This window comes from Chryseobacterium sp. FR054 (genome assembly GCF_056844565.1).
In genome coordinates, this window is sequence record NZ_JBXDSA010000002.1 from 351,385 (window position 1) to 466,727 (window position 115,343).

Below are 115,343 nucleotides of genomic sequence, written 5' to 3' on the forward strand. Positions count from 1 at the left end.
GCAATGATTTTATCTACGATAAAATTTAACACAGTATCATTTGCTGAAAATCTCTGATTTTCTTGCGCCTTAAAAGTCGCGTAATAATTTAAAATCTTAGAGCCTTTTGCGTTTTCCAACAAAAAAAATGATTTAATATTCTCTCGCAGATTTTGCAGATTGAGCAGATTTTTTTGCATTCTATGTTTTGTTGGAATTTGCGCAAGGACGCTTTTTTTTATCTGCATCATGCCTTATAAGGCGCAATGATTTTATCTACGATAAAATTTAACACAGTATCATTTGCTGAAAATCTCTGATTTTCTTGCGCCTTAAAAGTCGCGTAATAATTTAAAATCTTAGAGCCTTTTGCGTTTTCCAACAAAAAAATGATTTAATATTCTCTCGCGGATTTTGCAGATTGAGCAGATTTTTTATTTTGCGTTTGTGGGAATCTTAATTTTATAACAACCTACCCCATCGATTGCTTAATCTTCTCCCGGTGGATGATTCCCCAGTTCACTAAGGTTTCCGTTACCGGAAAAACAGATTTGCCATATTCGGTTACTGCATAGGTAACAGTTACGGGTTTGGTATTCTGAACCGTTCTGGTGATCAGAAGATTGGTTTCCAGTTCCCTTAATTCTTTGCTTAGCATTTTAGCCGAAATACCTTCAATCCCACGTTCCAGCTTTTTAAAATGAATCTGCTGATCCGTCCTGTTCGTTAAATAACGGAGGATCATCAGTTTCCATTTTCCGCCTAAAACATCGAGGCTGTCGCGCATTGCAAATAATTCTTCTGTACAGGTAGCCTCTCTTTCCATTCCGTTTTCTATGATTTTTGCCATAATAGTTTCATTGAGGTAACTGGTTACCTTTTGTTAACTGATAGCAAATATAAACTATTCAGCCGGTACATTTGTACATCAAATCAATCCAATGAAAGCAGTTATATTAAACGAAAATTTTCAGCTTGAGGACGGCTTTACAGAAAAGCCTGTGCCGAAAAGCCATGAAGTCCTGATCAGGATTAAAGCCAGCGGTTTTAATCCTATCGATTACCAGATGCTTGAAAATGAGCTGGAAAGAAAGCTTATCAGTTCACACATCATTGGCCGCGAACTGTCAGGCATTATTGTAGAGAAAGGGGCCGAAGCCCCGCAATTCAATATCGGGGACGAAGTTTATTGCGGAAGCGGCTCAATGGGAAGTAACGGTTCCTATGCAGAATATATTGCCGTACCCGAAGCCATCGTTTCTTTAAAGCCTGAAAATATCAGTTTTGAGCAGGCTGCTTCAATTCCTTCAGCCGGTCTGACTGCATTACAGATTTTTAAACGTTTGAAACCCAGTTATGACGACAGCATTCTTGTTACCGGAGCGGCAGGAGGTGTAGGATCTTTTTTAATTAAACTTTTAACAGCTCACCGCTATCAGCAGATCATTGTAACTGCCGGCAGTGAAGAAAACAGACAGATGCTTTTAAAAACAGGACTGAAAGACCATCAGATCATTAGCTATAAAGAGAAAAATCTTAAAGAAAATCTTTTGCAGGCGAATAATAACCGGCCTTTTGATATTGGAATTGATCTCGTAGGAAATTATATGTCTGAAATTACTGCTGACCTTTTAAAGATCAACGGAATCTATACGGATGTTACGGCTCTTGTGACTAAAGATGCCCATGAAACTTTATTCAATAAAGGAACCCTGATCATGAATATTTCCAATTACACTTACAGTATGACCAAAACCTATTCATACTATCAAAACGGACTGAACGAAATCGCAAAAATGATAGAAAACGGAAATATCACTCCACCGAATATTAGAATTGCAGGTCCGCTTTCCCTGAAGACCGTAATGACCGCTCATTCCATTTTAAAAAATAATCAGACCCAGGGACATAAACTCATCATGCAGCATTAAAAAAATGAATACCATACCAAGACGAATCGTAACAGGCTTTAGAAATGGAAAATCAGTGATTATAGAAGATTGCATATCCGAAAATACGGTGGAACATTTACCGGGGCTTATTATTTCAGATCTCTGGAATACTCAGTCCATGCCCGCTTCACTGGCATCTGAACAGATAATTCCCAATACCGGTTTTCCGGAAACCCCTAAAAACGGAACTTATTTCCGGTATGTGGTTATTCCGCCGGATAAGGATCTCGGCACAGAATGGAAACCGGGCGAACCTCATCCATTGATGCATCAGACCCGGACTCTGGATTATGTCATCATCCTTTCCGGGGAACTTTATCTTATTATGGAGGAGGGGGAAACCTTGCTTAAACCCGGAGATATTGTCATCCAAAGGGGTACCAACCACGCATGGAGCAATCGGTCCGGTCAGCCGTGTATTCAGTTAGCTGTTCTGATTGATGCGGAAGGCTGATGATTTTTAATCAATTTTTATTGGGAAAAGCAAAGGTGCAAAAGGTTTTCAGCTATTGTACTGGTCTTAAGGGGCAAGAAAATCAGAAATTTTCAGCAGATAGATTTCGTATTTACTAAAAAGATTTCTCCCAGATGGTACAGGTTTCCCGGAAAAAAGGGTGTTTATGCAGATTTTGAAATTCAATCCTGTAAAATCTGCTTATTCTGTCTGCTCTGTGAGTGATGGAAAATAAGTTCGCCTATCAGATCACTCTGAGTTCTGTACACCGGGGTTAGCTTCTAAATTCTTATTTTTGCAAAAATCAAAAAAAATGTCACATACGATCAGGCTTGCCCATGCTGAAGATTATCCCAGGATTATGGAGATCTGGGAATCTGCGGTAAAAGCTACTCATGATTTTCTTGCTGAAGAGGATTTCAACTATTTCAAAGAAGTGATTCCAAGAGATTATCTTCCGAATCTGGAGGTCTACCTCATCACCGGAAATGAAAAAGCAGAAGGCTTTGCGTCTGTTGCGGAAGGTAATCTGGAAATGCTTTTTATCCACAATGATACCCGCGGAAAAGGATATGGAAGGATGCTGTATGAATTTATGAAAGAGCAGACGGGCCTTACCAGAGTAGACGTTAATGAACAGAATCCTCAGGCGATTGGTTTTTATGAAAAAATGGGCTTCAGACAGACCGGAAGATCAGAGAAAGACGGCTCCGGAAAAGATTATCCTATCATTCACATGAGCTTGTAAAATGAAAAATTATACTTTCAGAAAAATAAAACCGGATTCAGAAATTCCGTACGATATGCTCCTGCTTGCCGATGAAACCGTAGAAGCCATCAACCGGTATATCTTTGATTCCGACATTTATCTATTGGGTAACGGAGAGCTTGATATTGCAGTTATCGTACTTTATGATAAAGACGATCTAGAGTTAGAGATCAAGAATATGGCCGTTATTGAGGATTTCAGAAGCAGTGGTATCGGCAGCATTCTGATTGATAAAGCCAAAGAAATTGCTTTGAGAAACGGGTGTGAAATTTTAACTGTGGGAACTTCAGATACGGGATTTCAGCAGATCAGATTTTATGAGAAGAACGGATTTGTTAAAAAAGGAATCCGCAAAGATTTTTTTATAGAAAATTACCCTTCTCCGATCTTCGAAAACGGTTTGCAGATGCGGGATATGGTTATTCTGGAATTTCCGATTTATCATCAACTATTTTCGTAAGTTTTCAATAGTGTAAATAACTCCTGTATTTCCGTCAAAATCAAACTCACGTGTAAAGGTCATTCCCATTTTTTGAAGTACCCTTATGGAAGCGGTATTTTCAGCCATTGCCCGTCCTATGATTTTCTGAAGATTCAGTTGTTCAAATCCATAATTCAGGCAGGCAGCCGCACTTTCCGAAGCATATCCTTTATTCCAGTATTCTTCAAAAAACCGGAATCCAAGATCCGTTTCACCGGTTTCTTCATGGTATTTTAAACCGCACCAGCCAAGAAATGTAAGGTCAGATTTATTTATAACAGCCCATCTTCCGCAGCCGTTCTTTTCATAATCTTTATAGTTCTCTAAAAAATCACGTGCTTCCTCTACATGAGTAAATGCTGAATCCCCGGTGTACCATGACATTGGGATTTTGATTGAGCCTGAAAAAACCGTCTGCATCATCAGAGCATAGTTCTCTCAGCAGAAGCCGTTCTGTTTCTGCTATTTTTTTCATACAAAAGAATTTATGCCATTACTTTTTTACCCATCATCTGACGGAAGAGTCCTTTGATATGATCGATCTCAGGCTGGTAATTTGTTTTTTTCCGGCATCCGAAATACAGTGTGTTTTCCAGCTTTTTCTCGCCTTCCCAGATCAGCTTGATCTCCCCATTGTCAATTTCATTCTTACACAGGAAATCCGGGACAACGGCCAGTCCGGTTCCTCCTTTCAGGCATCGTATGATTGAGTTTAAATTCGGAACGATATAATTCGGACGGAAGTTTGGCTTATGTCCGAAATTCATGATCCAGAACTGAAACAGATGTTCCATATCTCCGGTAGTTCCGTACCACTTTTCCTGTTTCAGCCATTCTTCAATATGTTCCGGGCCTTTTGTATGTGCGGTTTCCAGGAAACTTTCCGTATCTACATCTTTTCCGCCTACCAGAATGATCTGTTCTGAAGAAAAAGCTTCATGCTCTATATTGGGGGAAACTCCTTTTTTGGGGGTAATGATAAGATCCAGAATTCCTTTATCAAGCTGCTCCAGCATTTCAGGATATTCCCCGAAACTGATGATCAGGTTGAAAGGCAACGTAGAAACATATTGTTCCAAAGTCGTCTGAAATGTTTCAAAACACATTCCCACGCTGATTGTAGGAGTGAGTTTCTCCGTAGATTTCTGGAAGTTTTTTTCTACATCTTCAAGTTTGGCCAGAGGTTCTGCAACTGCATTAAACAAAACCTTTCCCCTTTCGGTAGGAATCATTTTCCGGCCTGTTCTGTCAAATAATTTATACCCTACATAGGCTTCCAGCGAACTTAAATGAAGGCTCACGCCCGGCTGTGAAATAAACAGGGATTCCGCGGCCCCTGTCAGTGTGCCGGTTTTATAGATAGCTTTAAAGGTGCGGTACCATTCTAAATTGACCATAACTTTAATTATAAATATTATGATACAAAATTACAAAATAATTATTTTACTGATAGATTTCATTTCTCAGGAACGCCGCATAATAATCCGGAATGCCGCTTTCTTCGATTAGACGGGCTGTTTCTTCAACCGGATAGGATAACTGTACGATTTCAGGGATGATTCTATCTTCATCCAACGTTAAAACCAGGTAAGAGGCAAGCCGGTTATCCTCTTTGGAACGTCCTACGGAACCGCAGTTTACAGCCCATTTTCCGTTATCCAGATGTTTTTTAAATGATAAATGTGTGTGTCCCATTACGATCATATCAGATTGAGACTCTTCCAGCATACGGATAAAAACCTCATCGCTTTCAGTTTCATAAAGATAAGTATCATTACTGGACAGACTGGAATGAACCAGCTGAATGTTCCAGTGCTTTTTCCCTGTTTTATAATTCAGTTTCAGATGAAAAGGCAGCTGTGAAAGGAATTTTTTGTTTTCTGCGGTGATATTCTTTTTAGAATGATCAATTGCCATATAACGTGCTTCTGTTTCCTCCGGTGAATGCTTTTCCAATGGAATTACCGGAAAATCAAATGCGATCCTTTCATCATGGTTTCCCATTAAGCAGGGAATATTCAGGTCTTTAATTTTTTGGGTTACCTCATTTCCCCACGGGGCAAAATCTACCAGATCTCCCAGACAGAATTTCTGGTGTATTCCTCTTTGCTTCATATCATTCAATACAGCATCCAAAGCCGGAAGATTTCCGTGTACATCACTAAAAACCGCAATCTTTAACATATTCATTCAATTGATCTGACAAATTTACATGACATGCCTGATCAAATGATTTTAAAGAATATGATTTTTATACATGTTATTCAGCATAGTAAGGGATCAGATGGCTTAATGTACCAAACTTTTCTTTCATCATTCAGCTGAAACAGTAAAATTCACTACTGACAACAGACACTATCAACCCAGTTCCCATATCTATCATCTATCCGTCTATCATCTATCCGTCTATCATCCATCATCTATCATCTATCATCTATCATCTTCATTCAATCTATAATTTTTCTAATACTTACCTATAATTCATATTATTTTTATTATACAACAACCCGTCCTAATTTTGCATCAGAAAATTTAACAATCATAAAAAATGAAAAAAGTATTCATCATCAACGGAGGACAGAATTTCGGGCATTCCGGAGGAAAATATAATCAGACTATTGCAGAAAACACTTTGGAAGTTTTAAAGAAATTCGAAAACACAGAAGTAAAGATCACCAATGTAGCAGAAGGTTATGACAGAGACGAAGAGGTGAAAAAATTTGTATGGGCAGATTATATTATTTATCATACACCGATCTGGTGGTTCCAGCTTCCGAACGGACTGAAAAAATATATTGACGATGTATTTACCGCAGGCCACGCCAAAGGAATTTATATGAGTGACGGAAGAAATGCAGAACATCCGGAAATCAATTACGGAACCGGAGGAATGCTGGGTGGAAGAAAATATATGGTAACCACCAGCTGGAATGCTCCGGCAACCGCATTTACACTTCCCGGAGAATTCTTTAATGAAACCGGTGTAGACGACGGACCTTTATTCGGTTTCCACAGGATGAACGCCTTTGTTTCTCTGGAAAAAATGGAGAGTTTCCATTTCCATGATGTAGAAAAAAATGCGAATATAGAACGCGATATGAAACTTTACAGAGAACATCTTGAACATGTTTTTGAACAGGAATTAAAACCACAGCTAGTCTAATGAAAATTTATCTTACCGCAGTAATCAAAGCGAAAGAAGAGCATCAGGAAGAAGTACTGGAAGTTCTTCAGAATATGGTAACAGAGACCAGAAAAGAAGACGCCAACGAATTATACAGCCTTCATCAGGATATTGAAGACAGAAACCGGTTTGTATTTTATGAAATCTGGAAAAATGAAGAAGGACTGGCTCTGCACAACCGGCAGCCCTATATCCAGGCTTTCGGAGCCATTGCGGATGAAAAATTACAGGAAAAACCTCAGATCTATCTCACTCATATTCTTTAATAATATCCGATGAAAAAACTGGTCCTTTTATTTTTAAGCCTGCTTACGATAGGAATTGTTCAGGCACAACACCAAAAATCCAAACCTATGAAAAAGAAAATCCTGTTCGTGGTAACCAGTCACGACAAAAAAGGAAACACCGGTGAAGATACCGGATATTATCTGGGAGAAGTTTCCCATCCGTGGGAAGTTCTTCACCAAGCCGGTTATGAAATAGATTTTGTAAGCCCGAAAGGCGGAACTCCTCCCGTAGACGGCTTTGATTTGAAAGATCCGGTCAACAAAGCGTTCTGGGAAAACAAAGAATACAAAAACAAGATCGATCATTCTTTAAGTCCGCCACAGGTTCATCCGGAAGATTATTCAGCCATCTTTTATGCCGGGGGGCATGGTGCCATGTGGGATCTGGCAGACAATACGGAACTGGCCGCCATCGCGTCAAAGATCTATGAAAATGATGGTATCGTGGCAGGAGTATGCCACGGCCCGGCAGGTCTTGTTAATATTAAACTCAGCAATGGCCGGTATTTAGTAGAAGGCAAAAAGATCAATGCTTTTACCAATGAAGAAGAGGCAGAAGTGAAACTAACGGATGTTGTTCCTTTTCTTCTGGAAAATAAATTAAAAGAAAGAGGTGCAAAATTTGAAAAATCGGGACTCTGGCAGAATCATGTAGTAACAGATAAAAGAGTGATTACAGGGCAGAACCCTCAGTCTGCAAAAAGTGTCGGGGAAGCCATTTTAAAAGAATTAAACAGATAACCTGTCACTTTTAACCATAAAAGCTTTTTGTTTAAACATTTTAGTTCACTTAAGGAAGCTAACAGTCATGCTGTCTAAAGTACAGATGAGGAGAATCTTCGGTTTAAAAAGCTCAGTGTTCTTGTTTGTGAAATAAGATTCACTTTATGAGACTGAAGTGTTTAAATCTTTTATGCTTTCTGTGGTTTAATACGTAATAACATATTTTAAAAACAAGAAAAATGGAATACAGAACATTAGGAAATACAGACCTTGAATTATCAGCAATCACTCACGGAGCATTTGCTATCGGAGGAAATATGTGGGGTGGAAATGAGAAACAGGATTCCATCAGTTCAATTCATGCTTCCCTGGATCACGGAGTCACTTCTATTGATACCGCACCTTTCTATGGTTTCGGACTGAGTGAAGAAATGATCGGAGAAGCTATTAAAGGCAAAGACCGTTCAAAGATCCAGCTGCTGACGAAGTTCGGACTGGTATGGGACGGCAGCAATAACGGAAAGGGAGAATTTTTCTTCGATGCGGAAGAAAACGGAAAAACAATTCCTGTTTATAAATATGCCTCAAAAGCCAATATCATCAAAGAAGTGGAAGAAAGCTTACAGAGACTGGGAACAGATTATATCGATCTTCTCCAGCTTCACTGGCCGGACAGTACAACTGCAATCAGTGAAACAATGGAAGCAATGGATCTTCTGATCCGGCAGGGAAAAATCCGTGCCGCTGGGGTGAGTAATTATTCCGTTGCCCAGATGCAGGAAGCGAACAGAACTCTTCATTTAGCCGGCAACCAGGTTTCTTACAGTATGCTGAACCGTAATATTGAAAACGATCTTGTTCCTTATTCTTTAGAGAACAATTCGGGAATTATCGTGTACAGTCCGATGGAAAGAGGGCTTCTCACAGGAAAATATTTCAGGGAAAATAAATTAAAAGAAAATGACCACAGAAACGGTTACTTCTCCCAGTTTGATCTGAATAAAGTAAAGACTTTCCTTGACAAAATTGAACCTATTGCTCAGGAAAAAGGAGCCACTCTTTCTCAATTGGTATTGCGCTGGACTGCATTACAGCCGGCCATCACGGTTGTTCTGGCCGGAGCAAGAAACGCGAAGCAGGCCATAGAAAATGCCAAAGCAATGGCTATTGAATTTTCTCAGGAAGAGTTGAACTTCATCAATTCTGCCCTGAACGAGATATAAAGAAAAAGCAAGATGGAAGCCGGAGGATGAAGGTACGACTGGACTATAAACATGTATAACCATTCTGATTTCAATTGTTAAAATTTAATTTCTGCAGACAGCATACAATAATTCCTTCACAGATTAACATAACTTCCTCTTCCATCTTCCTGCTTCCCTTCTATACGAAAAGAGCCCTTCAAAATTGAAAGGCTCTTTTGGTTTGGAATAGCTACTATTTCGGGATCTGCATATGCGTACTCACCGCAATTCTGTTCCATCCGTTGATCGTTACGATCGCCATAATGATCTGGGCAATCTGTGCATCATCAAAATACTGTTTTGCTTTCTGGAAAGTTTCTTCGGTAAGGCCTTTATGACTGATCAGGGTAATCTCTTCAGTCATAGCCAGAAGTACCTGCTCTTCCTCTGTGAAAAAATCCTTTGCTTCCCTCCATCCTTCAAGAATAAAAATCCTTTGAGGGTTTTCTCCGTATTTAATGGCATCTTTGGCATGCATATCAAGGCAGAAAGCACATCCGTTGATCTGTGAAGCTCTGATTTTGATTAATTCTTTTTGAATATGATTCAGCGAAATGGTCTGAAGATATCCTTCTAATCCTAACATCGCTTTGTACGCCGCAGCATCCACAGCTGCGATATTAATTCTTGTACTCATAATTTTATTTTTGGGTTAAATGATCTATGCTAAAAGAGTATCCGGACTGTACAGCCAGTAAAAAAGCTCCGGCACTGCCTACCCAGACTGAAAAGTCGAGCGGGGCTTTAAGTCCCAGTGCTATGCTCATTGACAGCGCAAAAACCAGGAGCAGTAAGCCTGATCCATAAGCCGCAATACGGGTTTTCCATCCCAGAATCAGCATCAGCGGAAAAAGGATCTCCAGAGAAGTGGCGGCATATGCAGAGGCAGTACTTAATGATCCGGGAAGAAAAAAGGTAAGCTTTTGGGTATATTTTTCAAAGTTGCTCCAGTTCCCCCACGCTGAATTTTCGCCCCAGAATCCGAACCTGTCGGCCACTGCAGAAAGCATGGTCACTGAAATGGCGAGTCTTAAAAACAATTGCGGAATTTTATTTTTCTGATCTGTCATTGTATTGGCTTTTAATCACATGACAAATTTCCGTTTTATAATCCGTAAAAATCTTAAACTGGTTTAAGAACGTAATTTTGCCCTGATTTCACTCAGGTATTCCGGGGTAAGATTTAAAAAAGAAGCGATCAGATACTGAGGAATCCTTTGTATAAACCACGGATAAAGTGTACTGAAATGAAGATAAAGTTCTTCTCTGGACATTTCATAAAGATAGCGGATCCTTCTCTCGGAAGCCGCATAAGCCCTCTGATAGATCATTCTGAAATACCGTTCCATCACCGGATGTTTCTGAAGCAGAAGTTCCTGCTGCTGGAGATCAATAACAAGAATGACAGACCGTTCCACAGCCTGAATAGAAAAATCCGACGGAATCTGTCTTTCATATGCAAAAGTATCGGTGATCCACCAGTTTTCTATGGCAAACTCCGTGGTCTGCTCTGCTCCTTTCTCATTGATGAAAAATTTCCGTAAACAGCCTTCCGCTACAAAATACATACATCTGCAAATCTCTCCATGAAGCATCAGATTCTGTTTTTTCTTTACTTCAAGTACCTGGAAAAAAGAAAATACAGAATCATATTCCTGATCTGTAACCGTGATAAATTTGTTTAAATGTGCCCTGAAAGTATCCATCTTTGCAATTGAGTAACCAAACTTAACTTTATTTTTTTAGTTTTACAATGACAAAATATAAAATCATGGAACTCGTCGCCAAAATACTTATTGCTGCAGTTGTTTTAGAGCATGTTTATATCCTGTGGATGGAGATGTTCGCCTGGGAAACCAAAGGAAAAGAAGTTTTTAAGGCCGCCCTGCCACCGGAAATGTTCAAACCCACCAAAGGATTGGCAGCCAATCAGGGGCTGTATAACGGATTTCTGGCTGCCGGACTGATCTGGTCTTTTTTTATAGAAGATCCGAAATGGCAGACGAATATCGCCTTATTCTTTTTAGGTTGTGTAGCCATAGCAGGAATTTACGGAGCTGTTTCCGCCACGAAGAAAATATTCTTTGTACAGGCGCTTCCTGCCATTTTAGCTATTATCGCTGTACTCCTTAAATAATAGATTATTTGCTGGGAATTTTTTGATTTTCCTGTGCTTTAAAGGAAGCATAATAATCTAAAACCTTTATGCCTTTTAGTTTTTTCAACTTACCCAATGCTGAATTTTTTAATAAATAACAGTAAAATTGGTAAGCCATATTTCCGATTTTTTATCGCAAATTTGTTATACCTTATCTTGATATTAAAAATTTAAAGTAAAAGTTATGCAAAAGAAAACCTATACAGGACAGCCTGTAGTAACCTTAAATAATGGTGTGGATATTCCGGCACTGGGATTTGGAGTATGGCAGATGGAGAATCTGGAAGAATGTGAAAAAGCGGTGATCAAAGCAATTGAGACGGGCTACCGGATGATTGATACGGCAGCGATCTATCAGAATGAAACCGCGGTAGGAAAGGCTGTGAAGAATAGCGGTGTGGAGAGGGATGAACTTTTTATCACCTCAAAAGTATGGGTACAGGATCATGGATATGAAAAGACAAAAAGTGCATTTCAAAGAACCCTGGACAGACTGCAGATGGATTATCTTGATATGTACCTGATCCACTGGCCTTACGGAGATTTCGCGGGAACCTGGAAAGCAATGGAAGAACTGTATCATGAAGGAAAGATCAAAGCAATAGGGGTATGCAATTTTACGGTAGAGAAGCTTGAAGAACTAAAAGAGAATTCAAAGGTCGTTCCGGTGATCAATCAGATTGAACTTCACCCGGTATTTCAGCAGAAAGAACTTCAGGTGTACGACAGGGAGAATAATATCATTACCCAGCCGTGGAGTCCGCTTGGAAACGGAAATGCAGATCTCCTGAATAATGCAGAATTAAAAACAGTCGCTGAAAAATATCATAAAACAACAGCTCAGGTGATCCTGAGATGGCATCTGCAGGAAGGATTTGTAGTCATTCCTAAATCGGTAACCCCTTCCAGAATTGAAGAAAACTTTAATGTTTTTGATTTTGAACTCACAGAAGATGAAATGAATACCGTTCGTTCTCTGGATACAGGAAAACGGCTGTTCTTTGATCCGAAAGATCCGGAATGGGAGCAGAAAATGCTGAAATCTGTTGCAGATATTTAATCATTATAAACTTTCCGCAGATCACAGGTCTGCGGAAATTATTTTTTAAGACAGGTGGATTAATTCAAAAAAAATTGATGAAGATAAAAATACAGTTACCCTGAACCCTGACTATATTTTTCCAATACTCAAAGAATTTGATTTAGATAAAACCTTGAAGGTTATAAAAAATCGAATTTAGAAATTTAAGCAGCCTCTTCATATTTTCTGTTGATTGAGACTCTAAATTATAAAGAAGCCGTGCCAATCCCCGAAAGGATCTTATGAATCATATCATAAAAACATGCAGCATGGTTTTCTGTATTTTCCGTAAATTTTAGATAAAATAAAACCTATGTTCTGGCCCGACACCATCAGCAGAAGACTGAATGTAAAATATCCCGTAATCCAGGCTCCGATGTTTGGAGCAAGTACTCCTCGAATGGCCGCTGCCGCCGCAAGAACAGGAAGTCTTGGATCTCTGGCAATAGCCGATCTCCCCGCAGAAAATGCTGCTGAACAGATCTGGGAAACAAAAAAACTTACCCGTTATTCTTTTGCCGTCAACCTGTTTGCTCACAATATTCCCGAAATTACTGAAGCTTTAAAAGAAAAATACACGAAAACAAAGTATTTTATTGAACAGCTGGCTAAAGAAAATCACCTTGAAGTACAGCTTCCGGACCTTCCTGACCTTAAAGTAAACGGTTATCAGGAACTGGTAGAAGCTGCCATTGAAGAAGGCTGTAAAATACTCAGCTTTACTTTTGGAAATCTGAATGATACAAGCATTCAGAAACTGAAAGAAAACGGGGTGACCCTCATAGGAACATGTACCTCAGCTGAGGAAGCTATAATCCTGGAAAAATCCGGAATTGATATGATCTGCGTCCAGGGAATAGAAGCAGGAGGCCACCGGGGTAGTTTTAATGCTGACAATATTCCGGAAATAGGAGGAATGTCTTTGTTTTCCGAGGTATATGATCATGTAAAAGTTCCTCTTATCTATGCGGGAGGAATTTATAATGGAAGGACTTTAAGAGCAGCCAGAGCATTAGGTGCACAGGGATTTCAGGTGGGAAGCATGCTGCTGGCTTCTCAGGAAAGTGCCCTTCAGCCATTTGAAAAAGAAAGACTCAAAAATGTAACTGAAAAAGATATTATGCTCACCCGGAGCTTTTCAGGACGCTATGCCAGAGGAATCAGAAATAAGTTTATCGAAACGCTTGAACATTCACAACATATTCTCCCATATCCATACCAGAACAAGCTGACCAATGAATTAAGGCGCGTTTCCAAAGCAATGAGCAATACGGATTTTGTAGGTATCTGGACCGGACAGTCCATTCATCATTACAGTGAAGCTTCCACGGAAGAGATATTGATCAATCTGATCAGAGATGCTGAAAAGACAAATTAAAAATTCAATAGAAATGGACTTTAGTCCGTTTCGTTTAAAATAAAAATTTATTCAATTCAATAGAGGAGGGTTTCAATCCACCGTTATAATTAAGAATACCTTTTGACTGCCAGTCAGAAGGTGACAGTTTCGGATCCCGTATTCTCCACACAAGAAACAAAAAACTCCTTCCAGCTTACCTGAAAGGAGTTGAAATATATAATGAATGTTATATTATCTGGTAAGATCCAGCCCTCCGAAGTTCCCTGAACTCATCATCAGGTAAACCCCTTTGGTCTTATCTAAAGTATTCCAGTAGGCATGAAGGTCTTCAGCGCTGGTGAATACTCTTAGGCGGTCATTTTTAAATTTTTCTTTAATGAATTCCGGCGAAATAGGTTCCATCCTTTTGATCTTTAAAGCATCTTCAGAATAGAAAACGATGGCTTCGTCCAGTCCGTCCATAGCATGGTCATACTGCTCAAGAAAAACAGGATTTAAACTTGAATACGTATGAAGTTCAAGGAAACCGTATCGGGTTTCATTTTTAAACTGTTCCCGGAATGCCTTCACTGTTGCTTTTACCTTGCTTGGCGCGTGGGCAAAATCTTTGTATAAGGTTCCTTTGTCTTCTCTTTCTACTTTTTCGAGACGTTTTGAAGCCCCTTTGAAACTCATGATCGCTTCATAGAAATCTTCATCCATAATTCCCAGCTGCTGACAGATATGTCTGGCCCCCTCCATATTCAGAAGGTTATGGGCGCCGAAAACAGACAGAGGAACATCTCCCATTTCTGTTTTCAGATATACTTTTCCGCCGTTGATCTCATATTCAGGAGTTTTATAAGGAATTTTTCTGAAATAATTTTCAGCAGCTTCCACTACTTTTACCACTTCAGGATCTTCCTCGTTATACACCAGAACACCACCCGGGGTAATGCTTGCTGTAAACCTTCTGAATTGCTCCACATAATCATCAAATGTTTTGAAAACATTGATATGATCCCATGCGATACCGCTCATCAAAGCTATATTCGGCTGGTAAAGGAGGAATTTTGAACGCAGGTCGATAGGAGAGGAGAGGTATTCATCACCTTCCAGTACCATAAAATCATTATCCTGAGTAAGTTTTACCATACAGTCGAAACCTTCCAGCTGTGCACCTACCATAAAATCTACATCCTTCTGATGGAAGTTCAAGACATGAAGGATCATAGAGGTGATGGTTGTTTTACCATGTGATCCGGCAATAACAACTCTTGTCTTATCTTTAGACTGTTCGTAAAGGAATTCAGGGTATGAATAAATTTTCAGTCCCAGTTCTTTTGCTTTGGCCAGCTCAGGATTGTCCTGGTGGGCATGCATTCCGAGGATAACAGCATCAATATCCGGAGTGATCTTTTCCGGGAACCAGCCCATTTCTTGGGGCAGGATTCCTTTCTTTTCCAGTCTGGATCTTGAAGGTTCAAAAATAGCATCATCCGAACCTGTTACCTGGTAGCCTTTGTCTTTTAACGCAATAGCAAGGTTATGCATGGCGCTTCCGCCGATAGCAATGAAGTGGGTTTTCAACTTTATTTACTGTTTTTTTACGTTGTTATTAATAATTTCCTGGAATGCATTCAGAATGTTGTTCCAGTTGGTGGCAAAGTTGGGCATAATCATGCTGGCATCGGTTTTACTGCCTTCATTAGGCCCCTTCTTGATATTAATGGAAGTCGATATATTATCGTAAAGCTTTTTGCGGTCTTCCTGTATTCTTCTGAAATTGTTCTGGGAAAGGGTTTGATCCAGTTTTTTAAGATCTTCGCCGGAAATTTTGAAATCCTGTTTGTACTTTTTTCCCTGGCCTTCAAAAGAATAATGCACATTATTCCCTTTTATAAGCAGATTTTCATAGACCGGTGCATAACCTCCGCTTCTGGAGTAGCTGATATCAAAATCCGAGTATACCTTCTGGCTGTTGCACGAAACCAATACTATGACCGCGAATAAGATTCCTAATATTCTGTTCATAATTTTACTTACTTTAATTATCTGAGTCCTTTTGTTCTAATTTTTTAGCTTTAAGTTCTTCATCATAATTGTGCAGTACATTGAAGTCTTCCGTCTGCTCAATGGCAGTCATGATCTTCAGTAAGATTTCAGGCGCTTTTTCATTATCGTAATCAATATCCAGAGGTGCTTTAAACTCCATGGTAGGTTTTACGCCTGTAACCTTTACCCGGAGGCCTTTTTTGTCAAATGCCCTTCTGAATCCGTTGATCTTGATCGGAATTACAATCGGGCGCTGGTTTTTCACCAGTTTGGCGGTTCCTCTTCGTCCCTGTGCAAATGCAGATGTAGTACCCTGAGGGAAAGTAGCTACCCAGCCGTTGTCCAGAGCTTTCATAATATTATCAACCTCGCTCATATCCACCATTCTGTTGATATTCTTTCCTTCTGCTCTCCAGGTTCTTTTTACCGTTACAGCTCCTGCGATCTTGAAGATCTTCGGAAGAATGCCTTTATTCATGGTTTCTTCAGCGGCTACATAATAAAAATCGATCTTGGGATTGAGCAGGTAGATCGGGTTTTTGATGGTATTTAAATATCCGTTATTGACAGCACAGAATGCATGGTACATTGCAGCCACATCTGCAAAATACGTCTGATGGTTGGATACGAAAAGCACGTTGGAATCCGGAAGATCCACAAGGTGCTCAGTACCGGTTATCTTTAATTTATTAAAGCCGTTGAATCTTCTGTAGGATACAACTCCTAAAATAAAAATAATTAACCTTTTTAAAAAATAAGGTGTTCCGAATGCATCGGTGAAAATATTTTTCTTCGCCATCTCTCAATTAAACACGGTAATGCAAAGTTACATTTTTTTCAGCAACTGGCTAAACTCACTCAATATCATGGCTGTGGCGCCCCAGATAATATATCCGTTGAAATTAATTACCGGAACTTCGTGGCCTCCGGCACTTGGAAGAGCCATCAGTTCAGGGCTGTCGGGCAGGTTCAGAAAAGATGTGATGGGAAATTCTATGGTTTCCACAGCTTCACTCTGCTGAAGAACAAAGAGCGGATTCTTTTTGGTGTAAGAAATATAGGGATATACGTAAAAGTTGCTTGGCGGAATATAGATGGGAGACATTTCCCTGATGATCCTTACATAATGTTTGTCTATACCGATCTCTTCTGAGGTCTCACGTACTGCTGTTTCGGCGAAATCCCTGTCCATTTCTTCACGTTTTCCACCCGGAAGAGAGATCTGCCCGCTATGCCGGTCATGCTCGTTGATCGTTCTCTGAATCAAAGGAAAATACCATTCATTATCTTTTAAATACAATACAATGTTAACGGCTGCAAACTTTGGATTTTTGGCCAGTACTTCATCATAAGTAAATACAGGACGGTAGGGTGGTGAAAACACACCATGCGCATTTTCGCCGGGCAGGCCTACACTTTTTATTTTTCTTAAAAGGTCTTTTCCGAAACTTTCCATACTTCAAATTTAATAATATAAACCGAAGAACGGAAGCCGTTAACATTAATTAACCATCCGGGGAAATTTTGCAGTTACTGTCCACCGGAATTATAGAATAGAAGGAAGGATAGAAAAACTTACCGTATTTTTCCCTAACGGCAATAAGTGACCTTGCGAAAACCGCAAACCGTGACTTTCGATACCATAAACCGTGATTTTGGAAATTTACGCAGATATGGTGGTTTCTTGCTTTGGTTTAGCGTCTACCTTTGTCCCACTATTAACCAATTAATTTTTACTAAGATGAAAAATTTCATTACAGGTGTATTTACACTAATGGCCATGAGTTTCGGCTTCGCACAAGCAAATATTGATGTGACTGCCCAGATCGGAAACTTAAACACAGCTACAGTAGACCAGACAGGTCTTTTGAACATCAACTCCTTAACACAGGATGGGAACCGTAATACCGCGGATATTGACCAGGTAGGTGCTTTCAACGTAAACATTGCCTCAAGCGTAGGAAACAGAAACTCAATTGATGTAGACCAGACCGGAGTTGCCAACTACAACAACGTAAGCCAGCAGGGTAACAGAAACTCTGCAACAACCTGGCAGTTCGGAATGCAGAACTCAACAGAACAGACTCAGATAGGAAGAAGAAATGAGGCATCATCTATGCAGTTAGGCAGCGGAAACGAAGTCGTACAATATCAGGATGGAAGAAGAAATTCTGCTTCAGCTATTCAGATCGGAGATGACAATACCGCTTATCAGGTACAGGATGGCAGACGAAATGAAGCCACCGGACTTCAGCTGGGTGACAGCAATATTCTGGTACAGTATCAGAGCGGTAACGACAACAGCGCTACCAACGGTCAGGTAGGAGACGGAAATATCGCACTCTCTGCTCAGGTAGGAGATGATAACACCTCTCTGGGGGCCCAGATCGGAAACGGTAACCAGCTGTATCAGCTTCAGGCCGGTGATTCCAATACTGCGATTGATCTTCAGATGGGTAACGGTAACTTTACCTGGGTAGCTCAGAGCGGAGTGGGACATATGCATGTAGGAGCTCAGGTTGGTAACGGAAACACAATGGTGGTAAACCAATCCAACTAGATCCGGATGTACTGTAATCTTATAAAAGGAGAAGCATGCAAGAGTTTCTCCTTTTTTAAGCTTAAAACAATTTCCAAAGGCTTTACATTATATATCTTAATAATATGAATGTTACAGGTAAGCTGGGATGGATTGTATTCATGCTTCTGGCGGTATCTTCCATAAAAGCCCAGCAGGTAGACTGGGATAAGATCAACAGCAGTACTGTTCTCGGTTTCATTGCCGGACAGCAGACAGAGCAGCCCCTTTACGGCTCACAGGTGATCCAGGCAGGAAACAGCAACAGTGCGGAACTTTCCCTTAATGCCAGAACCCATATTGCCGTTCAGCAGCTTGGAGATTACAATACGCTTTTATTCATCAACTCATTTACCGAAAAGGAAACAAAAACAGCGGTTACTGCCCGGGGAAATAACAATATTATTGATATTACCGGAAGCAACAGTATTTCAGACGGAATGCAGATTCATGTAAAAGGCGATAACAGGACTGTTTTCATGAGAAACTATTAAAACACAGTGATGAAACTTTTATACTCCTTAAGTCTGTGCACTTTATTTGTCTTCCTGTCTGTACAGGGTTACGGGCAGGAAGATAAAAAAGTGAACGCCAAAATTGAAAGCAGTACCCTTGAAAACCAGATCCGCCTGAAAGCGGTTGTTACCAACAACACGGCAGTATATAAAGAACTGAATTATTTTTTGGTTTCCATTAAAAAGGGCGGCGGAGGGAATCTCTCCAATAATCAGCAGAGCGGCAAGTTCTCTATCAGTCCCGGTGAAGTAAAAACACTGTCTGAAATCAATGTCAATCTTGAAAAAAAAGATGCTCTGAAAGCTTTTCTGTATGTAAGGGATGAAGAAACCCGGAAACTGATTGCTAAAGACAGTCTGGAACTGAATAATGATCTTTTTAAAAAGAAGGCGGCTAAAATAGAGGAAGATGCTGTTTTTGAGCTGAAAGGTCTTACGATTGATGAGACAAAAACCAGGGTAGGAAAAGATTTTTATGATTTTTTCTATCTCCAGTACAGTCAGCTTCCGGATAAAAGCAGCGGAGCGGTGACGATTACTGAAATGCCTCTCCGCGGAACCAGCGGACAGATCAGTATTCAGATTGATGATAAAGTGATTTACAGCTTTATGACCAATCCCAGTGAAGATTATTTAAAAGAACAGCTGGCCATCAGCTTAAAATATATCAAAGAGTTTAACGCAAAGAAAAACCTGATCAGAAATGAATTTATCTATTAAAAACGTCAGTCATGAAAACTTTTATCATTATTTTGACCTTTATTGCGGGTATTTTCTCCGGAAAGGCCCAACAGCTTGTCTATAAGCCCATCAATCCCGCTTTTGGAGGAGATACTTTTAATTACCAGTGGCTTTTGAGCTCGGCAAATGCGCAGAATCAGTTTGATGAAAAAGAGGATTACCGCAGTTTGCTTGATGACATGGATTCCCTCAACAGCTTCAGCCAGAGCCTGAACAGACAGGTACTGAGCGAGCTGTCAAGGAAACTGTTTGAAGATCAGTTTGGAGAAGGCAGTATAAAACCCGGAAATTATCTTTTCGGTTCCCTGTATTTACAGATTACATCTACTGCCCAGGGACTTCTGATCAATATTTTGGATACCAGTACAGGCGATCAGTCCGAGGTCGTAATTCCAAAATAACCATAACCAAATACCAGACGTATCATGAGAACTTACACTTACACCAGAATTTTTTTCTGTACGGTCCTGCTATGCTGCATACAGGCGTGCAGCTCGATCCTGGGACTTCCTTCCGATCCCGAAAGATCCACTATGGGCGAGGTAACTCCCTCTACTGCGGAACTGAAAAATCTGCCTCTGCCTAAAGAAAAAATTGTTATCGGCGTGTACAAATTCAGAGACCAGACCGGGCAGTATAAGCCGTCTGAGAATGGAAACAACTGGAGTACAGCCGTTCCACAGGGAACTACCACTATTCTGATTAAAGCGCTGGAAGACAGCCGTTGGTTTATTCCCATTGAAAGAGAAAATATTTCCAACCTTTTAAACGAAAGGCAGATCATCCGTTCCACCAGACAGGAATACCTGAAAGAGACCGATAAAAATAATCAGTCACTTCCCCCGCTTCTATACGCCGGAATTCTTCTTGAAGGCGGCGTAATTTCTTACGACAGCAATATTATGACCGGAGGTCTGGGAGCCAGGTACTTCGGCATAGGGGCTTCCACACAGTACCGCCAGGACAGGATTACCATTTACCTGCGGGCTGTTTCTACTCTTAACGGTGAGATTCTTAAAACTGTTTATACCTCCAAAACTATTCTTTCCACCAGTGTGAACGGAAGCTTTTTCAGATATATTGATACGGAAAGGCTCCTGGAAGCTGAGGTAGGGCTTACCCAGAATGAACCTGTGCAGCTTGCTGTAACAGAAGCTATCGAAAAGGCGGTGAGATCCCTGATTATTGAAGGAGTCCGTGATAAAATATGGGGTAAAGCCTCTGAAAACTTAAATGGCTATCAGGCAATGATCAGTGAATATAATAAGGAACAGGAGCAGAATGCCGGAAGAGCAGTCGGGAATAAATTTCCTGAAAATTACAGACAGAAAGTATCTGTTTTTGCCAATATTGAAGCCCAGAAAATCAAGGATGATTACATCAATCCTAAGATGAATGCAGGCGGGAAATCAGGGATTAAATATTTTGTAAGTCCCAATTTCAATATCGAAACCAGTGCCGGCTATTTCACTCTCGAAAACGAAGGGATCATTAAGAGAAGTTATTTTGTTCCTGAAGTTAACCTCGAATATATCCTGTTCCCGAAATACAGGCTCAGTCCCTACGTTTACGGAGGATTGGGAGCGATGTTTTCAAAATACAAACCTCAGTATAAGGGGCAGCTTGGAGGAGGACTGGAATATATGGTGGGAAATAATACTTCACTCCGCCTTTCTTCACAGTATGATATCGGTTTTAAAGACAACTGGGAAGGACTGGTTAACGGAAAAAGAAAAGACCAGGCTCTCCGTTTTGCACTCGGGATCAACTTTTATCTTGGAAACAAATAAAAACGTGAACTATGAAAACTTTAATAAAATTACTCAGCATATTCATCCTTGCTTTTTGTCTGTTTTCATGTAATGAAGACCTTGTAGATCAGGCTCAGACAGGGATACTGAAAGGAAAAGTCGTGAAAAGGGGAACCAATGTACCGATTCCCAATGTGAAAATTTTTACGGCACCTACCACGGAAACCGTTTTCAGCGGAACCGACGGAACATTTTCCATTGCCGCCATGCCGGTAGGAAATTACTCTGTAAAAGCCGAATTGTCCGGTTATCTTACCACTTTTCAGGCCGTAAACATACAAAAACAGGATCAGGTGGTTACCATTGTTTTTGAGATGGATGATGACACCTCTCTGAACTCTCCACCATCGGCACCGCAGCTGCTAAGTCCGGTAGACAATGCGGTGAACCAGCCTTTAAGCGTCGAACTGACCTGGAGTGCTGTGGATCCTGATTCAACAGATGTACTGAAATATAGTTTAACAGTGAAAAATAATCTGAATACCAATGTAGTTCAGATTAATGATCTGACGGCGAATCATTATACGCTTTCAGATCTGAAGTTTGGTGTAAGTTACTTCTGGCAGGTGTCTGTTTCGGACGGCATTCACCCGCCAGTTTTAAGTACCGTCAGCAAATTCACCACGAATACGGTTCCCGCCAATCGCTACCATTATGTAAAAAAACAGGACGGAAACTTTGTGATCATGTCGAGTGACGCGCTGGGAAACAGTTTTCAGTTTACAAGCCCTTCCTATAACAGTTGGAGGCCCCGTAAAAACAATAATGCAGGACTTATCGCCTTTCTGAGGACAGAAGGAGGAAGTACCCATATTTATACAGCCAATCCGGACGGCTCCAATCCTTTCAAAGTGACTACGGTACCGGCAGCAGGATTTAATAACTATGAAATGGATTTTGCCTGGAGTACCAACGGACAGGAAATCATTTACTCCAACTTCAATAAGCTGTACAGGATCAATAAAGACGGCAGCGGCCTGAATCTGGTATACACAACACCGGACGGAAGTATGATCTCCGAATGTGACTGGAGCTACGACGGAAGCAAAATCGCCCTGAAAACAAATGATTACAGCGGATATAATACGAAAATATTTATTATTGATATGACGGGAAATATTCTGAAGACCGTACTGTCCGGAGCTTTGGGAGCTTCAGGCGGTCTGAACTTTTCCGTAGACGGGCAGATGCTTGTCTTTACCCGCGACCTTTCCGGATATCAGGACGGCAGCGGTAATTACAGACAGTTGAATTCCGATATCTTTATCTATAACTTCGTTAATGATACCGTGTACGATATCTCCTCGGAAAGCGAAAAGCCTCTGGGAACGAATGATCTGGATCCGAGATTTTCGCCCAACAATGCACAGGTGATTTTTATGAACACTTCCAATGATAATATTTCGCAGAAAAATATAATGGTTATTGATCTCAGCTCTTCTATGACCGATCTTTCAAGAACGACACTCTTCAGTAACGGTGAAATGCCGGATTATGAGTAGGAAAGACAGGTACGGTATTCAGGATTGAAGGAAAGACAGAGGCTGGAAGATGGAAATCAGATAAACATATAAGACATATACGATTTTAAGTTTAAATTTTTCCCCTAATCTCATGTCTGCCATCTGTCAGTCTCTTATCTTTTCTTATCTGCCGTTCTGAAATTAACCATTCACTTGCGAAGCAAAATTCATATTTCACATCAATAAGTTCCACAGTTCTTTTAAAAGAAAAATTCCAAGCCGCAGGTTTGGAATTTTTCAGTTAATCGAAATAGGTTTTTTCTAATCAATAATGTGGTTTTCTAAAGCGTATTTTACGATTCCCACAGAATTTTTCACATTCAGTTTTAAAAGAATTCTTTTCCGGTGGGTTTCTACGGTATTAATGCTTATAAAGAGTTTTTCAGAAATATCTTTACTGCTCAGTCCGTCGCAGATCAGTTTAAGGATTTCTATTTCGCGGCGGGTAAGGGGGCCTTTGATGAGGCGGCTGGGCCTGCCTTCACTGCTGATAAAGCTGATCATTCTTTCTTTGGCGTAATCACAGATGTAGATTTCGTTGATAAGCAGTGCATTGATGGATTTTATGAATTCATCATACCTGCTGTTTTTGTCAAGATAGCTTTTGATGCCTTTGTTGAAAAGCTTCCGGATGTCTATCACTTCATAATCATTGCCGATGACAATAATTTTGATCCTGTCATTTTTGTGGGTAATTTCTTCTACAAGCTTGAAAATATCTGTAAGGACCAGCATGTTGGAACTTATAACCAGAATTTCCGGGGGTTCTTCTTTTAATTGTTCAAATAAAGGTTCATAAGAATTACAAATGTCAATGTTGTTAAAAATCTGGCTTTGTGCCAGCAGTTTTGATAAACTTTCAGTATACAGTACCGGTTCATCAAAAATGGTTAATCTTGGTTTCATCATGGTCAGTTTTGTTTATATAAAAATATAAAAAAAACTTTATATTTTAAATAAAATTAACAAATAATTGCAAATTTTTATATTAATAATGATTATAAATTGATTTATTTATTGATTTTTCATTAAATAATTCTCTTTTTGTTGATTTTTAAGTGTTGAAATTAGAGTTATTGTGTCATAGAGCTATTGTTTAAAGGTGTTTGAGTGGGTTGGTTTTAAATAATGTTTTATTTAATTAACAGAACCGGGAAATGCAGTACCTGAAAACCGACCGGATTGGTAATGAAACAAAACAGACAGACTTTATGATAAATTTTTTTGCAGTCCCAATCATTGATTTTTATCTATAATCACCGCCGGGCGGAGGGAGCAGAGGGGGAATTGGTCACTTCTTTCAGCCGTTTCAGTCATTGTACCGGTAGCTTCATCTGTGTAATCAGTTACAATGACACCGGCTCCGGAGCAGAAACGGAGGCCGGAGCATAGGACATGACAGAAATATATCTTCTGGATTATCTTTTATCCGGTCTGTCTCTGATGGCTGTTTAATAAAAAAGTATCCGCTGAAATCAAGCAGATACTTTGTATAGGAATAGATAAAAATTATTCAGCAGAAATTACTCCTTTATGAATTTTTTGGTGATGATTTTTTTGTTTTCGAATATGATTTTGGCCAGGTAAGTCCCCTTTACTAATTCTGAAACATCAGTATGACTGTCTTTTAGGGTTTTTACAGTTTTCCCGTCCATAGAATAGATCTCTATTTTATTTACCTTTTCTTTAGACTGATAAACCAGGGTTTGCTTAACAGGATTTTCAAAAGATATATCATCATTCATCTTTTTAGTATCCATTGCTGACAAGGTTGTATTGCTAAGTAAGTACTTTACAATATATCCGCTTCCGTTTACAATAATAGTATTGTCATTGATAACCATTTCTTCTATGGAATTCAGATCCGCAGTGTCTGAATAATAGCTGAAAGCGGAATCTATGGAGCCATTCTGATTAAGTTTTGAAATGAAATATGTAGGAGCAAAATCTCCTTCACCATTTCCACCAATGTAATAGGATCCGTTTTTTTCAACGATACTTTGAATCCATGCACCTCCACTCATACCGGAATATGCATTTAAATTATAATTGAATGTATTATCGGGGCTTCCATCCGGATTTATCCTGAAAATCTCATTGTTTTTGTTTGAATAAACAATCCTGTTATTAATGTCGATCATTGCCGTGCCCACATATCCCAGGGTATACGTTGTTTGTAAAACGCCATTATTTCCAAAGCTGGCCACAGGCTGTCCGTCCGGATTGAACTTTTGAATGACGGAGCCATTGGTGGCATTGGCATTGTTGCTGCTGGTCCTATGGATACAGATTATGTTGTTCTGTTTATCAGTGAGTACGAATGTTCCTACGGGAAAAGCTCCCTGTGTGGAGATGGAGCCATTGCTGCCGAAAGTACCGTCAATGCTCCCGTTTGTATTGAGTCTGTATATTTTATGCTCAGTATATGAAGCCATACCGTAAACCAGTATTTTTCCATTCTGTAAAATAAGTCCAAAGGAACGGGCATCTACATCACTGCCGGTAATGGCGGGAATTATTGAGGACCCGTTTGTACCAAAATCGGAATCTAACTGACCGCCGGGAAGCAGTCTGGTTATGATGCTTCCATTGTTATTATAACCAAGAATCACCAGTTTTCCATCCGGTTGTATTTTCAATTGATTTTGGAGGGTATAGGGGAGCTGAAGTACCCCATTGTTCCCAAAAGTTGAATCTAAAACTCCCTGAGAAGTTAGTCTGAATAAAAAAGATTCGGTGCCGTTGGCAACAGTATAGGAGGAATAGATTTTGCCGGCGGGATCCTGAGCCATTGTCCAGGAATAATAACTGCCATTGCCGACGTTGTATATTCCATTTGATGCAAAGGTGTTGTCTTTGGAAATAATCTGGGCAAAAGCCGCCTGCACTGCAAGAAGCAGTACAAGAAATACATTCTTTCTCATTTTTTGGTTTTTAATTGTAAATAAAAAGTTTTTGCCGGCTACCGGCAAAAACTTTTTAACCGGATATGATTATTAATTTTTTATTAGTTTTCTGGTTGTACTATTTCCGTTTTCAAAGGTGACTTTAGCCAGGTAAACCCCTTTCGGTAAATCAGAAACAGAGGTATGGGAAGTATTTATCGTTTTTAGGAATGTACCCGTCGTGGAAAATATCTCTATTTTAGCTACTTTATCTTTGGAAGTATAGATCAGGTCCGGGCCGACAGGGTTTTCAAAAGTGATAGCAGGAAGAGATCTGAACGGAGAACTAACTGCCATTGTTGAAGTGTTGAAAAGGTATTTTACGATATGATTGTTTCCGTTGGCGATAATATTATTGTCATTAACGATCATATCCCCAATTGATTCTAATTCCTGGCTGGTTTCTACAAAATAATGAAATGTGGAATCCATTTGCCCGTTAGGCTTCACTCTTGAAATAAAGAAACTTGGATAGGTTGGGCCATAGTACGTCCCTCCGATATAATAATATCCGTTCTTTTCAGTAATATTCTGAATCATCATAAAAAAAGGAGAAGGATAGGAAGAGTCAAAATTATTGGAAAAGCTGGTATCAAGGGTTCCGTTGGGAGTCATTTTATAAAGCCTGCTTGTTGTATTGGCATCCAGTTCTGCATAGATAATATTGTTGTAGCTGTCCATTACGGCAGGCTGTGTGGATGCCGGATTAATAGGGTTTGTTCCGTTATTTCCGGTCTCAGTAATGTATTGTCCGTCAGAAGTATATTTTGTTATTGTTCTTGTGTAGGTGTTATTCAGATTGCTGACTCCAAAGCAAATGATATTGGACTGACTGTCTGTTTTAATAAGTGTAATTGCTCCCGCGTAATGGATAGAGCCATTGTTTCCAAAACTAAGGTCAGGAGTTCCGTTTTCATTCAGTCTGCATATTCTGTTTGAAGTGGGTTCTGATGGAGTGGCCGTTTCTTGCCCGTATACCAGAATCTTACTGCCTTGAAGAACCAGATTGTAGCCTTTAAGGCTTAGATCATGATTCATGTTTGCTATTTTTGCAACGCCGTTTACTCCAAAAGTATTGTCCAGCTGTCCATTGGGCAGCATTCTGATAATGGCAGCAGAATTCGAACTGGAATCAAAAGAATAGAGCAGCAGCTTTCCATCCGGTAATAATTTTAGCTGACTTTCATATGCTCCATACGGGAGCTGAAGTTCACCATTATTCCCAAAAGCAGTGTCAGGATTTCCGTTAGCACTTAGCTTTGATACAAAAGTTGTTAAGGGAGTTGCGTTATCCTTATTAAAAGTGTAGTAAATATCTCCGTTTGAAGCCTGAATCATTTTAGACCATGCATAATTGCTGGTCATGGAATATATTCCGTTAGATGCGAAGCTGTTGTCTTTGGAAATAATCTGGGCAAAAGCCGTTTGCACTGCAAGAAGCAGTACAGGAAATAGGTTTTTTTTCATTGTATTTGAGTTTTCTTTAGTTGGAACAAATGTAAAAAAAAACCTCAAGTAAAAAAACTGGAGGTTTAAATTTTGTTTTAATTGGAGAATTCTATCAGTTCTTCTTTTTTAGAATTGTAGATTCTGTATTCTAAATATTTAAAAGAATCTCTTGGGATAATGGTTACCCATTTTTTGTATTTAATGAACCATTTCATCTGGATGCTTTTAATGCCTTTGGTAAGGTAGGCTTCCACGAACGGGTGTACATGCAGGTAGATTTTTCCTTTTTCTTTCTGCAGGATACTTCTCAGGGTTTCTCCCATTCTTTCCACGATTACGATCGGAGCTACGATTTCTCCATCTTTGTTCGGGTTTTCTTCTTTGGTTTCGATCTGTTTTTCCGGGCGGTTTCTTTGACGGGTGATCTGGATCAGTCCGAATTTGCTCGGTGGAAGAATTTTATGACGGGCTTTGTCGCGCTTCATTTCTTCTTTCAGGTGTTCATACAGATCTTTTCTGTGATCAGGATTGGGCATATCGATGAAGTCGATCACAATGATGCCTCCCATATCCCGGAGACGAAGCTGTCTGGCAATTTCCGTGGCTGCCATCTTGTTTACTTTCAGAGCATGCTCTTTGTTTACGGCTGTTCCGGTGGTGATGTTGTTTCCGGAGTTCACGTCTACCACATGAAGAGCCTCTGTGTGCTCAATAACGAGGTAAGCACCTTTTGAGCTTGGAATGTTTACGTGTTTTCCGAAACTCTGTTTGAGTTGTTTTTCAACATTGTAGTATTCCAGAAGAGGAATATGAGAATCATAAAACTGAACAATATTCTTTCTTTCCGGAGCGATAATCTCCAGATAATTTTTCATTTCGGCTACCATCTGCTCATCATCACAGATGATATTGACGAAATCCTGATTGAAATTGTCTCTTAAAATAGCTGAAGCCTTGTCTTCTTCGCTTAAAACTTTGGACGGAACCTTATTTCGCTGGATATTTTTAAAAGTGCTTTCCCACTTCTGAATCAGCTGATTCATATCATTGTGGAGGTCTGCTACTTTTTTTCCTTCTGCGACGGTTCTGATAATTACCCCGAAGCCTTCAGGTTTAATACTGTCGATAAGGGTTCTCAGTCTTTCTTTCTCTTCCGAGGTTCTTATTTTTTTAGAAATAGAAACTTTGTTGTCGAAAGGGATCAGAACCAGAAAACGCCCGGTAAGGGAAACCTGGGTAGAGATTCTCGGTCCTTTTGTAGATATAGGTTCTTTAGTGATCTGAAGCAGAACCAGGTCATCTTTGGCAATGACTTTATCTACGGTTCCGTTTTTGTCTATTTCAGGCTGTATCTCAAAGTTTTTTAAGCTTGAAGTGCTTTGTTTTTTAGAAATCGTATCTTTTAAAAACTTTCTGTATGTAAGATACTGTGGTCCCAGATCCTGATAATGCAGGAATGCATCCTTGTCATATCCTATATTAACGAATGCGGCATTCAGATTGGGTGCCAGTTTTTTTACTCTTCCTATAAACAGATCTCCAACTATAAAATCGCTTTTGTCCTCTTGCTCATGAAGTTCACATAGTCTTCCGTCTTCCAGCAGTGCAATCTTTGTAAGATCATCTTCATGCGAAACGATTAGTTCTTTCTTCATTTTTTCTAATAATAAGGTTAAGATGATAGGAAACGGATCTGTTTTGGGCGGGTTATTGTTATAAAATAAATATAAGCATTTAGAATGGAAATCTTTATATTTTTTTCGAAAATACCACAAACACTCTGTTTTCCTGAGGAATCTTATAGTTGCAAACAAAAATATAGTCGGTGAACTTTAAAAAAATAAAACCACCAACTATATTTATTATATTGTAAATCTCAAGAAAAAGAGATTATTTTTTCTTATGTCTGTTTGCTCTTCTTCTTTTCTTTCTCTTGTGAGTTGCAACCTTGTGTCTTTTTCTTTTCTTTCCGCTTGGCATAATTTTAATTTTTTAGTAACTAGTTAATATTCAGTTAATGTTCTTATTTTACTGCAACTTTTGTTTTTACTTTTTCTACAAAAGATTTTGAAGGCTTGAAAGCCGGGATGTTGTGAGCAGGAATCTCAATTGCAGTGTTCTTAGAAATATTTCTTCCTGTTTTAGCAGCTCTTGTTTTAATGATAAAAGATCCAAACCCTCTCAGATAAACGTTATCTCCATTATACATAGAAGTTCTGATCTCCTGCATAAAAGCTTCTACAACTTTCTGTGTTTCATTCTTTTCTGTTCCCAACTTATTTGAGATGGTGTTTACCAATTCTGCCTTTGTCATTTCCTTTTTTAATTTTAAATTTTAGGTGTGCAAATTTAGTTAAAAAAATTGAATACTAGCAAATTAGTGGCAAAATATTTTTATCAGAATGGTAGAGTTTTAATGTTTACGGTATATTAATATTATATTAAGTTATCCCTACATACTGGAATTGTAGTAGCCATTCTCTACACAAAAGCGGATAAGGTGCAGCTTGGTTTTCAGTCCCAGTTTTTCTGTCAGCCTGTTGATATAGGTGTCTATCGTTCTGGTGCTCAGGTTCAGCTTTTCTCCGATCTCTTTATTACTGAATCCTTCGTAGCAGAATTTCATCAGCTGGATCTCGGTAGGGGTAAGCTCTTCCTGTCCTTTTTTCTGCCTTTCCATATAATCCTGTACCGCCAGTGGCTGCTGTTCCCATTCTTTGGAATAGGCTTCATAATCAAATTCTTCAGAACCGGTACATCCTTTTATAATATCCTTTATTGTGTTGCTTTTTTTCTGGCAGTAATAAATATTGGGGATTTTGGAAAGGATTTCCGCCATATCTTCCTGGTAGGTGTTGGAATAGGTGATGATTGGCGTTTCAGTATTGTTTTTCCGGATGTATTTGATGGCTTCAATTCCGCTTAATACCGGCATAAACAGCTCAATGATGAACACATCCTCCTGTCTTCTGTAAATTCTGTTGACAAGCTCGTGCCCGTTGTTACAGTCATTCAGAAGCATGTAGAAAGGGTTCTCCATCAGCGTCTTGATCATGATCTTCTTAAAATAGAAATCACTGTCAGCTATGGAAAATCGCACAGTATTAGATAAAATTTTACTCATCTTTTAATATCGATTTGGCCTGTGATATTTAAAATTCAGAGGCCTAATTTATGAAAAACTTATTAAAGTGAAAATTAATCTTAATTTAATTCTGAACAGTACGAAATCCATGCTGGGAAAATACATCTTGTGCATAAAATTTTTTTTTTATATTTTCACAGGCCAAACAAATCGCAAATTATGTCTTCTACTCGGGAAAAAAAATTAAACAAATCAGACGTCAGAACGGGCATTTTGAAATTTATACTTTCATTTGTTATTCTTTCTGTGGTGTCTTTTGTGTGCCTATTTCTCTTTTACAAGAGTTATGCTGTTCAAAAAGAAGGAATTGACAGGGACGACCGTGAATATTCTGCTCTTATGGAAAAAAGTGATCAGCTCAAAAATGTTGTTGATGAAATTTATAGTGAAATGAGCCAGCACGATAAGGTTGTAAATGACGGATTTCTCAGAACCAGCATTATGGATAAGATGAAAGACGTTAAAAACGTGATGGGTAAAGATAGTGCAGGAAGCTTTAAACACTATGCCGTTCTGATGAAGCAGATCAATCCCATGCTTACACTCAAAAGAGATATCCTAAAGGCTGAAAATAAAAAGCAGGGAACATGGGCCGAGCTTCAGGACTGTATGGGAAAAACAGGAGTCGTTGACAGGGAACTTCAAAAAGATCCCACAAGAAACTTCACAGGAGGTAAAAGAAGAAAATAAATAAAAAATAAAGTTATGCAGGGACAAATCACACTATCCAAAAAAGAAAGGCATTACCAGTTTTTTTATTTAATACTGATGCTTCTGGTTGCCATGATATTTCTCGGAATTATCTTTTTAAAAGGATTTACTTCACCGTTTTCGGATGACAACATAATATCTATTCAGAAGCTTGAGAAAAAGAATGAGTTTGAGAAGGAACAAAAGCTTCTTCAACCCAGAATAGACAGTACCTATTCCATTATCAACAAAATGTCAGGTACAGCAGCTCCTGAGCCTTATATTGAAGAGGAAATTTCTATTGGAATTAATGATATAGGGAACCATTTTGAAGACGGAGTAACTGATCTCCGTAAGGAAGCCTATCCGCAGATCGTTAAATTCTATAAAATGTATTTTGATGATAAAAGAGCACTTTCTATTACTACGGAAACTAATCAGAAACTGGAAAAAGATTTGGCAGACTGCCAGATAGGATTCAAAAATAAACAGGGACGTCTTTATGACAGAAATGAACAGATAAGGAACAGAACCCAATAAGCCAATCAATAAATATTAAAAAAATAAAACACATCAATCACTAACTATGAATTATTTTCAAAAAAACAAAAAGAACATTATAATTGGTGTTATAGCATCCATGCTGGTTGCCGCACTTGTTGCATTGTGGCTTCAGAAGAAAGTGATCCACTCTTCCGATGAGATTCGTGGAGTCGTTTATCCTTCCACTTTGTTCATAGGAGATACCCTTTCATTCGATGATAATACCCAATTTGCCAAAACCAAAAAATGGATGTTCGGCGATGGGACTACTTCAGACAAAAGTAAAGGGATTCATTTCTATAATAAATCAGGATATTACACGGTAAGTTTAATTGTGGATAACAAGTACTCGAAATCTTTCCAGATAATGGTAAGGGAAAGGCCAATGAGAACGGATACCATAAAGATGGAAACAACTATTGAAGCACCTCTTCAAGCCATGCAGAATGTACCGGTACAGTTCCGGGCGGTGTCTGATGCAAACAAGTTTGAATGGAGATTTGGAGAAAGCGGAGGAGTAGACGCCAGAGAAAAATTTGCTATTTACACTTTTAAACAGCCGGGTGAATATAAAGTGGCCCTGTTAACGGAAGAAAGCAGGGATCCTATTTATCATACCATTAAAATCCTTCCTGAGTATAACTCATTGAATGATGTATTGCCTGTAGAGGATGCTTACGCAAAAGTGGATAACAACTTCAAATACCACCTTCAGCAGATTGCCAACGGAAAAGATTTCAATATGCATTACAACTACCTGCTGAAAACTTACCTGTGTAACAATGAGAACTCAGTGGTAAAAGTAAATGACAGTAAAGTGAATAATTTCTACATGTACTGTGCAGGACTTCAGTTTGATAAAAACGTAGTGATCCAGACTGTAAAAGTGAATTTTGACGATACACAGACCTGTGTAACCAAAGTAGATATCAACCAAAGCAAATAATATTCTCCGGGATCGCCGGATGCGCCAATCATAAAAAGATAAAATAGGATGAAAAATAAATTTCCTCTAGCAGCATATTATATAGGATTATCAGTGTTATTAGCGAGCTGTCAGGTCAAGCTGCCGTCTAAAAGAACCCCTGAACCGTCACAGTACGGGCAGGTAGACAATTCGCCGGTGGTAAACGGATACCCTAAAAAATCGGTTCCATGGATCGTTATTTCCGACCGCTCAAGAAATACTGCCTATCTCGATAAGGATGACGAGAAGTCTTATAAAGAAGTTAAATTCCTGGAACCTCTGATGGTCCTGAAGCACAGAGACGGAATGGTAAAAGTAGCGGAATACGTTCCGGATGCCTTAATGAAAAAGGTTTCATCAAAATCCATTAAAACATATGGATGGATTTCCGAATCAGACCTTCTTTTATGGAACAGCTCATTAAAAAGTGAAAAAACCGGTTATCCGGTAAGAGTAGCCGTGGTTCCGAATAACAGCGATGTGATCAGAAGTGCCGAAAGATATTACAAGAATGACTCCATCATGGTGTTCAACTCTCCAAGCCTTATAGAAAATGCTAAAGCCAAAATCCCGAACGGCCAGATGGTATATGTGTACAAACAGGCAGAAAACAACAGAAGATTCCTGGTAGGTAAAAAACCGTCCATCGATATAGACAGTATCAGTACCAACCTGTATGGCTGGGTAGATGCCAATGTGATCTCAACCTGGGGAGAACGTTCCGCCATTAAACTCAAAAATGATGCAGGATATAACGATACTACTTTAGGGGTGCGGGAAGGCTATCCGGGAGGGGCAAATACTGAAAACAGAACAGCCATTCTTCTGACAGATGCCAGCAAAAGAACACCACTTGAGAATATTTATCCCGTAAACCTGGCATTGGATGAGGCTCCAACCCCTGATTCCAAAACAAAATATTTTACCAATATCCTGGATTACAGCAAGAATTATGTATTTAATGTTTTAGGAGATAAAATTTATTTCGACCGGTATAAAGAAATTACAGAGAGAGATAAAAACATCAATATTGTTTTTGCGTTGGATATAAGTGCTCCCAATGCACCGTACGCTCCCATAGTAAAATCATTGCTTCAGGATCTGCAGCTTAGATTTGAGACCCCTTCCTATTTCAATACAATAAAATATGGCGTTGTTTTATATAAAAATAACCCATGCGGAAACAATGTAGCTGTTTCAAGCCTGAATACAGACTATAACAAGATCACAAAATTTATTGATGAGAAGACCAATGAAATGAACTGTGTGAGCAACAGTGGTTACCAGCCGGTAGGAGAAGCACTTTCCGCAGCAGGAAACCTTCTTTCCAATGTGCCGGATGAAACGAATATTGTGATCACCGTAGGAACCTCATCCAATCAGAATGGAAATATGTATGGTGTTATCAGTTCACTTTCGCAGGCTCAGGCTAGACTTATCATGTTCCAGACCAGCGCAAGATCATCCGATAATTACAATGATTTTGTATTGATGTCGGAAAATGTGGTAACCAATACGGCAAAAAATATAGCCGAACTTAAAAAGCAGAAGATCGTTAAGCAGAATGACGTTCTTACTAAGAATAATTTTAGCCTGATAGAAGGGGATGCAGGATTCTTCTCATTAGATTATCCTAAACAGAGTATGTCCCAGGGATTTGTGATCTTCCCTAAAAAAGGAGAAATTGCAACACCCGGATATCTTAAAAAATCTGTGGACAGCCTTATTGCACAGGTCGTTTTAGATAACCAGACAATTGACAAGTCTCTTAACGAATATTTCCATTCTTCTGTGGGAGCCGGAAATACAGATGTAGACCTGAAATATAAATATCTGTATCCTGGACTTACCAATCCTGTTTCTGCCGGAATTGCCGCACAGCTGATCAACTACGGGAACCCATTCCTGGTGAAAGGACATATCCCGAAAGACCTGAAAGAATTTAAACCCGGACATGAGAAAGGAATTCTGATCTCTGAAACGGAATTCGATAACCTGAAGAATTTCTATACGGAAGTATATCAGAAAACAGAGGCAGGCAGACAGGATTTCAATAAAGGAAGAGCAATCAGAGAGTATATAAAACTGTTGAAGAAATATAACCCTACGATCAAATTCCTGGATAAAGGAGATCTTTACGAAAAATCAATGGCCTATGCCGTTGGTCTGAGTACAGGGTTCGATCTTTCCGAAGAAGAGCTGATGGCTAAATTTAATCTGAGAGGCTGGAAAAAATCCAAAGATATTTCCAACGAACTGGTGAAAAACTATTTCCATAATTATAAGAAGCTTGCAGACAGAATGCTTTCCTACAGAAAACATCCTGCTGTGAAGATCGAACAGAACGGGCAGACGTTTTACTGGCTGAACGAATACTTTATGCCGACGATGCAGGAAACAGAAGCACCGGAATATACCAAACATTAATCAGAATTTGCTGATCATTATAAAAGCGGAAGTTTGTACTTCTGCTTTTTTATTTGGTATTCAAAATGAATTTAGCAGGCATCCGGAATGAAAAATTCAGGGCTCTTACCACCGGATATTTTAAGATCATTATCATTCCCGGAAAAATGCATGAAATCCCGTTTTATTTCTCAATTGAGTGTAAAATATCTCTGTTTATCAGGGCTTGTAAGCTTATGGGAAATCTTCTGATGATAGGCTTTAAAGACTGTTTTTAAATCCAGTATCGTAGAATTACTACAAAAAGTCGTAGAACTACTACAATTTTTCAGATTTATAATGAAAAGCTTTTTTTTAAAAAAAGGACGTTTTATATTTGCTCAACAATCAATCACCAAATCACAAAATATTAACGATTAAAATTTACAAATCATGGCAGCAAATTCAAGAGGAATTTTAAAATTCAACGGAGGAGAAGGTCAGAAACTGTTAAAGCTGAATTACAGCGTATCAAGAACTACGGACGTTTCAGGACGTGTAGCATCAGACCCATCCAATGCACTTATCAAAATTACAGTTGAAGCTACTGAAAAATCAGACATCCTTGAAAGCTTATTAAATGGAAAATATAAGCCTACAACAGGAGAGGTTACTTTCAATAAGTCTCACGAAGAAGGTACACTCATCACTCTGAACTGGACGAACGGATACGTGATTCAGCATCAGGTGGAGTTCGATGCAATCGATGAGAACAGTATGCTGATCAGCTTTGTAGTAAGTGCGGAAACTATCGACTACGGAGGTTCTAAGTACGATGGAATATGGCCGGGTGCTTAATTTTACACTATTACACATCAACATTCATAAAAAAAGACTGTCCCAATAAAGACGGTCTTTTTTGCCTGGGATGATCTATTCTATATTGGTTACATAAAAAATAGACAAATAACCTGCCGGAAATTAATGGTCCGGATGATTTTTTTTATTAACTTTAATATATTCAAACACAACGAAATATGAAAGCCCAAACACAAAATATGCCGAAAAACTCTTCATTTCGCCCGTCTCAGAATGCTGACGGAATTTCTGAAAATCAACATTCCGGGATCAACCGCCTGGTGAAGCTGTCTTTAGTGGTAGAAGGAAAGATCATTAAATTCTACAAGCATTTCAAGCTGAAACAGAGTGCCACTCATCATCATGAATTCAGTTTAACCTTAGCACATGATGCTTTGGGAGACCGCCAGACCCATACTTTGGAAGAAGCCAATAAATTCCTGGGTAAACGCCTTACAGCGGTTATTTCCTATAAAGATATTGAGAACAGCCCCGAAAGAAACTTTGTGGGAATCATCACCAAAGTAGGATTCAGCCAGGAAAAAATGAGTCTTGGAAATATCGTTCTTTCCGGATACAGCCCTACCATTCTCCTTGATGGGGCTCCGCACGTACAGAGCTTCGGAGGCAGCCAGCCTGTCAATATGGGAATTATTGCAGAAGAAGTGATCAGACAGGGCATTGATAAAAGCCGGTTTGACATCAGAATCGATACCAACGATTATTCCCAGATCATATACAGCAGCCAGTATGATGAGACCCATTATAATTACCTGGCCAGAATGGCAGAAGCCTATGGAGAGCAGTTCTATTATGATGGTGAAGTCCTGCATTTCGGAAAGCTTCCGCCTCAGAATAAACCGATTCAGCTTACGTACGGAAGCAATGTGAATGATATTAAGGTAGAACTGAAAGCCGTTCACACAAAACCGGAATTTTATGGATATAACAGCAGCCGTAACGAAAAGCTTACTTCTGGTTCTACTCCTGTAAACCATGTAAGCGATCTTGCGAAAACAGCTTATGAGCATAATGACAAAATTTATAAAACACCCGCTCTCCAGGTAGCACCTATCAAAGCATCAACCCATCTTGATGTGGAATATTCGCAGAAAAGTGCCTCAGGAAGTGAGGCGGTAAATGTATTTTCGTTATCTGGAAATACTACTGTTCCGTTTTTACATCCGGGTTGTGTAGCCGATGTTCAGATGAGAAAGCCTGACAGCAATGAAACCTCCTATTTTACCAGAATTATGGTGACGGAAACCATCCACGAAATAGATACCATCGGACATTACACAGGAAGTTTCGAAGGAATTGCTTCAGATACGGGATTTTTACCCAAACCGGAATTTACATTACCCAAAGCCGAACCTCAGATCGCAACCGTCATTTCCAATGCCGATCCGGAAGGACAGGGAAGAGTACAGGTAAGATTCGACTGGCAGAACAACGATACCACCCATTTTATCAGAATGATGAGCCCGGATGCGGGAGGAACAGACCGTATCACCCAAAACAGGGGCTACGTGGCTATCCCGGAAGTAGGAGACCAGGTGATGGTGAATTTCGTTCACAGCCATCCGGACCGTCCGTTCGTAATGGGAGGAATGTTCCACGGTGGAGTAGGACTGGGCGGCGGATTGGATAACCGCGTGAAATCCATTCAGACCCGAAGTGGCCACAGGGTAGTATTTACAGAAGATGAAAGTATCATCATTACCGATAAATCCGGGAATGAAATCCATCTGGATACCACAGGAAGCAATATTACCATTACCGCACCTGAAACCATGACCCTGAATTGCCGGAATATGAACATCAATGTCGGTGAAAATATGACAACAAATGTAGGAGTCAATAAAATGGATACCATCATGGTCAATCATTCTGAAAGTGTAGGTTCTATGAAATACCTTTCCACCGGAGCAGATTTCATCACCAATGTGACCGGGAAGATGACTGAATTTATCCAGGGAAATAAAGAATCCCACACAGAAAAAGACCGGTTAAGGGTAGCCAACGGACAAATTACCACTCAAAGCCAGGGAACATTCGAACAGCATTCTGAAACAGAAGTACAAAACAATTCAGGAGAGAAGTCTAAAAACTACTAATTTTCTGTACTAATGAGCAAAGAATCTTTTATAGGTGGTGACTATATAGAAACAACCGGTGGTGATGCCAAAACTTTTGCAGGAAAAAGCCTTATAAATTCTTCTGCAGAGCAATTCACACAGAAAGGTAACCAAACGGGAGTAAGTTATAATGTAAACACGGCAGCCCCTTCGTTAGGCAGCCTGGATCTTATTAAAATTAAGATCAGTACTACTTATGATGTTTGCCATGATGAAGTTTCCGGTTTCAGTGAATTTAAAAATTTCTGGATATTGGAAGACAAAGGAAAGTACTACCATTGGCTTAGTCTGAGGGGAAATGCTGAAGACAAAAATAAACCGGATCCTTTACCCATTACCCTGGCAAGTACAGACAATTTTGTGCTGACAGCCACTTTTAAAACCAAAGCTCCGGTAACATGTAAAATCCGGGTGCAGGATTCAAACAAAAAATATATTTTTAAAGAGCAGCAGCATCCTAAAAAAAATAAGGATGAAGAACATGAGCTGACATTCACCTGCGATACAAAGCCCTATAAAGATACCGTGCAGTATCTGGAGAATTTTACCCTCAATTTTGAATATTCCGAAGACGGGAAAAATTGGGCGCCCATGAAAAGTGTGAAGTTCTGCCTGTACCTTACAATAGGAAATCCAGGATATGATCAATTGTCTCCTTCTTCAGCAAGAGGAGGAGAGTATACTGCAGAAGACGGAAATCGCAGGATTATAAATAGAGCGAACGGTAAAGAAAGCATACTGGAAACATTCCTGTATATTGGATGCAAATTTGGTAAAGGATCCAGAAATGCCGATGAAATTATGAATAATGTCTTTGCTCATATAAAAACTTTAAATGTTGAAAGGGCCCGTATAAAAGGAGCTATGGGATATTGGAGGAATACCAGCTCACTGCATGCCAGCAGCATGCGGTTCCGGGGAGTGAGATATTTGATAAAATATGGAGAAGCAAGGTGTGGAGAATGGAGTTCCTTTTTACAGGATATATGCAAAATACAGTCAGGAAGTCTGTTCACAGGTAAATTTGATAATTTTGTCATATTACCTACAGGAATTGTGGATGCCGGCGGATATAAGAACTCTCTGTTTCTGGTAAAAGAATGGACAATAAAAGACCCTATTGCCCCCGTAGATATAAAACAAAAAGCACAGGATTTAAAAAATATACCTTTGAATTTATTCTGGGACCATGTGTTTACCAAATACGGCAATACATATTTTGATCCCTCCTATGGGATATCCTCAACGGTAAAGTTTGCTGATGATGATGCATTGTTAAAAGATTATGCATCAAAAGCTCTGAGCGGTATTCTGTATGCCAAAACAGATCCTGCCAATCCGTTTACAGATGCTATAATCTATAAACCGCAGGCTGGGAAATATTTAGATCCATTTAAAGATTATACGCCTACTACTGATAAACAGAATAGATACAAATATAAAACGGTTATTTCGGATATGCAGAAAGAGTTGATTAAACAGATTTATCCTAATTAATAAATTGGCTATGAAAAGAATATTTTTTTTGATATTAGTTTTCTTACTACAATTGGTCTCATGTCAAACCCATACAAAATCTAATATGAATGCAAATGCTGAATTGATCTTTAATAAAGAACTGGATAAAAACCTTTCTGTTGAATGCTTTATAGACAATAGCGATAATTATTATACCTGGGAATTTAAAATCAAAGGCAAAGAAAACAAGACACTTGATCAGTTTAAGATCAGTAAACAGAAGCTGAATGAATATAGTCCCCTTGCCGGCAGGCCGGGTTTCTACAAACAGTTTAAAGTAATCGCAGCCTTTAAGAATCTGGATAATATTGTATTCCTGCTGGATAAATTCGGACAGGTTGATGTGCAGCTATACTCTTTATCAGGAAAGAGTTCCAGAGTTATCATTCCATTCAAAAGTTATCAGTTATCCCCAATGGATACTGACATACTGGGAGAGGATTTCCAGGATGTTAAAATGGTAAATAATACCATTTATACCCTTTCAAAACATCTGAGGGAAAACAGCACGATTTATCGTATTTCAATGGCCGATCTCATTGATAAAAAGGCACAGGAAAGCCTGATAAATGTATCTGTCAAAGAATCGGTTAAAAACCAGAATGGTGAACATAAAACGATTGTCCAGCTTGAAGACAGTTCCTACAAATCAACGGGGTTTGGTTTTAAATTTTCTTTGTTGGATAATAATCTTCTGGAGGTAAAAAAAGATAACGCAGACGATTTTATGATGAGAATTAATTTTACCCCTTCAAAAATGGATAAAAATAAGGACATTAATACAATTATAGAATAAAACCACATCGGAATTTTACTATAAAAGTCCTGTTTTCTGACAGGGCTTTTTTTTGAATTTTACCCTTCTGTATTCAGAAAATAAACCTTGATACTTCCCGGCTCAGTGTTAAAATAAAGATAGTCTCAATTAGAGGAAATTGCCGGCTAATAAAAGGAATTTTCGGGTGTTTTAAATCAAAAGTCGTAGAATTACGACATCAAATCGTAGAACTACTACAATTTTTCAGATTTATAATGAAAAGCTTTTTTTTAAAAAAAGGACGTTTTATATTTGCTCAACAATCAATCACCAAATCACGAAATATTAACGATTAAAATTTACTAATCATGGCAGCAAATTCAAGAGGAATCTTAAAATTCAACGGAGGAGAAGGTCAGAAACTGTTAAAGCTGAATTACAGCGTATCAAGAACTACGGACGTTTCAGGACGTGTAGCATCAGACCCATCCAATGCACTTATCAAAATTACAGTTGAAGCTACTGAAAAATCAGACATCCTTGAAAGCTTATTAAATGGAAAATATAAGCCTACAACAGGAGAGGTTACTTTCAACAAATCTCACGAAGAAGGTACACTCATCACTCTGAACTGGACGAACGGGTACGTGATCCAGCATCAGGTGGAGTTCGATGCAATCGATGAGAACAGTATGCTGATCAGCTTTGTAGTAAGCGCAGAAACCATCGACTACGGAGGTTCTAAGTACGATGGAATATGGCCGGGTGCTTAATATCATATCACTACACATCCACATTCATAAAAAAAGACTGTCCCGAAAAGGCGGTCTTTTTTGCCTGAAATAATCTTATTCTGTGAAGGTTACACAAGATAAGTGAATCAGAAAACTTCATTAAATAAAGAAACCGGATGATTTTTTTTACTAATTTTAATGGAGATAATTCAGTGAATCACTTACTGCAGAAAAATTCAAAGAAATTTTCTCCCGAAAAATATGAAATAAAAAGATCAGTTTAAAAAATAACACCAATTCTAAAAACCACTGAACAATGAGTAAGGAAAGCTACATAGGCGGGGATTATATTGAAACCACAGGTGGCAGTAATCTCAGTTTTGCCAAAGGAAATATCGTAAACTCTTCGGAAACACAGTTTAGACAGGAAGGAGCAGATGGGGTAAAATATGGAACGAATAAAGATCCTGTTAATATTACAGCCGCAGCAGTACTGGATGCGTATGTTGCCCGGCTTGAAGATAAAAGTTACGTGAAGATCAGTTCCGCTACGGTAGGTGATACGGTATATATTGTTGTGAAAACAGCAGGACTGACAGGTAAAAAAATAGAAGTCAATTTAAAAGACCGTGACGGTGTTGTAAGTGACAAACCTTATGGAGTAGTAGATCTGATGCAGGATGACAAAGATGTACAGGGATTGCTTACCGCAACAGTAGATAAAGAAGGTCTGGCCGTTTATAAAGTAAAGCTTCAGCCTTCCGCAGAGAAAAAAGATATTGAAGCCTGGGGAACTAAAATAAATGCCGCCAAAGATAAAAAAGTAAATACCTGTATCATAGTGGATGCCGGGAAACATAATCCCGGAGTGGAAATTACCTATATGGGGAAAAATGCAAAAGAGAGTGAAAATGATTCGCAGACAGCTTCCCGGCCCAATTACTGGCTTGATGAAAACGGAAAATGGTTTCAAATCAAATACTGTGAATGCAGCCTGTACTCTATTGATAAAGAATTACTGAACGGCCCGAATGTTGTTCATACCAAAGCAGACAGCAAAGTAAAAGGAAATGACGGAATCCAGAAAATTATTGCCATTGTTTTACACAGAACAATAGGTTCAACAATTTCCGGAGCGATTGCCCATTCAAAAGGAACCCATTTTTATGTAGAAGGAGCACGTGGTACGGACGGTGAAATATTCCAGCCGATCAAGCTGGATCAGTATTCCAATCATATTATGAACAAGACGGCCCGGACTGACCATATGGAAATACAGACAGAAAACTCCATCGGTATAGAAGTGGTTGGAATGGCTTATTACAAAGTAGGAAAGGACCTGTATACTGTTTACGATACCAAAGTGAAAAACCCGGAGTCTGTTAAATTAACAGGATCTTTCAAAGGTCAGCGCAAAGTGAACGGAAAATGGACAGATGATGATATTTACTGGGATCAGCTGACTGATGCACAGGTGAAATCAGTAAAGTGCATTGTAGTGGCCCTGATGAAAAAATATAACCTGAAAAAAGAAAATATCTTTACCCATGAAGAAATGCAGTCTAAAACCGCAGGAGAAGGTCAGGTGGTAAAAGATGCTGTTCTTTCATTATTAAACGAATGCTTATGAGAAACTTATTACTGATCATCGTTACATCCATTCTCTTTTCAGGGTGTGGCTCTTTACAGGGGCAGAATAAAGAGGTAGAGCAGTTTGTGAAAAAAGTGGTGCAAACCTATAATGATAAAAATTCTGATAAATTCAATCAGTTAATCAATAAAAATGCAGGGCTGACCCTTATTACCACCACCGGACCCAACAACAGCTGGCTGAAAATGCAGAAAGTCTGTCTGGATAAAAAATGCCTTGATCACCAATCTGCAGAATCGGCCGGCATTCCTTATCAGTCTCTTCTGGAAGAATACAAAACCGGGGACCTGAATTTAAATGCGATTGAGTTTACCGAAAAATCCTATTTTGAGTGTGATAAAATAGAAAAACAGGGAATTTTTGTTTCTTCTGAAAATAAATTTCATGCTTTGTCGGAATCTGTTCATTTCTTTCTTGAAAATTCACCCAAAATCCTGGGTGAAGAACTGGAACCAAAGAAAAAGAACGAACTGATAAAAGACATCGGGAAATTTAAAAAATTGGAAACGAAAAGCCGGAGAGTAACAGTAAACAGTAAAGACGGAACCTTTATTTTTTACATGACCCTTATAGAGGGCAAATGGTACCTTACCGTTATAGATTTTGCCTCTATGGACTGCAGTGTATAAATTTAAAAACCAGAAAATTATCAGGACTTTTACTTTGAAAAAATAATGGTATTTTGCCGGATCATTATTCAATAGAGAATGGCACGCTGGAGAAAAAGAATCCCGGCTGAAACAATAACCGCGGATCAGTTTAAATATTGATCCGCATAAAAATGAAAACCCAAACACAAAATATGTCGAGAAACACTTCATTTCGTCCGTCTCAGAATGCTGACGGTATTTCGGAAAATCATCATTCGGGAATCAACCGTTTAGTAAAACTTTCCTTAGTGGTAGAAGGAAAAATCATTAAATTCTACAAGCATTTCAAACTGAAACAGAGCGCCACCCATCATCATGAATTCAGTTTAACTTTAGCACATGATGCCCTGGAAGACCGCCAGACCCATACTTTGGAAGAAGCCAATAAGTTTCTGGGAAAACGTCTTACAGCAGTTATTTCCTATAAAGATATAGAGAACAGTCCTGAAAGAACATTTGTAGGCGTGATTACAGGAGTAGGATTCAGCCAGGAAAAAATGAGCCTGGGAAATATCGTGCTTACAGGATACAGCCCTACTATTCTTCTTGACGGAGCCCCGCATATCCAGAGCTTTGGAGGCGGACAGCCCGTGAATATGGGAATCATTGCCGAAGAGATCATCAGACAGGGAATTGATAGTGGCCGTTTTGATGTCAGAATCGATACCAATGACTACTCCCGGATCATATACAGCAGCCAGTATAATGAAACCCATTACAATTATCTGGCAAGAATGGCAGAAGCCTATGGTGAGCAGTTTTATTATGATGGTGAAGTTCTTCATTTCGGTAAACTTCCACCTCAGAATAAAGCCATCCAGCTGTTTTACGGAAGCAACGCCAACGATATAAAGGTAGAACTGAAAGCCGTTCACACAAAACCGGAATTTTATGGATATAACAGCAGCCGTAACGAAAAGCTTACTTCAGGTTCTACTCCTGTAAACCATGTCGGTGATCTGGCCAAAACAGCATACAGCCATAACGACAGCATTTATAAAACTCCGGCGCTTCAGGTTGCTCCCATAAGGGCTTCCACACATCTTGACGTTGAAAACTCCCAGAGAAGTACTTCCGGAAGCAGTGCCGTGAATGTATTTTCCGTTTCAGGATCCACCACGGTACCTTTTCTTCATCCGGGCTGTGTAGCCGATATTCAGATGAGAAAACCCGACAGTAATGAAACGTCCTATTTTACCAGAATTATGGTAACAGAAACCATCCACGAAATCGATACCATCGGCCACTATACCGGAAGTTTTGAAGCCATCGCCTCAGATACAGGTTATCTTCCGAAGCCTGATTTTACCGTGCCCACAGCACAGCCGCAGCTGGCAACCGTGACCTCCAATACAGACCCTGACGGACAGGGAAGAGTTCAGGTAAGATTCGACTGGCAGACCAATGATACCACTCATTTTATCAGAATGATGAGCCCGGATGCGGGAGGAACAGACCGTATCACCCAAAACAGAGGCTATGTTGCCATTCCTGAAGTGGGAGACCAGGTCATGGTAAATTTTGTCCACAGTCATCCGGACCGGCCTTTCGTGATGGGAGGAATGTTTCATGGGCAGACAGCACTGGGCGGCGGCGTAAACAATCACATGAGATCTATCCAGACGAAAAGCGGAATTAAAGTCCTGATGAATGACGATGAAAAAAGCGTAACCATCCTCGACCCAAGCGGAAATACCTACTTTATGGACGGAAGCGGAAATATTATGGTGACCGCCCCGAATGACATAACATTTACCGCCGGAAAAAATATGAATATCAATGTAGGAGAAAATATGAATACCACCGTGGGAATGAATAAATCCGACAGTATTTCAATGAATCATACCGAAAGTGTGGGAGCGATGAAAAATATTACCATAGGAGCCAATTTCATGACGAATGTGGTAGGAAGTTTAATGGAATTTGTGAAGGGGAATAGGGAGTCTAAAGCCCAGGAGGTTAAAGAGCAGGCCAAGGCACGAACGATCGTATCTCAGGAAAATAATAATATTCATTCCCAGAAAACTTTTAACAATAACAGTGGAGAAAACTCCAAAATACATTAATTATGTCAATCATACGAATAACAGAAGGTGAGAGTTCTACTTTTATAGAGGGTGGATGGACCGTTTTTACGAATGAATTTGAAGCTTATGCAGGAAAATTCAGCCATTTTACAGCCGAAGATGGAACTTTGTTAGGAACACCTGATGAGGCACCCAAAAGTTCTGATAACGCTTTTATTCCACTTATTACTGCTATTAATGATGAGGGAGACATGTTTAATTCTTATGAAGTAATTGTTAATGATAAAGAAGAGTGGACCTTTTCAGACTTATTAGATGCAGGTTTACAGAAACAGAAATCTCATGAAATCAAGTTTAAAACAGACGCATTAAACGTCAGAGTTAAATTTAAAGCCGAAAAAGGAAATGCAAATGCGAATGATAGTGATGGTGGAAATATTACAGTGCTTTTTTTTAAGGAAGGGGAAAAAAAATCTATTTTTTCAACAGTTATTAATGATATAAAATATGGAGATACTTTTTATATTGATTGGAACAGATCCAGAGATGTCTATCAGGTACAGTTATACGCAGATGATAATGATGTTTTTTTTGATGGCGATGTGAGTAACGTGAATTGTGGTATATCAAAAGTAAAAGGTTCAAAAGTAGGAAGAAGATTAACGCAAAATATTGAAAAATTGCCTATTGCCAGTGCATCTCAGCAACTACCCAATACCCATACATTTAATTTTCCTGAAGAATCCTTTAAAGTTGCTAACCAATACCAAAACCCTCATGGAATGTGTTTTGCAATAACGATGAAAAGAGTAGAAAAAGCTTATTCTGACACATGGAATATCACTGATGCAATAATGGTTGATATTAAGAATGAAGACTATCGATATTCAGGAACAACTACTCCAACAATTGATGATAAATATTTTGGATATGGAGTTGGAGGAGCATTGGCCAAAAATGGTTATGCAGATTTAGTAACCACTGATGAGATATGGGATGGAAAACTAGAAGAAGGAGCTATGATTCAATATTGGAATAATCGTAATGAAATTAGTTGGACATCTTTAAAAGAAGAGATTAGAAGCGCACTTAAAGGGAATAGTGCTCCCAATTTTAATGGTGGACATTCAGTGATTTTTAAATATTACAAATATGATAGTAACGGAAAAGTAATAGGTATGAAGTATTACGACTATGCCGGTATTCACAGAGAGTTTTCCATTACTGATAAAACAAAGAAAATAATGTTGGGAGCCAACCTAAAAGACAATAAATAGTATGAAAGTATTGTATCTCCTATTGCTTACCTTATTCTGTTTAACAAACTGTGAAACAAAAAAAAGAGATCTGGTATTACAAAAAACATCCGATACGCTTCAAGGTAAAAAAGATAGTATTGTAATCCGTCATAAGACAGAAGAAGATTTGAATAAAGAAATTCCGACGATAAAAATAAGTGAAAAAGATTCTGTAAATGCGAAATTAAAATTATTGCTTTCCGGTGAGAAAAAATATGTATCACTGAATGAAAGTAAACTATTTATGGCCTATTATCCCACTTTAAATAAGCTCTATTTTTTGAATGAAATAAAAAAAGGGATAACACTTCAGTCTGAAACCAATATTGAAATTTCAGAACTTTATTATAAAGACCGATCTGCTGCTCAAAAAGTTTTTGAAAATATAAAGAAACAATTAACGAATAAAGATAATGAATACGAGAAGGGAAATTATTTTTACGACTATTTTATGAGAGGAACGGTTTATATATTAGAAAAAAATAAAATCATGGCCATCATTTATCACCCTTCGGTTTATCCAAAGAACGATAAGATTGTCGAAAGCTTCTTAAAGAATAACAGCAATAGTTTTGATGCTGTCATCAGAACATTTATGATGGGGTCGTTTGATACTTTTAAATAAAAAAATATAATCATTCTATTTTCGTGATCCTAAACACTATATTTCACAAAGATCTCAATACAATAACCATAAAACCCAATTAAACCAAAGATTCACATGAGTACAGTCACCAATCAGCTTAAATACCTTTCAAAATTATCAGCAACATTTCTTTTCAGTGCACTGAAGATTTATGGAATAGGAATCCTTTCCACAGTGATCGTCATGGTAGCGGGAATTTATATATTATCCGCAAGTTTTGGCAGTGGTTTAGGACACAGCGGAGCGTATTTGTTTATAGTGGCTGCCATTACCACAAAGCCGGTTTCCGCAAGTCTTTTCTTTTTGCTGATGATAGCTGCACCGTTCTGTATCGGAATATTGGCTACAAAATATGCCATGTCCAACGTGATCAGCAAACTGGTTCAGGTCTACTCAGAACCTATTCTGATTCCGGCAATTGATAAAGTGATGAACAAGTTCAGATCCGGGCAGCCGGCCGTCATCCGGAACAGTGCCGACTATGCTTTAGTTAAAATCCAGCTGATCAACGAATTTAAAAACAGTTCAGAAAATAAAATAATAAAAAAGGTTTTAAGCTATGCCTTAAAAAAAATGAGCTTCGATGAACTGGATCTGAAAAACGGAAATATCAGTTTCTATGATCTGATTAAAACAAAACTGATCGAAAAACTGCACGAACTGGCAGAACCTTCCGCCATGATTTTTTATATCTATATAGGGCTGCAGTGGCTGAGTCTGGCTTTGCTCTATTTTCTGAATATATAAAAATAGGTCAGGCGGTCATATAATGATCTGAGCATTGATGAACAGAGTATTTGTTCACTTCAGGCAGGTATTAGTTCTCTATTCAAAGAATTACTATCTTTATCCCTGTATAAATTTGTATAAAAAAGATATATTTGTAAATACGTATCTTTTGACAGATGATACAGGCTGAAGATAATTTCCTCAGCCCTAAACACCAAATTATCTGGAAGAATAAAAAGAACACAGACATATTAATATAAGAAAAATTATCAATGGGAGTACTCGTAACCAACGAAACAGTAAAACAGCTATTTCATATTGCCCAGTCAATAGCGAAGGAAAACTATAACGGAACATATGGCGGCCCGCACATTCTGCAGGCCCTGATGCATAAAGATATCGGACTTAATGAATTTCTGAAAAGCATCGATAAAGATCCCGGATACTTCTACGAATGGGCAGACGTCCGTATCGAAGAATATCCCAAGACAGCCCATCTTCCGGATGAGGTAGCTCAGGATGATGCAGTAGATACCCTTATTGAAGAAGCAGACGATATCCGGTTAAAATTAGGTCTGGACGAAATCACCCCGATCTGTATCCTTACCGCCATCGTAAAACCTCAGGTTGTCTTTTCTCTTCAGCAGTTGAAATCATTACCGCTGAGAGAGCACGAAATCTTCAATCTGTACAGGAAAGATACCCCGTTTACCGTATCTGAAGATGGAGATTTCTCTTCACTTTTCTCAAACGGATCAGACTTTACAGATTCATCATTTCCTTCCATTAAAAATTATTGTGTAGACAGAACAGCACAGGCCAGAAAAGGAGAGCTTGAAAATATTATAGGAAGAGATAAAGAACTCAGAATGCTCGTTGAAATTCTTTGCCGAAGAAGCAAGCCGAATGTTATCATCATCGGTGAGCCTGGGGTAGGGAAAACAGCTCTGGTAGAAGGTTTTGCCATCGAAATTACCAAAGGAAATGTTCCTGAAATGCTCAAAAATGCTACCCTTTTGGAACTGGATACCGGGGCACTTCTTGCCGGAACCTCTTATAAAGGAGAAATTGAAGACCGTCTGAAAAAAGTCATCAACGAATGCAAGAAAATTGAAAAAGCCGTTCTTTTCATCGATGAAATCCATACTTTACTGGATCCGAAAGGAAGTATCGGGAACGTTGCCAACCTTCTGAAACCGGAGCTTGCAAGAGGCGAAATTACCGTAATTGGGGCTACTACCCAGGAAGAATACAGAAAGATCATCGAGCCGGAACAGGCTTTTAACCGCCGTTTTGAAGTGCTTACCGTAAATGAACCGGATGAGCAGACCTGCGTAAAAATGATTGATGTACTTCTTGAAGGATATAAAAAACACCACGGCATTGAAGTGGAAAAAAATGCACTTCCGGAGTGTGTACGCCTGGCAAAACGATATGCCAAAGGCAAAAAGCTGCCGGATGCCGCCATAGACCTGCTGGACAGAACTATGGCCGCAATCAAAATGCTGGACGAGCTCTCTGAAAAAGAACTGGAAAGCTGGAAAGAAAGCTATGAAGCCATTCTGAAAGAAGAGTATACAGACAACAAACACCAGGCAGACGAGCTGATCTGGACCTACAATTTGTTAAGAGATAAAATAAGCCCTATTTTATGGGGATCACTGAGTGAGCAGCCTGCACTGGACAATGCTATGCCAATAGAGCAGATTCAGAAAATAATTGATGATACCTATGCTGAACTTTTACAGCATGCAGCCACAAAAAGAGAAAAAGTAGGCCGTCTGGAACTGGCAGCTGTAATGGCGGCAAAAACCAATATTCCTATCGGGAAAATCCAGGCTCAGGAAAAAGAAAAACTCCTGAATATGGAATCCATGCTTATGAACAGGGTGGTAGGACAGGATCATGCACTGAAGATTCTTTCCGACGCTATTGTAGAAAACCGAAGCGGACTGAACAAACCGGGACAGCCTATCGGATCATTCTTCCTGCTGGGACCTACCGGAACCGGGAAAACCGAGCTGGCCAAATCTATGGCAGAACTTCTTTTCAATGACGAAAAAGCAATGGTACGCTTCGATATGTCGGAATTTAAAGAAGAACACTCTGCGGCCCTGTTATACGGTGCGCCTCCGGGATATGTAGGATATGAGGAGGGAGGAATGCTCGTTAATAAAATCAGACAGCAGCCTTATACCGTAGTTCTGTTTGATGAAATTGAAAAAGCTCACCATTCCGTTTTTGATGTGTTCCTGCAGATCATGGATGAAGGAAAAGTTCACGATAAATTAGGAAAAGAAGGAGATTTCAGCAATGCGCTGATATTATTTACTTCCAATATCGGAAGTGAAGAGATCGTAAAACAGTTTGAAGAAGGGAAAATACCCGAATCATCTTCACTCATGCAGATCATGTCCAATTCCGGAAGATTCAGACCGGAATTCCTTGCGAGAATTACCGAGATTATTCCTTTTGCCCCGATCACAGAATCTATCGCCGAAAGAATCTTCAATATTCAGCTGAAATCACTTCACGCCTCTCTGACAAGGCTTGGGATGGCTTTAAAGATCAGTGATGAAGCCGTGAAAAACCTGGCATTAGGAGGATTCAGCAGCAAATACGGGGCAAGACAGATCTCAGGAGTAATCCGTGCCCAGCTGGCAAGACCGATCTCCAAAATGATCGTAAGGGAAGAAGTGAAAACCGGGCAGACCATTCATGTCGACTGGAATAAAGAAGAAGAAAAACTAAACTGGAAAGTAGACTAAAGCACAAAGCGGATCTGCTCATTGGCATTTTCGCTTTTTATCCTTTTACTTTCTGTAAATAACAGTAAAACACTTAAAATGAAAACTTTATTCAAAAATATCTTTACAGGGCTGATGCTGGCAGGTACTTCCGTGCTGGTAAGCGGACAGTTTCTTGCTGCCTCCGATACCTCAGAAGGCAGTGTAAGGAAATACCAGAATATCATTAATTCCAATAAAGATATTGTTAAATATATTGAATATTCACTGGCACAAAGAGGATTGCCGAAACATCTGAGAAATCTGGCAATGATAGAATCCCATTTTAATGAGAATATCACATCAGGAGCCGGTGCAGTAGGCGTATGGCAGTTTATGACCGCGCATGCCAATCAGTACGGACTTACCGAGGAAGCACGCAGGGATGCATATAAAAGCACCAGAACGGCCGTAATTTCTCTGACTAATCTTTATAAAAAGTACAACAATTGGATAACAGTGGTAGCTGCGTACAACTGTGGAGAAGGAAATATTGCCAAAGCCATGCAGGCAGCAGGTTCTACTCAGTATCACGAGTTTTCCAGGTTCCTTCCGGCAGAAACCATCAACCACGTAAAGAAATATTTAAATGCCTGTTATGCGACAGGGGAACTGGAAAGTGTTATCAATAACTATAACTCTTCACGTATCAATAAGATTTTCTTGACCGAAGGCGGCTCCCAAAAATATGCAGGACCTTCTCTTGCCGAAACAGAAATTAATGCAGGATTTAATCTCAATATTATTGCAGATGAATTAAAAGTAGAAGTCGATAAAATTCTTGCCTGGAATCCGGGAATAGAAAATGAACTTCAAAAAACAGGAGAAAGTTTATTTTATCTTCCTACTGACCTTATGCCGGATTTTCTATTAAGAAAAAATAAAATTCTTTCCCGTTCTATAAAAGAAGGAAGTAAAATGCAGCAACAATAGATCAGCCATCTTTTTTTATACAGTAACAACAGCCATACTCTCCAAGTTATGGCTGTTTTATTTAGCTCCGCCTGCATGCTGCCAAGAGATAAAGATGTAACTACGTATGTTAAAAATGTCTTAAAAATACCTTAAATAAAACTTAATATTTCTCGTGTGAGTGTGAAAAAATGATGTTTTTTTTATCTTGTAAACTTATTGAAACTGCCTGTTGTATGGTGTTTGTGTGATATTTTAAATCAAAAGTCGTAGAATTACTACACCAAATCGTAGAACTACTACAATTTTTCAGATTTATGATGAAAAGTTTTTTTTTAATAAAAGGTCCTTCTATATTTGTTCAACAATCAATCACCAAATCACGAAATATTAACGATTAAAATTTACAAATCATGGCAGCAAATTCAAGAGGAATCTTAAAATTCAACGGAGGAGAAGGTCAGAAACTGTTAAAGCTGAATTACAGCGTATCAAGAACTACGGACGTTTCAGGACGTGTAGCATCAGATCCTTCCAACGCACTTATCAAAGTTACAGTAGAAGCTACTGAAAAATCAGACATCCTTGAAAGCTTACTGAACGGAAAGTATAAGCCGACAACCGGAGAAATCACTTTCAACAAATCTCACGAAGAAGGTACACTGATCACCCTGAACTGGGAAAACGGATACGTGATCCAACATGAGGTAGACTTCGATGCAATTGATGAAAACAGTATGCTGATCAGCTTTGTAATCAGTGCGGAAACCATTGACTATGGTAACTCCAAATATTCTGGAATGTGGCCTTCAGACGGTAGCAGATAAATCCGTACATCATCTTAGTAAAAATAAATTGGTACAGGATAGGATATTCGAAAGAATATACTATTCTGTTTTTCCATTTAAAAATACTAAATCATAAATATTGATTTCTATGCATTGGTAATCAGTATTTTAAATAGATGTAACAGTCCATGGAAGAGAAAGATATTCTCTTTGTAATTCATTTAAACTAAAAAAACACACATTATGTTTAAGGATGACCAATCGATAAAAGAATTTACCCCGGATAATAATATGAATAGTCTGCCAGGGGAAAAACAGCTGACAGATGCTGTAAATAGTGACGTTGTAAAAACAGCAGAACAAAAATTGGATGGTGTAGGAAAAGCATTTCAGAAAAATATTCAGGAAACCCGGCAGGCATATTCAAATACCGCGCAGGGAACCAATATGTTCATGAATCAGACCCTGATACCGAATGATCCTTCCATTGTGGAAAGCAAAGTATGGTCTAAGCAGCCGACCTCCAAAATTCATAATGTTGAGGGAATTATTGAAAACCATATTGCAGGAATCAACCGTGTTGTAAAGCTTGATATTGTGATCGAAGGACAGATCATTAAACATTTCAAGCACTTCAGGCTTGCGCAAAATGCCTCCAGACATCATGAATTCAGCCTTACCCTGGCTCATGATACTTTGGAAAGTGCAGAAAATCACAACCTGCAGGAAGCCCAGAGCTTCTTAGGAAAAAGAATCACCGTAGTATTTAAATATAAAGATGTAGAGCAGGGACCTGAACGTAATTTTGTAGGCGTAATCACAGAAGTGGGATTCAGCCAGGAGAAAGGAAGTTTGGGAAATATCGTACTCACAGGATACAGTCCGACCATACTTCTGGATGCGGCACCTCATATCCAGAGTTTTGGCGGTGCACAGCCGGTCAGCTTAAACAGTATTGCCGATCAGGTAATCAGAGAAGGACTGGGACAGAATAAATTCGATTTCAGAGTAGACGCCCAGTATGGAAATGTTCCTTACAGCTCTCAGTACGAAGAAACCCATTATAATTATCTGGCCAGAATAGCCGAAGCTTACGGAGAACAGTTTTATTATGACGGTGAAGTACTGCATTTCGGAAAACTTCCTCCTCAGGAAAAACCCGTGAAACTAACCTATGGCAGCAGTGTAAGCGATATTGCGATCAAAATGAAAGCACAGCACGTAAGCCCAAGTTTTTACGGTTACAACAGCAGTAAAAATGAAAAACTTACCGGTGGCAGCCCGAAGATCAGCCATACCTCAGATATTGCCAAAAGGGCATATGAAATATCAGAAAGAACCTTTACTACTCCATCTTTGAGAGTTGCTCCTATCAAAGCAGCTTCTTTCATGGATATTGATGCTTCACAGAAAGGAACTGCGGGAAGTTCTGCCTCAGAAGTGTTTATCACATCCGGAACCACAACCGTTCCGTTCCTGTATCCCGGATGTACTGCAGATATTGAAATGCGTAAAGCAGATACTAATGATACCGCTTATTTCACCAAATTAATGATCATCGGAATGGTACACGAAGTAGATGCCAGAGGGTATTATGACGGTCATTTTGAAGCCATAGCAGCGGATACCGGATTTATTCCCCGTCCGGAATTCCATACTCCAAAAGCAGAACCTCAGTTTGCCAGAGTAATATCCAATACAGACCCATTAAACCAGGGAAGAGTGCAGGTACAGTTCGACTGGCAGAACGGGCCGGATACCACAGAATTTATCCGCGTAATGTCTCCTGATGCCGGAAGCAGCGATAAAGTCAATAAAAACCGTGGTTTCATGTCTGTTCCGGAAGTGGGAGACCAGGTAATTACCAATTTCGTACACCAGCATCCTGACCGCCCGTTTGTAATGGGAGGAATGTTTCATGGAGGTATTGGTGCAGGAGGAGGAGCGGGGAATAATATTAAAAGCTTAAGCAGCAGAAGCGGAAACAAGTTAGAACTGAATGACGGGGAAGGCTCTGTTTTCCTAACCGACCAGGGAGGGGCTAATATGAAATTTGACGGTGCAGGAAATGCTGAAACCAACACTAATAATAATAAGATCGTAAATGTTGGAAATGATAATACAAAAACGGTCAAGAATAATAATACTACAAATGTAGGTTGTAAACACACAACAGATGTAGGAGAGGGGCAAAGCGTTTTAACTATGGGGAAAGATGGAGTAATAGATTTAAACGGAGCTCAAAAAGTAACATTGAAAGTGGGAAATAGTTTTATAGAAATAACAGGTGATAGTATAAAATTACAAAGCACTAATGTTACTGTAAGCGGATCTTCAACGGTAACTGTCGACAATTCAAGTGATACGGGATGTTCACTTACTAATATATCACTCAATCCAAGTAATATTTCTATTACGGCAACAAAAGTAGAAATTAACTAAATGAAGTTTATACAATATAAAATACAGAAAGGAGATACCATAGTATCAATAGCTGAAAAATTTGATCTTAAAGTGGATGATTTAAAAAACTTTCATAATTCAAAGTGTGGTGTGGCAAGTTTAATCATTACAGATAAGCTTCCGATACATTTGAAATATGTGATTATAAGTGATCAGACTTACAAAAAATCCATGTTAAAAAGCCATACGGTTGAAGAGCTAAAATTTAATAACATAGCCAGATACCGGTGTGAACAACTTAATGTAAGTAAGATAAATAATGAAACCATTACGCTTTCCGCGAGTACATATACTGAGTTCTTAGTTGAAAAAGCGGATCATATCGATATATTTAATGTTGATATGACAGATTTTAATTTTTCAGTAGATCCTGTGGCTTATGAAAAAGGATTTCAATTAGCCCAAAAACTGGATAAATTAAAAGTCCCTATAAAATTCAATATTGCTGAGACCGGCTGTATGGATAAAATATACAATCAGGAAGAAATCGGGAAAAAATGGGTGAAATTTAGAGATTTTAACCTGATTAATGATGAAGTATATAAAGAACTCATATCTCAGGCTCCTAAGCAGGCAGATGATATAATCTCAACCGGAAATAAAGAATTTTTAGATAATGGTAACCTCTCTAAAATGATGGATAAAAATTTGTTTTTCCATGTTTTTGGGAAGGCTTATCAGGGGGAGAGCCTGAAAGATTATGAACTTAATCAGTTTTCTCAGCTATTCCCTAATATAAACTTAAAAACAGATGTTGTTAAATCTTTAATAAGTGAGGATGAAAATTTTTCAACCTATCGACTTGTGGGAACGCTAAACAAAAGTAATTTATCTGAGGATTCGCTAAAGGAAATGTATGATAAAATTTATAAACCTTTGATTAAATTTGGTTACACAGAATTTAATTTTATATATCGAATAAGATATACGGTTAATAAAAAGAATAATATGCTCAAGGAAGGAAAGGTTTCAATTGCTGAAAAGATTAAAAATAACTTTGAAGTTATTACAGAGTATATTATTAAAAATGTTGAATTGTAATTTTTAAGATATGGGAGAAAAGACTGAGACAAAAATAGAGTTTGTTGCGTTAAGATTCAGTACATTATTTTTTATTATTGTTATTGGAATTTTTGTCCTCTTGGGTATATTTCAGTTAAAAAATATAATAAGTAATACTACCCAGATGATGTATTGGGTTGTATGTATTGGTGTGATTTTTACATTTTTTGCCGTATTTCTGTTCTGGAAAACCAAAATAAGAGGTAGTATAGAATTTCAGAATGAAGTATTTACCATTCAAACTCAAAAAAAAAATCAGTTAGATATATTTCCCTATAATGAAATTACAGATTATAATATTTATAATTTACCCATTAAAAAAATGGGGGTAGTTTTAAGAATTAATAGGACCAAGAACTCATTTTATTGGTTTGTTTTTGAAAATAGTAACTTTTTTAATACGATGACCATTATAAGAAATAATTTACAGAATAAGTTATTTTCAAAAAGAATGTCTTTTTTAGACTACGCCATTAAAGGCTTTTTTTTCTTGCCAATAGTTTTGTTAGTTATAAGTATATTACTATTGGTTGGAGGATTGATATATATGATTTATTTCTTAGAATGATTCATTTTAAATTAACAAATTATGAGCGTTTCATATATTCCACAGAATAAAGTGTTTGCTGTTTGTACTTTTCAATTAAGTGCATCACCACAGAAATTTTCTTTTAGCAGAGATAAATTAAGTGTTTATTATCAAAATACAGATCAACCACTGCTTACTGTTGATGACAAGAACCTTATGGAAGAATTTACTTGTAAATCTCCCTGGAATCTGGCGGGAACACTATTGGCTTTTGGAGCAGGGCTTATTGTGGGGGCCTTACTTTTATCCAATCCTGTTGGCTGGGTGGTTGCGGGTGCTATTGCTGTTGGGTCATTAATGGTTGTTGGAGGTGCTGTTGCTACCATTGTAGCGGCTACCCATAAATGTACAGGACCTTTAAAAGGAGGTCAGTGGTTTTTGGCACATAATAGTGTTAAAATCAATGGAGCTTCGGCTATTACGCGTTCTTCCATTTTAAAGTGTAAAAGTGATGGTGTTCTTACTCCATTTTTTGATGAGGCATCAGCAAAAGCCGCAGCAAGTTCTATTGCTTCAAAAAATAGGTGGGAACTGGCAATTAATGTTGTTGCTTCAGGTTTTGCAGGTGGTTTGCTTCCTGCTTCTATTCTTAGTATCGGAGCTGCTTCTATAATGGGTAAACTCACTGTTGCGGGAGGAAGGTTTGTTTTTGGTTTTTTTGCATTCAGTGCGGTTAATTATGTGTTTAGAGGGGGCATCAGGGGTTATCATGAGACTTTTGGAGATAGTCGAGATAATGTAACCTACGATCAAATGAACAATCACTCCGAATACATAACAAATGAAAAAGGTGAAGTAAAAAAAGAAAATATAGATAAAAATAATCCTGTAGGAATGCCCAGTAAGCCTGATGATTTTGTACAAGATTCTCATGATCTTCTTGAAATAAAAAAAGACGGACCATGGTACAAGATCACATCCTACAAAAAAAGTATTGTACTGGGAAAGATTACCAATATTCCGGTTACAACAAAAATACTTGTACAAAGTGTTGAACTTCGGAATCAACTCAATAAGCTTGAAGGACTCAGCAGGCCGCAATTACGTACGAATCCATTGGCCCAACAATTGTTAACGGATCTGAATAATGGTAAATATCCAGAATGGAAAAACGGAATAAGATTTTATAATAATGGAAGAATGACCCCTAGTATGGTAGATGACGGTCGTACAGCTATTGGTAATAATGTAAAGACTAATTTTAATAATACCCTAAAAAGTGCAGGTAATGGTTTACTTTTTATAATACCATTTATCGGGACATTATTTTCCGAAGAAGCAAGGTTGGATATAGCAGAAGGAATGGCGAGTGATATGGCAGCAGAACCAAATGGAAGCAGTATAGTAGCTGATCATCCGGTAGATTAAAAATATTTATTTTTTATTATCAGGATCGGAAAAGATTTTCATGTCCAGATGTTTACTAAACGTTAGGCCTAAATGATTATGCAGAAGGAAAAACTATTGAAGAAATTGATAAAATAACACAATCTACAGGACCGCAAATTCCAAAATTTGGAGATGCTGATCCTTATGCCGATGCAGCATATTAAAGATGATTATAACCCAAGAACTTCAGAATATGAGATTTGGGATCATAGACAGGAGGCTGCACTTTCTACAAGAGATGCAAACATTTCAGAATCAAATCCACAATATTCCAATACTAGCGATCCACGAGCGATCCGCGAATTAAACCCTCAAGTACTTACAGATAATCCGACTCCTACCCATATGTCCGACATATCAGGAATATACGTTGATAGAATTGAATCAAGATATGAATCTGGGCAGCAGCATCATCTAACAAATGCTAATGATTTAAAAACAAGAGGTTTTGCAACTATGAAAAATGCATGGCCTTCTCCTTTAGAATGGGCAATAGATGTTTATAATATTGGAATGAACTGGTTATTGGAAAAACCTATCGAAGAATATAAAGAATCTTTAAAACAGGAGTTTTAATCGGAATTATTGTTTTTATTATTGCATTATCTTTATTGTATGTTGTTGGGAAAGATACTTTTAAAGTAAATGATGCCATATTTAAAGACGGAGTAACCTATTATGATAATAAACAATTTGAAGCAGCTGAACAGACATTACAGACTGAAGCCGATAGAGGAAATAAAGATGCTTATCCATATTTAGGACACATTAAATTGATTCTTAATAAACCCAAAGAAGCCGAGAAATATTTGCTGTTGGCTTTGAAAGATTTAAAAGATAATTCCAATATACCAGTAAAACAAAATGTTCTGTTTAATTTGGGGAATGCTTATATAAATCTTAAAGAAGATAATAAGGCTAAAATTTATTTGCAGGAATCAGCAAAATTGGGGAATCCCGATGCTGAAAAATTATTAATTAAATATAATTTAAAGTGAAATTGAAGGTTTTAACTTAAAGATTCGGAATGAAAAACATAATAATTTTGAAGCGAGAAACTCTCTTTTTAAATTAATAAAATATAAAAAGAATATAAAGAGCTGGTCACTACTGACGTGTTGTTTTAAAAACGAAACTTTTATAAATGAAAGCTTAAAGATGTGAGCAGGCCGGATAGTGATAATGAGTACCTTGGTAAGGCAAAGCTTTTTTCAAGAAGCTGAGAAGTTAGGAAACCCCAATAGTAAAAGAAATCTTCAGATTTTGGATTCTTTAGAACATGTCTAAAGCAAATAAAGATCACCGCAACAGTTATGTAAATGTATTATAATGATATTGTTAATTCGAAGGGGTGAAGTATGATCAATCTTGAAAATCAATGTGAGTTCTATCTTTTTAGAAATGTTAATATAATGAGAAAATTAATTGCAGTTTTAGGAGTGATGCTGTTATTGGGTTTTATGTCCTACAAATTTTTATTTAAAAAAGAAGATGAAAAATACCTGGACCAGGGAGTAGAATATTTTAATGAAAATAGATATAAAGAAGCTTTATTTTATTTTGAAATGGCTGAAAAATTAGAGAATACTGAAGCCTTAAAATATTCCGGAACAATTTATCTTGAATCTGGTGATCCTCAAAAAGCAATTCCTAAGTTGGAAAAATATATAAGTAAGATGGACCGTAATGATAACGACTCTAAATTTGTATTAAATGATTTAGGAGTTGCTTATTTTAAGCTGAACGATATAGAAAATGCAAAAAAGTATTGGAAAAAGGCCGCAGCATTAGGAAATGTAACAAGTTCAAATAATCTGAAAGAGCTTGAAACAAAATTGAAATAATGTTGTTTCAGTTTATATTGTATTTAAAAAAGTAGATCATTATTCAAAATGGGGAAGATCCCAATACTTATTTGAATACATCAATCCTGAAAAAGAATATTGAAAACCCTTTCCCTAAAGCTGTTTACCCATCATATTATATCAAAAGTCGTAGAATTACGACATCAAATCGTAGTATTACTACAATTTTTCAGATTTGTACCCAAAAACTTTTTCCATGAAGAGATGGGGCCTATCTTTGTTCTGTAATCAATCACTATTCACAAAACATAAACACTTAAAATTCACCAATCATGGCAGCAAATTCAAGAGGAATCTTAAAATTTAATGGAGGAGAAGGTCAGAAACTTTTAAAGCTGAATTACAGCGTATCAAGATCTACCGATGTTTCAGGACGTGTAGCATCAGACCCATCCAATGCACTTATCAAAATTACAGTTGAAGCGACTGAAAAATCAGACATCTTAGAGAGCCTGTTAAACGGAAAATATAAGCCTACATCAGGAGAAGTTACTTTCAATAAATCTCACGAAGAAGGAACTCTGATTACCCTGAACTGGGAAAACGGATATGTAATTCAGCACGAAGTAGACTTTGATGCTGTTGACAGCAACAGTATGCTGATCAGCTTTGTAGTGAGCGCAGAAACCATCGGCTTTGGAGGTGCCAAGTATGAAGGATTATGGCCGTCTTCAGGAAACTAAGTCCACAGTCTTTTATTAAAAATAACACCGAAGCAGGATAGTGAATGTACTATTCTGCTTTTTTATATCCCGGGTAAATCTTTGTAGCTTTGCCTGTCTATAATCAGAAATAACTTTGAAAACTCATACCTTAATTACTGCTTTCACCTGCTTCTCTTTACTGTCCGTAAACCTTTCCGGCCAGAGAGCCACACCCGATCCGGAGTATATCTTCCGTGGTCCGGTAAAGACCATGTCATTATCTGCACAGGATTATTCCGAAGAAAAAAAAGAACTGAAATCCTATTTTGAATATGATAAAAAAGGACGGAAAGTCAGGGAAATATCTCCTTACAGTACAGGAAGTGAATATTACTATGCAGATCAGGACACAGAAAATCCTGTTCTCACAAGACTTTACAGTAAAGAAAATAATAAGGAATTAAAAATAAGCCTTGAGGATACAGACGCTCACGGAAGAAAAAATCTCAGTGGTGATATCGAAAACGGAAAATGGTCCTACTATTATATTTATGACTACGGAAACAAAACAAATGAGATCAGATGGTTTGCAGATGGTGAAATATACCATCGCGAGACCCGGGAAACCATAGATCTTGAGAAATTCAGCATTCCTGATGGGTTTGTGCCTTTTGAATGGGACAGGAAACTGTCTAAGGGAACAGATGTGCGAAAGATAACATTTTCCGGTAATGATGATAATCATGATCTCAGCTTTGAATTTGTACAGAAAGGAAATCCGGAAAACAAAGTAAGTTTTTATTATCACGGAAACGATGTTTATGATGCCGGAAGAGGAACATGGTACCGATATGAGAACGGTAAATTAACAGAAGAACGTTATGTATACAGCGGATCCGAACTTTCCGACTTCGGACACCGTTATACCTACAATAACAAAGGTCTGCTGATTTCAGATCATTATGGCTATTTCAGCAAAATGCCCAATGTTTTCATGCAGAGGAAAACCTATCAGTATAACGAAAACGGAGACTGTATACAGGAAATACAGGAGGCAGAAAATGAGAAGCCGTTTGTGATCCGCAGAGAATATCAGTATGATAACGGGAAGAACTGGATAAGCCGTAAAGAAATATTTGAAGACGGTTCCGGAAGAACCATTACCCGTCATTTTGAATATTATAAATCCGGTGAGGAAAATATCAGAAACAGTCTTACATCTGATGTTTTCAAACAAAATCTGGCACTCCTGCGGCAGTATAAACCGGCAGCAGAAAAGCTATACAGAGATTATCTTTCGGCCCGGAAGCTGAAAAATGAACAGATGCCCGAAACAACAGATTACAGGAAACTGAGATCCGCGAAATGGCAGGACTTTTTACCCTTAAAACAAAAGCTGGATACACTTACCACCGGAGACCTTAATAAGGACGGGCTGGAAGATATAGTATTCGTTTATGAACAGGAAAAGCTTCTTAAACATGAACGCAATGAAAAAAGAATCCTGAGAATCCTTCTGAAACAGCCTGACGGCAAATATATGATGGCTGCCGAAAGCAGTGGTGCCGTAGCCGGAGAAAATATGAATAACGTATTTTTTTCCGGAATTGAAATTAAAAAAGGACTGCTCATCATTGATCACGACTTCCTGAGAGGAGGTGCAGTACACAAATACAGATACCAGAACAACGGCTTTTATCTGATTGGGGCGGAATCCCGTTCAGGAGATGCTTCCCATTATTCAAGCATAGATTATAACCTCAGCACCGGAAAATATATGGCCGTATTTGAAAATTCAGAATCAGATCCACAGCTTCCGGAATCGTATAAAAAAGATGGCGTAAAAAAGATTTCTCCCTTACCGGAAATTGAGACTTTTGAGTTGTTCTCGCTGGAAGTGAATGGGAATATGCTTTAATGCGGGAGAACAGAGATGATGGACGGATAGATGGGAGAGGAATGGTGAATAATCAATTTTGCGGGGCAGGTGAATGAGTGAATCTGAGAGTGTAAGGTTCATAAAGCAAGAACATAGATAACAGACAGATAGATAATAGGCATTCCGGTTAAGAGTAAAATATAAAAAATGAATCAGAAACAGGCTTTACCTGATCTGCTGTCTGTTCCCTAAAACCGTCATCTGGCCTACCAACTTATACCCCTTTTTCTTATATTTGTTCATTATAGACAATATGGACGCAACACAAGATAAAAGACTCTTTCTCATCGATGCTTATGCGATGATCTTCAGAGGATATTACGCACTGATCAGGAATCCTAGACTCACCAGCAAAGGGCTGGACACTTCCGCTGTTTTCGGTTTTACCAACTCTCTGATCGAACTGATCAGAAGAGAAAAACCTACCCACCTTGCCGTTGTTTTCGACGTAGGCCAGGCCAGTGTAAGAACAGAAGACTTTTCAGACTATAAGGCCAACAGAAGTGAAACTCCTGAAGCCATTAAAATTGCCGTTCCATACATCCACAGAATTCTGGAAGCAATGCATATTCCGATTTTGGGAGTAGAAGGTTATGAAGCAGACGACGTAATCGGAACAATTGCCTGCAAAGCAGAAAAAGAAGGCTATACCACATTTATGGTAACACCGGATAAAGATTTTGCACAACTGGTGACCGACAAAATCAAGATCTATAAACCGGGATTAAAAGGAGGTGATATCGAAATTCTGGGCGTTGAGGAGGTTAAAGCAAAATATGAAATTGAAGACCCTAAACAGGTAATCGATTATCTGGCAATGATGGGAGATGCAGTAGACAATATTCCGGGACTGGACGGTGTTGGTGAGAAAACTGCCATGAAATTCCTTAAAGAATACGGAAGCATTGAGAACCTGCTGGCCAATACGGATCAGCTGAAAGGAAAACTGAAAGAGAAAGTGGAAGCTTCGGCAGAACGCGGAATCTTATCCAAAAAGCTGGCAACCATCATCTGTGACGCTCCCGTAGAATTCCACCAGGAACAGTACGATCTTGAAACTCCGGACTTTGAAAAAGTAAAAGAAGTTTTTGATGAGATAGAATTCAGAAGACTGTACGAAAATCTGTACAGGGCATTTGCTCCGGCAGCAGCTGAAACAGTAGTCGTAAGCGAAGTTGAGGTAAAACAGACCGCTTCAGGTACAGAAGTAAAGGGGCAGGTGATGCAGCTTGACCTTTTTGCCAATTTTGAAGAACTGGATCAGGCTACCTCTACCAAATCTACTATTGAACACAACGATCATCTGTATCAGTTTGTCAACAATCCGAAAGCCCAAAAAGTACTGGTTAGTAATTTGTTGAAACAGAGGGCGGTCTGTTTCGATACCGAAACCACTTCCCTGAATGAACTGGAAGCCGAACTTGTAGGAATGAGTTTCTCCTATAAAAAAGGACTTGCTTATTATATCCCTCTATCCGAAGATAAGGGAGAAGTATTACAGACTCTGGAAATTTTCAGACCGTTTTTTGAAAAAGAAGACCTTCTGAAGATCGCCCACAATCTTAAATTCGATTATAAAATTTTAAAACAATACGGGATTACGGTAAAAGGGGCCATGTTTGATACCATGATTGCCCATTACCTGCTGAATCCGGACGGAAGACACGGAATGGATTATCTTTCTGAAGTATACCTGAACTATAAACCTGTTTCCATTGAGACCATCATCGGTAAAAAAGGAAAAAAACAGGGGAACTTCAGAGATGCGGACCTGAGAACCCAAACCGACTATGCAGCAGAAGATGCCGATGTGACATTCCAGCTATACGAGCTTTTTGCCCCGCAGCTGAAAAAAGAAAACCTGGAAGAACTTTTCTTCAAAATAGAAATGCCGCTGATGGAAGTTCTGGCCAAAATGGAACTTGCCGGAATATCTCTCGATGAAAAATGGCTGGCTCAGGAAAGCGTAGATCTTGAAAATGATCTGAAACAGCTGGAAACCAAAATTTTTGAACTGTCAGGGGAAGAATTCAATATGAACTCACCCAAACAGCTGGGAGAGATTCTCTTTGAAAAGCTACAACTCGATCCTAAAGCTAAAAAAACAAAAACAGGACAATACGCTACCTCCGAGGACGTTCTTCAGAAACTTTCCTCGAAACATGAAATTATCAAGCATATCCTGGAATACAGAACTTACCAGAAACTGAAATCTACCTATGTAGATGCACTGCCTTCGCAGATTGATAAAGAAGACCAGAGAGTACATACCAACTTTTCCCAGACCACTGCTGCAACCGGCCGTCTGGCAAGTGTAAACCCGAACCTTCAGAATATTCCGATCAGAACACTCCGTGGGCAGCAGATCAGAGGAGCCTTCGTTTCCGGAGAAGGAAAGAAGATCATCTCTGCCGACTACTCGCAGATCGAACTTCGTCTGATCGCTGAAATTTCAGGAGAAGAAAATATGATCAAAGCTTTCCAGAACGGAGAAGATATCCATGCTTCCACTGCAGCCAAACTTTTTAAAATTCCGTTGGAAGAAGTTTCAAAAACCCAGAGAAGCCAGGCAAAAACAGTGAACTTTGGAATTATTTACGGACAGGGAGCATTTGCTCTGGCAGAACAGACCGGATTATCCAGAACCGAAGCCAAACAGATGATCGAAGCCTATTTTGAAACCTATCCGAAACTGAAGGAATATATGGCGGAACAGGTGAATAAAGCACGCCAACTGGGGTATGTGGAAACTATCCTGGGAAGAAAAAGGCATTTAAAAGACATCAATTCCAACAATTTTGTGGTAAGAGGTCATGCCGAAAGAAACGCTGTGAATGCGCCGGTTCAGGGAAGTGCCGCAGATGTTGTAAAACTTGCGATGATTAAAATCGATAAAGAACTGGACGCACAGAATCTGAAAACCAAAATGCTTCTGCAGGTTCACGACGAACTGGTGTTCGAATCTCCTGCTGAGGAAATTGAAGCCGCTTCAGCACTCATCAAAAAAGAAATGGAAAGTGCCCTTGAAACACAGGTACCGTTACTGGTAGAAGTGGGAGTAGGGAACAACTGGCTGGAAGCACATTAATCGATTATTTCTTCAGTATACATAAAAACTTCCGCACACCGGCGGAAGTTTTTTTATCACCATAGATTTCATACAGGCAAACTCATTATAATTTTTTCGCAGGATATTAAAGGCCTGAAATAGTGATAAAATCCCCTTTTGCTGTCATTTTCATTCAGGAAAATAAATAAAGTTGATTTTTATAAAATACCGGCTATTCGTGATTAATCATATTATAAACTTTTATCACCACTTCTTCCGGCGATGTTTTTTCAAACAGGTACTGCTCTTTTTTCAAAAGAATGGTTTTCGATTCAGAAGGCATATCCTCTTCCATAGTGTTCACGGTCTCGTGGATCAGTTTTCCTTTCATCGGTTCATAGTATAACGCAGAATGAGATCCGGCTCCCATATTGTATGTTTCCACATAAGTAAGGATCAGGGATCCGTTCAGGTATTTGAATTTGCTGAACATATTTCCGTTGGGTCCTATGTCATATAAATTGATATGCAGCTCTCCTTTCGTAATGCTGATATCTTCCGGGTCGTGCATTTTATACCCATATTCATTGTATTCAGCAGGAAAGACCTTATCTGATATTTTGTCCACTCTGTAAGACTGATCCGGGTTTCTAAGCAGGATCATCATCTTTCTTTCGCTCAGTGAATCATTTTTCTTTCTTACCACCAGCGCCATATCCGGAAGACCGTCCTGATTGAGATCGCCTTCCGCATCATATTGTATTTCATAGCCCCCCGGAACCAGATCTTCAGCTTTAGCGGCTGTTTTAAAAGATTCAGCTGGAAGCCCGGCATCTGTTACCTTATCATTCTTAACGGTTTTTACAGAATCCTGTTTTGAGGGCAGAGCAGCGGTTTTTTCCTTTTTTTGGCATGAGTAGAAGAACAGAAGGCATAAAACCAGTATAGGAAAGATTTTTTTCAAGACTATTTATTTTGTGGGTGTACAAATCTAGTATTTATTTCTTTATAAAATATCTTATAGAATGATTCTGATCATCGCGAGGTCATCCGTAGGTTTTACACCATAATGCTGTTCCAGATGTTTAAGCTTTCTGTTGAGCATCTCTTCAGTCTCATGATAGGTAAAATCAGTCATCAGATATTGGATAAAATCGATTTTATTCTCAGTATTTGCTTTCTTTACCTGGGTAAAAGTGAGGATTCCGTCCGTAGCAATAGAAACATCCTTCAGGTTTTCGAAAAACAGCTTCTGCTGCCGGGAATACCAGTCATCAAAATCCTCATGAAGATGATACGCTAAATAATCAGGCTTATTGTCTCTGTCGTATTCCGTTATTTTTCCATTGATGCAGATTACTCCGTCTCCGATGCTTAGAATGATTCCTTTATCTTCTTTTATATTGTAGAACAGGATGATCAGAGTAGCCAGCAGCTCTTTTTCGTCAAGCATCAGCTGCTTTTTTACAAGAGACACTTCTCTGAAGACACTTCGCATAATGTCTTTAAGCTCCTCGTCTATACTTTCAGGAGGTGTTTCATATAAATCTTTATATCCTTTTTCAATAACGGCTTTCCGTAATATTTTCCCAATCAGAACAGAGGCGAAATGACTGTCCAAAGCGGTAGAACATCCATCCATAACGGCACAGATGATTTTGTCCGAACCTATTTTTCGGATCATCAGATGGTCTTCACATTGGTTGGTATGATACTCTCCGATCTGTATAGCAGAATAAATATTCATCAATAATAATTAATAACCGTTAGAAGAATAGCTTTCCGTTGATAAGTTCCACAGCTTTTCCCGGTTCGTTATACTTCCAGCCCTGTTTCATGGCTTCCTTTATTTTGGAACGGATCAGGTACGGTGTGATTTTCATAGGCATTCTGCCATAATATCCGGATCTGCAGAATCCGGTATAGATCAGAAGAAGCTGTCCTTCGCTTTCGTGCCGCACGGGTATTCCATAATCCGAATCATGACCCTCTCTGTGTGAAACGGCTTTTCTTATTTTCCAGTAGAAGATTTCATCGTCTACAACGATTTTTCGGAGTCCTTTTTTTGCAATAGCCATTGTATTTTGTATTATAAACAGCATTTTCTAAGTTCATACAGAAGACTTATCTGAGAAGATAGCTGTTCTGTACTTATATTATAGACGTTGTAAGATTTGTGTACAGGAAATCCTCCGTTTCTGTATTCCTGCATTTTTTTCCAGTCATCTGTATATTTTGCAAAATGATTGGTTTTATTGATTCTGTCAAGATAAACAACGGTTTGTAAAACACTTTCCTGGTCAAAATAAAGATGAGGTTTTTGCAGATAATAATTAAGATACTGATCAAGATATTCCATCGTCTTCTCATTATTATAAAAAGCCAGAATAAGAGCATAAAGATCACCTGCATAGCATACTTCACTTTTAAGAAAATGAGTGCCGATAATATCAATATGATGTTCGTGATTTTTTACAGCAGAAAGGTAGGCTCCCACTGTTCTGGTCCTCCAGTTGAAGTCGCCCAAAAGAGCCAGGATTACTTCTTCAGTAATCTCGTTCTTAAGGTGTTTTATTTCTTCGGTCCAGGAACCGGAAGTATCTCTTATATTCATATAAAAAGGAACTACCCATTTATCAATGAATTCCTCGCTGAGCTGGAAATCATTTTTATAACTTACCAGATGAGTAAATATGGATGAATGTCTTACCGTGGCTCCTGCCGAGTGTAAATACATTTCGTTTTGAAGATCTTCGTTCATATTAGAATAGTATTGCTATATGGGTTTCTTGAGGTAAAATATTATTTACTTTCCGGATTTTTAGTTTTCTTCAAAACTTCAATCTCTCTGTTCATTCTTTCTTCCCAGTTTTTTCCGTTCCTCCTTTCCAGATAAATTTCTGTCAGTTCAATGTATTTTTCCTGTGCTTTAACGTCCATATGATCAAAAATGCAGCCGGAATTTTTAGCTGTGATACCATATTTTTTCCGGATACTGTCTATACTGTTCATTGTCTTTTGATCATACTGTGGAATGAAAAATCCACTGCCGTACATTCTGGTGACGCTATCATTTTTAATGTCCGCTTTGGCTTCCTGAATATAAAAATTTTCTCTTTTGGAAAGTTCCCTTTTATTTTCCATAAAACGGCTTACTGCTGTATAAACAAAAAATGCAAAAACGAGCAGATTCAGAATAGGAAATATCCTCATAAACTTATTTTTGAAGCTTAATTTTTTAATATCCAGGCTGCTGACCAGATAAGCAACTAAAGCGGTGGCAGCAAAAATAGCAGGCAGATACTGGATGCCGCTTTCACGGATCATTCGCAGAGGATTAAACCGGGAAGGATAATTGATGAAGTAACCCCCGAAAATATAAACGGTGACAACCAGCAGGATGATAATAACATTAAGGATGACGATTCTTTTATTCATAACGGCAGTTCCGGTATTAAGACAGGTTACAGAGTGAACGATTTCTTATCTGTTTATTCTTTCATATATAATTTCATCACTGGTAAAATGACCATTGAAACAGTTTTCCGGTGTCATATCAATAAGGTCAAACCACAGCTTGAAACGGTAGGTCTTTCCGAATATCAGGTCACGGTATTGTATGGTTTCTTGGATAGGAATAGAATACGTATAGGTTTGTCCGGGTTTCAGTTTCTTTGTCTTTTTAATACAGTTAATGCAGTCTACATCGGCTGTATGCTTTATAGCGACACCTGGATCGGGACTTTTCTCGTAAATGTCCGTCAGCTGCATTCTGTAAGCGGAAAAATCTTTATTGATCTTAATTTTTTCAGAACCGGTATTGGTTACAGACAGCCTGACAATTCCTTTATCCTGAAGACTATCCACATGATATACATACTTCAGCGGGCATTTCTGTTGAGCATACAGCCACATCATCTGAAGCATCAGAAAAAGAGATAACAGTTTTTTCATGGTTAGTTTATTGAATCTAAGATAACTAAAATTTCAATTAAAAATAAGACTCATCTCAGTAAGGATACTGCTGTTTAATGATTTTAAGTTTTTCTTCAAGATCCTGTTTAAGTCTTTCATTGATCTCAGGCCATTTTTCATCATTACCTGAATAAAATTCACGATAAATGCCAAGCAGCTGGAAAAAATTATTTTTATAAAGTTTCAGGGCTTCATAATTTTCATCAGAATTGAATTCTCTGTAATCATAATATCGGTAAAGCAGAAACTGCTCGTCTGAAGAAAGGCTTTCTTCAAAAGAAATATGAGTGGCAATGCCGGTTGCCTTTTTCAGGGTTATTTCTTCCGTCCGGAGCTGATGATATAAGAGACCGAGGATCGCTCTGGAAACGATTTCAGGATCTGCACCTCCGGAATTATTACGCAGGATCTGCATCATATCATGTCCGTTTCGGGTAGTGGAAATTTCAATGAAGGCATACTCAGACTCCTCTTCAGAAGCAAGTACAGAATCTGCCCATGAAGAAACAGCATAGGGCTGGAGTGCTCCCTGATCAAGAAGGATCATGAAAACACACAGCAGGTTTTCATGATCCTTTATCGATTTTCTGTTCATAAGAACTAAACCTTAAATTCAACTTCGCCCATATAATACAGGGAGTAATCATCCGTTTCCACGGAAACAGGTTGGGGAATGACAAATCTGCTGGCAAAAATAATGGCATTCACAGGGGTATCCATTCCAAGCTCGTTGATTTTCTGCTCTATCACCGGGAGCCATTCATCAGCATAAGAATACTCCGAAAACTTTTCATAGATCCCCAGCCTTTCATCTTCAAAACCATATTCTAAAAAATCATAGTCGAACCAGTTGATGTGCTGTGATTCGGCAAACTTTGAAACATATTGGTCATCAGACTCTTCACCGATATAATAATCGTCATTCTCTTCCACAAAACTATAAAACTCTTCTTCGCTTCTGAAATATCCCAGCCAGAAGTGTGAAATTTCTGTATCCATAAATTCTTTTTTTATTACCATATTGTAGGATCACCGGATTTCGGCGTCTCTGATAAGCCTGTAAAATCCGGGTGCTCTGTTTTTATATTTCCCAGGAAGAAAGTTTCCTGATTACAGAGCTTTGCAGATACAAAAATATTCAATTAAATCGGATATTGTTAAAAACCGCAGAAATCTGCGTGGGGAGTATGTTTTTTTATTGTAATTTTATTTTGGCTAAATTTTATATCTACATGGAATTTTTACAGGACCATTCCGTCCAAAATGAACTGCTGCTGATCCTGATTTCTGTTATCCTCGGGCTTCTGATCGGAGCAGAAAGAGAATACCGGAACAAATCGGCCGGATTGCGTACTTTTATTCTGGTATGTTTCGGATCCTGCCTGTTTACCATGCTTTCCGTTAGAATCGGAGTGGAGAATCCGGACCGTCTGGCGGCTAATATTATTACGGGAATCGGATTTCTGGGGGCAGGGGTCATCTTTAAAGGAGACAATAAAATCGACGGGATCACAACGGCAACAACCATCTGGGCAACGGCTTCCATTGGAATGGCGGTAGGATCCGGCTATGTTTATCTTTCCCTGGTAGGAACCGCCCTGGTTCTGCTTATTTTAAGCGCATTGATCTATCTTCAGGAATTCATAGACAACCGTCACAAAATCAGGGAATACAGAATAGCGGTTTCCGGGAAGGAAGATATAAAGTATTGCGAAAAAGTATTTGAAGATCATCATTTAAAACACCTTCTAATCAAGCTTCAGTATACCAAAGATAATCTTGCCGTTACCTGGAAGCTCACGGGAGATAATAAAGACCACGATAAAATAATTCAGAGCCTTATCAGTGATCCTAAAATTATCGCTTATCAGTTTTAAAATAAAAGCAAAAAAATAAAGGCCTGAGCCTTTATTTTTTCTTGAAAACGTACAGATCCTTGTTCGGTCCGTCTATCTCTTTGCCATCCATATCCAGCTGGATAAGCATATTTTCGCCTACTTTGTATTTATATTTGGCTGTTTTGCCTTTTAAAGTAATGATACTTCCCGTTGCATCCCATTCAAAGGAACCTTTATCATCAGATTTTGATTTCCTGTCAATGTATTCCTCAGTAATGCTGAATGTTTTGTCGTTGTTGAGAGTTAAGGAAGTTTTTATTCCCGGACAGTCCGCACATGGAACTACCGCGTCATAAGTTCCCGGCCAGTCCAGAGCATTTTCTGAAGTATCGCCCGGCGCAGAAGGAGTAGCTTTGGTAATACTGCTGTCTGACGGAGGCGTCTGAGTCTGTACCGTTGCTGAATCTGATTCAGGATTGGCAGGCTCACCCTCGCTTTTTTCTTTTGTACATGATGCCAGAAATACTGCGGATGCAATTCCCAGGATTAACATTTTGCTTTTTAACATGATAAGTAATTTAAATATATTAATATTAAGTTCAGTCATAATCAACAAAAATTACGCCATAGGAAAAGCAGGAAAGCGGGAAGATGAAGAATGGAAGATAGAGATTTAAGAGGTTTTTATATGGGAATAAAGCCTTCTGTGAGGTAAACTCTGTCGGATTTTAGGTCATACGTGGCAGCTTTGTAGCTCCCATCAGCAAAAGCCAGTTTTTTTGACTTATTTTCTTATTGTTAAACGAATGATTTTCAGTCTGAATATCTATTATCTACCCGTCTATTATCTATCCATCTATTATCTCTCTTCCCCTTGAGCGGCAAAACTGGCCAATCACCATTCATCAGATCCAGGTCTCCAGTCTCTGTTACTCCGTTTTAAACCACACAAAAGCGAATTTTCACCGCCTTTTTATGGCTATATTCTTAATTTTCTTTGTAAATTGGGGCAAAATTTTGATTATGACAAAAAAGATACTTTTATCCGTATTTATTTTGCCGGCTGCAATGGCATTTGCACAACAGTATGGAGGAATGTGGATTCCTACCGAGCTGAATGAGAAGGAAATGAAGGACCTGGGAATGAAGATCTCTGCCAAAGATATTTTCAATACCCAGAAGCCCAGCATAAAAGACGCAGTAGTGCAGTTCAACGGCGGATGTACCGCAGAAATCATTTCTCCTAAAGGATTATTATTAACCAATCACCACTGCGGATACGGACAGATCCAGGCGCATTCAACCGTTCAGAATGATCTTTTATCCAATGGTTTCTGGGCAAAGAATCCTCAGGGGGAGCTTCCGAATCCGGGGGTAAAAGTAGATTTCATTGTTGATATCAAAGAAGTGACCGATCAGATTCTGGAAGGTACAGACAAACTTGTAGAACCTGAACTGGCTAAAAAGATCGCTAAGAATATAGAGATCTATAAAAATTCCCAGAAAATAGAATCGTATCAGTCGATCTCTGTAAAGCCGATGTATTATGGCAACAAATACTATGCTTATACTATTGAGACCTATAAAGATATCCGTTTGGTAGGAGCACCGCCTCAAAGCATAGGGAAGTTCGGAAGCGATACGGATAACTGGGTTTGGCCAAGACATACCGGAGATTTCTCTATCTTCAGGATTTATGCAGGTAAAGACAACAAACCGGCAGAATATTCGGCAGACAACATTCCTTACGTTCCGAAACATTACCTTCCGGTTTCCATAAAAGATAAAAATGAAAATGATTTCACCTTTGTTTTCGGATTCCCGGGAAGAACGACGGAATATCTTCCGGCTGTTGCAGTGGAAAAGATCATGACAGATATTGATCCTGCCAGAATTGCCGTACGTGAGGTAGCCCTGAAGACGCTTGATGAAAAAATGCGTACAGACAACGAAACCCGAATTAAGTATTCTTCAAAATATGCATCAGTAGCCAATTACTGGAAGAAATGGATAGGAGAAGTGGAAGGACTGAAAAAATCCGGAGCGGTAGAGAAAAAAGTCATGTATGAAGGCTCTCTCGTAGCCAAGAATCATGAAATTAAAGCTACTCTTGACCAGCTGAATAAACTGTACAATGATCAGGCTCCTTACGCCCTGAACAATGCTTACTACACAGAAGTGGTGAGAAATGCAGAAACCCTGAAACTTGCCGGTGATTATTTTGATTATATAGCCTCCGTGGAAGCAGGAAGAATGGATGAAAAAGAACTGTCTAAATTAAAGTCAAAACTGACTTCTTTCTACAAGGATTACAGTGCGGAGCTTGATGCCAGAGTAACGGCAAAATTGCTGGCACTGTATGCCAATAAAACAGCACCACAGTTCTTACCGGCAGGATTCAACAAATATAAAGATGAGAATCAGAATATGCCTGTGATTGAAGAAATGTCGAAAAATTCTATCATTACCGGAAGAGCTCAGGTAAACGGAGCCGCTCTGAATGCAGATATTGACAAGGCTTTTTCTAATCCGGACAAGCTCATCAAAACCCTTAAAAAAGATCCTGTTTTTCAGTTATACGTTACCATGAGAGAAATGTATATGAAAACTGCAGATCCTCAGTATACCACTCTTCAGGGGAAAATAGATGTTCTTCAGAAAACGTTCATGGCCCAGCAGATGCAGACCGATAAAGAAAGAAAATTCTTCCCGGATGCCAATTCTACCCTTCGTGTAACCTATGGGAAAATAAAAGGTTCTAACCCGAGAGATGCTGTTTCTTATGCATACCAGACCCATTTGGCCGGAGTTATTGAAAAATATGTTCCGGGAGACTACGAATTTGATGTTCCTAAAAAACTGATCGATCTTTACAATAAAAAAGATTACGGAATTTATAAAGATAAAACAGGGGATGTTCCGGTAGGATTCACAGCTACCAACCATACCACCGGAGGAAACTCAGGAAGCCCGGCACTGGATGCTTACGGAAATCTTGTAGGACTGAACTTCGACAGACAGTGGGAAGGAACAATGAGTGATATCAACTTTGACCCGCGTTTCAGCAGAAATATTATGGTAGATACCAAATATATCCTTTTCATTATCGACAAATATGCCGATTCCAAATGGCTGATTGATGAAATGAAAGTGATAAAATAATTTTTAAAACATACCTTTAAGAATCTGTTTGAATTTAATTTTGAATAGATTCTTTTTTATTTTTACAGGATGAAAGACAGGATCATCAATCTACTGGCAGCTTTTGAATCGGAAAATATCGGGAAATCTTTTCCGCTGGATTACTGCCTGCCTGTCTATCATTGCGTTTCCGATGAAGATTTACCTCATGCCAGGCATATCATCAGGTATAAAAATACCAGGCAGTTTGAGGAAGATATTGATTATCTTTCAAAACACTTTCAGTTTGTAGACTGGGCGGAATTTAAAGATTTTGTCAGGGGAAATTTCAAACCGAAGAAAAAGATTGCCCTGCTTACCTTTGATGACGGCTTCAGGGATTTCTATGATACCGTTGTTCCCCTGCTGGAAAGGAAAGGGATTTATGCCTGCAATTTTATCAATCCGGCCTTTATCGATAACCGTGATCTGATGTTCAGATGCAAAGCCGGTTTAATTATTGAGGCTGCTGAAAAAAAGACCATACTGAATCCTGAAATATATCCGCTGTTATCACTGGAAGAACTGGAAAAAGAAGCCGTAAAGCAGCAGGTACTTCAGATACAGTACGGAAAAAGGGAAATACTGGATCAGCTGGCTGAAAAACTGGAAATAGATTTCGGAGCTTATTTAAAAGAATATCAGCCTTATCTGAGCACAGAACAATTAAAAACACTGACGAGAAAAGGTTTCGGGATCTCCTCCCACAGCTGGGATCATCCTTTGTACAACGGGCTTTCACTGAATGAGCAGCTGGAAACCACCAACCGTACATTCAGCTACCTTAAAGAGAATAATTTTTTATACGAAAGCTTTGCATTTCCGTTTACAGATTTTGGCGTAAATAAAGACTTTTTTGATGAACTTTTTAAAAATGACGATCTGTTCTGCAGTTTCGGATGTGCCGGAGTAAAACTGGACAGCATAGTAAGAAACTTTCAGAGAATTCCTATGGAAACCGGAGAAAATGCCGGAAAAATCCTCAAAGCTGAAACAGCTTATTTCAAAATGAAAAAGCTGATCAATAAAAATATGATTGTAAGAAAATGACAGAACTGAAAACATTCAACAGAAAAGAACTTGAAGAATTGATCTCTTCCGGCGGTTTTCAGCAATACGGTTTTCTTCCGGTCACCAGACACCGTGCAGAATCCCAGATCAGAAACCCGAAAGCTTCAGATGAGCAGACGCTCCTTATTCTGGCCTTTTACAACGGTCAATTGGCAGGATATGCAGGATGTTTTCCGGACAGTTTTGCAACAGGGGAAAGTGTAATTTCCTATGCATGGCTGAGTACCTTATACGTACACCCTGAATTCCGGAAAAAAAGAGTGGCCAAAAAATTATTGAAAAAAGCGTGTGAAGAATATGAAGGCCGGATTGCCATAACGGAATTCACCGCTGAAGCCGAAGCTTTATATACGATCATGGGTGTTTTCGGGTATGTTTTTCCGAAAGAAGGCAAAAGATACTATTTCAGGACGGATGCTGCGTGTATTATTCCAGAGAAAAGGCCAGAGACAAAGAATTTGAAACCTCTTTTTCATATGATGGATGCTATGGCCAATTCCATTCTGTCCGTCAGAAATTTTAAAATAAAAAAGCCCGGTTTCCGGTATGAAATTCTGGGCAGGATCGATACCGAAAGTGCTGATTTCATGGCTGAATTTTCAAGCCGGCGCAGTGCTGAAGAAATCAATGTTTTTATAGACCATCCATGGATTCTGGAAGGGAAAAAAGATCACCGGTATCTCTTTTCAGGATTTGCTGAGGTTTTTAAATATTTCTGGGTAAAAATCTATGACGAAAACAACAGGCTCTCTTCCTGTTTCCTGTTGCAGCTCCGCGATGGATACCTGAAAATTCCTTACCTTTTTTCAAATAATGATTCAGACCGTGTTGTTGATTTCCTCAGCTATTTCATTGTTAAAAATAAGATCAAAGGCCTGACCAGCTATCAGGCAGATCTCAACAACACAATAAAAACTTCAGGAACATTTCCAAAGATCTACGAACGGGATTTCAAACGCGAATATCTTTTCCATAAACAACTCTTACAGATTCTTCCCGAAGGATTTGACCCGCATTACCAGGACGGCGACGGTGACTGTATGATGACGTAACTGACGTTTCTGAAAATAGGTAATAGGTAATAGGTAATAGGTAATAGGTAATAGGTAATAGGTAATAGGTAATAGGTAATAGGTAATAGGTAATAGGTTGCTTTGCTGTGTAACTCCGATCAGTCAAAGCCTTATTTTCTTATTATTAACGAATGATCTTCAGTCTCAATATCTATTATCTATCCGTCCATTCTCATTCTTCTCCTTTCTGAATCTAAAACTCCCAAATTCCCCATTTTCTTGCGCAGCAAAATTGACTATTGACAGTCTTATGTCTCTCATCTATCCGTCTATTATCTATCCGTCTGTTATCTCTCTGTCTGTTATCTCCATCTTACAAAAAAAGACCGCCCAATACTGAACGGTCCATATTTTAATGCCCAAAAATATCCCTCAGGCTGACTTCCTTAAAAGTTCCCATCCGGTTCACTGCATCCATATCCAGATTTTCTTTCTTACCGATAATGGCAGTATTAAAGCGTACCGGTTTGATTTCTGTTTCATAAAACTGTTTCACATCTTCAAACTTCAGACTTCCGATCTGCTCATAAATATCTTTCCTGAAATCGTGGGAAATTCCCAGTTTTTTCAGTCTCAAAGTATTGAAAAAGATATTATTTCTGGTAATTCTTGTTGAAGCAATCTGTTTAAGGGCCGCATTTCGGGCATTTTCAAACTGTACAGGCACTTCAGGCAGTTCGGTCATCAGTTCTGTCATTGTATCTACGGCAATCTGCAGTTTATCAGGCTGGGTTCCGATATAAGTGGTAATATAATCGTGGTGGCCCAGTTCGGCATTGGCTGCATAAGAGACATAAGCAGAATACGCTAAGCTTTTACTCTCACGGATTTCCTGGAAAACGATAGAGGAAAGACCTCTTCCAAAATATTCGTTATACACATTGATCTTTCCGAAATTGGAAGTATTCACAGGGTTTCCTCTTGCTATTTTGCTCATTTCCATCTGAACCATATCATAATTCACGAAATAGACGTTCCCGTCAGTCTCCGGTTCCGGATAGTATTTGGCTTCAGGAATCTCTAAACTTACGGGTTCCGTATACCGGCCGATATATTCTTTAAAAGCATCAAAATCTTTTCCGTAAAAGAAAATCTGATATGGAAATCTGAAAAGCTTTTTCATACGGTCGGTAAACACTTCAGGATGGCTGCTTTCAAGCTCTTCTTTGGAAATAACATCCGTAAAACGGGAAAAGCTTCCCAGCTTGGTATACGTGGTAAGCGCGGTCATAATACGGGTTTTATCATTTTTAGTTGCCTGGCGGTTTTCCAGAACGGTTCCTACAAACTGGCGGTAGATATTCTCATCAGGAGAAGCGTTATACATCCAGTGCTGAAGAAGGGCAATTCCTTTTTCTATATTTTCTTCCAGTCCGTTCAGAGAGATCAGGAGTTGATCATTGGTGGTTTTGAAATCATTGGTAATACCGATTTTGAAGAACTCTTTTTTAAGATCTTCAGGTGAAAACCGATCCGTTCCCAGATATTGAAGCAGCTGTGTTGAAATTCCCAGATCCCTGTCGTTATCACTTCCGAAAGGAAAAATAAAATGAACCTGTGCTATATCATTGTACTTGTTCTTTACAAAACTTATTTTTTTATCTTTTACAGAATCAGTGGTGATCTCCTTTTGATAATCAATAAATTCTGGTTGTATATCATCTGTTTTTTCAGCTAAAATTTCCTGCAGAAACTCCGATTGCGCCTCACGGTTGATCTTAATAGGCGTTATTCCCGGGTTTTCCACTCTGAGAAGCTTGTCGTTAACCCCTTTTTCCTTGTAAATGGCAACATAATTATCTTTAAAGAACGTGTTGGCAAACTCAATCACCTCTTCTTTGGTAATGGCTGCATATTCATCCATTTCATTCAGTTCCTGCTCCCATGACCGGCCTCTGATGTAGGTGTCATAAAGATTGGTAGCCAGGCCTTCCGCAGTTTCCAGCCCCTTCATTCTCTGCAGTTTGAAATCGCTGATGATTGCCGGAAGCATCCAGTCCGGGAAATCTCCTTTTTTGATCAGCTCAATCTGTTCCAGGATCATTTCTACCGCCTCGTCAAGCGTTTGTGATTCTTTGGGAACCGCTACTGCGGAAAAATAGCCATATTGTTTTAAACCTAATGAAAAAGCCTGTGCCCAAAGCATTTTCTGGGTTTGGTTGATGTTCAGGTCAAGAAGTCCGGCTTCCCCTCTGTTGCTCAGAATATTGGCCGTAATATCGGCAAGCATGGCTTCCCTTGTACCATAGCTGTCTGTTCTCCAGGCAATCTGTACCCTCGGGGTAGTCGGGCTTTTTACCGTTCTTTTTACAATTTCAGTCATCGGCTGTTCAACAACCGGAGTTTTTTTCGGCAGCTCTTTATAAGGAATATCCCCGAAATACTGGTCAACCAGCTGAATTGTTTCTTCAAAATCCAGGTCACCTACCAGAACCATTGCATAATTATTCGGAACGTAATATTCATCAAAATATTTATGAATAGCCTTCATAGAAGGGTTTTTCAGGTGTTCCGGTTTTCCGAGCGTAGTCTGCTGCCCGTTGGGATGCGTTGGAAATAAAGCATCCATCAGTTCATAACTCACCAACCGGCTGTCATTATCCTGAGCCCTGTTGAATTCTTCATATACCGATTCCAGTTCCGTGTGAAAAAGGCGGAGAACCATTTCAGAAAACCTTTCCTTTTCAATTTTCAGCCATTTTTCAAGTTCATTGTTCGGGATATTGTTTTTGTAAACTGTTTCATCAAACCAGGTATGGGCATTGGTTCCGCTGGCTCCCAGGGATGAAATTGCCTTGTCATATTCATTGGCAATGGCATACTGACTGGCCTCCTGCGAGATTTCGTCTATTTTCCTGTATATCTCTTTTTTCTTTTCAGGATCCTGTTCTGCCTTGTGCTGCTCATACAGTTTTGAAATCTGATCCAGAAGTTCTTTTTCCTTTTCCCAGTTTTGGGTACCCAGTCTGGAAGTTCCTTTAAACATCATATGCTCCAGGTAATGGGCAAGTCCTGTGTTATCAGAAGGGTCATTATTGCTTCCCGTTCTTACAGGGATAAAAGTCTGTATCCTCGGCGCATCGGAATTTTGGGCAAGAAAAACCTTCAGACCGTTCTTCAGGGTGAAAATTCTTACTTTGTTTTCGTCATGCGTTATGGTAATATATTCGTAATTGTGGATGTCCGTGTGGACCGTTTCCGTATATTTTTTGTCAATCATAGATCAGTTCATTTCATTCCTTAAACCCGAATGTATTACAAATGTAAGGAATCAGATAAAAATGGCGTTGCTTTTTCTTATTAACGTCAGTTCAGAATCAGAATTTAATTGATTGAACTCAATAGATCATGTTTGGAATTATTTTTTGATTAAAAAGATTCACGCAAAGTTGATGACTAACCGCTTTATTTTAAGGGGTGCAAAATGGTGAGATTTCGTCGCTGATGATGCTCAATATATAATCCTTTTCATTTTAGCTCGCTGATCTTGCAGATTACGCAGATCTTTACATTTTTTAAATTCAAAAAAAGCTCACGCAAAGTTGATGACTATACCGCTTTATTTTAAGGGGTGCAAAATGGTGAGATTTCGTCGCTGATGAAGCGGTATGTTTATCCACACGCTTCAGGGAAAGTTGATTCTATCCTTTGCTTCCTCAAGATGAGTAGTTTCAAAAATAAAGCTTTGCATGGTAAAAAGCTAGTGCTCAATATATAATCCTTTTTCATTTTAGCTCGCTGATCATGCAGATTACGCAGATCTTTACATTTTTTAAATTCAAAAAAAGCTCACGCAAAGTTGATGACTATACCGCTTTATTTTAAGGGGTGCAAAATGGTGAGATTTCGTCGCTGATAAAGCGGTATGTTTATCCACATGCTTCAGGGAATCAACGGAGTTGATTCTATCTTTTGCTTCCTCAAGATGAGTAGTTTCAAAAATAAAAGCTTTGCATGGTAAAAGCTAGTGCTCAATATATAATCCTTTTTCATTTTAGCTCGCTGATCTTGCAGATTACGCAGATCTTTACATTTTTTAAATTCAAAAAAAGCTCACGCAAAGTTGATGACTATACCGCTTTATTTTAATTGGGGGAAATGGTGAGATTTCGTCGCTGATGAAGCGGTATGTTTATCCACACGCTTCGGGGAATCAACGGAGTTGATTCTATCCTCTGCTTCCTCAAGATGAGCAGTATCAAAAATAATCTTTGCATCACAAAAAAACAGCACATTATTTTTTTTTAAATAATTTTGATTTTACAGAGACCTTTAATTCTTTAACCAGGATAACTTCCAGTATCCTTTCTTCCATCTTCCAGCCTTTAATCTTGGTTTCCTTAACCCAGACTCCTATGTTATTATTACATCTATAAGACAGATTAAGAACTGGCAAAAGGCAAATTGTACTTTCCCCTTTTTCATCCTTTCAGAAAATTCCCTTTTTCCCTCACGGAAAATTCAATAAGTTTGCATCAGGTTTTCCCAAAATAACGACTATGTCCGGAAACATTCTGATCATCGATGATGAGATCAAGCTCCTCAAATTACTGGGGATGATCCTTTCCCAGGAGAATTTTAATGTAAAAGAAGCTTCCACTGCACGCTCTGCCATGACCATGCTGGAACAGTACGATTTTGATGTGGTACTGAGCGACGTAAGGCTTCCGGATGCATTTGGAGTGGAACTCGTGAAATCCATTAAAGCCAAATATCCGCATCTTGAACTCATTCTGATGACCGCATTCGGAAATATTACTGACGCAGTGCAGTCTATGAAAAACGGTGCGTATGACTATCTGGTAAAAGGTGACGATAATGAAAAAATCATTCCTCTGGTCTATAAAGCACTTGAAAAGGTGAAGGACAACAGAAGCAAAATTGTACAACAATCAGCTGTGTCAAAAGGTTTCGGTGAGATCATAGGAAATTCTCCCCTGATTCTTCAGGCTAAAAAACTGGCGGAAAAAGTAGCCCTGACTGATGCTGCCGTTCTTCTGACCGGGGAAACCGGAACCGGAAAAGAAGTCTTTGCCAATGCTATTCATGAAGGAAGCGGAAGGAAGAAAAATAACTTTGTAGCCATCAACTGTTCCGCATTCAGTAAAGAAATCCTTGAAAGTGAGCTTTTCGGCCACAGGCAGGGAGCTTTTACCGGGGCTGTGAAAGATAAAAAAGGTCTGGTGGAAGAAGCCAATGGCGGAACCTTATTCTTAGACGAAATAGGAGAGATGCCGATAGAACTTCAGGCCAAATTACTCAGGGTTATTGAAACCGGGGAATTCATCAAAATGGGTGAAACCAAAGTCTCAAAATCAGATTTCAGGCTAATTGCGGCTACCAACCGGGACCTGGAAGAAGAAATTAAACAGGGGCATTTCAGAGAAGATCTGTATTTCAGGATCAATGTCTTTGAGATCAGCCTTCCTCCGCTGAGGGAAAGAAAAGAAGACCTGAAAATGCTGGCTAAAAACTTCATCGAACTGTTTACCCGGAAACTTCACATCCCTTCCGTACAGGTAGATCCGGAATATTATAAGACCCTGGAAAAAAACGACTGGAAAGGAAATATCCGCGAGCTTAGAAACACCATAGAAAGAAGCCTGATCTTAATGGATGATCATATCCTGAATCCGGACAGCCTTCCGCGTTATTCAGAAAAAGCCGCTCCGGAAAGTGATTCCATGAGTATACGCTCCCTGGAAAAAGTACACATCCAGAAAGTCATTCAGTATACCCAAGGCAACAAAGCCGAAGCCGCAAGACTGCTTGAAATAGGCATTGCCACGCTGTATCGTAAACTGGAAGAGTACGGACTGAGATAATAAATAATAAGTAATGGGTAATGGGTAATGGGTAATGGGTAATGGGTAATGGGTAATGGGTAATGGGTAATGAGTAATGAGTAATGAGTAATGAGTAATTTTGCCAATAGCCAATAGCTAAATCCTATCATTTCAATAACGGGCCTATCATTTTGATAGGCTTTTGTGTTTCTGTATAATCATGTGCTTGTTTGTAATGTTCTGATAAATAATGTTTTGTGTTCTTTTTTCTGAAATTGGACTTGCTTTTGGCATATGGAATATGAATAAAATATTTAAAAATGACAATTTCAGGAAAAACGTTCAAAAAACGGGAGCATGCTTTCTTAAGCCTGCTGATGGTCTCGTATGTAGTACTCACTCTTTTAATCCTAATGATAAAAATATGATGCTTTCAGGTTTGGTACTGCTGTGCGCAGTCATGTTTTGGCTTTTATATAAATCCGTTGAATTTTTTGATAGAATATAAAGCTATGTGGAGTTTATTTTTCCTTTCAATACTGGCCTTTGTGTATATCTGCTATGTTTTGATGAAACCAGAAAAATTTTAAAAGGTCATGAATACAGAAATTTCAGGCATTATTGCCATGTTTGTAATCACGTTGGCAATCGGAATATTTTTAGGTAAATATATTGCCAGGGTGTATGGGTACAGAAAGACTTTTTTAGATCCTGTTTTTGAACCTGTTGAAAAATTAATTTATAAAATATCAGGGATCAATCCGGCCCGTCAGATGAACTGGAAACAGAATATGTATGCCATGCTGACGATCAACCTGGTTTGGTTTTTCATAGGGTTTCTGATCCTGCTCAACCAATCCCGGCTTCCTTTAAATCCTGACGGGAATCCCAATATGTCGCCGGATTTGGCTTTTAATACAGCGATTTCATTCCTGGTGAACTGCAATCTTCAGCATTATTCGGGAGAAACAGGAGTAAGTTATTTGAGCCAGCTTTATCTGATGTTTCTGCAGTTTGTAACAGCAGCAACCGGAATGGCGGCAATGGCTGTACTTTTCAAAGCTTTTAAAGAAAAAACAGCGACAGAACTGGGGAATTTTTATGATTATTTCACAAAATCCGTCATAAGAATACTGGTTCCTGTAAGCCTTCTGGTAGCTTTGATTCTTTCTGCAAACGGAAGTCCGATGACTTTCGAGGGTAAAGATCATATCATCACTCTGGAAGGGCAGAAGGCCGATGTTTCAAGAGGTCCTGTTGCGGCATTCGTGGCAATCAAGCACCTGGGAACGAATGGAGGCGGATTCTTCGGAGCCAACTCGGCCCATCCGCTTGAAAACCCGAATTATATCACCAATATGACCGAAATGATCACCCAGATGATCATTCCTTTTGCGCTGGTCTTTGCTTTAGGATTTTATCTGAATAAAAGAAAACTTTCATGGGTAATTTTTACCGTGATGACAGTCGGTTTTCTGGCCCTCGCCGTTCCGAATATCATCAATGAAACCAACGGAAATCCCCTGATCACACAAATGGGTGCCGACAGCAGCCTGGGAGCGATGGAAGGTAAGGAAATCCGATTCGGAAGTGCCGCATCAGGATATTGGAGTATTGCAACCACCGTCATTTCAACAGGTTCGGTAAATGCCATGCACGACAGTACGATGCCGCTTTCCGGGATGAATGAACTGCTGGCCATGATGATCAACTGCTTTTATGGAGGATGCGGTGTAGGAATTCTGAATTATTTTATCTTCATCATTCTTGCCGTATTCATCAGCGGACTGATGGTAGGCCGTACTCCGGAATTTATGGGTAAAAAAATTGAGGCTAAAGAAATGAAGATCGCCATGATCGTAGCCCTTTTCCATCCCTTCCTGATTCTTGCAGGTACGGCTTTGGCAGCTTATCTGCCGGAATTCGGAGCAAAGACCTTAAATAATCCCGGCTTCCACGGATTCAGCGAAATGCTGTATGAGTTTACCTCTTCATCGGCCAATAACGGTTCCGGATTTGAAGGGCTGGGAGATAATACCCCGTGGTGGAATATCTCAACAGGAATCGTTCTGTTACTGTCCAGGTTTATCCCGATCATAGGCCCGGTAGCCATTGCAGGCCTGCTGGCCCAGAAAAAATTCATCCCGGAAAGCTCAGGAACATTGAAAACGGATACGGCAACTTTCGGCTTTATGACCCTGGCGGTTATATTACTGATTGCAGCACTGTCTTTCTTTCCCGCACTGACGCTGGGACCTATTGCAGAACAAATCCAGTATTTCACTAAATAAAATGATAAGGCTCAGAAACGGAGAAACTTGATTCTTATGATCTGAGCCTGTCTGTCAATCCATTTAAAAATAGTAAGAAAGATAGAAGAGATCAGTGAGGAATCTCTGAGATCCTCTGATGTCTTAATTAAAAAATATAAAAAACAATGAAAAATCAATCACAGACATTGTTTCAGAAAGACCTGGTGAACGAAGCCATCAAACAGTCTTTCGTCAAACTGAACCCTAAAATCATGTTTAAAAATCCGGTGATGTTCCTGGTGGAAATAGGAACCGTTGTGATGTTTGCCGTGAGTATGTTCAGTCTTGCAGGGGATAAAACACAGGGCAGTTTTTCCTATAATTTCCTGGTATTTATCATCTTGTTTTTTACGGTGCTGTTTGCCAATTTTGCGGAAGCAATTGCAGAAGCGAGAGGAAAGGCACAAGCGGATACCCTTAGAAAAACCCGCGAAGAAACTCCTGCTAAACTGGTGATCGGCAATAAACCGGGATTTCAGGTAGAAACCGCTTTAAAGATGTCTGCCGAAATGAAATTAGGGGATATTTTCCTTTGCGAAGCCGGAGATCAGATCCCGATGGATGGAGAAATTATAGAAGGTCTGGCTACTATTGATGAGTCTGCAATCACAGGGGAAAGTGCACCTGTGATCCGTGAAGCCGGAGGAGATAAAAGTTCGGTAACCGGAGGTACAAAAGTACTGTCAGACAGAATCAAGGTGAAAGTAACCACCAAACCCGGAGAATCTTTCCTGGATAAAATGATTGCCCTGGTAGAAGGAGCTTCAAGACAGAAAACACCTAACGAAATCGCATTAACCATACTTCTGGCAGGATTTACCCTGACCTTTATTATCGTTACACTCACTTTAAAACCTTTTGCAGACTACGCGCAGACACCGATTACGATTGCGGCATTTATTTCACTTTTCGTTTGTCTCATTCCGACAACAATCGGAGGTCTGCTTTCTGCAATCGGAATCGCGGGAATGGACCGCGCATTAAGAGCCAACGTTATTACGAAAAGCGGAAAGGCAGTAGAAACAGCCGGAGATATTGATGTTCTGCTTCTGGATAAAACAGGAACCATTACCATCGGAAACCGTAAAGCAACTCAATTTCATCCTGCAGACGGAATAAAGACTGAAGATTTTATTAAAGCTTCTGCATTAAGCTCGGTAGCCGATGAAACCCCGGAAGGAAAATCCATTATAGAATTAAGCCAGCTGAAACCGGAAGATCTGCTTGTGCCGAATCCTGTCTATATAGATTTTACAGCGGAAACAAGGACCTCCGGAATCGATTTTGAAGATACACGAATCAGGAAAGGTGCCTATGATACGATAAAAAAACTGACTGAAAAAGCCGGCAATACCTTCCCCGGAGAAACACAGAAGACCGTAACTAAAATCTCTGAGAATGGGGGAACCCCGCTTGTCGTAATCGTTAATGAAAAGGTCTGGGGAGTGATCGAACTTCAGGATATTATTAAAACCGGAATCCAGGAACGTTTTCAGAGACTGAGAAAAATGGGTGTGAAAACAGTAATGGTAACGGGAGATAATCCATTAACGGCCAAATTTATTGCTGAAAAAGCGGGAGTAGATGACTTCATTGCCGAAGCTAAACCGGAAGATAAAATGAATTACATCAAAAAAGAGCAGCAGGAAGGAAAGCTGGTAGCAATGATGGGAGACGGAACCAATGATGCTCCGGCTCTTGCCCAGGCAGATGTAGGGGTAGCCATGAACAGCGGAACCCAGGCAGCAAAAGAAGCCGGAAATATGGTGGATCTTGATAACGACCCTACGAAGCTGATCGAGATCGTGGAAATCGGAAAGCAGCTGCTGATGACCCGCGGAACGCTGACAACCTTCAGCATTGCCAATGATGTAGCCAAATATTTTGCGATTATCCCGGCTCTTTTTATCACCTTCATCCCTTCACTTCAGAAACTGAATATCATGGATCTTCATAGCCCTGAAACAGCCATTCTTTCTGCGGTCATTTTCAATGCGGTGATCATTCCGTTTCTGATTCCGCTGGCCTTGAAAGGAGTGGCCTATAAACCAATCGGAGCCAGTGCGCTGCTCAGACGAAACCTTCTGATCTATGGCCTGGGAGGCGTTATCGTTCCGTTTATCGGAATCAAAATGATTGATGTTGTAATCAGTTTATTCTATTAAAAATTTTAAAAAATGAAAAATCATATGGTATCAGCATTCAGACTGACTCTGGTGATGCTGGCGGTTATAGGAATTTATCTGCTCCTGGTATATGGAGGTTCAAAAATACTTCCTGCCAAAGGAAACGCGGAAATCATTACGCACAACGGACAGAAATATTATGCGAATATCGGTCAGAATTTCAGTTCCGGGAAATATTTTCACGGCCGTCCTTCAGCAGTGGATTATAATGCTGCGGGAAGTGGAGGAAGCAATAAAGGACCCAGTAATGAAGAATATCTGGAAACCGTACAGAAAAGAATAGATACTTTGAAAATGCAGAATCCGGGAATGGAAAAAACCGAGGTCCCTGTGGAACTGGTAACGGCAAGCGGAAGCGGACTGGATCCTGATATTTCTCCCAACGGAGCTGTGTATCAGGCTAAAAGAATTGCTAAGGAAAGAAATCTTTCTGAAGAAGAAGTGAATCAACTAATTAAAAATCAGACTGAAAAACCGTGGCTGGGTCTTTTGGGACCTGCAAAAGTAAATGTGCTGAAGCTTAATATCGCTTTAGATCAGTTAAAATAATGTGAAATGTTTATGAAAAGATATATCGTTGCCGGAATTTTAGCCGGAGTTTTCTTCCCGAAAGCACAGACTTCAGATTCATTAAAAACAGGAAATAAAGTAACATTTTCTGCCTATGCGGAACTTTTTTATGCCTATGATTTTAATGAACCCGCAAGCCATCAGAGACAGAATTTCCTGTATTCCTATAACAGGCACAATGAAGTGAATCTTAATTTGGCACTGGTAAAGGCGAATTATCAGAGTGAAAATCTCCGCGCCAATGTGGCCCTGATGGCCGGAACCTATACCCAGGATAATATGGCGGCTGAACAGGATGCCCTGCGTTATGTGAATGAAGCCAATGTGGGAATTAAAATTTCTCAAACTAAAAATCTTTGGGTGGATGCCGGAATTATGCCTTCTCATATCGGGTGGGAGAGTGCAATTGGAAAAGATAACATCAATCTGACCAGAAGTTTTGCCGCTGAAAATTCTCCCTATTTTGAGACGGGTGCTAAAATTTCCTATACTTCAGATAACGGGAAATGGTTCCTGAGCGGACTTGTCCTGAACGGATGGCAGAGAATTGCCAAAGCTGAAGGAAATCAGAGCCTTTCTTTCGGACATCAGGTGATTTATAAACCGAATGATAAGATTACACTGAACAGCAGCTCATTCATCGGAAATGATAAAGCAAAGGAGGAAAAAAGAATGCGTTATTTTCATGATCTGTACGGAAGCTTCCAACTGACGGACCGGTTTTCAGCGGTTCTGGGGTTTGATATCGGAGCTGAACAGAAAACAAAAGGAAGAAGCAGCTACAACATCTGGTATACTCCCAATGTCCTGATGAAATACCAATTGGATTCTAAATGGGCGCTGGCAGGAAGGCTGGAGTATTACAACGATAAAAATGGAGTAATCATCAGTACAAATACTCCCAATGGTTTCCAGACGTTCGGCTATTCCCTGAATATGGATTATGCGATTCTGAAAAATGTAGTGTTCCGTACAGAAGCCAGAGGTTTTACCTCTAAAGATGCCATTTTTGCAAAGAATGATCAGATGAAACAGGGCAATTTCTTTATCACAACAAGCCTTGCAGCCTGGTTTTAATAAAAAAAGAAAGATAATCAGAAAGAGCATAAAAACATAAACCCCGGATGAGGCCCGCTGTCGTTAATAATCTAATAAAAACGGGCTTCAGCCCGTTTAAAAATAAACCACAATCATTTTAAATTCATAGAATAAAGAACCCATGTCATCAGCCAAACATTTTTTAGAACTGATCCGGAAATCCCGGAAAGGAAAATTTAAGATTTACATCGGGATGAGTGCGGGCGTAGGAAAGACTTTCCGGATGCTTCAGGAGGCGCACGCCCTGCTGAGAAACGGCATTGATGTAAAAATAGGGTATATCGAAACCCACGGCCGGGAAGAGACGGCAGCGCTTACCGAAGGAATCCCCGAGATTGCGAGAAGGTCGGTTTTTTATAAAGGTAAAAACCTGGAGGAAATGGATCTTCAGACTATTATCAATGAACATCCGGAAGTGGTTCTGGTGGACGAGCTGGCGCATACCAATGTGGAAGGTTCCAAAAATAAAAAAAGGTGGCAGGATGTACTGGAAATCCTTGATAACGGAATCAATGTCATCAGTGCGATAAATATTCAGCATATTGAGAGCCTTAATGAGGAGGTGAAGAAAATCACAGGAATAGAAGTGGCGGAGCGCGTTCCGGATAAGATCCTGGCTCTTGCTGATGAGGTGGTGAATATAGACCTTACAGCCGATGAGCTTCTGACCCGCCTGAAAGAAGGAAAGATCTATAAAAAGGAAAAAATTCAGACGGCACTCAGCAATTTTTTTCAGAGTGGACATATTTTACAGCTTCGCGAGCTGGCCTTAAAAGAGGTGGCAACCCATGTGGAACGGAAAGTGGAAACTGAGATCAAGACCGAGAATTTTAAGCCTATCAAATTCCTGGCCTGTATCAGCAGCAATGAAAAGATTGCAAAAAATATTATCAGGAAAACAGCCCGTCTGGCGAGTTATTACAACAGTCCGTGGACCGTTTTATACGTTCAGAAACCTTCTGAAAATCCTGAAAAAATTGCCCTCGACAAGCAGCGGTATTTGATTAATAATTTTAATTTAGCACAGGAATTGGGCGCAAAAGTGGTGCGGATAAAAGAAAGCAGTGTGCACAAGGGAATTTTAGAATATGTCATTGCCCACCATATGACCACGGTGTGTATCGGGAAGCCACATTCAAGCCTCTGGCAGCGTCTGTCCGGTTACAGCTGGATCTATACACTGATGAACAGGCTGAATGAAAGACAGATAGATATTATTATTTTATCTTAGAAGTAATGAAACTTAAAACAAAACTCACTTTAGGCGTAGGTCTTTTATTTTTACTGATTGTCCTGCTTTCAGTCATCGGTTCCGTGTATATCAATAAATTGAAATCGGATACGGAAAAGATCCTTACTGCCAATTATAACAGCCTGGAATTTTCCAAAAATATGCTGCTGGCCTTAGATAAGATCAGTACAGACAGTGCTGTTGCTGTAACCGATTTTCAGAAAAACAACAGGCTTCAGGAAAAAAATCTTACTGAATTTGGCGAAAAAGAAGCTACCCAGAATCTTAATCTGCACTTTCAGAGCTATCTGAAGCAGCCTTCCCCCGGCAAGGAAAAACTGATCCGTGAAGATCTGGCCAAAATCATGTCCCTGAATATGAAAGGTATCGAGCGGAAAAGTGATATTGCCATCATTACCGCTGAAAATGCCACATTCTGGATCGTAAGCCTGGGAACAGTCTGTTTTCTGATCGCTTTTATCCTGCTTTTTAATCTTCCACAGACTATTGCGGAGCCTATTAACCAGCTGACGTTCAGTATCCGGCAGATTGCAGATAAAAATTACAGTGAAAGGGTTCATTTTAAGGGAAGTGAGGAATTCAGCAGTCTCGCGGAATCTTTTAACATCATGGCGGAAAAGCTTCAGGAATATGAAAGCAGCAGCCTTTCCAAACAGCTGATGGATAAAAAACGGATTGAGACTTTGGTCAATAATATGCATGATGCGGTAATCGGGCTGGATGAAAATCACTTTATCTATATGATCAATGATGAAGCACTGAAAATCACCAATCTTAATAAAGAGGAAATTATCGGGAAAACAGCTCATGAAGTGGCTGTGAATAACGATCTGATGCGTGAACTGCTTAAAAATATTGAACATCCGGTAACCGAACCTATCAAAATTGTCCGGGATAATAAGGAAAATTATTTTGAACAGGATATTATTCCTATCAACATTACCAAAACCGGGGAGAAAGACAAAAAATATATCGGAAAGGTAATCTTACTTCGGAATATTACCCCTTTTAAAGAACTTGATTTCGCCAAAACCAATTTTATAGCAACCATTTCCCACGAACTGAAAACGCCTATTTCAGCCATAAAAATGGGAGTTCAGCTGCTCGGCAACCGGAAATTCGGAGAACTGAATGAACAGCAGAAAGAACTGTTGAAAAGCATTAACGAAGACGGACAGCGCCTGCTGGATATTACAGGAGAACTGCTGAATCTTTCACAGGTGGAAACCGGAAATATCCGCCTCACTGTCGGGAAGTGCTCACCGAAAGAAATGGTACAGACCGCGGTGAAAAATGTTGAAAAACTGGCAGAGCAGAAAAATATTTCCATAACCACGGAATATCTTATTGCTGATGATGATTCTGTTGCGGCCGATTTCGATAAAACGGTATGGGTAATGAATAACTTCCTGACCAACGCGGTGAAGCATTCCTTCCAGGATGAAACCATTCGGATTCTGGTAGAAAAAAGGGACACTTTCATTCAGTTCAGCATTACCGATACGGGAAGCGGTATTGATGAAAAATACCACCGCCAGATCTTCGACCGTTATTTCCAGGTTCCGGGAGAGCATCAAAATGGAACAGGGTTGGGGCTTGCTATTTCCAAAAACTTTATTGAAAAACAAAATGGCGAAATTGGTGTGAAAAGTTCTCCGAATCAGGGGAGTACTTTCTTCTTCAGGCTGCCGGTTTCATAAGGATTAAAACTGAATATTTTTTATATATTTGGAACTTTAGCTAATAATATGACATTTAAAAATCTGGTAATTGTATTGCTTTGCCTGACAGCCAATATTGGTTTTGCTCAAAACAACAGAGAATTTCGTGAAGCATTCACATTAAAACTCGCTGTGGATACTGTCAGGTTTTATCAGCAGGAAGTTCAGAAATCTAAATACTTTGTCAAAGAAAATGTACTTCAGCTCTATCCTGGTGAACATATTTTTATAGAAGCCGAAACAAAAGATGGGATTATACAATCGATGAAAGTGGTAAAAGAAAATAAAAATCCGGCTAAAACAATAGAAATAGAATTTACACAAGATACAGAAGACCGAAAGAACAAAGGGATGATGCTTTCTGTGAGTAATCCTTTTAATCAAACGCTTATGTATGACGCAATGATGTTCATTGTCGGGAAAAACGACTGGATAAAAACTTCCATCCTTCCCATATCTCCCAAACTCAGAAATTTTGAGATGTGGAATGATGTAATTATTACACTTGTTCTTGAAAACTGGAGGCTTGGAAGATAATGTGTTTTCTGTACTTTTACCGGAATTGCCGGATAACCGTCTGAAAAATTTCATAGATTGAAAGTCATATATTCCATTGGAGTATAAAAAATAAAAATCCTTACCATTCAGTATGAAATCATTTTTGACAGATATTAAAATAATATCTTATCAGAATAATAACCCGCTTTAATGATTAACTCCCTATATTCTTATTTTTTCCTGGCGCTGATTGTTTTTCAGGTAATTCCAGGAGTCTTTTTTTATATTCAGAAGAAAAGAATTATTATAAAGTGCAGGCAGCCGGATTCCAGACAGCTAAAAAGGATAAAGGGTACAATTATTCTGGAAAACGGTTTTTTACGTAAAAATTTTCGCTGGTGTAGTTTTGAGATTCTTTTAAACAATAATTCGATTTTTTTATTTCCAAAAGATTTTTATTTCATTCCTGGCCGTTTTATTAATCTTACATTGAGTTCTGATAAGAGGGATACGGAAAGACCAACTCTATTAAGAGAATTCAGTATTGATAAACATACAGTCGTTTTAATATCTTATCCTGATTTTATTAACAGTAAACGGACGATTTATTTAAAGAATCTTACGTCTGAACAAATTATAATTTTCAGCGAATTTTTTCAGAGCAGAATACATTAAGAACCAAATATTTTTACCATACAAAAGTTTCATTTTTGAAACTACTGATTTTAAGGGTGCAAAGAGTAGAATCAACTTTGTTGATTTGCCGAAGCGTATGGATAAACCTCCAGCTTTATCAACACCGAAGTTGCATCACTTTGCCCACTTAAAATAAAGCGGAATTATTCATCAAGTTTGTTGGGAATTTTTTTGGGGGCTTGAATGAATGTGAAATTTACATGTTTTTTTTAGTGGAAAAAATAATTCCAAACATAACTTATTAAGTTTTAAATTTTTTAATATTTAAAGTTCTGATAGAATTACCGGTTGGAAACTTTCAGGAATTTTAAAAATCAATATATTTCATTGGTTCCCAAACAAATAAAATTTTTTACATTTGATATAAAATTACACAGGATGAATATCTCAGATTTAAAAATTGATTTAATAAACCGAGTTATACAGTTGAAAGATGTTGAAATTATACAAAATATTCAGGAAATGCTTGATTTTGAAATGAATCAGAATGAATATATTCTCAGTAATGCTCAAAGGAAAAGAATTGATGAAGCAAGAGAGGAATACAAAAACGGAGATTATTTGACAGAAGATGAAATCAGTAGAGATTTACCATGAGCAGCCTTCCAAAAATTAAAAAGATAATACAGGATCAGGATTCTGAAGCCTGGCAAAAACTCTGTCGTTACATTGATCAGGTAGCGGAAGAGGGGCACGAGGAGTTTGCACCTGCCCGTGCAATCGGCTATGAACTGTTTGCCTCGATAGAGACCCTTCCAAAATCTATTTCCAAACTAAAGAAAGTGAAAAAGGTGGTACTTTATGGAACTAATCTAAAGGAATTACCCCCGGAAATAGGTGAGATGGAAGCACTGGAAGAATTTACTCCCTATACGTCTTATAATCTTAAATGGTTTCCTTATGAAATCATTTACTGTAAGAATCTTAAAAGCAGTACCGTAAGTACCAGGGCTTTATACGGAAATTATAAATTCAGAACTCATTTTCCCGATCTTTATCAGCAGACCGTACACTATTATGATTCTGAAATCATCCGATGCAGCATTTGCCGGAAGGAAATACCGGATAACAAAACAGATCAGTTCTGGATTTCTCTCTTGATAGGGACAGATGTGCTTCCTTTATTGGTTAACACATGTTCCGAAACCTGCCGGAAACAGATTTCTCAGACACCTGACAATTACGTACAGTTTCCGCATAAAGGAGGTCTTTTTCTTAAACAGCCAAGAAAAGGTTTATAATCTTTACAACAATTGGAAGGAAACATAAAATGGTAAAGTTCAGACAACGATTCAAAAGAATTCCTTTACCTTTGGTCTGTAAAAACTAATCATGAAAAATAATGTATTCCTGCTTTTAACGCTGTTTTCGTTCACTGCTTTTGCACAGGTTTCCAGGAAAACGGCCTCTGTCATCAAACCTCTTGAGAAGTATACTTCTTTCTATGCTCTTGATGAAAAAATTAAAGGGATTGAAGAAAATCTTTATAAAGAAGCTTCTTCGGATGAACTTATATTTTTAGCTGAGAAAGGAAAAAATCCTTATATCAAAATTACTGCAGTGAAAGTTTTGGCGAAAAAGGCTGATAAAAGACTGCTCGATATTTTTAAAAACAGTTTTAAGTCCAAAGAAGAAATTACATACAGAACGGAATGCCTGTCCGATTCTTACCCTCTGTCCGGAATTTTTTTCGACACCATCCCATCTGCTGCCGGTTCTGAGGAAGAAGTACAAAAACGCAGAGAAGAAATGGCCCTGATGGTGCTGGATGCACAGCCTTTAAACAAACAGCTGATTGAATATACCAGTAATGCCCTTCCCGTAAATCCTGAAGTTTATAAAAAACTCAGGAGCCTGGTTCTGAAAACAAAATCTCCGGAACTTCTGGTAACCCTTGCTAAGTACAGAAACCCTGATGATATTGAACTCATCAAAAGTTTTGGAGCAGAGGCTTATCCCGCCATTGAAGAATTTCCGGATCCTGAGTTCCTGCCTTTTATGAAAGCGCATATTTCAGATTCCTCAAGATTTCCCTTCATGTTTGCTTTATCCAATTTTTGCAGTGAAGAAGCTAAAGAAATTGTAGTGAAGGCAATTGAACTTGATAAGATACGGAATAAAGAACTTGACTGTGGCAACGAATGTCTTTCCACCTTCTATCAGCAGATCGACATGAAAAAATGTAAACTGTATTATCCTTTACTGGCCGATCTTTGGCTGACAGATAAGATCATTTCCTTTGATGTTCTGGATGAATATGTTAAAAATCATACCCGTGAAGAAACAGAAACGTTTTTGCTTAATGGATGGAAGAAGCCCGGAGAAGCGGAGATTGTGGCTGTCAATATGTATGATATGAGTCATATAAGAGAGTATACGTCTGAAGATTTGTCTTTTGACAGTACTTTAAGACTTGTCCGGCTGCTGGAGAAAACAAAAGATATTTCCCGGAAAGTATATGAAGAAGCGGTAAAGAATTCTATTCAGAATCTGGATGATCTTGCTGTGGATGATTTTATCTCAAAACTGAAAGACAATACTTTAATATTACAGAATAAGGATATCCTGCTGAGCAGGCTTAAAAATAATAAAAATGCTTACGGTATGCTCATCATTATGAGAGGAGTAAAGATGCTGAATGATAAAAAACTTTTTGATGAAGGGGCAGCCATCATTGTCAGCAGAAAGACTGAATTTGAGGAATCCCCGGTCTGGGAAAAAGAGTATAAAAATTTCATCAGGGAAAATAATATTAAAGAATAGATAAATGATAAATACTTTAAAGACGGTTTTGACGGGTTTGTTTTTTATCCTGTTTTGTTCATCGGCTTCCGGACAGGCTTTTAAACTGGAAGAACTTATTGCATTCAGCAGCCTGGATATGGATGCTTTTAAAAAAGAAATTAAAAAACATAATTACACTTTTTACGATAAAACCGAAGGTTTGGGCTTTATTGTCAATGAATATGACAGCCCCGGATATCTCTATAAAATTGCAAAATTTGAATACAGAGAAGATCCATCCCAAAACAATATAGAATTCTCCTTTAAAGATAAAAAGGACTATGATACTTATCTGAAAGCTGTTCTGGATGCCGGATATAAAGAAACCGGAAAAGGAAAGATCGTAACCAAAGAAAGCTATACAGACTATTATAAAGGCAAACAGCAGATCAGGATCGTTCAGCCGAAAATGGTAAAAGAACCCTATACGCTGATTGTTTTTAAATAAAGTGATCTGTTTTTTTTAATCATAAAAGGCTGTCTCAATACGGGACAGCCTCATTATTTAATTAAATTGACTACTGTTTTTCAATCAGATCTAAGAACTGCTGCTCATCGAAAATGGTAATGGTTCCGATGTCCTGCGCTTTTTTCAGCTTGCTTCCGGCTTTTTCGCCTACTACAAGATAATTAAGATTCTTGGAAACGGCTGAAATATTCTTTCCCCCATGTTTCTCTACCATTTCTTCTGCCTGTTCTCTGGTGAAAAGCGACAGTTTTCCGGTGAAAAGGAATGTTTTCCCTTCCAGAACATTGGATAGAACTTCATTGGTGCTTTCTCCCTTTTCAAGCTGTACACCGTACGATTTTAAACGCTCGATCATCAGGAGGTTTTCAGAATTTCTGAAGAATTCTTCAATGCTTAACGCAATTTTGGTTCCGATGTCTTCCACCTGGCAAAGCTCTTCCACGGATGCGTTTTTCAGCTCTTCTATCGTTGGGAAATTTTTCACCAGTTTTTTGGCAACCGTTTCACCCACATGTTTGATTCCGATCCCGTACAGAACCTTTTCAAACGGGATTTCTTTAGATTTTTCGATTCCCGAAATGATATTCTGGGCAGACTTTTCAGCCATTCTTTCCAGCGGAAGAAGCTGTTCCTTTGTGAGAACATAGAAATCAGCCGGGTTTTCAATCAGCTTTTCCCTGTACAGCTGCTCAATCGTTTCGCTTCCCAGGTTTTCAATATTCAGGGCTTTTCGGGAAACATAATGGATCATTCTTCCCACTACCTGAGGCGGGCAGTGAAGCTCATTCGGGCAGAAATGGATGGCCTGGTCTTCAATTTTCACCAGCTCAGTTCCGCATTCCGGGCAATGTTGGATGTATTCTATTTCACGGCTTTCTTCCGTTCTTTTTTCCGTATTCACGCCTACAATCTTCGGAATGATCTCGCCGCCTTTTTCCACATATACAAAATCCTGCTCATGAAGATCCAGCTTTTTGATAATGTCTTCATTGTGAAGAGAAGCTCTTTTTACGATGGTTCCGGCCAGCAAAACAGGCTTCAGGTTGGCAACCGGAGTAATGGCTCCCGTTCTTCCCACCTGGTAGGAAACGCTCTGTAATTCCGTTTCCACTTTTTCAGCTTTGAATTTATAAGCCATCGCCCATCGCGGGGATTTAGCGGTATAACCCAACTGGCGCTGCTGCTGAAGAGAATTCACTTTCAGTACAATTCCGTCGATTTCAAAAGGAAGATTATGACGTTCCGTGTCCCAGAAACTGATGAACTCCTTCACCTCATCCAGAGTCCTGCACAGTTTTGCCTGCTGGGATGTTTTGAAGCCCCAGCTTTGTGCCTTCTGAAGCAGTTCCCAATGCGTGTCTGTTGGGAAATCCTCAGAAATAAACTGATAAAGAACAGATGACAGCCCGCGCTTTCTTACCTCTGCGCTGTCCTGCATTTTTAAGCTTCCGCTGGCGGTATTCCGCGGATTCATAAAAGGATCCAGCCCTTCTTCCTCACGCAGTTTATTGATCTTGTCAAAATTCTTACGGGTTAAATAAATTTCACCTCTCATGAAAAAATGAGGAGGGAAATCACCTTTTAACGTTAACGGAATATCAGAAATCGTACGGACATTCGGGGTAATTTCGTCTCCCTGGAAACCGTCTCCACGCGTTACAGCCTGTACCAGTTTTCCGTTTTCATAAAGGATGGAAATAGAAGCACCGTCATATTTAAGTTCCGCAACGAATTCTACCGGATCGCTGATGGTTTTAATGATTCTTTTTTCCCAGTCTTCAAGATCGTCAAAATCATAGGAATTATCCAGGGAATACATTCTGAATTTATGCTGAATGGTCGGGAAAACCTTTGTGATTCCGCCTCCTACACGTACAGTAGGTGAGTTCTCATCATAAAACTCAGGATGTTTGGCTTCAAGATCCTGAAGCTGTTCCAGTAACATATCAAATTCATAATCCGATATGGTAGGGGTATCCAGAAGGTAATAATTTTCATTATGCTGATGAAGCTCTTTCCTGAGCTGTTCTATCTTTTGCTGTATATTTTCGGACATTGCTTTTTCTATCTTTTGAGCAAAAATAAATAAACTAATTCCATTTAAAAAATAACAGAATCAAATAGTACAGGAAAATTAAAAAACCTTAATATCCGTAAAGGCATTGGTTATGTTGATCTTAAAATAAGTGTTCATTCTAATTTAACATCATGTTATAATTTTGTTGAAAATTTCTTAAAACTCCCTTAAACAGATCCTCCTGCAACTCAAAATACCTTTGCACATCTAATTTGAAAAGATGAGAAAAGTAAAGATTGTACTGGGATTATTGTTTATGGGATTGGGAACACTGTCTTATGCACAGACTACGCAGGCCTCCATTGTGGGGAAAATAACAGGACCGGGGCAGGTTGCTCAGGAAAAAGTGAAAGTAACGATCGTGAACGGGGCAACAGGGTTCAGGACGGAGACAGAGACCAATTCAAAAGGAGAATATATTTTTAAGGAAATCCCTTTGGGCGGACCTTACACGGTGATTGTGAATGAAGAGAAAAAAGAAGGCTACAATGTCAACTTCGGAGATCAGGTGACCGTGAATATGAGCATAGGAACCGGAGAGAAGGTTTTGGACGAAGTAATCGTTACCGGAAATCTGAAAAATAAAATCGGAAACCTGGGAGCTTCCACAGCCATCTCTGCCAAAAACATCAGCATGCTTCCTGTGAACGGGAGAAATTTTACCAACCTTACAGAACTGTCGCCTTTAAGCGGCAAAGGAGGAAATCTTTCCGGGCAGCTGGGATCTTCCACCAATTTTACCATTGACGGAATGACGGCCAAAAACCCAACCTCAGCAGGATCTACAACCAGCAGAAGCGGTGCGCCGTTCTCTATTTCCATAGAAGCGGTACGTGAATTTAAAATTACCACCAACCAGTATGACGTTACACTGGGAAGAAGCGGCGGCGGAACCGTAAGTGCCGTTACCAAATCCGGAACCAATACATTTTCCGGAAGCGCCTGGGAATATTTAAGAACGAACTGGCTTTCCAGTCCTTACGACATCCGGGGAAATAAAAGAGATAACGATTTTTCTACTTCACAGTTCGGGTTTTCATTAGGAGGTCCGGTCATTAAAAATAAACTTCATTTCTTTGTAGCATGGGATCATCAACTGGATTCAAGACCATTGATTATCGCAGATATAAGATCAAAAGACGACGAGAAAAGATTTAACACTACAACAGAAACCCTGAATCAGTTTCTGAATATTGCAAGATCAAATTATGGCGTAGGAAATTCACCACAGTTCGGAACTTTCGATAAGGTGAGAAATTCTGATGCTGCCTTTTTGCGTCTCGACTGGCAGATCAGCCCTAAGCATTTACTGACATTAAGGAATAACTTTACCTATGACCTGAATAAAAACGGTCTGGGTGACAATACCAGCATCAATTTCTTTGAATCCTTCGGAAGTGATAAGAATTTGGATAACAGCCTACTCCTGACATTAAGATCGAATTTAAAGCCTAATCTGACCAACGAACTTAAAGCGCAGTATCTCTATACTTTTCAGGACAGCTACCAGAACAGCCAGCTGGGAGGTCCTGTACCGAGAGCTATTGTTGAAAATATAGTTTCCCAGGGAGTAGGGGCTACGAATATTCAGATCGGAGGTCATCGTTTTGCCCAGGAAAGCTTTAAAAATAATGTATTTCAGCTTGTAGACAACTTATATTACAATACCGATAAGGTAAAATATACTTTTGGTGCCGACCTGATGTTTACTACTGCAAAATCGGTGTACGGAAGTGAAGTGAACGGAAGATTTCATTTTAAAGAAGATGATAAAAAATATCCGTCCGGTCTTTACAACTTTGAAAACTTCAGACCTTACAGGTTTTACAGGGAGGTTCCTTTAATGGATGATCCATCCGTAAGATCCAATATCTGGAATGTTGGGGTATACGCGCAGTTCCAGACCAGAATTGCAGAAGGACTTGATCTGATGGCAGGACTCCGATTGGATTACGGAGGTTATCCTAAAGCTGAATTCAATCAGAAACTGTATGATGAAATGGGAATCAGAACTGATCATAAGATCAAGTCATTTGTGATCCAGCCGAGATTCCAGTTTGAATGGAATATCAGTGAGCAGAATAAAGACTTCCTAAAGTTAGGTGCCGGAATTTTCTCTTCAGATATCAACAATTACATGGTGATCAATAATCTTGTTTTCGACGGCAAGCATCTGGCAACGGTGGATGTAGATCCTATGGCGGTAGGTCTGGTTCCTGATTTTTACAGTTATAGAAGGGATTATAATACAGTTCCGTCACTTTCTCAATATCAGATTCCAACCATCAATTATACAGGTGAAAATGCCAGGGTTCCGATTGTTTACAAAGCCAATATTTCCTATACCCATTTCTTTAATGAAAGATTCAGGGCAGGGATTGCAGGATATATGGCTTTAGGAAGGAATAACTATTTCTACTATGACAGGAACATGAAGGCTAATCCGGAATTTACACTGGCCAATGAAGGAGGAAGAGGTGTATTCGTTCCTGCATCATCCATTGATGAGCTGGGAAGAACAGACTGGAAAAAAGGAAGAATTAACAATAATTTCGGAAGAGTTCTGGAGCTGGTAAGTGATGGTAAAGTCAACCAGTTTTCTTTTGTAGTGGATACCAGCTACCGTTACTGGAAAGACGGAGAGGTTACAGCAAGTTATACATGGTCTGATATTAAAGACAATACCTCTTACAACGGGAACGTAGCCAATTCCGCTACCCTGTCTACCCTGATCCAGAGTGATCCGAGGGACCTGAGGATGAGCTATTCTGATAACCAGTTCAGAAATAAGATCGTGCTGTATGGTAATTCACCAACGGTTGCAGGGTTTACGCTGGGAATAAGATATTCAGGAATCGGGGGAACACGTTTTTCATTAACGGCAGGAGGAAATGTAAACGGAGATTTTGTAGATTCTAATGATCTGGCTTACATATTCCCGGATATTACCAGACCGCTTCTTGATGATCCGGCCGTAGGGCAGGCCCTGAAAGATTATATCAGCGAATACAACAACAAAATCGCTGAACGGAATGCCGGAAAAAACGGTTTCTACGGAGTCTGGGACGTGCGGGTAGCCAAGAAACTTAAATTCAATAAAATAGGAGCATTTGAGCTTTCGGTAGATATCTTCAATGTAGCCAACCTGCTTAACAAGGAATGGGGCGTGAATAAATCGTACGGAAATGTAGCTCTGTACAGAATAAAAACATTCAACCAGGCAACGAGACAGTTCGAATACATTAAAAATGCAAACGGTCTGGTTCCGCTTTCAGGGAATCCATACCAGATTCAGATCGGAGCGAAATACAGCTTTTAACAATTTAAACGTACCTTTATCAAAAGTTGGTCAGACTTTTTAATTAATTATCAGATTATATTATGAAAAATTTTATCTTAGGGTTAGCAGTTTTAAGTACAGTTCTCATGAAGGCACAAACCCAGATCATTGCACACAGAGGCTATTTTCAGTCGCAGCCCGCAACCACGGAAAATTCCGTTAAATCATTGGAAAATGCTCAGAAATTAAAGATATACGGATCCGAGTTTGACGTAAGAATGACGAAAGACGGCATACTGGTCGTGAATCATGATGAACATCACGGCAAAATGGAGATCTCTGAAACTTCTTTCAAAGAACTGGAAACCCTGAAATTATCAAACGGAGAGAAATTTCCCACCCTGAAGGATTATCTTAAACAGGGCAAAAAAGATCCGTCTCTGAAACTGATCGTTGAGATTAAACCGGATAAAACTCCCGAAAAAGAAAACGAGATCACCCAAAAAACCATTAAGATGATCAAAGAGATGAAACTGGAAGATCAGAGCGAGTTTATTTCCTTCAGTCTGAATATCTGCAAAGAGATCAAAAGACTGGAACCGAAATTCAAAGTACAGTATCTGAACGGGGAACTGTCTCCTGAACAGATCAAAAAGGAAGGTCTGGACGGAATGGATTACCATTACAGCGTATTCCGGAAAAATCCATCATGGATTGCCGAAGCGAAAACATTAGGTTTGATTACCAATTCCTGGACCGTGAATGATCCTGAGATCTATGAAGAACTGAAAAAGCAGGGAATAGGTTTTGTGACTACCAATATTCCTGATCAGCTTAAAAATAAATAAATCACCGAAAAAATTCAAATTATGCCTGTCTCCCTAAAAAGAGGCAGGCTATTTATTTAGATAGGAGCCGGTATGTATAAAATTTTTATGTTGAAAAGCCAATAAGCCCGGGACAGCCTTCAGTAAGTTATACCGTGTTAAATTTTATTGCAGATAAGATCTGTGTCTGATTTAAAAAGATCTGCGGGAGAAATTAAAAGCTAAAAATTAAAATATTTTGTCTTTAAACTGTTGTTTATCAGTGTTTAAATTGATTTTGTTTTTTATTTTCCCATAGAAAGACAATAAAGATATGGAAACGGCCATAATAAATAGCATTAAAAATACTTAATCTGTTAAACACTTGTTTATTAGATATATGTTCAATGTTAACAATGATAAATTAACATTTTGTTTAATAAATATTTAAAAAATGTTAAAGTCGTATTAAAATCATAATCATAATGTCGTTTTACTTTTGCGCAAACAAAAAGGATATGCGTAAAGAGACACAGAAACTGTTGGTTTTATCACTGCTGGGATTAGTCAGCGTTAATCTGGCAGCTCAGCAGAAAGTAAAAAAAGATACGGTTAAAGGCATTGATGAGGTAGTAGTAACTGCTTTGGGAATCAAAAGGCATGATAAAGCCTTAGGATATGTTGCCGAGAAAGTGGGTTCAGCTGTTTTTGAGGAAACACAGAACAACAACTGGGCACAGTCTATGGAAGGGAAAGTTGCAGGACTTAAAATCCAGACTGCCGGAGCCGGGCCGTTGGGAACCTCCAGGATTACCCTAAGAGGGGAGAAATCAATGATCATGGATCATAACTATGCTCTGATTGTTGTAGACGGTGTCCCTTTGGGAAACTCTACCACAGGCTCCGGAACACCGGCTTACGGAGCAGGTTCCGGAGGGGATGTTCCTATTGATTTGGGAAATGGTTTAAACAGCATCAACCCGGATGATATTGAATCGGTAACAGTCCTGAAAGGAGCCTCGGCAGCCGCTCTGTATGGTTCGCGTGCCGCAAACGGTGCTTTGATGATCACCACAAAATCCGGAAAAACTAAGGACGGAAGGCTGAAAGTAACCTTCAATTCCTCTTCAGGTTTTGATACCGTACTGAAATGGCCGGACTGGCAGTATGAATACGGACAGGGAACACTGGCTAAAAACGCAGCCGGACAGTTTTACTATTCTTACGGCCTCTCTCCGGACGGCGCAAGTACAGGCGGAACGAGCAGTGCCTTCGGACCGAAATTCGCAGGACAGTACTATTTTCAGTATGATCCCGCGGTACAGGGCCAAAGTCCGGAAAGAAAAGAATGGAGAGCTTACAAAGACAATATTAAAGGGTTCTGGAGACCCGGGTCCACCTATTCCAACAGTATTGCTGTGGAGAGTTCAAACGAGAAAACAAGCTTCAGATCATCCCTTACCTATCTGAATAATGAATGGATGATGCCTAATACCGGTTTTGACCGTTTTAATTTCGCCTTATCCTTTGCCCACCAGCTTACCCAAAAATTAAAAATCTCTACCAAGTTCGCGTACAACACAACAAAAAGTGATAATCTTCCGGCAACGGGATACAACAACCAGTCGATCTCTTATTTTATGATTTTCCAGAATCCGAACGTAGATCTCGAATGGTATAAACCTATCTGGAAATACGGGCAGGAACAGGTAGATCAGATCCATCCTTTCAGCTCCTACATCGATAACCCTTACCTTATTGCTTATGAAATGCTGAATGGAGTCAGAAAGAAAAATATCACGGGAAATATTACAGCAGATTACCAGTTCAGTAAAAATTTCAGCCTCATGCTGAGATCAGGAGTAGAGATTCTGAACGAAACGAGAACCACCAGAAGACCCTGGAGTTCTGCCAATTATCTGAACGGTTTTTACAGAGAACAGTATATTAAAAATCATGAATATAACAACGACGTTTTATTTTCCTATAAAGCAGATCTTGATAAATTCAGCCTTTCTGCTTCTGCGGGAGGGAGTATACGTTATAATGAATACCTGATGACGGATTATCAGGCGATCGGTCTGAAAACGGCCGGTGAATATATCCTTACCAATGCCCTTTCGATTCCGGTAAAATATCCTACCCCGGCTGATAAACAGGTAGACAGTGTTTATGGATTGCTGACGATGGGGTACGACAATAAGATTTTTGTGGATGTTACGGGAAGAAACGACTGGAGTTCCACACTTCCGAAACAGAACAGATCTTTCTTTTATCCGTCGGTAAGTACCAGCTTTATTCTTTCGGATATTTTTAATCTGAAAAGCAATACCCTTAATTTCTGGAAACTGAGGGGATCGTGGGCTAAAGTAGGTATAGACAGTGATCCTTATCTTCTGGATAATTATTATTCAGCAAGCAATATTACAGGAAGTGTTGTGGCTCCTATGACTTTCAACAATCCTAACCTGAGACCGGAAAAGAATACCAATATAGAAGCGGGTATGGATTTCAGCCTCTTCAAAAGCAGACTGAATCTTAATTTTACCGCTTATCAGAACATTAGTGAAGACCAGATTATTCCGGTATCCCTTCCTTATGAAAGCGGATATTCCAAAAGAGTGATCAATGCAGGGAAAATCCGCAACAGGGGATTTGAGCTTTCAGCAGATATCTATCCCGTAAAGACAAAAAACTTCTCATGGAAAGTGGGAGGAAACTGGTCTGCCAACGAAAACAGGGTGATGAGCCTTCCGGAAGGGTTTGACGGAATTATTTCCGGTGTGGGAGATGTTGTATTCTATAAAATGGAAGTAGGAGGTTCACTGGGAGATATGTACGGCTTTAAACTGTTAAGAACTCCTGACGGTCAGGTGATTTATGGGGATAATGGCCTTCCCGGAAGACCTGCGGATATTGAAAAAGTAGGTAATGCATTCCCGAAATGGAGAGCCGGCCTTCAGAATGATTTTAAAATTAAGAATTTCACCATCAGTTTCTCATTTGACGGTCAGTACGGAGGGATTGCCTATTCCCAGTCCCATCACAAGATGTCTGAACAGGGAAAACTTACCTCTACGCTGGCAGGAAGGGAAACCGGGATGATTGTAGGAGAGGGGGTAGTGCAGAATGCAGACGGAACTTACAGTCCGAATACAAAAGCGGTAAATATTTCTGCTTATTACGGAGACTATTACAGAAGGGCCAATGTGGAAACCAACAGCTTCAGTACGGATTTTATTAAACTTAGAGATGCCAGAATAGCATATTCTTTTCCAAGAGAAACGATCAGATCTTTAGGACTGGAAGATCTTACCCTTGCTGTCTTCGGAAAAAATCTGTGGATGTGGACCAAATTTCCAATGTTTGACCCCGAAGTGGCCACACTTAATAATTCTACCATCACTCCGGGAGTGGAAATGGGGCAGCTCCCTACGGCAAGAACCATCGGGTTTCAGTTAAATCTTAAATTCTAAATCTAAAACAATGAAAAAAATATTCATACATCTGGCATTAGCGGTTTCGGTCTTCGCTTTTAACTCCTGTGACAGAACTTTTGAAGAAATCAATACCGATACCAGCAGGATCAAAGACCCGTCCGTAGGAAGCCTTCTGGCGCCTATTCAATATGAAATGGGAAGCTACGGCTACAACAGGGCAGATGATTTTACCTTTGATATTATGCAGAATGCTCTGGATTTTCCGAATGAAGGAAATACATACAGCAGATATTATATGGATGAAAAAAGCGGGAACGGATACTGGAATATGTCATACAGATGGCTGAAGCAGGTCAATGATCTTAAAAAATATGCAGTTAAGGAACAGAATAATAACTACCTGGCCATATCGATGGTGCTGAATGCCTGGATTACCGCCAATCTTACGGATGCTTTTGGTGATGTACCTTTTTCAGAAGCCGTAAAGCTGGAAGAAGGAATTCAGAAACCGAAATTCGATAAGCAGAAAGATATTTATGTTCAGCTTCTGAATGATCTGAAGACGGCCAATACTTTATTTGACCCTACAAAAGCATTATCCGAAACAGATTTGTTCTATAATGCCAATACCAACAGCCAGACCGGTATCCTGGGATGGAAGAAATTCTGTAACTCCCTTTCATTAAGGCTTCTCACGAGAATTCTGAGCAGAAACGGAGAAGTAAACGTTCATGAAAGAATTCAGGAGATTGTTAACAATCCTGCTACCTATCCGGTTTTCCAGAATAATAATGACAGTGCAGTTCTTCCGCTTTCCGGAATATCTCCTTATCTGCCGCCTATTGCACGTCCTCAGGATTTTACCGCCTACCGGGCTGCCGGGGAGTTTTTTGTAAACGCTATGAAAGACAATAATGACCCGAGGTTAAGTATGTTTTTTACGAAAGCCAAAAGTTTGTCAGGGGCAGACCTGGGCTATAAAGGCGCTCCTTCAGGCTATGCACTGGGAACTTCTTTTGATTACCAGCCTTCCAATCTTAATCAGAATCTGGCCAAAGCTCCTTTAAAAGTCCTTATTATGACCTATTCTGAAGTTCAGTTTATCCTGGCAGAGCTTACTAATAAAGGAATCATCACCGGAAATCAGCAGGTATTCTATGAAACAGGAGTGAAATCCATTATAGAACAATGGGGGGCAACGGTTCCGGCAGATTATTTCAGCAATGATAAAGTGGCTTATAACGGTTCTTTGCAGAGAATCATGATGCAGAAATATATTTCCTTGTTTTTCGTAGACCACCAGCAGTGGTATGAATACCGACGTACCAGACTGCCTGTGCTGCCCAACAACGGAGGGCTGCTCAACGGGGGAATAATGCCGGTAAGATTTATGTATCCCACAACCACCAAAGTAATGAATGCAGAGAATTATAATGCAGCAGTACAGTCTATGGGCGGGGACAACATCAATGTAAAAATGTGGTGGAACAAATAAAAAGAATCAATACTATGAATATCAGAATAAAATTTTTAATGCCTTCCCTGCTGGTTTCAGCAATGGCATTTTCCCAGACCTCTGTTTCCGGCTACGTATATGAAGATACCAATAAGAATCAGAAGAAAGAAAACCGTGAAAAAGGAGTGGAAGGAGTTGCAGTATCAAACGGAGTACAGGTAGTGCTTACGGATAAAAACGGCAGATACAGCCTTCCGGTTCAGGATGGGCAGACCATTTTTGTGATCAAACCTTCAGGATACCAGACTGCATTCAACAGCAATAACCTGCCTCAGTTCTATTACCATCATAAACCGAACGGATCACCCGCAGAATTTAAATATAAAGGATCTGCACCCACGGGGGAGCTTCCCAAAGAGCTGAACTTCCCGATCTATCAACAGAACGAAAGTAAAAATTTCGATATTCTGGTTTTCGGAGATCCGCAGCCTTATACAGAGAAAGAGCTGGATTATTTTAAAAGAGGGATCGTAAACGAAGTAAAAAATACGAAGAAAAATGCCGTGCTGGGAATCAGTCTCGGAGATCTGGTAGGGGATAATTTAAGCCTTCAGAAGCCTTATGCGGATGTAATGAAAGAAATAGGTCTCCCCTGGTATAACGTTATGGGAAATCATGATATGAACTATGATGCCGGAGAAGATCATCTTTCAGATGAAACCTTTGAAGCAAATTTCGGCCCCGCCAATTATTCTTTCAACTACGGAAATGTACATTTTATTATCCTGGATGATATTCTCTATCCGGATCCCAGAGACGGGAAAGGATATTGGGGAGGTTTCCGTGAAGATCAGCTGAAATTCATCGAAAATGATCTGAAGCTGGTTGATAAAAATAAACTGATCGTAGTTTCTTTCCATATTCCGCTGGAACATCATAACGAAGATAATTTCAGAAATGCAGACCGACAGAAGCTTTTTGATTTTCTGCAGCCTTTTGAGAATGTATTGCTTTTATCGGCACATACCCATATCCAGCAGCAGATCTTTTACGGTAAAAAAGCAGGCTGGAAAGGAGCTAAGGATCTTCATGAATATAACGTAGGAACTACCTGCGGAGACTGGTATTCCGGAACTCCTGACGATGCCGGGCTTCCGACGTCAACCATGAGAGACGGCACCGCTAAAGGATATTCTTTCATCAGCTTCAGTGGTAATCAGTATAAAGTTAAATATAAGACTGCCGGAAAGCCTGAAGATTATCAGATTCAGCTGTATGTTCCTAAAGTGATTCCTTACCCGCCAAAAACATCAGCCAGAGTTTTAGCCAACTTCTTTATGGGAAGTAAAAAAGATAAGGTAGAATACAGGATAGACAGCGGAAACTGGGAAGCCATGGAATACGATGAAACCGTAGACCCGAACTTTGCCCTTTCCGTTTTCAAATGGGACAGCACCCAAAATCTTTTCCCGGGGAGAAGGCCTTCCAATCCGGAGATGTCTAAACATATCTGGACCATCGGTTTTCCTAAAAAATTAACTTTAGGAAAGCATAAGGTTGAGGTAAGGGCATCAGATATGTACGGAAACGTATTTACTGCTTCCGGAGAATTTGAGGTTCAGAATCCTGTTCTTATTCCATAAACTTTTCATTTTATTACTATACTTTCAGATTGAAAAACCGGTTTTATAAGCCGGTTTTATTTGTTTTTGAGAATATGCTTTTACCGGATATTCTTGATTTTATTCTCGCAGACAGGGCGAATTATTGTATGTATCTGTTGGTATTTCCTACAAATTCAACAGGATAAAAAGATCAGCTTCATCTTCATAATCAGAAGATTTTCTTATTTACGCAGAACAGATCTCCTTTGATCATTCAAAAAACCATAAGGTAACTATTAAAATTCTATTAAATATATTCTCTTCAGCTTCCATAAAAATGATCTTTCGTAACTTTGTTTACAGTAAAAATACCATTATGAATATAAGCGGAAAAAATGCCGTAGTAACCGGCGGCGGAAGAGGTCTTGGAAAAGCGGTGGCTTTGGCCCTGGCCCATGAAGGAGTAAATATTGCAGTGACCGGCAGAAACGAAGAAAACCTTAAAAATACGGTTGAAGAGATCAGAAATCTTGGCGTAAAAGCAGAATACGCAGTGTTCAGTATCGATAACGAAGCTGAAGTAAAAGCAGGTATCGAATCTCTGGCAGAAAAGTTGGGAGGAATTGATATCCTGATCAACAATGCGGGGATCGGGGATTTCGGAACGATTGAAGATATGCCTTCAGAAACCTGGGAACAGGTGATCAGAACCAATTTATTCGGAGTATATTATGCCGCAAAAGCCGCTCACCCATTCCTGAAAGAAAGAGGGGAGGGCGATATCGTGAATGTAGCTTCTACTGCGGGATTGAAAGGCGGTCCGAATATGTCAGCCTATGCCGCTTCGAAAGCAGCAGTGGTTTCCCTGTCGCAGTCGATGATGGCGGAATGGAGAAAACAGAACATCCGCGTGATCACATTAACCCCGAGCACCATTGCTTCTGACATGAGTATTCAGGGAGGTCTTACAGACGGTAATCCGGATAAGGTGCTTCAGCCTGAAGACTTCGCAGAATGGGTGAGGGATATTCTGAAAATGAACAGAAGAGCATTAATTGCAAACGGATCTATATTCTCTACCAATCCGTAGGTTTTTTAATGATTTAACGTCATAGAAGCGGGCTTTTGCCCGCTTTATCTGTATCAGGGCCTTTATGATCATTATGCTTTAATACCCGTTACAACATCCATGTTCAATTTAACATTCCATAAATATAAAATCTCCGGCTTTAGCCAAAACTTATCCTTTCCATTTTTTTAACCGTAATAACATTAGTATTTTTGCAGCAAATTATTCACATGCAAAATTATTTAGAATTCAATTTCAAGATCACTCCGTTACAGCCGTGGAATGAAATTTTAATGGCAGAGCTTATAGAAATAGGTTTTGACAGCTTTACCGAGGAAATTGACGGAATTTTAGGATATATTCAAACGGAAATCTTCAACGAAGAAGAACTGAAAGCCCTTCCGATCTTCGGAAACGAAAATGTGCAGATCAGCTATTCTTTTGAGGAAATGCCGAACATTAACTGGAATGAAGAATGGGAAAAGAACTTTTCACCGATCAATATTGATGACAAAGTGCTGATCAGGGCAGAATTTCATGAATCGGTGCCGGGAATGCACGAGATCATTATCCAGCCTAAAATGTCTTTCGGAACAGGGCATCATCCTACCACCCACCTGATGATCCAGCAGATGATGGATATTGATTTTCATGACAAAAAAGTTCTGGATATGGGCTGCGGAACTTCGGTACTTGCCATTTATGCCAAACAGCAGGGAGCAGGCGAAACCAAAGCAATCGATATCGATGAGTGGTCGGTGGAAAACTCAAAAGAGAATGCCGTCCGAAATAATGTGGAACTGGATATTGAGCAGGGAACTGCTGAAAATTTAGGAAAAGAAAACTACGATATTATTTTAGCCAATATCAACAGAAATATTCTGATTTCTGATATTCCTGCCTATGTTTCTGTTTTGAATAAAGGAGGAAAACTGCTTCTTTCCGGATTATGTTTCTTTGATGTAGCTGATATTCTGGAAGTATGCAGAGAAAATGGCCTGGAACTGAAAAAACAGTTACAGCGTGAAGAGTGGGTAAGTCTGCTTTTAGAAAAACAGTAATAGTAAAAAATGAATATGAAATCTCTAATGACGGGGGTGTTGATGCTGATTCTTCAATGTTTTTCAGCACAGACCGGTGAAGAAATATATCCTGATGCGATCTTTGATTTTACAGAGAATAAAGCCCAGAAAATCTTTACAGACTGGACGAGGATACGAAAAGATCCTGATGTGAAATCCCAGATACTGGATTCACTGCCAACCAACCGGCAGGTACTGATCCTGAAAAAAGAAGAGGCTGTCCTGAAGCTTGGAGAAAGAGCTGCCAACTGGTATAAAGTTTCCTACCAGAAGGGAGATGTTGTTTCTGAAGGTTATGTATGGGGAGCCAACCTTTGTATAGGCTACCGTAATAAAAACGGCTATGATTTCCTTTTCGGACTGTCTAAAACCATCGACAGGAAAAATGAATATAATCAGACAGAAAAACAGAATATTGCCGGAATTAAAGTGATAGAAGCAAATACATTGATTGATGAGGTATATTTTGATGCCGGAAGGGGAGAGGAACTAAGATCCGGCACATTCAATATAGAAAGCAATCATAAGCTGCAGAATGTGGAACTTACAATAAAGGCTTCTACCTCAGGAGATGCATGTAGTATTGCCAGCTATGACCAATATGTGCTTTTCAAAGATAAAAAGCTGATCACTCTTCCCCGCCTGATGAGTGTAAGTGATGCGGGAGTTTTTTACCATTCAGAAGAATTTGTATTTCCGAATGACAAAGGCGGTATTCCCAATGCGTTCATCCTGAAAACAAGAGATATGGAACTGGATGACAAAGACCGGGAAAAGAAATCACAATCTTCCAAAACCTACCTCTGGAATGGAAGTTCCTATAAGCTGAAATAATTCAGAATAAGAAAAAGTTAAACCGTTGTATTGGATGCAGCGGTTTTTATTTTTAAAGCAGCTAAGAAAACTTAAATTGCATTATAGCCTAAGAGCCTGTTTAAATTTTATTTATGAATATTTATATGTATGATTGTCGGATATTTTTGGTGAAATCCAATAGATTTGCCTGAAATTATTTTTTGATTAAAAAGATTAATCGCAAAGTTGATGAATAATTCCGCTTTATTTTGAGCGGGCAAAGTGATGCGACTTCGTCGCTGATGAAGCGGTATGCTTATCCATACGCTTCTGCGAATCAACCAAGTTGATTTCAGCCTTTGCTCCCTTAAAATCAGCGGTTTCAAAAATGAAATCCTTTCCGTCTGAAAATTCATCAGCATATTATCTTTTTAATCAAAAATACTCAAAGAATGTGATTCAGATAAGATTTGAGTATGATCCAAAAAATCAAAATTAGAAATTTAAACAGGCTTTAAGTACATTAAAATATATTTTTATAGAAATTTGCAGGATCTATGGATATTAAATGAAAACAGTCGGGCATAGTTATTTAAAATCCACATCTAAAGAAAAAATAGTATGAGTTATCATCGTCGGGAGATTTACCCTAAATAATCTATTGTGGACTTCAGGTTGCCCGCCTGATTGAATTGGGCCATATTGATTTTAGCGGTTATAACGGAATTAATCCTTTTCCTTAATGGAATCCCGATCTGATGTTACACTGTTTTTATCGCAGCTAAAATCGTGTGGATTTCAATATTATTTTCATTTCTTTTAAATTCTTTTCTGAATATTCTGATCTGTTCAAAACTGTGTTCCAGGAGTTGTTCCTTCAGTTCATCCAGCCTGTGAAAATAAAAATAGACCCGGTCTCCGCTGCTGCTTACCTGAAAACCCGACTGATCCGGATCGCCCTCTACAAAACTTATATATAAGACTCCGTTTTGATTTAATAAACCGGAACAGTCCGAAATCAGTTTTTTACTTTCTGTGGTTGATAAATAAGGTAAACAAAAGCCGCAGATGATGCCGTCATATTTTGTTTTGATCCGGTTAATCTGCCGGCTGTCCATTACAGAGAAATCAGCCGTTGGGTTATTCTTTTGGGCAAGCTCTATCATATTGGGAGCAATATCAATTCCGGATATAATGAAATCCGGCCTTGCAGTTAAAAGATACTTAGTGATATTCCCCGGTCCGCAGCCTATTTCCAGTATTTTTGCATTTTTCCGGACGACTGAAGAGCAGAAAAAATCATAGGTGTCATTATACAGATCCAGATTCATAAATTTTTCCTGATATAACGAAGCTACTTTGTTCCAGGTTTCAAATGTTTCTGTATATCTGTCCATGATTTTAGCTGTTTTTAAAATGAAACCGATCAAAAAGCTGCTTTATCCGGATCAGGGATTGGCTTTCACGGCATTGTACATCATTGAATCTTTCTGCTGGCTGGTATAATTGTATTTGTAATTGTAAAATGAAGACTCCCAGTCTCCGTAGCCGACATTCGGAATGATGATGAATTTTTTACCAAAATCCTTCGCAGTGCTTTTGACGGCCGCAGACCGTTCCGCTTCTGATTTATCAAATATAGCGGCAAAATCCGAAAGATTGTCTCCCAACAGTAAAACAATATTATAGTTTCTGGCAATATCCTTTCTCCTGTTTTCTTTGCTGCTTTCCGCGGATCTTAGGATAAGATTGGCATCACTTTGAATAGGGAAATTATATTTTTTTAAATTTTTCAGTGTTCCTGCGCGCTCCTGTTCCATACGGTTGGTGACATAAAAGACCTGAACGCCTTTATCTGCAGCATACCGGTAAAATTCCTGAGAGCCGGTAAGCGGTTTTGCGATACCTTTAGCGGTCCATTCCTCCCATGTGGTCTGATCATAGTCTTTGCCCATTTTTGCACGCTCCACAGCGTAATAGGAATTATCCATAAAGGTTTCATCAATATCTGATACGATGGCCAGTGGTTTTTCCGATTTCTGTGCCAAAGCCTCATCAAGGCGGAGTCTTGCGATATTGTAAGCCTGAAGACAAAGGGCTTCATATTCTGCTGCTCTTTGCTGGTAAAATGCGGCATATATTTTTCCTTCACGTCCAAGATTTTGATAAGGTACGTCCCGTGTGGAAATTTTTGAATCCGGTGCTGCTGTTTTGCATGAAACAGTCAGGGCAAAGAAACAGCCTGCGATAATGAAGTTAAACTTTTTCATTGAATTTAAAATAGAGGAGACAAAATTATAACAATTTGGCTTTTATTACAACCCGGTTGTAAACTGCGGTAAAAGTGTCTCTTTGAAGGAATAATTCAACTGTTTATAAAGTTTTCATTCATTCTTTCTTTTACTTTAAACAACATCTTTATTATAATCAACCGTTTAGTGCGCAATTTAAGAAGAGAAAATTGCATGAAAGGGCAACTTTTATATGTTTCAAGCCCAGAACAAAAATACCTGAATTCAAAAAAAAACCGCCTCACAACAAAAAGTGAGGCGGATTCATAGGACAGATATTATTTTTATTTTTTAATAATCTTCGCAACCTGCTCAGAATTATTTATTCTAATAATATAAGCGCCTGATGGTAAAGCGGCAAGATTTGTTTTGTTATTTTCAAATTTACCTTCTTTCACAAGCTGACCAGACAAATTGTATATCTGATAATAATAACTTCTGTTATCTTTAGCGTCTATATTAACAATGTCGGTTACAGGATTTGGGAAAATATTTAACTGCTTCTGCTCAATTTTTTCCTTAATTTCTTTTTCTGTAAATACATTACTGGCTCTGTTTATTGCATCTGACTGTACAGAAATTGTGACATTATCAGGATAAAAACCTTCTTCTTTTCCATTTCTGGACAGAATCTTAACACATCGGCAAGGAGCTCCAAAATACTGACTGTTATTATTGTCAGCCAAAAATACAGTATTATTGGCAGTACTAAAAGTCATAGAAATGGGCCTTCCCTGATAAGAAGTACGTAATGCAGCAGTCCATCTTTTTTCGTTACCAAATTGTACATCAGTTGGTATAGACGGGTCTGAAGAGGAGGTTATGCTACGGTTTCCTCTTACGCCAGATGTTCCATAATTCCCAATTCTATACGCTGAATTCTGGAAAGCATATCCTAAAATCGTATTTCCATTTTTAATCGGGGTACCTAAATAATCACTTACTGCATTCTTTTCCGAAACAAAAACATTCTTTTTGTACCACGGAGAACCACCTAAAACATTATTACCCTCAAGAGAAGAATCTGCATCAGGAATTCTCCAGCCTTCCGGACAAGGATCAAATGGTGATTTGCCGGTTCCTTTACCCCAACGCTCCGGGAATTGGCTAGGCTGATTAATTAACCAGTCTGTTCCCATTGTGTACCAGGGTACGTTACTGTTGAATGGCATTAAAGTGCTAGGAATCATAAATACCAATGGGTTTTTCACCGAATATCCTAAAACTTTGGCAATTTTATCTGCAATTTTATCGTTTCCTGACACATTAGCGCTATTGGCATAGGTATTATATGGAATGATATAATTACTTCCTGCATTTTCAAAAATGTCGGCTGTAAGTGTGCTGTAAGTAATACTTCCATCTGCGTTGGCTCTTCCCAGGAAAACATTTGTTTTGTTGTTGTTTACATTTTCGTGGAACGCAGGGAAAGGATCTTTTCTGC

At 39.1% G+C, this 115,343-nt stretch carries 102 protein-coding genes (1 of these 102 running past the window's edge); 69 read left to right on the top strand and 33 right to left on the bottom strand.

Annotated features, from left to right (window positions below):
- Both AC106S_RS08965 and AC106S_RS08970 read right to left on the bottom strand, forming a co-directional pair.
- A partial coding sequence (locus tag AC106S_RS08965; RefSeq protein ID WP_482438732.1) for a hypothetical protein occupies positions 1 to 230 on the bottom strand: 230 nt, incomplete at its 3' end.
- A 221-nt stretch (positions 231 to 451) separates the two neighbouring features.
- A complete protein-coding gene (locus AC106S_RS08970; protein WP_482438733.1) occupies positions 452 to 829 on the bottom strand; it encodes a winged helix-turn-helix transcriptional regulator in 378 nt (125 codons plus the stop codon).
- 91 nt (positions 830 to 920) lie between these two features.
- On the opposite strand from AC106S_RS08970, the gene AC106S_RS08975 reads away from it, so the two are divergent.
- From AC106S_RS08975 to AC106S_RS08990, 4 genes are all read left to right on the top strand, one after another.
- Entirely contained in the window at positions 921 to 1,910 is a 990-nt protein-coding gene (locus AC106S_RS08975; protein ID WP_482438734.1) for an NADP-dependent oxidoreductase, read from the top strand.
- Positions 1,911 to 1,914: 4 nt separating this feature from the next.
- Entirely contained in the window at positions 1,915 to 2,385 is a 471-nt protein-coding gene (locus AC106S_RS08980) for a cupin domain-containing protein (protein ID WP_482438735.1), read from the top strand.
- A 313-nt stretch (positions 2,386 to 2,698) separates the two neighbouring features.
- Positions 2,699 to 3,133 (top strand): GNAT family N-acetyltransferase, encoded by a 435-nt coding sequence (locus AC106S_RS08985; protein ID WP_482438736.1) that lies wholly within the window; start codon positions 2,699 to 2,701, stop codon positions 3,131 to 3,133.
- Between the two features lies 1 nt (position 3,134).
- The gene (locus AC106S_RS08990; protein WP_482438737.1) at positions 3,135 to 3,614 is read left to right on the top strand and encodes a GNAT family N-acetyltransferase; all 480 of its coding nucleotides are present in this window, start codon (positions 3,135 to 3,137) and stop codon (positions 3,612 to 3,614) included.
- On the opposite strand, the gene AC106S_RS08995 is transcribed toward AC106S_RS08990, so the two are convergent.
- The 4 genes from AC106S_RS08995 to AC106S_RS09010 are packed head-to-tail and all read right to left on the bottom strand — an operon-like array spanning position 3,603 to position 5,819.
- Positions 3,603 to 4,019, bottom strand: a complete 417-nt coding sequence (locus tag AC106S_RS08995) for a GNAT family N-acetyltransferase (RefSeq protein ID WP_482438738.1) — start codon at positions 4,017 to 4,019, stop codon at positions 3,603 to 3,605. The two genes, AC106S_RS08990 and AC106S_RS08995, sit on opposite strands and share 12 nt — an antisense overlap.
- Positions 3,967 to 4,110, bottom strand: coding sequence for a hypothetical protein (locus AC106S_RS09000; protein ID WP_482438739.1), 144 nt, complete (start codon positions 4,108 to 4,110; stop codon positions 3,967 to 3,969). Before AC106S_RS09000 ends, AC106S_RS08995 begins: the two co-directional genes overlap by 53 nt.
- A 10-nt stretch (positions 4,111 to 4,120) precedes the next feature.
- Positions 4,121 to 5,032 carry a LysR family transcriptional regulator gene (locus AC106S_RS09005; protein ID WP_482438740.1) on the bottom strand — a complete coding sequence of 304 codons (912 nt, stop codon included), beginning with the start codon at positions 5,030 to 5,032 and terminating at the stop codon, positions 4,121 to 4,123.
- A gap of 46 nt (positions 5,033 to 5,078) precedes the next feature.
- Positions 5,079 to 5,819 (bottom strand): metallophosphoesterase family protein, encoded by a 741-nt coding sequence (locus AC106S_RS09010; protein WP_482438741.1) that lies wholly within the window; start codon positions 5,817 to 5,819, stop codon positions 5,079 to 5,081.
- A gap of 364 nt (positions 5,820 to 6,183) precedes the next feature.
- Between AC106S_RS09010 and AC106S_RS09015 the strand changes: the two genes are divergently transcribed.
- The 4 genes from AC106S_RS09015 (at position 6,184) to AC106S_RS09030 (ending at position 9,052) form a co-directional block, all read left to right on the top strand.
- Positions 6,184 to 6,798, top strand: coding sequence for an NAD(P)H-dependent oxidoreductase (locus tag AC106S_RS09015; RefSeq protein WP_482438742.1), 615 nt, complete (start codon positions 6,184 to 6,186; stop codon positions 6,796 to 6,798).
- Complete coding sequence (locus AC106S_RS09020; RefSeq protein WP_482438743.1) at positions 6,798 to 7,085, top strand: putative quinol monooxygenase; 288 nt, start codon at positions 6,798 to 6,800, stop codon at positions 7,083 to 7,085. The genes AC106S_RS09015 and AC106S_RS09020 overlap by 1 nt, the downstream gene beginning before the upstream one ends.
- Positions 7,086 to 7,094: 9 nt before the next feature.
- Complete coding sequence (locus tag AC106S_RS09025) at positions 7,095 to 7,847, top strand: type 1 glutamine amidotransferase domain-containing protein (RefSeq protein WP_482438744.1); 753 nt, start codon at positions 7,095 to 7,097, stop codon at positions 7,845 to 7,847.
- A 221-nt stretch (positions 7,848 to 8,068) separates the two neighbouring features.
- The gene (locus tag AC106S_RS09030; protein WP_482438745.1) at positions 8,069 to 9,052 is read left to right on the top strand and encodes an aldo/keto reductase; all 984 of its coding nucleotides are present in this window, start codon (positions 8,069 to 8,071) and stop codon (positions 9,050 to 9,052) included.
- Positions 9,053 to 9,266: 214 nt separating this feature from the next.
- Here AC106S_RS09030 and AC106S_RS09035 read toward each other — a convergent pair whose 3' ends face one another.
- The 3 genes from AC106S_RS09035 to AC106S_RS09045 all read right to left on the bottom strand — a co-directional run bounded on the left by AC106S_RS09035 (position 9,267) and on the right by AC106S_RS09045 (position 10,779).
- Positions 9,267 to 9,710 (bottom strand): carboxymuconolactone decarboxylase family protein, encoded by a 444-nt coding sequence (locus AC106S_RS09035; RefSeq protein ID WP_482438746.1) that lies wholly within the window; start codon positions 9,708 to 9,710, stop codon positions 9,267 to 9,269.
- A 4-nt stretch (positions 9,711 to 9,714) separates the two neighbouring features.
- Complete coding sequence (locus tag AC106S_RS09040; protein WP_482438747.1) at positions 9,715 to 10,143, bottom strand: DoxX family protein; 429 nt, start codon at positions 10,141 to 10,143, stop codon at positions 9,715 to 9,717.
- A 63-nt stretch (positions 10,144 to 10,206) separates the two neighbouring features.
- Positions 10,207 to 10,779 carry a Crp/Fnr family transcriptional regulator gene (locus tag AC106S_RS09045; protein WP_482438748.1) on the bottom strand — a complete coding sequence of 191 codons (573 nt, stop codon included), beginning with the start codon at positions 10,777 to 10,779 and terminating at the stop codon, positions 10,207 to 10,209.
- 65 nt (positions 10,780 to 10,844) lie between these two features.
- Here AC106S_RS09045 and AC106S_RS09050 point away from each other — a divergent pair, with 65 nt between their 5' ends.
- The 3 genes from AC106S_RS09050 to AC106S_RS09060 all read left to right on the top strand — a co-directional run bounded on the left by AC106S_RS09050 (position 10,845) and on the right by AC106S_RS09060 (position 13,690).
- Positions 10,845 to 11,210 (top strand): DUF1304 domain-containing protein, encoded by a 366-nt coding sequence (locus AC106S_RS09050; RefSeq protein WP_482439571.1) that lies wholly within the window; start codon positions 10,845 to 10,847, stop codon positions 11,208 to 11,210.
- Positions 11,211 to 11,415: 205 nt separating this feature from the next.
- On the top strand, positions 11,416 to 12,291 hold the full coding sequence (locus tag AC106S_RS09055) for an aldo/keto reductase (RefSeq protein ID WP_482438749.1): 876 nt from the start codon (positions 11,416 to 11,418) through the stop codon (positions 12,289 to 12,291).
- 334 nt (positions 12,292 to 12,625) lie between these two features.
- Positions 12,626 to 13,690, top strand: a complete 1,065-nt coding sequence (locus tag AC106S_RS09060; RefSeq protein ID WP_482438750.1) for an NAD(P)H-dependent flavin oxidoreductase — start codon at positions 12,626 to 12,628, stop codon at positions 13,688 to 13,690.
- 213 nt (positions 13,691 to 13,903) lie between these two features.
- Here the strand turns inward: AC106S_RS09060 and AC106S_RS09065 are convergent, their stop codons facing one another.
- The 4 genes from AC106S_RS09065 to AC106S_RS09080 are packed head-to-tail and all read right to left on the bottom strand — an operon-like array spanning position 13,904 to position 17,162.
- Positions 13,904 to 15,241 (bottom strand): UDP-N-acetylmuramate--L-alanine ligase, encoded by a 1,338-nt coding sequence (locus AC106S_RS09065; RefSeq protein ID WP_482438751.1) that lies wholly within the window; start codon positions 15,239 to 15,241, stop codon positions 13,904 to 13,906.
- A gap of 6 nt (positions 15,242 to 15,247) precedes the next feature.
- Positions 15,248 to 15,685, bottom strand: coding sequence for a hypothetical protein (locus AC106S_RS09070; protein ID WP_482438752.1), 438 nt, complete (start codon positions 15,683 to 15,685; stop codon positions 15,248 to 15,250).
- Positions 15,686 to 15,698: 13 nt separating this feature from the next.
- Positions 15,699 to 16,505 carry a lysophospholipid acyltransferase family protein gene (locus AC106S_RS09075; protein ID WP_482438753.1) on the bottom strand — a complete coding sequence of 269 codons (807 nt, stop codon included), beginning with the start codon at positions 16,503 to 16,505 and terminating at the stop codon, positions 15,699 to 15,701.
- Positions 16,506 to 16,532: 27 nt separating this feature from the next.
- Positions 16,533 to 17,162: an NUDIX hydrolase gene (locus AC106S_RS09080; RefSeq protein ID WP_482438754.1), complete on the bottom strand. Its 630-nt coding sequence runs from the start codon at positions 17,160 to 17,162 to the stop codon at positions 16,533 to 16,535.
- A gap of 285 nt (positions 17,163 to 17,447) precedes the next feature.
- On the opposite strand from AC106S_RS09080, the gene AC106S_RS09085 reads away from it, so the two are divergent.
- The 6 genes from AC106S_RS09085 to AC106S_RS09110 all read left to right on the top strand — a co-directional run bounded on the left by AC106S_RS09085 (position 17,448) and on the right by AC106S_RS09110 (position 22,853).
- Positions 17,448 to 18,266, top strand: coding sequence for a hypothetical protein (locus tag AC106S_RS09085; protein WP_482438755.1), 819 nt, complete (start codon positions 17,448 to 17,450; stop codon positions 18,264 to 18,266).
- Between the two features lie 104 nt (positions 18,267 to 18,370).
- Entirely contained in the window at positions 18,371 to 18,778 is a 408-nt protein-coding gene (locus AC106S_RS09090; RefSeq protein ID WP_482438756.1) for a hypothetical protein, read from the top strand.
- A gap of 9 nt (positions 18,779 to 18,787) precedes the next feature.
- Positions 18,788 to 19,519 (top strand): curli-like amyloid fiber formation chaperone CsgH, encoded by a 732-nt coding sequence (csgH, locus tag AC106S_RS09095; protein WP_482438757.1) that lies wholly within the window; start codon positions 18,788 to 18,790, stop codon positions 19,517 to 19,519.
- 11 nt (positions 19,520 to 19,530) lie between these two features.
- Entirely contained in the window at positions 19,531 to 19,941 is a 411-nt protein-coding gene (locus AC106S_RS09100) for a curli production assembly/transport component CsgF (RefSeq protein ID WP_482438758.1), read from the top strand.
- Positions 19,942 to 19,965: 24 nt separating this feature from the next.
- Positions 19,966 to 21,330 (top strand): CsgG/HfaB family protein, encoded by a 1,365-nt coding sequence (locus AC106S_RS09105; protein ID WP_482438759.1) that lies wholly within the window; start codon positions 19,966 to 19,968, stop codon positions 21,328 to 21,330.
- 11 nt (positions 21,331 to 21,341) lie between these two features.
- Positions 21,342 to 22,853 (top strand): carboxypeptidase-like regulatory domain-containing protein, encoded by a 1,512-nt coding sequence (locus AC106S_RS09110; protein WP_482438760.1) that lies wholly within the window; start codon positions 21,342 to 21,344, stop codon positions 22,851 to 22,853.
- A 282-nt stretch (positions 22,854 to 23,135) separates the two neighbouring features.
- Here AC106S_RS09110 and AC106S_RS09115 read toward each other — a convergent pair whose 3' ends face one another.
- From AC106S_RS09115 to AC106S_RS09140, 6 genes are all read right to left on the bottom strand, one after another.
- A complete protein-coding gene (locus tag AC106S_RS09115) occupies positions 23,136 to 23,783 on the bottom strand; it encodes a response regulator transcription factor (RefSeq protein ID WP_482438761.1) in 648 nt (215 codons plus the stop codon).
- Between the two features lie 614 nt (positions 23,784 to 24,397).
- Positions 24,398 to 25,798 carry a T9SS type A sorting domain-containing protein gene (locus tag AC106S_RS09120; RefSeq protein WP_482438762.1) on the bottom strand — a complete coding sequence of 467 codons (1,401 nt, stop codon included), beginning with the start codon at positions 25,796 to 25,798 and terminating at the stop codon, positions 24,398 to 24,400.
- A 72-nt stretch (positions 25,799 to 25,870) separates the two neighbouring features.
- The gene (locus tag AC106S_RS09125; protein ID WP_482438763.1) at positions 25,871 to 27,286 is read right to left on the bottom strand and encodes a T9SS type A sorting domain-containing protein; all 1,416 of its coding nucleotides are present in this window, start codon (positions 27,284 to 27,286) and stop codon (positions 25,871 to 25,873) included.
- A gap of 77 nt (positions 27,287 to 27,363) precedes the next feature.
- Positions 27,364 to 28,923: an Rne/Rng family ribonuclease gene (locus AC106S_RS09130; RefSeq protein ID WP_482438764.1), complete on the bottom strand. Its 1,560-nt coding sequence runs from the start codon at positions 28,921 to 28,923 to the stop codon at positions 27,364 to 27,366.
- Positions 28,924 to 29,291: 368 nt separating this feature from the next.
- Positions 29,292 to 29,582 carry an HU family DNA-binding protein gene (locus AC106S_RS09135; protein WP_002984212.1) on the bottom strand — a complete coding sequence of 97 codons (291 nt, stop codon included), beginning with the start codon at positions 29,580 to 29,582 and terminating at the stop codon, positions 29,292 to 29,294.
- A 138-nt stretch (positions 29,583 to 29,720) separates the two neighbouring features.
- Positions 29,721 to 30,392 carry a LuxR C-terminal-related transcriptional regulator gene (locus AC106S_RS09140; RefSeq protein WP_482438765.1) on the bottom strand — a complete coding sequence of 224 codons (672 nt, stop codon included), beginning with the start codon at positions 30,390 to 30,392 and terminating at the stop codon, positions 29,721 to 29,723.
- Positions 30,393 to 30,572: 180 nt separating this feature from the next.
- Between AC106S_RS09140 and tssO the strand changes: the two genes are divergently transcribed.
- The 28 genes from tssO (at position 30,573) to polA (ending at position 65,529) form a co-directional block, all read left to right on the top strand.
- Positions 30,573 to 31,103: a type VI secretion system TssO gene (tssO, locus tag AC106S_RS09145; RefSeq protein WP_482438766.1), complete on the top strand. Its 531-nt coding sequence runs from the start codon at positions 30,573 to 30,575 to the stop codon at positions 31,101 to 31,103.
- Positions 31,104 to 31,118: 15 nt separating this feature from the next.
- The gene (locus AC106S_RS09150) at positions 31,119 to 31,643 is read left to right on the top strand and encodes a type VI secretion system transmembrane protein TssO (protein ID WP_482438767.1); all 525 of its coding nucleotides are present in this window, start codon (positions 31,119 to 31,121) and stop codon (positions 31,641 to 31,643) included.
- A 46-nt stretch (positions 31,644 to 31,689) separates the two neighbouring features.
- The gene (locus AC106S_RS09155; RefSeq protein WP_482438768.1) at positions 31,690 to 32,592 is read left to right on the top strand and encodes a PKD domain-containing protein; all 903 of its coding nucleotides are present in this window, start codon (positions 31,690 to 31,692) and stop codon (positions 32,590 to 32,592) included.
- A gap of 48 nt (positions 32,593 to 32,640) precedes the next feature.
- Positions 32,641 to 35,040 carry a type VI secretion system protein TssR domain-containing protein gene (gene tssR / locus AC106S_RS09160; protein ID WP_482438769.1) on the top strand — a complete coding sequence of 800 codons (2,400 nt, stop codon included), beginning with the start codon at positions 32,641 to 32,643 and terminating at the stop codon, positions 35,038 to 35,040.
- Positions 35,041 to 35,451: 411 nt separating this feature from the next.
- Entirely contained in the window at positions 35,452 to 35,856 is a 405-nt protein-coding gene (tssD, locus tag AC106S_RS09165) for a type VI secretion system tube protein TssD (protein WP_482438770.1), read from the top strand.
- A gap of 179 nt (positions 35,857 to 36,035) precedes the next feature.
- Entirely contained in the window at positions 36,036 to 37,973 is a 1,938-nt protein-coding gene (locus AC106S_RS09170) for a type VI secretion system Vgr family protein (protein ID WP_482438771.1), read from the top strand.
- Positions 37,974 to 37,985: 12 nt separating this feature from the next.
- Positions 37,986 to 39,491 (top strand): hypothetical protein, encoded by a 1,506-nt coding sequence (locus tag AC106S_RS09175; RefSeq protein ID WP_482438772.1) that lies wholly within the window; start codon positions 37,986 to 37,988, stop codon positions 39,489 to 39,491.
- Between the two features lie 85 nt (positions 39,492 to 39,576).
- Complete coding sequence (locus AC106S_RS09180; RefSeq protein ID WP_482438773.1) at positions 39,577 to 40,308, top strand: hypothetical protein; 732 nt, start codon at positions 39,577 to 39,579, stop codon at positions 40,306 to 40,308.
- A 329-nt stretch (positions 40,309 to 40,637) separates the two neighbouring features.
- Positions 40,638 to 41,042 carry a type VI secretion system tube protein TssD gene (tssD, locus tag AC106S_RS09185; protein ID WP_482438770.1) on the top strand — a complete coding sequence of 135 codons (405 nt, stop codon included), beginning with the start codon at positions 40,638 to 40,640 and terminating at the stop codon, positions 41,040 to 41,042.
- 277 nt (positions 41,043 to 41,319) lie between these two features.
- Positions 41,320 to 42,633 (top strand): peptidoglycan recognition protein family protein, encoded by a 1,314-nt coding sequence (locus tag AC106S_RS09190; RefSeq protein WP_482438774.1) that lies wholly within the window; start codon positions 41,320 to 41,322, stop codon positions 42,631 to 42,633.
- A complete protein-coding gene (locus AC106S_RS09195) occupies positions 42,630 to 43,283 on the top strand; it encodes a hypothetical protein (protein ID WP_482438775.1) in 654 nt (217 codons plus the stop codon). The genes AC106S_RS09190 and AC106S_RS09195 overlap by 4 nt, the downstream gene beginning before the upstream one ends.
- A 152-nt stretch (positions 43,284 to 43,435) precedes the next feature.
- A complete protein-coding gene (locus tag AC106S_RS09200) occupies positions 43,436 to 45,370 on the top strand; it encodes a type VI secretion system Vgr family protein (RefSeq protein ID WP_482438776.1) in 1,935 nt (644 codons plus the stop codon).
- A gap of 2 nt (positions 45,371 to 45,372) precedes the next feature.
- Positions 45,373 to 46,608 carry a hypothetical protein gene (locus tag AC106S_RS09205; RefSeq protein WP_482438777.1) on the top strand — a complete coding sequence of 412 codons (1,236 nt, stop codon included), beginning with the start codon at positions 45,373 to 45,375 and terminating at the stop codon, positions 46,606 to 46,608.
- Between the two features lies 1 nt (position 46,609).
- Complete coding sequence (locus AC106S_RS09210; RefSeq protein ID WP_482438778.1) at positions 46,610 to 47,254, top strand: hypothetical protein; 645 nt, start codon at positions 46,610 to 46,612, stop codon at positions 47,252 to 47,254.
- Between the two features lie 96 nt (positions 47,255 to 47,350).
- Complete coding sequence (locus AC106S_RS09215) at positions 47,351 to 48,022, top strand: hypothetical protein (protein WP_482438779.1); 672 nt, start codon at positions 47,351 to 47,353, stop codon at positions 48,020 to 48,022.
- 254 nt (positions 48,023 to 48,276) lie between these two features.
- The gene (locus tag AC106S_RS09220; protein WP_482438780.1) at positions 48,277 to 50,772 is read left to right on the top strand and encodes an ATP-dependent Clp protease ATP-binding subunit; all 2,496 of its coding nucleotides are present in this window, start codon (positions 48,277 to 48,279) and stop codon (positions 50,770 to 50,772) included.
- 78 nt (positions 50,773 to 50,850) lie between these two features.
- The gene (locus AC106S_RS09225; RefSeq protein WP_482438781.1) at positions 50,851 to 51,723 is read left to right on the top strand and encodes a lytic transglycosylase domain-containing protein; all 873 of its coding nucleotides are present in this window, start codon (positions 50,851 to 50,853) and stop codon (positions 51,721 to 51,723) included.
- 392 nt (positions 51,724 to 52,115) lie between these two features.
- Positions 52,116 to 52,529 carry a type VI secretion system tube protein TssD gene (tssD, locus tag AC106S_RS09230; protein ID WP_482438782.1) on the top strand — a complete coding sequence of 138 codons (414 nt, stop codon included), beginning with the start codon at positions 52,116 to 52,118 and terminating at the stop codon, positions 52,527 to 52,529.
- Between the two features lie 204 nt (positions 52,530 to 52,733).
- Entirely contained in the window at positions 52,734 to 54,932 is a 2,199-nt protein-coding gene (locus tag AC106S_RS09235) for a type VI secretion system Vgr family protein (protein WP_482438783.1), read from the top strand.
- Entirely contained in the window at positions 54,933 to 55,994 is a 1,062-nt protein-coding gene (locus tag AC106S_RS09240; RefSeq protein WP_482438784.1) for a LysM peptidoglycan-binding domain-containing protein, read from the top strand.
- 10 nt (positions 55,995 to 56,004) lie between these two features.
- Positions 56,005 to 56,583 carry a hypothetical protein gene (locus tag AC106S_RS09245; RefSeq protein WP_482438785.1) on the top strand — a complete coding sequence of 193 codons (579 nt, stop codon included), beginning with the start codon at positions 56,005 to 56,007 and terminating at the stop codon, positions 56,581 to 56,583.
- Between the two features lie 21 nt (positions 56,584 to 56,604).
- Positions 56,605 to 57,972, top strand: coding sequence for a hypothetical protein (locus tag AC106S_RS09250; RefSeq protein WP_482438786.1), 1,368 nt, complete (start codon positions 56,605 to 56,607; stop codon positions 57,970 to 57,972).
- Between the two features lie 147 nt (positions 57,973 to 58,119).
- The gene (locus AC106S_RS09255; RefSeq protein ID WP_482438787.1) at positions 58,120 to 58,569 is read left to right on the top strand and encodes a hypothetical protein; all 450 of its coding nucleotides are present in this window, start codon (positions 58,120 to 58,122) and stop codon (positions 58,567 to 58,569) included.
- Positions 58,570 to 58,604: 35 nt separating this feature from the next.
- Positions 58,605 to 58,991: a tetratricopeptide repeat protein gene (locus AC106S_RS09260; protein WP_482438788.1), complete on the top strand. Its 387-nt coding sequence runs from the start codon at positions 58,605 to 58,607 to the stop codon at positions 58,989 to 58,991.
- Positions 58,992 to 59,405: 414 nt separating this feature from the next.
- Positions 59,406 to 59,837, top strand: coding sequence for a tetratricopeptide repeat protein (locus AC106S_RS09265; protein WP_482438789.1), 432 nt, complete (start codon positions 59,406 to 59,408; stop codon positions 59,835 to 59,837).
- Positions 59,838 to 60,130: 293 nt separating this feature from the next.
- The gene (gene tssD / locus AC106S_RS09270; RefSeq protein ID WP_482438790.1) at positions 60,131 to 60,541 is read left to right on the top strand and encodes a type VI secretion system tube protein TssD; all 411 of its coding nucleotides are present in this window, start codon (positions 60,131 to 60,133) and stop codon (positions 60,539 to 60,541) included.
- A gap of 115 nt (positions 60,542 to 60,656) precedes the next feature.
- Positions 60,657 to 62,420, top strand: a complete 1,764-nt coding sequence (locus AC106S_RS09275) for a hypothetical protein (protein ID WP_482438791.1) — start codon at positions 60,657 to 60,659, stop codon at positions 62,418 to 62,420.
- A 274-nt stretch (positions 62,421 to 62,694) separates the two neighbouring features.
- Positions 62,695 to 65,529, top strand: a complete 2,835-nt coding sequence (gene polA / locus AC106S_RS09280; RefSeq protein WP_482438792.1) for a DNA polymerase I — start codon at positions 62,695 to 62,697, stop codon at positions 65,527 to 65,529.
- Positions 65,530 to 65,722: 193 nt separating this feature from the next.
- Here the strand turns inward: polA and AC106S_RS09285 are convergent, their stop codons facing one another.
- Genes AC106S_RS09285 through AC106S_RS09320 form a run of 8 tightly spaced genes read right to left on the bottom strand, consistent with a single transcriptional unit; the run spans position 65,723 to position 70,464 of the window.
- Positions 65,723 to 66,454, bottom strand: coding sequence for a hypothetical protein (locus AC106S_RS09285; RefSeq protein WP_482438793.1), 732 nt, complete (start codon positions 66,452 to 66,454; stop codon positions 65,723 to 65,725).
- 54 nt (positions 66,455 to 66,508) lie between these two features.
- A complete protein-coding gene (locus AC106S_RS09290) occupies positions 66,509 to 67,237 on the bottom strand; it encodes a protein phosphatase 2C domain-containing protein (RefSeq protein WP_482438794.1) in 729 nt (242 codons plus the stop codon).
- Positions 67,238 to 67,256: 19 nt separating this feature from the next.
- Positions 67,257 to 67,568: a hypothetical protein gene (locus AC106S_RS09295; RefSeq protein WP_482438795.1), complete on the bottom strand. Its 312-nt coding sequence runs from the start codon at positions 67,566 to 67,568 to the stop codon at positions 67,257 to 67,259.
- An 11-nt stretch (positions 67,569 to 67,579) separates the two neighbouring features.
- Positions 67,580 to 68,251, bottom strand: a complete 672-nt coding sequence (locus AC106S_RS09300; protein ID WP_482438796.1) for a DUF6000 family protein — start codon at positions 68,249 to 68,251, stop codon at positions 67,580 to 67,582.
- A 41-nt stretch (positions 68,252 to 68,292) separates the two neighbouring features.
- Positions 68,293 to 68,928 carry an FEKKY domain-containing protein gene (locus AC106S_RS09305; protein WP_482438797.1) on the bottom strand — a complete coding sequence of 212 codons (636 nt, stop codon included), beginning with the start codon at positions 68,926 to 68,928 and terminating at the stop codon, positions 68,293 to 68,295.
- A gap of 45 nt (positions 68,929 to 68,973) precedes the next feature.
- Entirely contained in the window at positions 68,974 to 69,444 is a 471-nt protein-coding gene (locus AC106S_RS09310) for a hypothetical protein (RefSeq protein ID WP_482438798.1), read from the bottom strand.
- A gap of 55 nt (positions 69,445 to 69,499) precedes the next feature.
- Positions 69,500 to 70,060 carry a hypothetical protein gene (locus tag AC106S_RS09315; protein ID WP_482438799.1) on the bottom strand — a complete coding sequence of 187 codons (561 nt, stop codon included), beginning with the start codon at positions 70,058 to 70,060 and terminating at the stop codon, positions 69,500 to 69,502.
- A 5-nt stretch (positions 70,061 to 70,065) separates the two neighbouring features.
- Positions 70,066 to 70,464 (bottom strand): immunity 22 family protein, encoded by a 399-nt coding sequence (locus tag AC106S_RS09320; RefSeq protein WP_482438800.1) that lies wholly within the window; start codon positions 70,462 to 70,464, stop codon positions 70,066 to 70,068.
- A 233-nt stretch (positions 70,465 to 70,697) separates the two neighbouring features.
- Between AC106S_RS09320 and AC106S_RS09325 the strand changes: the two genes are divergently transcribed.
- Positions 70,698 to 71,342, top strand: a complete 645-nt coding sequence (locus AC106S_RS09325; protein ID WP_482438801.1) for an MgtC/SapB family protein — start codon at positions 70,698 to 70,700, stop codon at positions 71,340 to 71,342.
- A gap of 31 nt (positions 71,343 to 71,373) precedes the next feature.
- Here the strand turns inward: AC106S_RS09325 and AC106S_RS09330 are convergent, their stop codons facing one another.
- Positions 71,374 to 71,871: a copper resistance protein NlpE gene (locus AC106S_RS09330; RefSeq protein WP_482438802.1), complete on the bottom strand. Its 498-nt coding sequence runs from the start codon at positions 71,869 to 71,871 to the stop codon at positions 71,374 to 71,376.
- Between the two features lie 455 nt (positions 71,872 to 72,326).
- Here AC106S_RS09330 and AC106S_RS09335 point away from each other — a divergent pair, with 455 nt between their 5' ends.
- The 3 genes from AC106S_RS09335 (at position 72,327) to AC106S_RS09345 (ending at position 76,606) form a co-directional block, all read left to right on the top strand.
- Positions 72,327 to 74,465, top strand: coding sequence for a S46 family peptidase (locus tag AC106S_RS09335; RefSeq protein ID WP_482438803.1), 2,139 nt, complete (start codon positions 72,327 to 72,329; stop codon positions 74,463 to 74,465).
- Between the two features lie 69 nt (positions 74,466 to 74,534).
- Complete coding sequence (locus tag AC106S_RS09340; RefSeq protein WP_482438804.1) at positions 74,535 to 75,533, top strand: polysaccharide deacetylase family protein; 999 nt, start codon at positions 74,535 to 74,537, stop codon at positions 75,531 to 75,533.
- Complete coding sequence (locus tag AC106S_RS09345) at positions 75,530 to 76,606, top strand: GNAT family N-acetyltransferase (protein ID WP_482438805.1); 1,077 nt, start codon at positions 75,530 to 75,532, stop codon at positions 76,604 to 76,606. Before AC106S_RS09340 ends, AC106S_RS09345 begins: the two co-directional genes overlap by 4 nt.
- Before the next feature lie 373 nt (positions 76,607 to 76,979).
- On the opposite strand, the gene AC106S_RS09350 is transcribed toward AC106S_RS09345, so the two are convergent.
- Positions 76,980 to 79,847, bottom strand: coding sequence for a M16 family metallopeptidase (locus tag AC106S_RS09350; protein ID WP_482438806.1), 2,868 nt, complete (start codon positions 79,845 to 79,847; stop codon positions 76,980 to 76,982).
- A 1,279-nt stretch (positions 79,848 to 81,126) separates the two neighbouring features.
- On the opposite strand from AC106S_RS09350, the gene AC106S_RS09355 reads away from it, so the two are divergent.
- From AC106S_RS09355 to AC106S_RS09410, 12 genes are all read left to right on the top strand, one after another.
- Positions 81,127 to 82,452: a sigma-54-dependent transcriptional regulator gene (locus AC106S_RS09355; RefSeq protein ID WP_482438807.1), complete on the top strand. Its 1,326-nt coding sequence runs from the start codon at positions 81,127 to 81,129 to the stop codon at positions 82,450 to 82,452.
- A 557-nt stretch (positions 82,453 to 83,009) separates the two neighbouring features.
- The gene (gene kdpA / locus AC106S_RS09360; RefSeq protein WP_482438808.1) at positions 83,010 to 84,704 is read left to right on the top strand and encodes a potassium-transporting ATPase subunit KdpA; all 1,695 of its coding nucleotides are present in this window, start codon (positions 83,010 to 83,012) and stop codon (positions 84,702 to 84,704) included.
- 146 nt (positions 84,705 to 84,850) lie between these two features.
- On the top strand, positions 84,851 to 86,890 hold the full coding sequence (gene kdpB / locus AC106S_RS09365) for a potassium-transporting ATPase subunit KdpB (RefSeq protein ID WP_482438809.1): 2,040 nt from the start codon (positions 84,851 to 84,853) through the stop codon (positions 86,888 to 86,890).
- 12 nt (positions 86,891 to 86,902) lie between these two features.
- Positions 86,903 to 87,460: a K(+)-transporting ATPase subunit C gene (locus tag AC106S_RS09370; protein ID WP_482438810.1), complete on the top strand. Its 558-nt coding sequence runs from the start codon at positions 86,903 to 86,905 to the stop codon at positions 87,458 to 87,460.
- Positions 87,461 to 87,472: 12 nt separating this feature from the next.
- Positions 87,473 to 88,558: a porin gene (locus AC106S_RS09375; protein ID WP_482438811.1), complete on the top strand. Its 1,086-nt coding sequence runs from the start codon at positions 87,473 to 87,475 to the stop codon at positions 88,556 to 88,558.
- Positions 88,559 to 88,700: 142 nt separating this feature from the next.
- Positions 88,701 to 89,810: a sensor protein KdpD gene (locus tag AC106S_RS09380; RefSeq protein WP_482438812.1), complete on the top strand. Its 1,110-nt coding sequence runs from the start codon at positions 88,701 to 88,703 to the stop codon at positions 89,808 to 89,810.
- 5 nt (positions 89,811 to 89,815) lie between these two features.
- On the top strand, positions 89,816 to 91,531 hold the full coding sequence (locus tag AC106S_RS09385) for a sensor histidine kinase (protein WP_482438813.1): 1,716 nt from the start codon (positions 89,816 to 89,818) through the stop codon (positions 91,529 to 91,531).
- A gap of 48 nt (positions 91,532 to 91,579) precedes the next feature.
- Entirely contained in the window at positions 91,580 to 92,089 is a 510-nt protein-coding gene (locus tag AC106S_RS09390) for a hypothetical protein (RefSeq protein WP_482438814.1), read from the top strand.
- Positions 92,090 to 93,124: 1,035 nt separating this feature from the next.
- A complete protein-coding gene (locus AC106S_RS09395) occupies positions 93,125 to 93,343 on the top strand; it encodes a hypothetical protein (RefSeq protein ID WP_482438815.1) in 219 nt (72 codons plus the stop codon).
- The gene (locus AC106S_RS09400) at positions 93,340 to 93,987 is read left to right on the top strand and encodes a hypothetical protein (protein WP_482438816.1); all 648 of its coding nucleotides are present in this window, start codon (positions 93,340 to 93,342) and stop codon (positions 93,985 to 93,987) included. Before AC106S_RS09395 ends, AC106S_RS09400 begins: the two co-directional genes overlap by 4 nt.
- Before the next feature lie 91 nt (positions 93,988 to 94,078).
- Positions 94,079 to 95,509 (top strand): hypothetical protein, encoded by a 1,431-nt coding sequence (locus AC106S_RS09405; protein WP_482438817.1) that lies wholly within the window; start codon positions 94,079 to 94,081, stop codon positions 95,507 to 95,509.
- Positions 95,510 to 95,513: 4 nt separating this feature from the next.
- Entirely contained in the window at positions 95,514 to 95,978 is a 465-nt protein-coding gene (locus tag AC106S_RS09410) for a hypothetical protein (protein ID WP_482438818.1), read from the top strand.
- 70 nt (positions 95,979 to 96,048) lie between these two features.
- On the opposite strand, the gene ligA is transcribed toward AC106S_RS09410, so the two are convergent.
- Positions 96,049 to 98,055, bottom strand: a complete 2,007-nt coding sequence (gene ligA, locus AC106S_RS09415; RefSeq protein ID WP_482438819.1) for an NAD-dependent DNA ligase LigA — start codon at positions 98,053 to 98,055, stop codon at positions 96,049 to 96,051.
- A 241-nt stretch (positions 98,056 to 98,296) separates the two neighbouring features.
- Between ligA and AC106S_RS09420 the strand changes: the two genes are divergently transcribed.
- The 8 genes from AC106S_RS09420 (at position 98,297) to AC106S_RS09455 (ending at position 111,647) form a co-directional block, all read left to right on the top strand.
- The gene (locus AC106S_RS09420; RefSeq protein WP_482438820.1) at positions 98,297 to 101,395 is read left to right on the top strand and encodes a TonB-dependent receptor; all 3,099 of its coding nucleotides are present in this window, start codon (positions 98,297 to 98,299) and stop codon (positions 101,393 to 101,395) included.
- A 62-nt stretch (positions 101,396 to 101,457) separates the two neighbouring features.
- Positions 101,458 to 102,204, top strand: a complete 747-nt coding sequence (locus tag AC106S_RS09425; protein ID WP_482438821.1) for a glycerophosphodiester phosphodiesterase — start codon at positions 101,458 to 101,460, stop codon at positions 102,202 to 102,204.
- Positions 102,205 to 102,680: 476 nt separating this feature from the next.
- The gene (locus AC106S_RS09430; protein ID WP_482438822.1) at positions 102,681 to 105,638 is read left to right on the top strand and encodes a SusC/RagA family TonB-linked outer membrane protein; all 2,958 of its coding nucleotides are present in this window, start codon (positions 102,681 to 102,683) and stop codon (positions 105,636 to 105,638) included.
- A 10-nt stretch (positions 105,639 to 105,648) separates the two neighbouring features.
- Complete coding sequence (locus tag AC106S_RS09435; RefSeq protein ID WP_482438823.1) at positions 105,649 to 107,097, top strand: SusD/RagB family nutrient-binding outer membrane lipoprotein; 1,449 nt, start codon at positions 105,649 to 105,651, stop codon at positions 107,095 to 107,097.
- A 38-nt stretch (positions 107,098 to 107,135) separates the two neighbouring features.
- The gene (locus AC106S_RS09440) at positions 107,136 to 108,701 is read left to right on the top strand and encodes a calcineurin-like phosphoesterase C-terminal domain-containing protein (RefSeq protein WP_482439573.1); all 1,566 of its coding nucleotides are present in this window, start codon (positions 107,136 to 107,138) and stop codon (positions 108,699 to 108,701) included.
- 337 nt (positions 108,702 to 109,038) lie between these two features.
- Entirely contained in the window at positions 109,039 to 109,752 is a 714-nt protein-coding gene (locus AC106S_RS09445) for a 3-ketoacyl-ACP reductase (RefSeq protein WP_482438824.1), read from the top strand.
- 209 nt (positions 109,753 to 109,961) lie between these two features.
- Positions 109,962 to 110,792, top strand: coding sequence for a 50S ribosomal protein L11 methyltransferase (gene prmA / locus AC106S_RS09450; protein WP_482438825.1), 831 nt, complete (start codon positions 109,962 to 109,964; stop codon positions 110,790 to 110,792).
- Positions 110,793 to 110,807: 15 nt separating this feature from the next.
- Positions 110,808 to 111,647 (top strand): SH3 domain-containing protein, encoded by an 840-nt coding sequence (locus tag AC106S_RS09455; RefSeq protein WP_482438826.1) that lies wholly within the window; start codon positions 110,808 to 110,810, stop codon positions 111,645 to 111,647.
- Between the two features lie 722 nt (positions 111,648 to 112,369).
- On the opposite strand, the gene AC106S_RS09460 is transcribed toward AC106S_RS09455, so the two are convergent.
- From AC106S_RS09460 to AC106S_RS09470, 3 genes are all read right to left on the bottom strand, one after another.
- Positions 112,370 to 113,005 (bottom strand): class I SAM-dependent methyltransferase, encoded by a 636-nt coding sequence (locus AC106S_RS09460; protein ID WP_482438827.1) that lies wholly within the window; start codon positions 113,003 to 113,005, stop codon positions 112,370 to 112,372.
- 51 nt (positions 113,006 to 113,056) lie between these two features.
- Positions 113,057 to 113,878 (bottom strand): 5'-nucleotidase, lipoprotein e(P4) family, encoded by an 822-nt coding sequence (locus tag AC106S_RS09465; protein ID WP_482438828.1) that lies wholly within the window; start codon positions 113,876 to 113,878, stop codon positions 113,057 to 113,059.
- 305 nt (positions 113,879 to 114,183) lie between these two features.
- Positions 114,184 to 115,343, bottom strand: partial view of a T9SS type A sorting domain-containing protein gene (locus tag AC106S_RS09470; protein ID WP_482438829.1) — the 3' end only. The gene runs 4,342 nt beyond the window's last position; the window shows 1,160 of its 5,502 coding nt (coding positions 4,343–5,502); its start codon lies beyond the right edge, outside the window; its stop codon occupies positions 114,184 to 114,186.

What these genes read in the sequence shown, in the direction of transcription:
- AC106S_RS08970 (WP_482438733.1), bottom strand. Translation starts at nt 829, where the DNA reads ATGGCAAAAATCATAGAAAACGGAATGGAAAGAGAGGCTACCTGTACA.
- AC106S_RS08975 (WP_482438734.1), top strand. Translation starts at nt 921, where the DNA reads ATGAAAGCAGTTATATTAAACGAAAATTTTCAGCTTGAGGACGGCTTT.
- AC106S_RS08980 (WP_482438735.1), top strand. Translation starts at nt 1,915, where the DNA reads ATGAATACCATACCAAGACGAATCGTAACAGGCTTTAGAAATGGAAAA.
- AC106S_RS08985 (WP_482438736.1), top strand. Translation starts at nt 2,699, where the DNA reads ATGTCACATACGATCAGGCTTGCCCATGCTGAAGATTATCCCAGGATT.
- AC106S_RS08990 (WP_482438737.1), top strand. Translation starts at nt 3,135, where the DNA reads ATGAAAAATTATACTTTCAGAAAAATAAAACCGGATTCAGAAATTCCG.
- AC106S_RS08995 (WP_482438738.1), bottom strand. Translation starts at nt 4,019, where the DNA reads ATGTCATGGTACACCGGGGATTCAGCATTTACTCATGTAGAGGAAGCA.
- AC106S_RS09000 (WP_482438739.1), bottom strand. Translation starts at nt 4,110, where the DNA reads ATGAAAAAAATAGCAGAAACAGAACGGCTTCTGCTGAGAGAACTATGC.
- AC106S_RS09005 (WP_482438740.1), bottom strand. Translation starts at nt 5,032, where the DNA reads ATGGTCAATTTAGAATGGTACCGCACCTTTAAAGCTATCTATAAAACC.
- AC106S_RS09010 (WP_482438741.1), bottom strand. Translation starts at nt 5,819, where the DNA reads ATGTTAAAGATTGCGGTTTTTAGTGATGTACACGGAAATCTTCCGGCT.
- AC106S_RS09015 (WP_482438742.1), top strand. Translation starts at nt 6,184, where the DNA reads ATGAAAAAAGTATTCATCATCAACGGAGGACAGAATTTCGGGCATTCC.
- AC106S_RS09020 (WP_482438743.1), top strand. Translation starts at nt 6,798, where the DNA reads ATGAAAATTTATCTTACCGCAGTAATCAAAGCGAAAGAAGAGCATCAG.
- AC106S_RS09025 (WP_482438744.1), top strand. Translation starts at nt 7,095, where the DNA reads ATGAAAAAACTGGTCCTTTTATTTTTAAGCCTGCTTACGATAGGAATT.
- AC106S_RS09030 (WP_482438745.1), top strand. Translation starts at nt 8,069, where the DNA reads ATGGAATACAGAACATTAGGAAATACAGACCTTGAATTATCAGCAATC.
- AC106S_RS09035 (WP_482438746.1), bottom strand. Translation starts at nt 9,710, where the DNA reads ATGAGTACAAGAATTAATATCGCAGCTGTGGATGCTGCGGCGTACAAA.
- AC106S_RS09040 (WP_482438747.1), bottom strand. Translation starts at nt 10,143, where the DNA reads ATGACAGATCAGAAAAATAAAATTCCGCAATTGTTTTTAAGACTCGCC.
- AC106S_RS09045 (WP_482438748.1), bottom strand. Translation starts at nt 10,779, where the DNA reads ATGGATACTTTCAGGGCACATTTAAACAAATTTATCACGGTTACAGAT.
- AC106S_RS09050 (WP_482439571.1), top strand. Translation starts at nt 10,845, where the DNA reads ATGGAACTCGTCGCCAAAATACTTATTGCTGCAGTTGTTTTAGAGCAT.
- AC106S_RS09055 (WP_482438749.1), top strand. Translation starts at nt 11,416, where the DNA reads ATGCAAAAGAAAACCTATACAGGACAGCCTGTAGTAACCTTAAATAAT.
- AC106S_RS09060 (WP_482438750.1), top strand. Translation starts at nt 12,626, where the DNA reads ATGTTCTGGCCCGACACCATCAGCAGAAGACTGAATGTAAAATATCCC.
- AC106S_RS09070 (WP_482438752.1), bottom strand. Translation starts at nt 15,685, where the DNA reads ATGAACAGAATATTAGGAATCTTATTCGCGGTCATAGTATTGGTTTCG.
- AC106S_RS09075 (WP_482438753.1), bottom strand. Translation starts at nt 16,505, where the DNA reads ATGGCGAAGAAAAATATTTTCACCGATGCATTCGGAACACCTTATTTT.
- AC106S_RS09080 (WP_482438754.1), bottom strand. Translation starts at nt 17,162, where the DNA reads ATGGAAAGTTTCGGAAAAGACCTTTTAAGAAAAATAAAAAGTGTAGGC.
- AC106S_RS09085 (WP_482438755.1), top strand. Translation starts at nt 17,448, where the DNA reads ATGAAAAATTTCATTACAGGTGTATTTACACTAATGGCCATGAGTTTC.
- AC106S_RS09090 (WP_482438756.1), top strand. Translation starts at nt 18,371, where the DNA reads ATGAATGTTACAGGTAAGCTGGGATGGATTGTATTCATGCTTCTGGCG.
- csgH (WP_482438757.1), top strand. Translation starts at nt 18,788, where the DNA reads ATGAAACTTTTATACTCCTTAAGTCTGTGCACTTTATTTGTCTTCCTG.
- AC106S_RS09100 (WP_482438758.1), top strand. Translation starts at nt 19,531, where the DNA reads ATGAAAACTTTTATCATTATTTTGACCTTTATTGCGGGTATTTTCTCC.
- AC106S_RS09105 (WP_482438759.1), top strand. Translation starts at nt 19,966, where the DNA reads ATGAGAACTTACACTTACACCAGAATTTTTTTCTGTACGGTCCTGCTA.
- AC106S_RS09110 (WP_482438760.1), top strand. Translation starts at nt 21,342, where the DNA reads ATGAAAACTTTAATAAAATTACTCAGCATATTCATCCTTGCTTTTTGT.
- AC106S_RS09115 (WP_482438761.1), bottom strand. Translation starts at nt 23,783, where the DNA reads ATGATGAAACCAAGATTAACCATTTTTGATGAACCGGTACTGTATACT.
- AC106S_RS09120 (WP_482438762.1), bottom strand. Translation starts at nt 25,798, where the DNA reads ATGAGAAAGAATGTATTTCTTGTACTGCTTCTTGCAGTGCAGGCGGCT.
- AC106S_RS09125 (WP_482438763.1), bottom strand. Translation starts at nt 27,286, where the DNA reads ATGAAAAAAAACCTATTTCCTGTACTGCTTCTTGCAGTGCAAACGGCT.
- AC106S_RS09130 (WP_482438764.1), bottom strand. Translation starts at nt 28,923, where the DNA reads ATGAAGAAAGAACTAATCGTTTCGCATGAAGATGATCTTACAAAGATT.
- AC106S_RS09135 (WP_002984212.1), bottom strand. Translation starts at nt 29,582, where the DNA reads ATGACAAAGGCAGAATTGGTAAACACCATCTCAAATAAGTTGGGAACA.
- AC106S_RS09140 (WP_482438765.1), bottom strand. Translation starts at nt 30,392, where the DNA reads ATGAGTAAAATTTTATCTAATACTGTGCGATTTTCCATAGCTGACAGT.
- tssO (WP_482438766.1), top strand. Translation starts at nt 30,573, where the DNA reads ATGTCTTCTACTCGGGAAAAAAAATTAAACAAATCAGACGTCAGAACG.
- AC106S_RS09150 (WP_482438767.1), top strand. Translation starts at nt 31,119, where the DNA reads ATGCAGGGACAAATCACACTATCCAAAAAAGAAAGGCATTACCAGTTT.
- AC106S_RS09155 (WP_482438768.1), top strand. Translation starts at nt 31,690, where the DNA reads ATGAATTATTTTCAAAAAAACAAAAAGAACATTATAATTGGTGTTATA.
- tssR (WP_482438769.1), top strand. Translation starts at nt 32,641, where the DNA reads ATGAAAAATAAATTTCCTCTAGCAGCATATTATATAGGATTATCAGTG.
- tssD (WP_482438770.1), top strand. Translation starts at nt 35,452, where the DNA reads ATGGCAGCAAATTCAAGAGGAATTTTAAAATTCAACGGAGGAGAAGGT.
- AC106S_RS09170 (WP_482438771.1), top strand. Translation starts at nt 36,036, where the DNA reads ATGAAAGCCCAAACACAAAATATGCCGAAAAACTCTTCATTTCGCCCG.
- AC106S_RS09175 (WP_482438772.1), top strand. Translation starts at nt 37,986, where the DNA reads ATGAGCAAAGAATCTTTTATAGGTGGTGACTATATAGAAACAACCGGT.
- AC106S_RS09180 (WP_482438773.1), top strand. Translation starts at nt 39,577, where the DNA reads ATGAATGCAAATGCTGAATTGATCTTTAATAAAGAACTGGATAAAAAC.
- tssD (WP_482438770.1), top strand. Translation starts at nt 40,638, where the DNA reads ATGGCAGCAAATTCAAGAGGAATCTTAAAATTCAACGGAGGAGAAGGT.
- AC106S_RS09190 (WP_482438774.1), top strand. Translation starts at nt 41,320, where the DNA reads ATGAGTAAGGAAAGCTACATAGGCGGGGATTATATTGAAACCACAGGT.
- AC106S_RS09195 (WP_482438775.1), top strand. Translation starts at nt 42,630, where the DNA reads ATGAGAAACTTATTACTGATCATCGTTACATCCATTCTCTTTTCAGGG.
- AC106S_RS09200 (WP_482438776.1), top strand. Translation starts at nt 43,436, where the DNA reads ATGAAAACCCAAACACAAAATATGTCGAGAAACACTTCATTTCGTCCG.
- AC106S_RS09205 (WP_482438777.1), top strand. Translation starts at nt 45,373, where the DNA reads ATGTCAATCATACGAATAACAGAAGGTGAGAGTTCTACTTTTATAGAG.
- AC106S_RS09210 (WP_482438778.1), top strand. Translation starts at nt 46,610, where the DNA reads ATGAAAGTATTGTATCTCCTATTGCTTACCTTATTCTGTTTAACAAAC.
- AC106S_RS09215 (WP_482438779.1), top strand. Translation starts at nt 47,351, where the DNA reads ATGAGTACAGTCACCAATCAGCTTAAATACCTTTCAAAATTATCAGCA.
- AC106S_RS09220 (WP_482438780.1), top strand. Translation starts at nt 48,277, where the DNA reads ATGGGAGTACTCGTAACCAACGAAACAGTAAAACAGCTATTTCATATT.
- AC106S_RS09225 (WP_482438781.1), top strand. Translation starts at nt 50,851, where the DNA reads ATGAAAACTTTATTCAAAAATATCTTTACAGGGCTGATGCTGGCAGGT.
- tssD (WP_482438782.1), top strand. Translation starts at nt 52,116, where the DNA reads ATGGCAGCAAATTCAAGAGGAATCTTAAAATTCAACGGAGGAGAAGGT.
- AC106S_RS09235 (WP_482438783.1), top strand. Translation starts at nt 52,734, where the DNA reads ATGTTTAAGGATGACCAATCGATAAAAGAATTTACCCCGGATAATAAT.
- AC106S_RS09240 (WP_482438784.1), top strand. Translation starts at nt 54,933, where the DNA reads ATGAAGTTTATACAATATAAAATACAGAAAGGAGATACCATAGTATCA.
- AC106S_RS09245 (WP_482438785.1), top strand. Translation starts at nt 56,005, where the DNA reads ATGGGAGAAAAGACTGAGACAAAAATAGAGTTTGTTGCGTTAAGATTC.
- AC106S_RS09250 (WP_482438786.1), top strand. Translation starts at nt 56,605, where the DNA reads ATGAGCGTTTCATATATTCCACAGAATAAAGTGTTTGCTGTTTGTACT.
- AC106S_RS09265 (WP_482438789.1), top strand. Translation starts at nt 59,406, where the DNA reads ATGAGAAAATTAATTGCAGTTTTAGGAGTGATGCTGTTATTGGGTTTT.
- tssD (WP_482438790.1), top strand. Translation starts at nt 60,131, where the DNA reads ATGGCAGCAAATTCAAGAGGAATCTTAAAATTTAATGGAGGAGAAGGT.
- polA (WP_482438792.1), top strand. Translation starts at nt 62,695, where the DNA reads ATGGACGCAACACAAGATAAAAGACTCTTTCTCATCGATGCTTATGCG.
- AC106S_RS09290 (WP_482438794.1), bottom strand. Translation starts at nt 67,237, where the DNA reads ATGAATATTTATTCTGCTATACAGATCGGAGAGTATCATACCAACCAA.
- AC106S_RS09295 (WP_482438795.1), bottom strand. Translation starts at nt 67,568, where the DNA reads ATGGCTATTGCAAAAAAAGGACTCCGAAAAATCGTTGTAGACGATGAA.
- AC106S_RS09300 (WP_482438796.1), bottom strand. Translation starts at nt 68,251, where the DNA reads ATGAACGAAGATCTTCAAAACGAAATGTATTTACACTCGGCAGGAGCC.
- AC106S_RS09305 (WP_482438797.1), bottom strand. Translation starts at nt 68,928, where the DNA reads ATGAATAAAAGAATCGTCATCCTTAATGTTATTATCATCCTGCTGGTT.
- AC106S_RS09310 (WP_482438798.1), bottom strand. Translation starts at nt 69,444, where the DNA reads ATGAAAAAACTGTTATCTCTTTTTCTGATGCTTCAGATGATGTGGCTG.
- AC106S_RS09315 (WP_482438799.1), bottom strand. Translation starts at nt 70,060, where the DNA reads ATGAACAGAAAATCGATAAAGGATCATGAAAACCTGCTGTGTGTTTTC.
- AC106S_RS09320 (WP_482438800.1), bottom strand. Translation starts at nt 70,464, where the DNA reads ATGGATACAGAAATTTCACACTTCTGGCTGGGATATTTCAGAAGCGAA.
- AC106S_RS09325 (WP_482438801.1), top strand. Translation starts at nt 70,698, where the DNA reads ATGGAATTTTTACAGGACCATTCCGTCCAAAATGAACTGCTGCTGATC.
- AC106S_RS09330 (WP_482438802.1), bottom strand. Translation starts at nt 71,871, where the DNA reads ATGTTAAAAAGCAAAATGTTAATCCTGGGAATTGCATCCGCAGTATTT.
- AC106S_RS09335 (WP_482438803.1), top strand. Translation starts at nt 72,327, where the DNA reads ATGACAAAAAAGATACTTTTATCCGTATTTATTTTGCCGGCTGCAATG.
- AC106S_RS09340 (WP_482438804.1), top strand. Translation starts at nt 74,535, where the DNA reads ATGAAAGACAGGATCATCAATCTACTGGCAGCTTTTGAATCGGAAAAT.
- AC106S_RS09345 (WP_482438805.1), top strand. Translation starts at nt 75,530, where the DNA reads ATGACAGAACTGAAAACATTCAACAGAAAAGAACTTGAAGAATTGATC.
- AC106S_RS09350 (WP_482438806.1), bottom strand. Translation starts at nt 79,847, where the DNA reads ATGATTGACAAAAAATATACGGAAACGGTCCACACGGACATCCACAAT.
- AC106S_RS09355 (WP_482438807.1), top strand. Translation starts at nt 81,127, where the DNA reads ATGTCCGGAAACATTCTGATCATCGATGATGAGATCAAGCTCCTCAAA.
- kdpA (WP_482438808.1), top strand. Translation starts at nt 83,010, where the DNA reads ATGAATACAGAAATTTCAGGCATTATTGCCATGTTTGTAATCACGTTG.
- kdpB (WP_482438809.1), top strand. Translation starts at nt 84,851, where the DNA reads ATGAAAAATCAATCACAGACATTGTTTCAGAAAGACCTGGTGAACGAA.
- AC106S_RS09370 (WP_482438810.1), top strand. Translation starts at nt 86,903, where the DNA reads ATGAAAAATCATATGGTATCAGCATTCAGACTGACTCTGGTGATGCTG.
- AC106S_RS09375 (WP_482438811.1), top strand. Translation starts at nt 87,473, where the DNA reads ATGAAAAGATATATCGTTGCCGGAATTTTAGCCGGAGTTTTCTTCCCG.
- AC106S_RS09380 (WP_482438812.1), top strand. Translation starts at nt 88,701, where the DNA reads ATGTCATCAGCCAAACATTTTTTAGAACTGATCCGGAAATCCCGGAAA.
- AC106S_RS09385 (WP_482438813.1), top strand. Translation starts at nt 89,816, where the DNA reads ATGAAACTTAAAACAAAACTCACTTTAGGCGTAGGTCTTTTATTTTTA.
- AC106S_RS09390 (WP_482438814.1), top strand. Translation starts at nt 91,580, where the DNA reads ATGACATTTAAAAATCTGGTAATTGTATTGCTTTGCCTGACAGCCAAT.
- AC106S_RS09395 (WP_482438815.1), top strand. Translation starts at nt 93,125, where the DNA reads ATGAATATCTCAGATTTAAAAATTGATTTAATAAACCGAGTTATACAG.
- AC106S_RS09400 (WP_482438816.1), top strand. Translation starts at nt 93,340, where the DNA reads ATGAGCAGCCTTCCAAAAATTAAAAAGATAATACAGGATCAGGATTCT.
- AC106S_RS09405 (WP_482438817.1), top strand. Translation starts at nt 94,079, where the DNA reads ATGAAAAATAATGTATTCCTGCTTTTAACGCTGTTTTCGTTCACTGCT.
- AC106S_RS09410 (WP_482438818.1), top strand. Translation starts at nt 95,514, where the DNA reads ATGATAAATACTTTAAAGACGGTTTTGACGGGTTTGTTTTTTATCCTG.
- ligA (WP_482438819.1), bottom strand. Translation starts at nt 98,055, where the DNA reads ATGTCCGAAAATATACAGCAAAAGATAGAACAGCTCAGGAAAGAGCTT.
- AC106S_RS09420 (WP_482438820.1), top strand. Translation starts at nt 98,297, where the DNA reads ATGAGAAAAGTAAAGATTGTACTGGGATTATTGTTTATGGGATTGGGA.
- AC106S_RS09425 (WP_482438821.1), top strand. Translation starts at nt 101,458, where the DNA reads ATGAAAAATTTTATCTTAGGGTTAGCAGTTTTAAGTACAGTTCTCATG.
- AC106S_RS09430 (WP_482438822.1), top strand. Translation starts at nt 102,681, where the DNA reads ATGCGTAAAGAGACACAGAAACTGTTGGTTTTATCACTGCTGGGATTA.
- AC106S_RS09435 (WP_482438823.1), top strand. Translation starts at nt 105,649, where the DNA reads ATGAAAAAAATATTCATACATCTGGCATTAGCGGTTTCGGTCTTCGCT.
- AC106S_RS09440 (WP_482439573.1), top strand. Translation starts at nt 107,136, where the DNA reads ATGCCTTCCCTGCTGGTTTCAGCAATGGCATTTTCCCAGACCTCTGTT.
- AC106S_RS09445 (WP_482438824.1), top strand. Translation starts at nt 109,039, where the DNA reads ATGAATATAAGCGGAAAAAATGCCGTAGTAACCGGCGGCGGAAGAGGT.
- prmA (WP_482438825.1), top strand. Translation starts at nt 109,962, where the DNA reads ATGCAAAATTATTTAGAATTCAATTTCAAGATCACTCCGTTACAGCCG.
- AC106S_RS09455 (WP_482438826.1), top strand. Translation starts at nt 110,808, where the DNA reads ATGAAATCTCTAATGACGGGGGTGTTGATGCTGATTCTTCAATGTTTT.
- AC106S_RS09460 (WP_482438827.1), bottom strand. Translation starts at nt 113,005, where the DNA reads ATGGACAGATATACAGAAACATTTGAAACCTGGAACAAAGTAGCTTCG.
- AC106S_RS09465 (WP_482438828.1), bottom strand. Translation starts at nt 113,878, where the DNA reads ATGAAAAAGTTTAACTTCATTATCGCAGGCTGTTTCTTTGCCCTGACT.